Genomic DNA, 115,343 nt, shown 5'->3' on the forward strand with positions numbered 1-115,343 from the left:
GGTATTGATATTGCCATAGGCACTGTTGTTTTTTCCTTCATTGACCATCGCCAAAGGATTTCTAAATTGTGCATTGATGGAATTTACCCAAGTAGAAGCATATTCACCTGTGGACGTATAGGTGCCATAATAAGGCAGTGTGCGATACAGCTCTGTAAATAAATTTCCTGAACCATTAAAGGACTCTTTGCGGTTTTGATATCGAACCCCCGAACGCAAACCTATATCCAATCTTTCATTGACTTTAGTATCAATATTAGTTCTTAAATTATAGAGTTTGGCATTCCCATTTTGAACAATACCGTCTTGATTGATATAACCTAATGAAACATTGAACTGTGTGTTACCTTCGCCACCAGAAATACCAAGTTGATTGGTCTGTATCATCGCATTGCGCATAATAACATCGAGCCAATCTGTATTGGGATAGATAATTGGATCTTTACCGTTCTTATATTCGTTTATCGTAACCTCACTAAAAAACTTTGGAGCTCCTTGGTTGACGAGCGCTTGGTTGTAAAGGTTCATGTAATCCACGGAATTAGTAATCATTTCCGGTAGTTTTGTTGCTGTCTGTGTACCATAAGAGGTGGAGAAGTCTATTTTTACTTTTCCTTTTGCTCCTCTTTTGGTTTGCACCAAAATGACACCATTTGCTGCTCTAGAGCCATAAATTGCTGCTGAAGCATCTTTTAAAACAGATATGGACTCAATGTCATTTGCGTTTAATGCACCAAGGGAACCCACAATTCCATCAATGATAACCAATGCATCACTCGTTCCTATTGTACCAATTCCGCGCACGCGAATGCTGGCACCATCACGACCAGGCTGGCCAGATTGCTGATTGACCCATACTCCCGGTACTTGGCCAGAGAGGGCTTGACTTGCATTTGTAATGGGCCTGTTGGAGACAGCATCACCTTTCATTACACTGACGGAACCCGTAAGTGTCGCTTTCTTTTGTGTTCCAAATCCAACAACAACGGTTTCCTCGAGCATGTGTACATCCGAATCTAAGCTTATCATCAAGCTGGAAGAATTTTTTGTTAATTGAATTTCCTTTGATAGGTAACCAATGAAACTAGCGACTAGGATGCGATTTTCAGCGGCAACAATTGTAAACTTACCACCAGCATCGGTAGTAGCTACTGTGGAAGTTCCTTTTACACTGATGTTTACCCCAGTGATGGGTTTGCCATCCGAATCAACTACTGTCCCAGAAATGGTTTTTTCCTGCAAATCCAGCGTAGCATTTGTCAAGGCGTAATGGAGCATACTTGCTTTCGTAAAAGATACATTTCCTAACAAAAGTAAGAAGGCTGTCATGCCACCTAGAAAGTCAACGTTGAGCTTTCTTTTCATGTATTAAAATTTAGTTTATAAAAAGTTTTGTAAATTTTACAGCTGAGAAGAATTACCTATTTATTTGAATATTAATATGATGTGTTTTTCTATATATAGGTGATGCTTCTATTCATTGGTCTATAGCCTTCTGTCTTTTGGGACTAGTCATGCTAACTATTTGTATTGTAAAATTAATGTGGCAGCAAATGGATAACCAACACTATTCTGTCTGTTATTGGAATTATTCTACCCGTATTTCGATTGATAATGGTAGAAAAGTAATGTTTTGAAGATGGATTACCAATGCTGATGTAAAAAAGGAAATTAGGCTATGTAGGACTAACCAGAAAAAGAAAAAACCACTTTAATGTTGATTACATAGTGGTTTAAAGGACAAGAAATAATCGGATTTTCTGTAAGAAGTGGTCAATTGAGATACTATAAATCCATTTCTTTACGAAACTCCCGTGGTGTCTTGTTCATAATGGACTTGAAGAACTTATTAAAATTCGTTAGGTTTTGATAGCCACATTCATAACAGATCTCCGAGATGCTCAATGTACGGTCCATCAGTAATTTGCAAGCATGACCAATCCGCATCTCATTGACAAATCGCGAAAAAGGCTTTTGTGTATGACGTTTAAAAAAGCGGCAGAAAGCATTTGGAGTCATATTGAGCATATCGCTGGCAACCTGTAGATTAACATCTTCTTTAAAATTGCTCATGACATAGAGGTAGACCTTATTGATGCGCTGGGTCTCCTGTTCGCTAAATGTGGGTCGATAGCCCTCAGAAGCCAGGCTTTCAAATTCATCTGTTTCCTGTAGCAATTGGATAAGGTTGAGGAATTCTATGATTTTAGGAAATCCTTCTTTATCACTGAGTTTTGCCAATAAGACCTGTGCCTTATCAAGTGTTTCACCATAAAAACGAAGTCCACGTTGCGCCTTGCGGATAAATTGCTGCATGGCCTGGATGGTTTGATGTTCGTCGGTCAGGCGAAGTAAAAAATCTGCCGGAAAATAGACAACGATGGCGCGGGCACGCAACTGATTGCTCGGCTGCAGAAATAAGTCGTCGTTGCGCCAAATATGCGGGATATTGGGGCCCATCAAGACCAGGTCTCCTTGTGTAAAGGTCGCTACATTGTTGCCCACAATGCGCTTGCCGAAACTTTCCAATATCAGCACCAGTTCACAGAGCTCGTGAAAGTGCAGTGGATTGCTTAAAAATTCCTGATCGACCAATTTGACATGGATTGTCTTTTCGCTGGGTGGCGTAAGCTCTATAAATTGAGGTTTGGATAATTTGTTCATACATAGCTAAATTGGTTGCTACAAAAATACAGTATTTGTTATTATATCAAACAATATTCACTTAATAATATTTTAAATGTTACTATTTGGGTATAAATAGTTTTATTTTTTGTATAACCAGTTGTAGTATTGCGATACGAGAGCATCTATCTTTGACAAAGAATGTAACAACGTCGTATTGCGTTTGAATCGGGTGGAATTACAACCTATTATGATATGAAAAAACTAAAAAAAATGGTATTGTTGGCCTTGTGGGGGGTAATGGGGAGTTTGGCAATGGCGCAGCAGGCAGCTTATCAGTTGCCGGCCAAAGTGACTGGTCTGAAAGCTCCTGTACAATCCTTAAATGGCCAATGGAATTTCAAATTTGACCGTAGTTCGACCTGGGAAAATATTCAGGTTCCTGGGGAAGCTGTCATGCAGGGCTATGGTATTCAACACGACCAATCATTTTTTTATAGACGCAAATTTTTAGTACCCAGTCAGTATAAGGGCAAAAAGACGATTATCCGTTTTGATGGTGTATATAGCTTTGCCAAACTGAGCATCAATGGTAAAGCGGTGACAAGCCATCATGGTGGATTTACACGTTGGGAAGTAGATATTACACCTTATGTGATCTTCGGAAAGCAAAATGAAATCGAGCTGGAAGTACAGGATCAACTGGATGATATTTCGTACGCATCTGGTTATGCACATCATCCGGTAGGTGGAATCTTACGGGATGTCACCTTATTTGCAACTGCTACACATCCTGTGACCGACTTTAACCTTGAAACAGCCTTTGATACGTCATATACAGACGCTCAGCTAAAATTGGATTTTGGCGGTTTTGCGGCCAAAGGAGCTACGATTAAGTATACATTGACTGATCCAAACGGCAAAAGTACTGTCTTGGATAATCCTGAAAAACCAATTGTAGATGGTGCCAACAGCCATGTGTTGCGTGTAGCTGCACCACTAAAATGGGATGCCGAACATCCAAATCTTTATCGGTTGGATGTGGAAGTGAAAGAGCAGGGGAGCGCTACGTATGCCTTTCATAAATCGGTCGGTTTCCGCGAAGTACAAGTGGTCAAAGATCAGCTTATGGTAAACGGCAAACCTGTAAAGCTACGTGGAGCCAATCGGCACGATATGCACCCGACCTTAGGACGCAGTGCTTCCGCTTATTATGATAGCCTAGACGTTCAATTGTTTAAAGAAGCAAATATCAATTTCGTTCGTACTTCGCATTATCCACCTACGGAGCGTTTCGTCGAATATTGCAACCAATACGGTATTTATGTGGAAGTAGAGACTGCGATCTGTTTTGTGGATACGTATAGACAAAAAAACTATGCCCCGGGCAACTCGCAAAATGATCCGAAAAAGACGGACCAATACTTGAGCCAATCGCGCGAGATGGTCAACACCTTTAAAAGCCATCCCGCTGTGCTATTCTGGTCCATTGGAAATGAATCAATCTATGGCGATAATTTTAAAAAAAGCCATGATTTTGTGAAACAGGCGGATCCCACAAGGCCTATCATCTGGAGTTATCCGGGCTCGCAAACCACCGAACCTAAGATTTATGAAATCCTGAGCATGCACTATCAGGACGTGTATGGTAACTTGACACAGTATGGCAAGACCACGCGTAACTTTGAGGGACATGGCATCCCAGCTTTATTTGATGAATGGGCTCATCCGGCATGTTATACGTATAAAACCTTACAGGATGATCCGAATATCCGTGAATTTTGGGGTATCTCCATGGACATGATGTGGGGTGGGTTGTTTCCGAAGCAAGGCGGGCTTGGCGGTGCAATATGGGGCTATGTGGATGAGGCATTTATGATTCCACAGCAGCTGAAGAAGGGAACTGCTTTTTGGAAGGAATTTTCCCGTACCGCCAAACCTGAAGATTTTCAGGGACAGGCGGTAGGCTACGGTGAATGGGGGATCGTCGATGTCTGGCGGCGCAAGAAACCTGAATTTTGGTCAACAAAAAAAGCGCAGTCTCCTGTATTAGTCACGTTGAAAGGAAAGATAATACCTGATTTTGCTCGCTTTCAGCCACTGGCGATCCCCGTATACAATCGATTTGATCATACTTCGCTCCAGGAAGTTAAACTGCAATACACCTATGAGGGGAAGACCTATACATTGGCATTACCCGATATTGCTCCGCATGAGAAAGGATATATTCAGCTACCGGGTTTAGCCTGGCAACAAGGGGAGCAACTGACTTTGCGCTTTGTGGATAGCAAAGGGATGCTGCTGGATAGCTACCGTTATTTCTTGGGTGAGCATCAGGTCAGAATACCTGAATCGACTCAAAATGGAGGTCTACAACTTGTTGAAGAGCCTAATCGTTACCTGATCACGGGAAGGAATTTCACCTTTCCGGTTTCAAAAACAACAGGCTTGATCGAAAATGCGCTGATCGATGGTAAAGTGGTGATCCAAAAAGGTCCTTTCTTAAATATGGACATCAACCTCAACCACCTGACCGGTGCAGAAGTACGCAAAAGTGCAAGCAAATACCTGCTCGAAGATAAAAATTGGCAATTGAACAAATTGGATGTACGCATCAAAGACAATTTGGCCCTGGTATCGATTGTGGGAAAAAATGGCAGTTTATCCATTCAGTTTGATCTGACTATCGATGGTAAAGGAGAAATGAAGACTTTATACCATACCCAGGGTGAGCCCAATGGCTACCTGCGTGAAATTGGATTAAAGTATTATCTCACCAATGAACTCGATCGTATTACCTGGAGCAGAAATGGTTATTGGAACGATTATCCCCAAGAATCATTTGCGGGTAATGAAGGAACAGCAAGCTTGTCTTATGTAGATAAGACGCCATACGGTCAAGAACCCAAACAGTCGTGGTACATGGATACGCACAACTATTACTATTGGGCCGATAAAGGAGCGCGTAGTCAGCATCCACTAACACAGCAGGCGAAGGGAATGAAAGAGAATATATACTACTACTCTATGGGTAGTGGCGCAAAGAACCTGATGCATGTGGTTTCTCCGCAAGCAGACAATGCTTGCCGTATGGATCGCCTGGAAAATGAGCAACTGGTTTTGTATGTAAACAACAAATGGGATTATCCTGAAATTGCTTGGGGCAATTATTGCAAGACCTTGGAAGCTTCACCCTGTCAGGGATCTATCACATTAAAATTCTAATGATATCGCTATGTTTGCTTGGATTGATCAAATCATTTATCTGCTGTATTTTATTGTTGTCGGCGGCTATGGCTATTACATTTATCGACGCAAACACAGTTCGGGTTCACTAACGCACGACTATTTTCTGGCGGAAGGTTCCTTAAGCTGGTGGGCAATCGGGGCTTCTATTATTGCTTCGAATATCTCTGCAGAGCAATTTATAGGGATGTCGGGGTCGGGTTTTGCACTGGGACTGGCCATTGCATCCTATGAATGGATGGCTGCTATCGGACTAATTATTGTGGCGGTCGTGTTTTTACCCATTTATCTGAAGAATAAGATTTTTACCATGCCTGGGTTTCTGCGTAAGCGTTTCGATCCACGGGTGAGTATGGTGATGGCTGTATTCTGGGTCTTGGTCTATGTCTTTGTCAATTTGACCTCGATACTTTATCTGGGTGGTTTGGCCATTCAGTCCATTGCGGGGATTCCCATGTTTGTAGCTGTTTGGCTGTTGGCGGTATTGGCCTTGATTATCGCTTTAGGCGGGATGAAGGTGATTGGTTATACTGATGTGATTCAGGTTGTGTTATTGATTATTGGTGGACTTACGACAACTTATATTGCCTTGAATCTCGTGGCGCATACAAAGGGCATGGGACATTGGCTGGACGGACTCCTTATCTTGAAAACGGAGGTGCCACAGCATTTTCATCTTTTTATCGAAAAAGGACAGATGATAAAACCCGATGGTACCGATGCTTATATGGATCTGCCCGGATGGTCGGTTCTATTGGGCGGCATGTGGGTGATCAATCTATCGTATTGGGGATGTAATCAATATATTACCCAGCGTGCACTGGGAGCCAAAAATTTAAAAACAGCCCAAAATGGGATGTTGTTTGCAGCCGTTATGAAGCTGTTTATGCCCTTGATTGTAGTGCTGCCCGGCATTGCTGCATACTATTTATACAACGAAGGTTCTAACCTAAATTTTGCGCAAGGTATGCTTGAGGGGAGTACGGTGAAGCCGGACAAAGCTTATCCGCTGCTACTCTCGATTTTACCGACGGGCTTCAAAGGATTGGCTTTTGCAGCTTTAACGGCTGCTATCGTGGCCTCACTGGCTGGAAAGGTCAATAGTATAGCAACGATTGTGTCTTTGGATATTTATAAGAATATAAAAGGCGATGCCGTGAGCGATACAGCTTTGGTGAAGCTGGGCAAAGTAACTGTACTGATCGCCTTGGTCATTGGTGCTTCCTTGGCTCCGCTATTGCAGCATCTGGATCAGGGCTTTCAGTTTATTCAGGAATTTACAGGTTTTATCACACCAGGCGTATTGGCGATTTTTCTGATGGGTATCTTTACAACGTGGACAACACCTAACGCAGCCTTTGCTGGCGCCATTGCTACATTTGCCTATTCTTTGCTCTTTAAAAATTTCTGGTTAGATGAAAGCCCCTTTATGAATCGGATTCTTGTGGTGTTTATATGTACGGTGGCAACAATGGTATTGGTGAGCCTGCTGGGCAATCGAAACTATCGTAATGATACAGTAATCGTGAATAGAACTCTTTTTGTGACCTCCAGTGGTTTCAAATTAGTGAGTTTATTCATCCTGGGCGTATTGGTAGCCCTGTATGTCTTTTTGTGGTAACATGATTTAATTTATATAAAAAATGAAAGAAAACTATCTGGTGGAATGGGCAAATGATGCGGAGCTCTTTGAGCTGATCCGTAAGGAACTTTTTACAGCTGTCATTGGGGATGTGATGGACAAAATGGGATTGTTTCATCAATTTCTACCACCGAATATAAGACCGTTAAAATCCGATCTGTTTTTAATAGGCAGAGCAATGACGGTATTGGAGGCCGATGTCTGCGGGAATGCTGAGGAGCAATCGAAAAATCCGGTGCTGTCAAAAGCATTTGGTTTTATGCTTGAAGCCTTGGATGATTTAGGCCCGGGAGAAATTTATATTTGCAGTGGCTCCTCACCAGACTATGCACTTTGGGGTGAAATTATGAGTGCAAGAGCAAAAGCATTGGGTGCGCATGGGGCGATAGTCAATGGTTACTCAAGAGACACCGTCGGGATCTTGGCGTTGGATTTTCCTTGTTTTTCCATGGGCTGTTATGCGCAGGACCAGGCACCGCGCGGAAAGGTGATAGACTGGCGCGTGCCAATCCGTTTTGGGAATGTCCTGATCAAAGATGGCGATATGTTGATCGGCGACATTGATGGAGTCTGCGTAGTTCCACGTGCACATGAACAGGAGGTTTTCGCTCGGGCATTCGAGAAAGCGAGAGCAGAAAAAGTAGTATTAAACAAAGTGATGGAAGGCATGGCTGCCAAAGAAGCATTTGAAAAATATGGAATTATGTAAGTTCAAATTATCCAAAGGAAGCTGGTTGGCCCTACTGTTGACCTGTTCCAGCTTAGGAAATCTATCTGCGCAACAAGGTGGACAATTTTTGACGCCATTGCCTGATCAATTGTCCACGACTACAACCAGTCGCATTCTTTTGAATGGACAATGGAATTTTAGAGTGGCCGACGCTAAACCCGTGGCCATTCAGGTACCGGGAGAATGGGAAATGCAAGGCCAGCATGTCGCTGCGGGTGAGACGGCAGTGTATGAACGTTCATTTGATATGCCCGACGATTGGGAAGGTAATCCGGTATATATTCGCTTTGACGGGGTCAGTTCGCATGCGCTTGTGAAAGTTAACGATCAGTTGGTTGGTGAACATGAAGGGGGATTTGTTGCTTTTCAGGTCGACCTGACCGGAAAAGTGAAGAAGGGTAAAAATAAACTGACTGTAGAAATTCAGGCAAACACCATCAGTGATATTCTCTCCTGTGTTTCTCAATATGCGGCACATACCGTGGGTGGAATTCTGCGCAAAGCGACTTTGTTTACCCTGCCTAAGGTGCATATTTCGGATGCACAGGCCGTAACAGATTTCGATTCAAAATATGTCCATGCAATGCTTAAACTTGCTGGTCTGGTGCAAAATGGCTCGAACCAGAAGCAGCAGGTCCAATTGCGCTACGTACTCCGAGATGCCGACGGCAAAACGGTGCTTCAAAAATCCTCCGACAAGATTCAGCTTGGAGTAGGGAGCCATAAACAGATCGAAAGTCTATTAGTGGTAAAAAAACCGAAGCAATGGTCGGCCGAGACACCTTACCTCTATGTGTTGGAAACGGCATTGATTGTGGATGGTAAGGCGATACAGAGCAATAAACAAAAGGTCGGATTCCGTGAAATTGAAGTCGTCAAAAATCAGCTGATGGTGAATGGTAAACCGGTCAAGTTGAGAGGGGTGAATAGGCATGCTGTACATCCATTGAACGGGAGGGCTTCAAATCCAGAAATAGATCGACAGGATGTGCTTTTATTCAAACAGGCGAATGTCAATTATATTCGCACGTCGCACTACCCTCCATCAGAGGAATTTTTGAATGCAGCAGACGAATTGGGTATGTATGTGGAGAGCGAGGCCGCTTTGAGCTGGATCCAGCATCATGCCTCACCAATCTGGCGCAAATGGGATTATAAAGACAAGCGTTTCTTGCCTGTCCTACTTGGCGCAAATATCGATAATGTGCTGAGCAACCGCAATCATCCCTCGGTATTATTTTGGTCTCTGGGCAATGAATCGCATTGGAGCCCATTATGGGCCGAGGTTAATTCGCGTGTAAAGGCCTTGGATCCAACGCGCCCGACGAGTTTCCATGATCAGACCTGGGGTGGATTTAACAATGGCGGAAGCAAAGCGGATATCGCCAATTACCACTATCCCGGTATTAACGGACCTAAGGCAACAGATACCATGACAAGACCGACTTTATTTGGTGAATACGCCCATTTGTCTACCTATAATAGACGTGAATTATTGACCGATCCTGGTATTCGTGAGGCTTATAATGCACCTTTGGTAACTTTTGTAGATTCTATCTATAAGCATTCAGCCAACTTGGGAGGTGCGATATGGAGTGGTATTGATGATACTTTTTACCTCCCAGATGGACGTATTGTGGGTTATGGGCCTTGGGGGCCAATCGATGGATGGCGCAGACCGAAACCGGAGTACTTTGGCATGAAAAAGGCTTATTCGCCCATCAAAATCGGTAAACCGGTTACTAAAGGTAGTAAAGTCGTTATCGAGATTGAAAATAGGTATGATTTTCTTTCACTTGATCAAATTAAATTTGTAGCCATTGTCGATGGAAAACAATTTCCGTTCAAAGCTGCTATCGGACCTCGTAAAGGTGGACAGGTAACCTTGCCAATTCCAAGCGGGTACAACGCATTGCAGATTATTGCAACAGATAATCAAGGCAATGAGGTCGAAAATGAGCTGTTTCAGAAAGGCCGAAAAAATCAAGAACAGTTTTTGGAGACAGCGTTACAACTGAAACAAGATTCGGCGTATATTTATGTAAAACAAGGAAATCTGGATTATACATTTAGCAGAACCTATGGTAAATTGCTTGCTGTGCGCAAAAATGGTGAACTGATTCTGACGAAGGGACCGGCCGTAGCGCTCATCGAAGCAAATGCGGAAGATGGCGGTAAGCCAAATGTTGCGGGAGAGACGTATCAAAATAACATTGCGCCATTGAAGCAGTACGAGCAGTATACTTTATTTGCGGATGCTATAGAAGCCAGTCAGACAGGAGACAGTATAAGTGTTCGCATGGACCTGCGGTATCAGAATGGCACAGGAAAACAAAAATTTGTTTTCCTTAAAAATGGTCTTTTGCGGGTGGAGTATGAAATGGTCTATCAGCATGGACAGGAAATAGATCTTTATCAGGCCGGTCTGATGCTAGAATTACCTTTATCCTACGATAAATTGGCTTGGTCACGAAAGGGATCATTTTCCACTTATCCTGCCAATCATATCGGACGCAATGAAGGCGAGGCTGTATTGCATGCCGTACCGTTGTATGAAGTGGAAGAGCATGGTAAGCCACAGGCAAAAGATTGGAAAGATGATGCCAATATATTGGGATCGAACGACTTTAGGTCGACCAAAGGAAATATTTACTGGGCTAGCTTGCGTAGCCCTGCGGCAACGGTAAAGGTGTTGTCGAATGGCCAGCAGCATGCGCGGGCCTGGAAACAGGATCAGCAGATACAATGGTTGATAGCTGATTATTCGAATAATGGCTCGGAGCCTTTTTATGGATCACCGCACAGCTACGGGCGTAAAAAGCTAAAAAAAGGCGATAAGTTAAGTGGACGGATTATTCTTAAGATAAATTAAAATAGTAGAACAATGAAGATTATAGATGTTAAAGTCTGGCTGGTTGAAGGCGTAAAATATAATTGGACTTTAGTCAAGATTTATACCGATACGGGGCATACGGGGGTAGGGGAAGCGACCAACTGGCCCGGCAGTCCCATTGTGTTTGAGGCTGCAAAGCATGTGGGGCAGCGCATTATTGGTCTGGATCCGATGAAAACAGATTTTATCTGGACCAAACTCTACCGCGATCTCAATTGGATTGGACCTTATGGTGCTAGCATGTGTGCGATTTCGGGTATTGACATGGCACTATTGGATTTGAAAGGCAAGGTGCTTGGTGTACCTTGTTATGAACTGTTGGGCGGTGCTTTCCGTAAAGAGATCCTGTTGTATGCCAACTATTGGTTTACTGGTGGTGGACATAATCCCGAAGATTATACTCGACAAGCGCAAGCGGTCAAAGAAGCTGGTTTTACAGGCTTAAAGTTTGACCCATTTGCACATACAAACTATCTGTATGGGGAAGATCTGGCGGCTAACCTAACTTTGACTGCCGAGCAGCAGGACTTGGCGTTTGAGGTGAGTAAAGCGGTTCGTGATGGAGTTGGACCCAATTTTGATATCATGATCGAAACACATGCCATGCTCAATTATCGTGTCGCTGTACAGATGGCGCAACGTCTTTCTGAACTCAATATTACCTGGTACGAGGAGCCTGCGGGCCCCGAAAATGCGGACAACCTGCGTGCTATGCGTGAACGCATACCTTCCAACGTGTCGATCTGTGTCGGAGAAAGACATTACACAAGACATGGGATTCGACCGGTATTGGAAAAAAATATCTGTGACATTATGATGCCTGATATTACGCGATGTGGTGGGCCTTCCGAAATGAAGCGTATGGCCACAATGATGGAAGCATACAATGTGTTATTGGCACCACATAACCCCAACGGACCACTTTCCACCTTGGCAAGTGCGCATGTCTGTGCTTCTGTACCGAATTTCTTCAGACAGGAATTTATGTTCAATGATGTGCCTTGGAGGGATGAAGTCATTGACCATCCGATTAAGGATATGGTGAAAAATGGGCACCTAGTCTTGAGCGAAAGACCAGGACTGGGTGTGGATTTGATTGAAGAAGAAATGCTCAAACATCCTGGGGTATTGGAACCACGACCAGGTTTTTACGTGTAAATTTTAGTAGTAGATGGCATTTACAATTGATTTAACGGACAAGGTTGTCCTGATCACAGGCGGAATTTCGGGCATTGGGCTGGGAGCGAGTCTACAATTTGCAGCGGCAGGTGCGACCGTTATAGCCTGTGCCGAACTGGCTGTCGATGATCAAGCAGTTACTTCATTTTTTGCAGCAATGGAACCTTATCGGCAGCGAACATTTTATTATGCGGCTGATGTGTCCAATGAGGCTGCTATTCAGGAATTGGCTGTGCTCCTTCAACAGGAGCATGGCCGTTTGGATGTACTGTTATCGAATGCAGGTCAGAATATGTTCAAAGGCTTGGATGAGTGTACGCTAGTAGATTGGAATCGCAATAGTAGCTTAAACCTGGCATCACATTGGTTGCTGGCACGGGCATTAAAACCATTGTTGGCCCAAGCTTCGCCGGGGGTGATTATTGTCATGGCTTCTAACCATGCTTATGCCTCCATACCAGGTTGCTTTCCTTATAACGTAAGCAAAGGGGCGCTTCTTTCACTCGTTAGGGCCATGGCTGTTGAATGGGGACCGGCGATCCGTACGGTAGGGCTCGCTCCGGGATTTATTGATACTCCTGGAAATCAAAAATGGTTCGATTCATTTCGGGACGCTGAGCAGGAGCGACAAAAAACTATCGATAGACATCCTGTTAAACGACTTGGTACAGCCGATGAGATCGGTGGTTGGTGTGTATTTCTTTCCAGTACTTACGCTTCCTTTGCGAGTGGAACTACCTATCTCATTGATGGGGGTAGAAATGCTTTAATGCAAGAAGATTAAGAAATAGGTACATCGATAGGGAAGCTTGAAGCGTAATAGCTATGGAAAGAAATGTAAAAACAGCACAGGTATTGCTAGAAACGAAAAGTCTGCTCGGTGAAGGCATTTTGTGGAATAAGCATGATCAAAGTTTGTATTGGGTGGATATCTTGCAAAAGCATATTCATCAGTATAATTTGGAGAACAACGTTTCGACTTTCTGGGAACTCCCTGGGTATGTCAGTAAGATTGTTCCTTTGGAAGAAGATGGTGGCAAATTTCTCATTGCTATGCAGGAAGGGCTGGCAATTTGGACCAAGGAAGATCAGGACTTGTCAATCGTCGCACCCTTAGACACCTGTAATGGTCAAATTCGAACCAATGACGGTGGGATTGATCCCGCTGGTAATTTTTGGATCGGAACAATGCATATGAAAGCTTTGCCAAATCAAGGAAAGCTGCTGTGCTTTCGAGATGGTATTTTGGAGACCATTATTCCTGCGGTGACTATCCCGAATGGGATCGTATGGTCTGCCAATGGCCGTTTTTTTTATTTTATCGATACCCATACACGGGAAATCCGACGGTTTACCTGGGATAAAACAGCGGGCCTCTCAAAAGCATACCATACATTGGTACGTGTGCCTGATAAACTTGGCATGCCAGATGGTATGTGCATGGGACCTGATGGCCATTTATGGGTGGCACATTGGGATGGCTATGGTGTTTATAAGTGGCACATCGAAACAGGAGAACTATTGGATAAAGTGCAAGTAAATGCACCACATGTGACTTCCTGTTGTTTTGGAGGGCCTACAGGAATGGATCTCTTTATTGCGACCGCAAGGGAAGGCTTAGATGATGCCCAACTGGAGGCATATCCCGACAGTGGAAAAGTATTTCATTTTAAGAACCTGATCTCTGAATAAAAATTGAACCTACGACTCCACTTTACCTAATCGTATGCGTACAATTAAGTTCGAAAGCACTTATCCTGAAGAATACATTTATTACCTTACTTTAAATACAATAGACTAGTAGTTTTTTGTTACTTCTAAAATTATTGCACCTCCAATGACAACAATTATTATATTTGCGATACTGTCAATTCATGAAAGCGAAACAATTTATATGGATCTTATTGCCATTGATGCTCCTCCAGAGCTTCTCGACGGTATGGGTATGGACTGTTTTTGAACTCAATAGAGACTATATTGCCAAAAATGAATGTATCAACCGCTTTAACGAAAAGGCTCTTTCCTGTAGAGGGCAATGTATCTTGATGAAAAAGATGCGTGAACATGAAGAAAAAGAGCAGAAGAAACTTGAAACACGCATCATCGATGTTGTTTTTATCAACAACAGCCTGAATTTTACCTTTGACAGTTCTTCATCTGAGGGAGCTTATATTAAACTGGCTTTTGCAGAACTGAAAGAAGATTATGCTTACCGCCCCATCTTTTCTATTTTCCACCCTCCACTCGTCTAATACCTTTTAAAGAATTTATTGGATGCAATGATTGGCGTTTTATGTAAAGGGTCCGATTTGCACATATTTTCCCCCTTTGGCGCTATTGATCCAGTTGGATTAGGCTGATGGGGCTGGCTATCGAATCTCCTATCGGCTGAAGGAATAGCACATGGGAATATTATATACTGTTTTAAACAATTAGAAAAAGAGAGTAATGAAAAATAGAATCACAATAATCCTTGCCTGTTTTGGCTTTATTGTTCTGCTTGCCTGTGCGGACAATGGGGATAAGAAAAAGGTATCAACCAGCAAAGCCACTGAGCCGGCAGCGGCATCTCCAGTAACCGAAATGTTGGACTATAAAACCGAAGGACCCAAAGGAGTAGGTCCTGTTGCATCTTTGGAGCATAAACCCTTTGATGCGCAGCTCGCAAATAGGGGGGTAGAGTTATTTGTCTCCAAATGTGCCATGTGTCATGGCTTTGATCGCACCTTGGTAGGTCCGTCATTGGACGGTGTCGTCAAACGCCGTACACCGGAATGGATCATGAATATGGTGCTCGATCCGGCAACAATGCTTGAAAAAGATCCTGATGCAAAAGCACTGAGCAAGGAGTTTGGGGCACCCATGATCAGTCTGGGGTTGCAACAGGAAGATGCACGCGCAATTTTGGAGTACCTCCGCGAACGGAATAGCGCAACGAAATAAAGAAATAATCTATATCGATGAAATCCTACAAGCTGAAAGGACTGTTCTGTCTGTTGATGGCCTGGGCACTTTGCCTACAGGCAACCAATCTATTGTGGGTATTTATTGGCTTTGAATGCAATCGGGATTATATTGAGCAGCAGCTATGTGTCTATCGCTATGAACCTGCGGCTACCTGTAAGGGCTTCTGCTACCTGAGTGAGAAAATAGTGGAACAACAAGATGCCAGCGATGTGCTGATCAAAGTGAAAAGTGCTGAGATACCGCTGTTTGTGCAGCTTGTTCAAGAGCTGACCTGGCAGCAACCCTTTACCCGAATATTAAGAATAACCCATCCGCTAACGGAAGGTAACCCCTTGTGTCAGGGGATCTTTGACCGGATTTTTAAACCTCCAATCGTATAATCATTCCCTTTAAATTTTTTATTGAAGAAAAAGAATAAGATAATGGTAATACGAAAAGAAAAACTAGATTTTTTAAGACTAGAAAACATTGATTCGGCTTCCAATGGGATTGTTATTATGCCTATTGCCGAATATTTACAAGCCAAAGCTCAACAAAAGACATTGCACGCGCATTTATACTATAGTGTATTGCTGATTAAAAGTGGTGGCCTGACGATGGTGGAAGATAAAAGAATGTATGCCATGGGCAGGCATGATATGCTGAGCATCAGCGCCGATTGTGTCTGTAGCTTCCTGCATAATATACCTGTCGAAGGAAGTATCATCCTTTTTACAGAAGCCTTTTTTATGCAGGGCTACGATAAGGAGGGGACACACTACTTTAACTATTTAAAATGTAACCGGATGAACGGCTTTGTATTAACCAGTGATGACATCGAAAGATGTAGCCACCTGATGGAGCTGATGCAAACGGAATATCGTACAGCAAAATTAGACTCAAGAGAGTTGCTACACAACTACCTGCATAGTTTGCTACAGCTGTTGGGGCGTCGGATCACAAGAAATATTAACGCTGTGCGGATGGACGAAAAGGAAGAACGGATAATGACTTTCGAGACTTTGGTGGACGAAAATTATCGAGAGAAGCGATTCCCGTCTTTCTATGCCGAAAGACTGAATATGTCAGTCAATCATCTCAACCGCATTTGCCGTGAAAAAAGAGCTGCAAGTTGTGGCACATTGATCCGGAATCGGATCGTATTAGAGGCAGAACGCCTGCTCTATCATACGTTTAAAACGGTAAGGGAAATAGCCATTGAATTGGGCTTTGACAATGTACCTTATTTTATTACATTTTTTAAAGCCAAGACAGGGCTGAGCCCCGAGGAATTTAGGAAAAACCAATAGGATAGTAAGAGGGGGCAATCTCAGATTCGGCAGTAGGCTCGCATTTTGCGCATTTGCCTACTGTCCGAATCATTTTTCTTCACTTGTAATTTTATTCGACCAGTTTGATATTGGATACAAGGTAAGCTTTTCCAAAATTTTTGGGGTCATGGGTGACAGTAGCTTGAATGGATGTCCATTTAAGGGGTAAGGCAACCAAACTATAATCAGTCAATCTTTTATGATTGTATTGCCAGATTTCCTCCAGTTGATCTCCAACCTTTTTATCGGTGTAGGTGAGTTGGATCTTTGTTCCAATGTTGATGAGATACTTATCCTCTTCTTTCCAAAGTATGATTTGGGGAGGTCCAGGTATAAATGAGTGTATAAGTGAAATTTCAAAAGGATCGTTGCCTGTGTATTTCTCCTTACTGATAATTTTAATAAATTGAAGAGCGTCTGAGGGACCGCCATCCATCAGTTCAGGACCATTGTAAGCGACCATCTTGGCCTTTATCTTATAATTATATCCGGGTTCTCTATCTTTAAAATCTGAAAGAGGCAGCTCCGCTGATTCTTTTTGTGGTAATAACAGGGGGGCATCGTTAATAGCACCATAATGGTGACTGACTAAAAGCTCGACCTCTTGTCCATCTCTTAGGTTAAAGCGACCATATCCCTTTTCTTTCGAACAGGCAGAAAAGATAAATAGGGTAACTAGTAGGCAAATGTACTTCATGGTTTAATATAATGGTTTGTAAAATGATGTTGTTAAATCTTTCAGATAGAACGATTTGACCGTACTTAATGCTACAGCAAATTAATTTTTATCGATGTAATGGCGAATTTCGCCTTTGAATAATTTGTGCTGGATACTATAGACCCTGTGATCACTTGTTCGCCGCAAAATATAGCGGTCAATATTTTCCACTTTATCCGCATTGATCGGATAAAGTGTAGGGCCCATAATTTCCCTTTTTATAAAGCTTTCCTCATTTCTTAGCAAGTGATTTTTTATGTACTGTATTCGAGCGGCTGAACGGATAGAAAAGAAAGGGGATATTGTAAACAAAAAGCCATGTCAAAAAACATGGCTTCGGGATTTATTATAAGTCTATACTTAAGTAGCAAGTTCTTTTACAACGTATTTTTTTCGGAACCAAAATGCAAGGTTGACCAGTGCTATCAATGCGGGGACCTCGACCAGTGGACCAATCACTCCGACAAAAGCCTGCCCACTATTGATGCCGAATACGCCAATTGCGACCGCAATGGCCAATTCAAAATTATTGCCTGCAGCCGTAAAAGCAATGGCTGTACTTTGTGAGTAATCGGCACCGACCCTTTTGCCAGCAAAAAAACTGATTATGAACATCAGCGCAAAATAAATTAGCAATGGGACCGCTATTCGCAATACATCCATAGGCAACTGTAAGATCATTTCACCTTTGAGGCTGAACATCACAACAATGGTAAAAAGCAACGCTATCAAAGTAATTGGAGAGATCAAGGGGATAAAACGGTTATGAAACCAATTTTCACCTTTTAAGGCGATCAGCCCATATCTGCTCAGAACTCCAGCGAGGAAGGGTATTCCTAGGTAAATAGCGACGCTTTTTGCGATTTCAGCAATGGAAATGTTCACGGAAAGTCCTGTCACACCAAAAAGTGGAGGTAACACAGTGATAAAAACGTAGGCATATAAACTATAGAGTAAGACCTGGAAGATACTGTTCAACGCAATTAATCCTGCGGCATATTCTCTATTACCATTTGCGAGTTCATTCCATACGACAACCATTGCAATACAGCGAGCAAGTCCGATTAGGATCAATCCGGCCATATATTCAGGATATCCGTTCAGAAATAAAAGTGCCAATACAAACATTAATACTGGTCCTATGATCCAGTTCAGAACCAGGGAGGTGCCGAGAACTTTTAGGTTTCGGAAGACCTTCCCAACCTGTTCATAACGCACCTTGGCCAATGGCGGGTACATCATGAGAATCAGTCCGACAGCAAGTGGTATATTTGTTGTGCCACTGCTATAGCTATTGATCCATAGTGCAGAAGTGGGAAAAAAATTGCCCAAAGAAATACCGAAAACCATTGCCAGGAATATCCATAAGGTGAGGTAACGGTCAAGAAATTTTAACTTCGATTGCATGGGTTAGATCTTGATATTTGAAAAGACATAGCACATTTCGGCCGCAATTTCTAAACTACGTTCTGCATACACTGCTGTTTGCTCAGCTGTGCCATCTGAAATCTTGGGATCTTCAAAAGTAATCGGTATCCTTTTTTCAGCACCGGGAATAAAAGGGCATCCGCCATCCGCCTGCGAGCAGGTCATGATTGCAGCAAAGCCAGAGATTGGGTTGAATGGACTATCATATTTTTTTGAAAAGCCGATAACCGGCGGGTCGTTGTCGCCATATTTTATTGCATAGATTGGGTTATCCGTATCAGCGATCTTAAAAACCTCAAATCCCTGCGAAATCAATGTTTCTGCGATTTTAGGAAATAAAGCAGTTTCTTCCGTCCCCCCTGAGTAGCAGTTGACCGCTGGGATATGATGGAAGGATGCGGCCACCTGCGCCCAAAGCTGAGATAAATGGCTTCTACGGGAATTGTGGGTACAGATAAAATTGAGGTTGACCGGCTGTCCACGATCAACCTTGTCCTGAATAAATTGAATCAAGGGATTCAATGCCGCTTTACGTTCCTCAGACAAGTGTTGTCTGCAGGTAATCGTGCTTATTATTTCTTTTATTTTCTGATACATTGCTGCAGTGAATTTTAAGTGATTAACAACAGCCTGAGCCTGGCGTGCAGCAAGAAGTTCCGCTGACTGGCAATGCTGAAATATTTATTTTCGGCTTTTCGGATGGTATGCCGCAAGCATCTTGGGCGAGGCAGGCCGTAGTCTTGTTTTTCAAGACAAAGGTCTTACCGTTAAAGTCAAGATCGTATTTGCCGATCGTACCGCTTTGGTATTCCACTTCAATTTCCCCATCTTCGATACCCAATTTCTCTTCGGACAAATTGATAATATGTAATAGTTTGCCTGGTTTTAGACGGTGCTCATAATCATCCGCATTCCATAGCTGGAAGTTTACCACTTTCTCCTGACGGATAACACCACCACAGTCAATGAATTTTTTTGTGATCTGACCTACTTCGGTGACATGGAAGTGTTCAGGAACAAATGTGCCATTTTCCAACTGAAAATCAACATGATCCAATGTTGCTAAAATTTCTTTGATTTCTGATAATTTCATAAAAGACTAATTTTATTATTTATTAAAAACTATATATTGCAATATTACGATGTATTTGCTCAAAAAAAGTTACTTACAGCAGCTTGAGATGTTTACGTCCTGATTGAAAAATGCGTTGAACTCCTGTTGCATTTGTTTCCAGACCGCTTCATTAATACAGTAACAAACAGATTTTCCCTCGATTGTCCCCTGTATTATTCCTGTATTTTTTAATTCCTTAAGGTGTTGGGAAATGGTTGCCTGTGCTAGCCCTAGTTCATCAACCAGATCGTTGCAGATGCATGCTTTCTTGTCAATAATATATTGAAGGATAGCTATTCGTGCGGGGTGTCCTAAAACCTTAAATGCTGTAGCCAGTTTATTCTGTTCATCAGCGAAAATTTCTGTCTTTGTAAGTCCCATCTTCTTTTGTTATATCGCAATATTACGATAATAATTTTAAATATCCAAATATGGGCAGTTCCATTTGGTTATCGAGCGTCGAAATGTGCTATTCCGCTATTGTCCAAGCGTGAGATTGAAACCGTGGCTTTGGTAGCCAAAGGAAACTCTAGTCCACAGACCTCGTAAAAACTTTTTATTTCGCCCGACACGGTACGTACTCACCGGAAAAATCTGTTCAGAAAAAAGGAGACCAAAAGTGTTGGTGAATTTGTATGTAAATGCATCGAATGGGGGTTGGTATGATTGATATTCGATAATTTGCATTGTACATTTTTTGGCAAAAAAATTGTTAAGGTTACTCTGATTAGAGCGCCAAAATGGTATCATACGATAAGATTATACATAAACCGAAATCGGCTTAAGGATTGATCTTATGGTGAAAATGCCTGCATAAACAAATTTAAATTAGCCATTAACAATAGATGAGACCTATTTTATTGATTATATTCATTCTTTTTATAGGACGTTCGGGCGCGCAGACCACGGAAATTCCCGATCGTATGAAATCTGCTTTTACAGGTAAGTGGGAGTATAAGACCAGGTTTCAGACCAATACCGTGGTGATCTGGTTTGAACCGGGCAAGGAATATGCAAGTTTTAAAGACATCGGCAGCGGTGAGGCTCCGCCAAGAACTTTTCGGCCCCAATTAAAAGGAAATGTCTTGTTTATCCCGGCTAAGCAGGGACTTAATGACGAGCTGGAAATGGAGATCATAAAAGGGAAATTGAATTTAAGGGCAAAACCGATTATATGGGATGAAAAGGGAAATATAGTGAAAACTGGAACTGTTGAAACAAGAATTTTTAAACGTACTACCAAAGAGAAATAAAGATACACAGGGAAATAGAGGCCCTGTCCAAAACTAAAAAATGATATGTCAAGAATCGTTGTCTTTTTCGCACTAGTCCTTTTCTCATGTCAGGGACAGTCTACCAACAAGGCACAGCAGAAAACTGATACTGTTGATGCGAAAAATATAGTTCCAAAAAAAAATACTGTTTCTTGCGAACAAGTTGTAACGCAATTGGTGAAGTCAAGCAATGCAGTCGCATTGAGTCAATTTGGTGATACGCTTGTTCAGGCTGCAGTAGCTTACCTAGACCCTGAAAAGCTGACGATCAAGTTGTATGTCATTAATGATATTTCGGAAACTCCTTCAGAAAAAAGACTGGTAGAACGTGCCGTGGGCTGGTTGGAATTTTATCAGAAAACCGGACAACTTTTGGATATAACAAACGACCCCGATAATCCGCTATCCTTGCGGTATGATAAGCGGATTGTGCAAGAACATGATCTTTCCTCGTTATGCCGTTCTGCAGCAGTGATTGCCAAGGCGGGCAGTGGGTATGCATTAAGAGATGTGATGTTGGACAAGGATATCAAGTTTAACGGTAAGCTGGATAGGTTTTTTACCCGAGGTGAATTTGAAAAAGTTTTCGGTCGTCCTGATAGTATTCAACTGCTAAAAGATGAAGCTCCCTGTGTCACTATTTTTGATACCGAAGCTCCAGATGATAAATACCTATACAAAAATGGTTCACGCTTTGAAACCAGTGGCGATAGTGTCGCAGTAGAAGAGTTCTGGTTTTTGAATGGAAATTTTATCAGCTACAATGGGATCCGGATAGATGCGAATACGACGATAGAAGATATGCAACAGCTTTTCCCTACAGCTGTCAGTGAACGACAGGGGATGGATAAAGTGGGAAAATTGTGGGTAATCAGATTGCGGGAGGACAATGAAGGGATCGTGGATGGTCATATCAGAATGTACTTTAAAGATGGTAAAGCGCAATCTATACATTGGTGGTCTCCTTGCTAATGTGTAAGAGGAGATAACAGTTCATCCTCTAAAATGGATGGTTGTCAATTCTAAATCTGGATGGATAGTACCAATAGACCATTGATCACAAATTATTAATTTGATAAAGAAGAAAATAGAATTATTTACAATCCGTGAAAAACCTTTTTATGATCCGAAAAAGGTTTTTTGTGTTTTTTGAGATCGCTATAGCTTTGCATTTGGTCAATGGAAAGAAGCGATACGTCAAAATGTTTACTGCTTCTTGTAGCCAAGGGCTTCCTTTGCAGAAAAAACATGAAGAAACAAGTTTTATGTGCCATCTTGTTCAGCAGCTTAGCGACGCTGACAGCACATGCCCAAAATGCAGTATCCGGACAGGTTATTGTCGATTATGTTCCGCTGTCAAACTATATCCGACCAGAAGATAGTGTAAAGACCGGCTCTAAAAGTGATTTCAAAAGGATACAATTCAATCTTGAAATACCTTTGTCGACCAAAGTGGATTCTTTGGGTAATATCAAACGCTGGTCATGGAAAATGGGAGCTGCCTACGCAAAGATGCAAAACCGCGATTATGAACAACAGCTTTTTCCGACTGAAATGTTGAATGCAGAAGTCGGACTGCAATACTTGACTTCTTTAAAGAAAAACTGGTCCCTCCTATCTTTTGCCTCGGTCGGTATTTATTCGGATCTGGTCAAAGTCAATGGCAAGGATGTCCTGGGACAGGGGGGAGTTCTTTTTATCAAACGGTTTAAGCCGAATCTTGCCTTCGGCTTCGGGCCAGTATTGAGCAATAGCTTTGGTGTACCGATGATTCTGCCGGGACTGTATTTTGACTGGAAGACCAATGGCAAGGTCAAGTTCAATGTGAATTTCCCACAGGGGCTTGCAGCGGCTTATCAGGTCAACAAGTTCATGGATCTTCGTGCGGTAGTCAACCTGGATGGTATGACGGCTGAACGGGAAAAGAACGGGAAGTCCACACTTGGTGGATTTATGTTGTTAACCGCAGGTCTTCAACCGCAATTCAACCTCGGTAAGAATCTTAAATTGCAGCTAACGGGGGGAAGCACATTAGCCCGGATGTATGTTGAAAACGATCGGTCGTTAAAGAGTTTCTTCAAGGATAAGAAGCAGGCTGATCCCCGTTTTTCACCGACCTTCTATACTTCGGTAGGATTTAAATGGAATATGCCCTATTAACGACTCAGGAGCTTCTTAAAAACCACGTTTTGGAGAAGCTCTTCTCTTTTTGTACGGGAGATGGGTAATTCCTGTTCCCTAATGTATACTCTTCCACCCGAGATGATATCGATATGATTGACATTGACCAAATAGGATTTATGGATACGGAAAAAATGGCTACCCGGTAAAGCTTCTTCCAGTGCAAGCATGGTCTGATGGATAGTGAGCATCCGTTCTTTAAAATGGAGTTTGGTGTAATTCTGCATACTTTCGGCATAGAGAATGTCTGTCCAGGATATTTTGACGAAGGCATCACCCTGCCGGACAAAAAGCATGGTATCATTGGCAACAGGTTCCTGTGTCGATTTATTGCGTTGTACAAATTGCTGAAATGCTTTTGTTGCTGCCTGAAAAAAACGCTGGAACACAATAGGCTTCAGGAGATAATCCACCGCCTGAAGACGGAATCCTTCCAGGGCATACTCTGAATAGGCTGTAATGAATATACATAGGGGAGGATTTTCGAGTGATTCCAAAAAATCAATACCATTGAGATAAGGCATATTGATATCCAAAAAAATAAGGTCAATATCGCCTTGTTGTAATCTGGAGGCTGCCGCTAGGGCCGAAGGAAAAGTTGCGACGAGTTCGAGAAAATCAACCTGTTCGGTCATCTCAGCAATATGCTGCCGTAGCAGGGGTTCATCGTCCACGATGATACATTTCATCTTTGTTTGTTCCATAGTCGTTTAGCAGTTAAGATTGATTGTCAGGTCGACGCAAAAACTGTCGTCTCGCTTGTCAATGGTTAAGCTGTACTGATTTTCATACTGCAGCTCCAGCCTCTTTTTGACATTTTCCAGCCCAATACCTGAGTGTCTTGTTGATGTCTGCAGGGGATAGGGCTGATAGCTATTTCTGATATGAAATTGGAAATAACCGTCTTTTTCAGAGCAGTTGACGCTGATTTTTCCTTTTTGATTCGGAAGTCGATCCACATGTTTGAAGGCATTTTCCACAAAACAGATGAGCATCAGCGGTGCAATATGCAGATCTTCTGTTGTCTGTGACCAGCTGCAGTCAACCTCCAGCTCGTCTCCCCAGCGCATCTGTTCAATCGTGATAAAATTTTGTAAATATTGTAGCTCACGGCTCAGCAGTACAAATGATTGGTTGCATTCATAGAGCTGGTAGCGTAGGATATCTGAGAATTTTAATAGTAAAAAATCGGCCATATCCACATTCTTTTTCATTAGGATATGAATATGGTTCAATACATTGAACATAAAGTGTGGATTGACCTGATCCTGTAAAATTTTGAGCTGGCTTTCCAGAAAGTTCTGCTGCAACTGACTATGGTCCCGCTGAATATTGGCATGTTCCTGATAAAATCGGATACCACAGGCCGTACCATTGATCAGTACGGATGAGGGGATAGCCTTATAGCTCTGTACAAACAAAAGTGTGGCCCGATCTTCCTCCGATAGTACTTGGCTATGGATAATAAAGTACGCATCTACTGCACCGATCAGAAGAGCCAAAATAAGGACGAAAAAGATAGCTTTGAAAACAAAGGGTTTCATTTTCTGTGTCTTAATGGCTTTTGGTAAGATGCTGTCACTTAGGAGTTGCGAGATGCTGATGGAACAGATCATGACCGATGAGCTATGGATCAGCGCACTGATGGCGTCCATATCCTGCTTCACTTGTATCCATACGGCAAACCAGAGGACAAGCCAGAAGAGCGTGAGAAACAGGTGCCGATGGAGATAGTTTTTTTTGAGAAACATGGGACAAAAATAGTCAAATATATAACAAAAACCTTTGAAGGCGGATATAGGATTGCCTTCAAAGGTTTTAGCGTTAAGGGTTGTATTAGAATATGAAGTAACCTACGCCAATGGAAAATGCCTGTGGCTTGGATTTAAAAGATTTAGATAAGTCCGAAAAACCACGCTCGTAGCGGACATCGATACTGAATTTTTGGATATCGACACCAAGACCGCCTGTAAACTGTACATTGGACTTATCGAAATGTTTGACGCCCTCTTTGATGGCCTTCAAGGGAGATAGATTGTCATTCAGGGTATAATTATATACTGCACCGGCAAATAGACGAAAGTTCATATCTTGCTGCTGGTAGATTTTATAACCGACCATCACGGGAATATCGATCGCATTCCATTTGAGTTTGGATTCAGTCTGTCCCTGTGGTTTGAGCGCTGCTTTACGTTTGCTGAAAAGTGCCTCGCCCTGAATGTATGCTCTTCCGAGGTTGACACGTGCCATACCACCGACATGGAGACCTATTGCATATTTGTCGTCCAGGTCTGCAAGCTCTGTGTTGAGCTTGTTGATACTGCTACCACCTTTGATACCAATCTGAATAAGAGGTTGCTCTTGGGCAAATACCATTTTACTTAACATCATCGCGAAGAGTACAACGCATGATAAAATTGCTTTTCTGTTCATTTTTATTGTTTTGATATGTACAAAAAAACAAAGGTCAGCGGTGATACAGAAAAGTCTTTGACGAACGGTATACTCGCGGTGACGAAAGTAAAAAAGGTGATGTCAACCCTACTATTCGTCCTTCAGGCTCTTCACTGGATTGACCATGGCAGCTTTGATCGATTGATAGCTGACAGTTAAGAGGGTGAGCACGAAGGCACCTGATCCTGCGATCAGAAAAATATCCCAGGTAATCTGAATGCGATAGGTATAAGAACTGAGCATGTCATCGGAAATGTAATAGGCGATCGGGAATGCAATAAGGCATGATAGCAGCACCATGATAAGAAATTCTCTCGAAAGCATCTTTGTGATCGAAATGATAGATGCTCCAAGGACTTTCCGGACGCCGATCTCTTTGGTTCTGGTCTCCGCCATATAGGCTGTCAAACCGTATAATCCCAGGCATGAGATAAAAATTGTCAGTAGTGCAAAAAGACTGGAAAGTTTACCTAATTGATTGAAATCTTTAAATTTTTCTGCATAATTCGCATCAACAAAAGCGTACTCAAAGGGGTATTCCGGGTTATATTCCTTAAATATTTTCTCAATTCCAGCCAATGCATCTTGTGTTTCAATATGATCACTTAATCGAATATTGGTTATTGTAGTACCTGCAATAGCTCCTTGGATAACCAACGGTGTTATGGGATTAAATGGTGATTCTTGAACAAAATCTTTGATGACGCCAATGATATGCCAATCCCTTCCATCAACTATTGTCTTTCCGATCGGATCATCAAAATTAAATACCTTAGCAGCCGATTCGTTAATTATCATGGCGGAAGAATCCGTAGGGAATGTCGTCAGATCAAAGTCTCGCCCGGCGACCAATTTCAATCCAGCAGTATTGACTAAATTATCGTCTACTCCAAACCGTGTAAACATGGTGTTGTTATCTTTTGGTTTACCATCCCAGTTCATGGAGTTGCTGCTCCAGTTTTCTGTTAAGGGGGCTGAAGTTCGTGAAACATTTGAAGCAATACCAGAGGAGATTAGCGCATTTTTTATCAGTAATTTGTTTTTACCAATCTTTCCCTGATCTATAATATTGATCAATCTATCTTTATTATAGCCAATTTCTCTATTTTGGGCATGTTTTATTTGTTTCTGAATAGCTATTGTTGTAACAATGAGGATAATAGCAATACAAAATTGAACAATGACCAGTACTTTCCTGGGATTGAAATTCCGTTGGGCGTGTAACAATTTACCTTTTAATACTTTTACCGGTATAAAAGAGGATAGATAGAAGGCTGGATAACTCCCTGAAAGAATGCCTGTAAAGAGGACAAAAACTATAAAAACAGACCAAAAAGGGATATCCGTATAGGGCATAGCCAATGTTCTTGAAATTAAATGACCAAAGTAGGGCAGAACCAGTATCGTTATTAGCAGTGCCAATATACCTGCGATAAAGGCAATGAGAATGGATTCGATTAAGAACTGATAAATCAATAGGCCTTTATTTGCACCCACTACTTTTCTTACGCCAACTTCTTTCGCCCTTTTTTCACTTTGTGCTGTACTTAAATTCATGAAATTTATACAGGCGATTATCAATATAAAGCAGGCAATAGCGATAAAGGATCGTACCATTACGATTCTACCAGATGTCGGCTTACCCATGTCGGTGTAGCTGCTGTAAAGCCATTTATCCGAAATAGGCTCAATAAAATTCTCGGCTTTATTTTCTGTATGTTTTTGTAAGAAACCTTTTATATTTTTCTGAAATTGATCAATGTTAACATTTTGAGCCAATTCAATATAGGTTTGAATGGAATTATTTCCCCAGTAATCATCTGAATACCCTATTTTCTCCATCAATGTCCATGGAACAAGATAAGTCGTTCCCTTCATAAAGGAATTGTCGGGAATGTCTTCAATGATTGCGGATACGGTGGAAATCTGTGTACTGTCCAATTTGATTGTTTGGTTCAGCGGGTTGTTCTGACCAAATAATCGATCTGCGAATGATTTGGTCAGAACAATCTGATTAGGTTTTTTTAGTGCTTCAACCGGATTTCCAGCTAGGACTTTATAGTCAAATATTTTCAGGAAAGTACTGTCAACAAAAACACCCTGTTCTTTTGATAGTTTAATTTCTCCTCGTGTTAATAAAAAACCGGTCCCCTTATTGACCCTGGCTACATTGTTTATTTCCGGAAAATCAGTTTTTAAGGCAGCGGCCATGGGTTTTGGGGTATAAAAATGTTTTACGGTCTCACCGCCCCAAACATCTTTTATTCCTACAGCATATATCTGATCAGTTTTTGAATAAAACCTATCATAGCTAAATTCACTTTTTACCCAAAGCATGATCAAGATTGCTGCCGCCATTCCGATAGCTAAGCCCACAATATTGATTACTGTAAACCCTTTATTCTTCTGAAGATTACGAAAGGCTATTTTGAGATAACTTTTAAGCATATTGATCAGTTTAAATCAGTTTAAGTTATTTCCACCAATTCGTTTGCCAATTGTTTAATTTATTGATATGTAGTGTTTTGTTTTTTTATTTAAGATTCGGAACTGTTCGATGTCGGACGTTTTTTGTACGGAAGCGGACAATTTTATACTGGGAAAAGAACAACATATGTTAAATTTTAATGTTTAAAGTTGACATGTAAAACGTATTTTTAAGTTAGATTGTTGGTAATAAATTTTTTAGCTATAAAAATAGTCTATTTATGAAAAAAAGGTGTTTTTTTATGGTCATCTTGCTTGGTTTGACATTTTCGGTCATGGCGCAAGAAAGCAAAAAGGTTAATGGCTGTGGTATGGCGTCCACCTATGCTGAAATGGCTTTTATAAGTTTTAAAAAGGCCTATAAAGCAGACTCTCTGGATGATGCGAAGTCTTTACTGAAGGAAGCGTTGGGAAAGGCAAAAGAAGCTTCTGCCTATACGATAATCCCCGGCTGTAACTGTCTTAATGCCAAAAACTATGCGTTGAATGCTGTGACATTTGGTAATAAAGCCCTAAAATCAGCGGACTTAGACAGTTTGAAAAAATGGACCAAAAAGGCCATGGATATGTCTTTAGATGTATTGACAGCTATACCGAACTGTAAGTAGACCGAGTATGGATTGACCAGAGTGTACATATACATCGCCTATTGAAATTAATCAATCTGATCATTTGGCTGTTGCCTGTTTACGATCAGCTCTTGGGCTGGTAAAGCCAGTACAATATTTTCTTGTCGAAATATATTGTTGATGGTTACCATGACATCACTTTTGATCTGACCAGTATCTTTGTTCGCCTTGACCCAGAAAAAGAGGTCTAGTGCGACAGACTGGGCGGAGACAGAGGCGAATTGTACAATAGGTGTTGGGACGCTAAGAATCTGCTCATTCTTTTCCGTAATGGCTAAGAGCAAACTTTTTACTTTTTCTAGATCGGTCCCATATTTGACTTCGATATGGCTACTCAGGCGTTTACGGGCTGTTCCCTGGCTCCAGTTGATGACACGTGAACCAAGTAGGTCACCATTGGGTATAATTAGGTTTGCCCCCTCTGTGGTCGTGATAACACTACTCCGAAATCCGATCGATTTGACACGACCGGATTGCCCACCGACCTCTATTATATCATCTACATTGACGGGTTTTTCAAAGGCGATAATTAAACCACTGACTAGATTATTGACAAGTGTCTGTAGACCAAAACCTATACCTACACCCAATGCCCCAATGATCAAGGTGATCTGCTGAATAGGAATACCTGCGGCAGCAAAAGCAAGAAAAAAGCCGATGAAAATAATTGTAATCCGAATCAGCAGCAACCAGCTTCCAAGATGAAATTGTGATCCGTCACTTTCGTTGTGGTGGGGCTGTGGACCGGAAGCAAAAAAAGAGACAATCTTGGAAAGTATAGTTGCACAGGCCATGATCAGGACAAAGACCACAATATTGATGACTGTGAAACTGTAGCTGCCCAACTTGTGCGAGTTGTAGAAGAAATCGTGTATAGGTTCTGACAGCAACCTGAATTCGTAAAAATTGCGCCCAAATAGTACAAACCAGCCTAAAATAAGGATCAGATAGAAAAATGAAGGTGCCCGTTTGCCAACACGGTCGTAGTTGATATAAAAGAGCTTTCTTTCTTGTTTTTTATAGATCGAGGAGGCATAAGTAAGTCCCTCATTAACCAGGCGTAAGACCCATAGAAAGATAATTGTCACAACTACATTCAATAGGCCCGCAATCAGTAGTACTTTGGCAATATTAAAACTGCCTGCAAGGTTAAGCCCAAGTGATAATAGTTCCATTACTGTCATCAATCCGATCGGAAACAGGATCCAGCGTTCCCGTAGTTCCGCATGACGGGATCTGTTTATTAACGAAAACAAACCGAGCAAAAAGGTCGATGATGCAATAAGTATCATACACCACCGTTCTGATCGTGAGGCTTGCAGAACCATATTATCCAGAACGGCTAAAATGTATAAACCCAATAAGCTGAGCCAGATTGTCATCCAGTAATTGGAAATATGTTTGCGAAGTATTACACTAATGAGTATGGCCTGGGTAATGATTAAGATTGTTGAAAATACAAAAGGTGGATTGACAAATAGAAACTGTACGATACTCAACGCAATGACCGTTCCCGAAATGAGAGGCTGGGCTAAGAGCATGGCTGATTCCGCTTGCATCTGTCCCTGATTTTTTAAACTATTTTTCAATGAAAATAGGTAATAAACAACCAATATTACTGCAGCAATTAAAAATAGAAGCCTTGCCCAGTTGCCCTTTAAATAGTAGGTGAGTGCCAGCTTCGCCTTGATGACAGACAAATGGAGTATCTCTTGTATCGGCCTGTTGTAGACGCTTTCTTCCCAGAGTGGAGCAAACTCTTTGTCGAAGGTTTTTTCGGCAATCTGTTGTTGATAATAGCGTATTTCCTCCGTATCATTTTCCAAAGCCATCAGTTCGAGGTTCAGTTCATTCTGGAGTGTCTGGATAATACCGATGTTTTTTGTAAGCTGCTTGCTCACTGGTGATATCTCTTTTGATAAAACATGTAACCTGCCTAGGTATTGACTCAGTTGTACGGAATCTTCCGAAACGACAAAGAGGGATTTATCCATCGTGAGAGAGTCTATTTGTAAACGGTAGTTGATCAATTGGTCCTGATAATTGTCTACTCGTTTTTTATAGGTTGATACTTCGGTTGTGAGGGTATTTAGAATATTAAAAGTGGTTGTTAAATTTCTGGAAGAATGGGCGGATCCCTGGTTATTGAATACGCCATCTTTTGACAGCTGATGCCAACGAATAATTTCCTTTAATTCCGTGCGGACTGCTGCGGTATCAAATCCTTTTTTTAGAAAAGATCCGGCATGTCTTGATATTGTTTTTATCTGTTCGAAAACCTGATTTCGCCTTACTGATGCACGATCCTGTTCGAAGTCGATGACACTTTGTTTGGCTGACTTGCTGAAAAAGTCCTGCATTCGGGATACATAATTGTCTTTTACTGAATCGGTGGGTACAGCTACGCTTTGTGCTGTAGCGGCAATGGATTTTGGCAATGGCCTAAGGCAGCACAAAATAATCAACGAAATGTATAAGAATGCATACCTTCTTTTCATACTAGTAAATTGGGTTTCGATAGGGGTAAAAATAATAAAAAAGCAGGAGATTTAATAACAATCATTGAGTGGGAAACAGACTAGATCATTAATAATTCTGGTCACGATGGTTTTGGGCTTTAAGATATGGTAAAACCATCCAACGGATTTGCTTTTCTGTTCATTTGACGAACAGCATACTCGCGGTGGCGAAAGTGACCGTGGGAATGATATCAAAAATGATATATTACTATATTTGACTCGTGTAGAACACGCATTCGAGAAGTGATAGTTAGCCTATTTATATGCAGATTGGAAATACTAAAACTGTCCTAAATTACCGAATCCATGAGAATGAGATCTTGATATTGTTATTTTATACGATGGATATTAATTGTGTTTTGGAAATTTAAGCTAAAAAAAGAGCCGTATCAAACCTCAACTATCCGATACGACTCTTTTTCTTAAAATTTAAAAACACTCTTCAGTTTAGCGTCTAGGTCGTCATCACTACCACCACCGCCACCGTAACGGCCAACGATAACGCCATTCGGATCAATGAGGATCTTGGTCGGCAAGGTATGTATGCCATAGGCTTCTGAACGGTCTTCTGATTTATCAAAATCACCTTGAGGGGTTGCCTTTAAGCCACGTAAGACGTGCTTCCATACACCAATTCTGTCTTGATCGACCGCTTTTTTCCACGCTTTAGGATTGGAATCATCATCTGAAATACCGATAATTTCAAAACCCTTCTTTTTGTATTTACTGTAGAGTTGTAAGAGGTGCGGGTTACCCTTACGACAGGGTACACACCAGCTCGCCCAAAAATCCAGTATTACGTATTTGCCACGGTATTCGGATAGTTTAAGTGGCTTACCGTTGATGTCCATTCCTGAGAAATCTGTGGCTGTACTTCCCGGTGAACCTGATTTCAACTTCGTAATTTCTTCCGCCAGTTCCTGACCATTGACTGAGTTTCTGATCTCGGGTCCCATCTGGTCGTAAATGCTTTGAAGTTCTGCTAGGTCTACACTGCTAACGAAAAAGCGAAGTTGTGCAGCGGAAACAGCTGAATTAGGATGCTTCTTGATATAGGAGAACTGTTTGTCGCGTATTGCTTGCTGCATAGGGGACATGTCTTCTTTGATTTTTTCAAGTTCATCAAGTTTAGCATTGAGAGCTTCCTCGGAAGCTCCTTGTTTTTTCAAGGCGATGTATTCATTGTTTTTGTTATTGTACGACTCGTTGAGTGGTTTTAAGGTAGCAATTTCGGACTTAATCAAGTTGTTATAGGTGTTGAATTCATCCTGAGTTTTTAAACCAGATAGGACTATCTCCTGGGGAGAACTAGCATCACCACTGATCTGTAGAATACCTGGTTCAATATAAAACTGTAGGTATTGTTCGTAGGACTGAGGTGCGCCGCTTTTTCCATCGCTGAAATAGCCTGTGGCTTGTGTAGGGGCTTGCACTTTGCCGAGGTAACTGAATACACCATTGAAAATCTGGGTACTGTCAGCGACTTTCTTCCCTGCAGCATCGGTATAACGTATATTGAACCAGGATGCTTTTGCCGGATTTTCGATTTCTCCCTTAATGACGAGGGTATTTTTATCCATGACGGGCGTGCCAAGGAGCTCTGCTAGTTTCTTGTCCAAATGCTCTCCGCGAAGATTTTTGGCGATGATTACACCATTGGGATCAATCAGAAGGTTGGAGGGGATGGATTTGATATCATAAAGCACGCCGACTTCATTTTTCCAGCCTTTGAGGTCAGAAAGTTGGGGCCAGTTTAGATGATCACTATGAATTGCATCCAACCAACGTTTTTGCTGTCCAGGGTAGTCGAATGAAATACCCAATACGGTGAAGTTTTTGTTTTTGTATTGCTGGAAGGCACTGACTACATTTGGATTTTCCATGCGGCAGGGGACACACCAGCTGGCCCAGAAATCAACTAGGACATATTTACCCTGGAAATCAGCTAGAGAAACTTTGTTTCCTAAGGTATCTGCTTGTGTGAAAGGCAGTGCTGTGCGGCCGATACCAGTCAGTTTATCGGTTTTGATGCTATGTTCGATAGCTTTGATTGGGACATTATTTTTTGCTTGTGGACTAGCCTGTTGTAACAGCTCATCCAGTGAAGCAAGATCGTCACCATTGCGCAAAGTAAAGAACATCGGATATACGATTGCGGGACTGTTTTTATGTTTTAGTACAAAGCTCTTGTCCAGCGTGGCTTGTTCAGCATTTTTGTTGTCTATCTCTTTCCGCAATGTAGCGATTTGATCTTGGTCCTTGTTCTTGCGGGCTTCACCAAACTGATCATATAAAGCATCTAACCCAGTAACTTTGGAGCGTTGCTGGAACAGGTTGTAATAATCTGCGAGTTTGCCACCACTATATTTCGCATCTTTGAGCATTGGGGTTTTGCTGCTGATATTAAGCTTGCCTTTTTCTAAGTATATAAAGGCGCCGTTCATCTCTCCCGAAGCTTTCATTTTGCCTACCTGAAAAATGTAAAAATCGCCTTCACCTTCAGGGATATCCAGATCAAACCGAAAGCCTTTTTCAGTCTGTTGGACTGAGTCCTTCTGCCCGTTTACGAATCCAGAAAGATAAATCCATTGGTCTTTAGGCAGATTGTCTAACTTGCCTGTCAGTACGGTGTTTGTTTTTTGCGCAAAAGCCTGACTGGCCAGGGCTAAAAACAGGAATGATAATGTGCTCTTTTTCATGTTGCTGTGGTCTATATGCTTGTATGAGCTATAAGGTATTGAATGCTGCTTTTAATTGGGCATCCATTTCTTCTTTAGATGTGGTATGTATAATAATTTTCCCTTCTTTGTCCAATAAAACATACGTCGGTAAGCTCGGAATGTCGTATAGGGTTGCGATCCTCGCCGGACTATTTTTGATAGGGAAATCATCGGCTACTTGGATCCAGGGCATTTTTTCCTGATCGAGTGCTTTGAACCAGTCTGGCCAGCGACTGTCATTGGTGACGCCAACGATTTCTAAGCCCTTGTCATTGTATGTTTTGTAGGCTTCCTTCCAATGAGGGATGGCTTGGCGACAAGGTACGCACCAGCTGGCCCAGAAATCGAGAAGGACATACTTACCACGTAGTGAGGAAAGCTGGAAGTCGCTACTGTCACGTTTTAGCGCTTTGAAATCTGGAGCTTGATTACCAGGCAACAGCGCTTTTTTAACGGCCACTTTGCCTTGAAGATTTTTGATGTAATTGGATTCTTTTGCGGGAGACTGAAACACTTGAAGACGTTTGTCGAGTTCCGCAACCGGCATGGATTCATTAAAGAGCTGATAGCGCTCCAAGAGGTAGGCTCCGGCTACGAGTGATGGGTGCTGTTGAGTGATGCTATCAATCCAGTGAAGTTCCCAGATTTTGTGTTTATCTCCAAAAGCTTCCATTTCTGCACGGATGGCTTCTTTTTCTTCAGATTTGCCTGCGGCCTCGTATTTCTTGTTGAGCTGTTCAAACATCTTTTTGGCAGCAAGGCTTTTGGGATGCTTTTCAAACGCATCAAATATGTCCTGGTTTTCGGAACCGATTAAACTGACATTGCGTAAGATGGCGCCTTTGCTATCACCATAAGCGGTATAATCATAATGGGTGGATCCACTCGTATCTGCCTGGAATTGAAGTTCACCCGATTCGATAAACAGGGTGGTCGACCAGTTGCCGGGTTCGATCTTGATAGACATCATCTCTGGCTGATCAATGGGACCTGTCAGCTGGAATTTGCCGTTTTGTAGCACTGTACTATCTATCGTAATTGACTGTCTGGTGGCATCATCGAGACGTTGTAATTTGACTGTCCCTGAGGTAATACCTTTGATTTGTCCATGTAATGTATATTTTCCGTCCGTTTGTGAATTTTTGCAACCCTGCATAAGTAGCAGGGTTACAATGGATAGTAAGGTATATTTCATCTTATTGTGTTTTAAAAATATCGTTCAGCTTTTGTTGTAGGGATGCGCCACGTAGGTTGCGAGCAATTATTTTTCCATTGGGATCTACCAGTAGCGAACTTGGTATGCCCTGAATACCATAATAGGTGGATACTTCATTTTCGAAGCCTTTTAATGAAGATACTTGCGACCAGGGCATGCCATCATCTTTGATGGCTTTTTTCCATTTTTCGGCGTTGTCATCCAAAGAAATCCCAATAACAGTAAAATTATTGTCCTTGTATTTGTTATAAGCTTTAAGGACATTGGGGTTTTCGGCACGGCAGGGGCCACACCAACTTGCCCAAAAGTCGATCAATACATATTTTCCTTTGAAGCTGCTGAAACTGATCGGTCTGCCTTCGGGATCATTTTGTGTGAAATCCAAAATTGTCGCTCCTAAAGCACTGCGTCTGAGCACTTCCATACGTTCGGTAAGCTGTTTACCTGTCGCCATAGCAAGTACGGTTTTGTCGAGTACATCGTAAAGAGGTTTCACCTCTTCATAGCTTCCCATAGCCGATCGGTCAGAGACCAGGCTCAGGCTAAAGGCACTCTTGGGATGGACGGTGATATAGGCTACTGCTCGGGCACGACGTTCGGTACTGATTGCATTCAGTTGTTGTTCGAGTTTTAATTGCTCTTCTTCTGTACCTTTTCCCCATTGCTGATAAAGTGGATTGGATTGTTGTTCCAAGTCTTTTAAGGTCGCTTGGTAACGTTCGGCCTCCGCCTGTATTTTACTACCCTTGGCTTTTAATAAATGTAATGAATCGGCCTGGCCGGTTATGCTGATATTGCCTGCTTCGAGGAAAAGTTCGGCGTAACGCGATGGGAACATCAGATAGACCTTTTGGGGTTCGGGCATATCTGCTTCCCAAACAAATTTATCTTTCTGAATCTTAACAGTATCTGTTTTCATCTTGCCATCTTTTAGGTAACCAATAGCCACTTGAGCGTCGCCAATACCTTTGATCAGACCAGAAACTTTTGTCTTTTGTGCCAGGGCACCTAGTGTTGTTGTGAGCAGTAAAGCACTAAGTATATAGTTTTTGCAGTTCATATTGTTATCTTTTAAATTTTTATCAAAGTCTTTTATCTTACAGATCAATATTATAACCCGGGTTTTGTTCGCCAAATTTGGAATTATCTGCAAATTCACTTTTTGGTACTGGCAATATATATTGCTGGATATTGGTTAATTTAGGACGGATGGACGTCACGGTAGCTAATGGCAAACGTAACAGACATAACCATTCCTGTCCATCTTCTGCTACAAGGCTTTTGGACGTTTCCTGGTAGTTGTACTTGAGTATATCTTCACGACTCGTCAGTGCATCAAGTTTGGAAAAGTCGGATAAGCCATTGTGTGTACCTATTTCTTTGAGGATCGCTTTGGCCTCAGTGATAGATCCATTATTGCGCAGCAAAGCCTCAGCTTTCAATAAATGTACTTCTGTCAGGCGGATCGCATAATACGTTTCCGAAACGACTGTTGGGACTGTACCCTCAGCAATATACTTTGTGAAAAAATAGTTGGCGTAGTTTTTACGGAAACTACCGACCATCCAATCCTGTCTTGGATCAGCTGTCAGGAGATCACGTAGACCTTGCGTCGCACAGTATAGGGCTGATGCACCAGGATAAAACTGTCGGCTACGACTGTAGGCATAGGCAGGTTGGTTGGGCTGCGGAGCTATACTGAGGATGACTTCTGGGCTACTGGCTCCTTTGGTGCGGAAGATATCTTTTGCCAGTGGCTCAAGTCGGTAAGGACTATTGTTGATGATCGCTTCGGTTAGTTTGATGACTTCAGCATAATCACCTGCCTGGCCACGACACATCAGTACGCGGGCCTTCAAAGCTCTTGCCGCCCACAAGGTGGCATAATATTTTTCATGCTGAGCGGGACAGTGCAAAATGGCGTAATCCAAATCTTGTAGGATGGAGGTATAACTTTCTGCGACTGAGGAGCGAGCCTTTGGGATATTGCCGATTGTGACAGCCTCATAGCGTAATAATACACCATAAGGACTGGAGTGATCAAACCATTGTCCATAGAAGGTTAGTAATTTGAAATGCCCATAGGCCCTTAGAAATCGCGCTTCAGCTTCGATAGGCTCGCGTTCAGCTGTTGGAATACGACCTTGAGGTAAATTATCCATACCACCGATCAACGAATTTGCGGCATTGATAACACCATAGCTATAGGACCAATAGATATCGGACGAACTGAGCATTTGGTTATCTTCTGGTGCTCCAGCGCCGGTACCATATCCATACATCATGTATCCTGTCAACTGGGCGGGAAGGCGCTCATTGTTGGTCCATTGGGTGATGCCATTGTCTTGAGATACGTTCGCAAAGCGAAAGTATATACCATTCAATGCTATGCGAGCTGTTGGCGCATCCAATACAGTATTGCCATCGACTTTTGCATTTTCAGGTAGGGCACCGAGTTGGCTTTCGCAGGAAGTTAGACTCATACTGCTCGTTATAAAGGTTAATCCAAATAGTATATGGAAGAGTTTTCTTTTCATATTCTCGTCATTAAAGTGAAAAACGTAGTCCCAGAATAAATTGTTTAACAGCGGGGAATGTGCCTGGGTCACTTGCGCCGTTGACTAGGCTATAGGGGTCGTTGCTAACCTCAGGATCCACACCAGGATAGCTTGTCCATGTTAGAATATTTGTCGCTGAACCGAATACTGAGGCCTGAGGAATACCGATCCGTTTGCGTAATCCCGCAGGTAGGACGTAGGTTAAGGTCAATGATTTAAGGCGTAAAAATGATCCGTCATATACTGCTGAGCTATTTGTGTAAGCAGTTCCATTTTGTCCGTAAAGAAGTCTTGGCCGTGTAGATGTAGGATTCTCCGGTGTCCATCGACCTAAAATTTCTGTTGTCTTATTTGATCTGTTACTCACATTGTTATTCTGGATATCACCTTGGTACAAAATGTCGTTTCCATAGCTGAACGTAAATAAGGTTGTCAGACTGAGTCCTTTATAGGATATACTATTGGTGTAACCACCGTAAAACTTAGGTTCTGCATGTCCAATGATTTCATTTTCAGGGAAAAATTCACCTTCTGGAATTTTATAACTTGGATCACCAATTCCCAAATAAGGGTCAAAATACATCCAATACTGATTTTTCCCCTTATAGGTATCCACTTGTTCTTGTGTTTGTAATAGACCCGTGAATACCTTTCCATAAATCAGTCCGAGCGGTTCACCTTCCCGGACGATTGCATTCCCGAGGTTATAGTCTGTGATGTCATTTGGATTGGTAAAGTCGCGGTTCACATTGGTTACTAGGGAGCGGTTAAACGAGATATTAAAAGCACCATTCCAAGAGAAGTTCTTCTTTTCTAGAAAGGTGCCACGTAGGGCGATTTCCAGACCTCGGTTACGAATATTGGCCAGATTGGCAATGACATTACGGTAGGAAGAACTACCCGCAACTGCTCTGGTGAACAAAATACCAGAAGTCGCTTTTTCGTAAATTTCTATACTGGCACCAAATTTCGAGTTAAATAAGCTGATATCCAAACCTGCGTCTTTCTGCAGAGTAGATTCCCAACGGATCGCTTCATTGCCGAGTTGTGTAGGTACCATTGCACTTTTACCGCCGTATGCATATGGGCTGTATAAGGTGTAGAACATATTATCGCCAATATTTTGGGTACCTGTGTAACCCGTGCTTGCCCGTAATTTGAGGTCATCTACCCATTTTAGACCCTTCATAAAGGGTTCGTCGGAGATGCGCCAAGCCACACCCCCAGAAGGGAAAAATCCAGTACGGTTGACTTTTGGGAATTTGGAGGAAGCATCCGAACGACCTGTAAAGGTGACAATATAACGGTCCTTCCAGGCATAACGCGCACGTGTATAAAAACTTAGTAGGGAGTTCTGTCCACTGGTCCCAACGGCCGCTGTCACCAAGCTAGCTGATGAAAGGTTGTTCAAATACTTGTCATCAGGATAACCCTGTGCGGTAACACCAAAAAGTTGAGAACGAGTTTTCTGCCAAGAAGTACCACCCACAATATTGAATCGGTGCTGCGCATTGAAAACTTTATCCCAGGTCAATGTATTTTCAAAAAATAGGTCTGTCAACTGATTCTGCGACTGCGATCCCGTTCCTAGACTGGAGGTCCCCACACCGTTTGATGCGGCGATTAAGGCATCACCGGTTACGTAATTGCGTTGGTTCGTACTGTTATAGTTGACTGAAGCAGTGCTTCGAAAAATAAGTTCTGGTAAAATTTTATAATCGGCTGCCACTGATCCTAGGAGAGAGTGACTGGCTGCTCTGTTTATTCCGTCGAGGAGTACAAGTGGATTTTGATAGCCCTGATAATCATATCCTCCTATAGATTCGCCGGTATATTTAGCAATGGAACCATCCGCATTATAAGCTGCAAAAGTTGGCGGGGCAAAGAGTGCCTGTGTATAAAGACCATTGGTGATATTATTAATGGTATAGCCATAACCAAATGTGGCTTGCGTGCGGAGCTTACTAGTGATCTCGTTGTCTAGGTTAATCCGTCCCGACAAACGTTGGAAGTCGGTGCCTAATACAACGCCTTGATTACCGGTATATCCTAAAGAAATAAAATACTGCGAAGCATTACCACCACCCCTAACGGAGAGATCAGCGTTGTCGGATTTTCCTGTCCGGGTGACCAGATTTAGCCAATCCGTATTCGCAGGACCATAAAAATTAGGATTGTTGATCCTGTTGTCAAAATCGACAAGTTCCTCAGGCGTGAGTGTTTCCCCTGCTGCTTTGCGGGCATCAAGGAGGTTGCGATTAGCCTCTTGCATAATCATGATATATTGGTCACGATTGAGCAGGTTGATTGGTCGTTGCTTGCTAATACCATGATAATAATTGGCCTCCAAAGTTGGTTTTTGTTCACGTTTTCCACGTTTGGTGGTAATAATGACAACACCATTGGCAGCCCGAGATCCATAAATTGCTGTGGCAGACGCATCTTTTAATACATCTATTGTCTCGATGTCGCTGATGTTTAGTCCGGCTAGACTATTGAGTCCACGGGCGAATGAGCCAGATACTGCGCTGTTTGGATCGTCAGATCCAAAGCGATCTACCGGGTTGACCACTTCAGCTGAATTGCTCACATAACGATTTTGTACGGTCATTTGCACCCCATCAATAATATAAAGGGGATCGTTACCGCCCATAAGCGAGGTACCGCCTCGAATACGTATTTTGGCAACCCCGCCTGGCGAGCCATCAGCTTGTATGACTTGCACACCGGCAGCCTTACCTGTCAGGGCCTGATCAATACTGGTAAAAGGCACATCCCTGATCTCCTTCACGTCAACAGAGACAACCGATCCGGTCAGATCTTTACGTTTGACACTACCATATCCCACCACGACGGTTTCTTCCAAGGTATTTACCCCAGTTTCCAGCTGTACTTTGATTCCTTCTATGCTATGTTTTGTCGTAAGTTTGATATTTTGTGAAACATGACCGACATACGAAATCCGGAGTACTTGTCCAACGGACGCTCGGATCCGAAAAATTCCGTTTTGATCGGTCAATACCGTGTTGTTGTTTTCCCCTAACACATTCACCGTAACACCAGGCAATGGTCGGCCTTGGCTATCCTCAACAAGCCCTCGAATATTAGACTGGGTCGCTAGTGCCTGTTTTTCTTCCTTTGAAAGAATGATAAGGTATTCCCGATGCATCCGAAAACTGAGGTCAGTATTCGTCAATAGTTCATCGAGGATATCTTTGACAGGTTGATTTTGGGCGTGCACAGCAAATGCTGCACCCAGACCTTCGACGAGATCGTCACCGTAAACAAAGCGATACTTGGTCTGGCTTTCAATTTCTTTTAAAACCGTGCTCAACTTCACCGATGTGAGATGTAAAGTAGCACGTTCATTTTGAGCCAAAGAATTACCTATCGCAGTCAGGTGGAACAGCAGGGTTAGGATGATGGTCAGTTTCACGAGAATGATCGTATTAAAAAGTTTAGGGTAATATCTTCCCTTAACGCGAATTGCGTTATTTTTCATAAGTTTGCAAGGTTAATGTAAACAATTGACAACAGCGCCTAGGATTCGCAGTCACAGCCTGTTGTGTTAATTAACGATTTTGGGAGTATGCCTGGCATGCTCCTTTTTTTTCTCTGTTGGTTAGGTAACTGTATCTTTCATAAGTTTTATTTTATGGATTAGTTAGGTAAATTCTGATGCTGCGTGGCCCGATCTTCCGATAGTTGAAAGGGATGCTGCTCCGTAGGCTTTGGAGCACATTCTGTAGTTCTTCGCGGTCATCGAATGCTGCTGTATATTTTCGGGAACTGATGTCCGAATTTTGGAATTCAATAGTAATATTATACCAGCGTTCTAACGTTTTAGCAATTGAAGACAGCGGTTCGTTAACAAACACAAGTTTCTGGTCGGCCCAAGAGGTTTCGGCCAATCGTTGCTCAGCATCATACTGGGTAACGGTCTCCAATTTGTAATTGGATTTTTTTTCTATGCCTGTTGTATTGTTTTTGGAACTAGGCTGCGCTTCTGCTAGTGGAGCAACGACTTTGTCTTTTGGTTTTAGACGGATAGGTGCTTGGGATCTGCTCTTCAAAATAACCTCCGCACTGCCCTCAATCAGTGAGGCAGCAGTAAGTTCTTCGTTGGCATAGGCTCTGACATTGATCGTTGTCCCCAATACCCGGACTTGCAGTGCCTGAGTCGTTACGGTAAAGGGTAATGCTTTGTTTTTAGCAACTTCCATATACGCTTCACCAACAAGTTTGACCGCACGGTTTGTTTTACCAAATCCATCAGCGATCTCCAATTTACTTGCGGCGTTTAACTTGACCAGTGTGCCATCGACGAGTTTAATTGTTTTCTTTTCAGCAGGTTGCGTTAGGTAAGCATTCGTCTGCGACTGGTTGAAATGATATTGGAAGACATATAGGGAAGTGATCAAACACAGAAAGACAATAGCCGCCGCCGCATAATAGGTCCATTTTTTCTTTAACAGTATGTTTTTGACGGGGGGATCCAAATGGGGCACTAGCCGGACATAGTTTTGCTCGGCATCAATCAAATACAGCGCATCTTGCATAGCCAGCAATTCTTGCTTAGCATGCTGTATAAGTTCCTGCTGCTCGGGATGTTGTTTAATATAACTTTCCCATTTCAAGATTTCCGATGGATCTTGTCTTACCGCATAGCGAAAGAAAGATTCATCCAATATAAAATCCTGAACAGACTGGTATGCACTCATGGTCTAAAAATTAGTCGTTTATATAGATAGAGCCTACCGAGTTTGGTTTTTACCAGTTATTTTTTAGTTAAATATGTAAAAAGCTGTGTGTCTGCTTGTTATTTTTTCTAAAAAACTAAAATAAGATTAATAGGGGGAGAATCTGTTTGAGATTTTGCAGACTAGTGTCTTTTTTTAATGTATTGATGGCGCTATGGATCTGATTGTAGACCGCACGTTTGCTCAGGTTTGTTCTTAGAGTAATTTCATCGTAACTGAGTCCCTCATAATAACGAAGCAGAACGAGCTCACGTTGCCGTTTGGGTAATTGGAGAATCGCATTTTTAAGGACATTAACCCGTGTATTTTCTTCCTGTCGGATAATGAACTGAAACTCTTCAACATCAACCGTATCGGTGTCTTCGTTGTTTTCGAGAAGCTTTTCAAATTTATTTGTATTATTGAGGTCCTTGACTAATTGTCGCTGGTAACTTTTGAAAATATAGTTGCCAACATGATTGGCGTTGCCTATACTTTCGCGTTTTTCCCAGAAATAAAGAAAGGTATTGTTGATGCTGTCCTTTAGGGTATCCCGATCGTCTGTATACCGCAGTCCATATTTCAATAGGCCTTTGTAATAGGACATGTATAACTGCTGTAAAGCAGCTTGTTCTCCACTTCTTAGCGCCTCCCACAATTGTATTTCTAGTATATCGCGATCCTTACTCATGAATGTCTTGTCCTCTACAAAGGTAACATTATGGATATATAAAACGATAATGTTTTAAAAAATGGGCCGGTGGCGAGTGGCGGAAGCAAAATTTACCAAACCATTTCGTTCTGCAACACTTACTAGCTTAAAAAGCCTGAAAACCTATATCCTGTTGTCATTAGATCCGAGAATAGTTGTTTTAAGGCTTCGCGAAGGAGGAGGGACGCCAACGCATTCTACGACGCCCTAAAATTCAGTGTCGGGTTGAAGGGATAACCTGATCAATAAGTATTAATGGATTGGTTATACCATCGCTAATGCATAGCGATTGCTGAACGTGATTGGAAACGTTAGCTATAAATTTAATGAGCTCCGTTTGGAAAATAAATAAGAACCCTCAATTGTTTAAAACTGAGGGTTCTTTATTCTTGAATACCTCTCGATTATTAGATAGTTTTTTTTTTTGTTGCTTCGAGCATAAAAAGCCCTTCAGTAGTCAAGGGAAGTCCTAGAATACGGTTTTGGGCGTGGATGTCGACTTCAACGGAACCGAATCCGATTGTTTGCAATATGTCGATATCTTTGGCTGGACGTTCGTGCTGGCTGATTTCCAGCGCCGATTTGATGGCATTCACCTCTTCAATCGCACCCGATGGGCATTCGTCATGTCTGTCTGTGCTAAAGACGGTTTTTCCGAAATCTGCATCCAGGTTGATCAGCTTACCTCCGGGCTTGAGCACACGATGCATCTCGCGGTAGCATTTTTCCAGATCAGGGATAGTCCAGGTCATTAGACGTGTGAACAGTAGATCAAAGGTATTGTCCTCGAATTGCAGGGACTGCGCATCCATGACGCTATAATTTACATTTAGCTTTAGTTCCTCGCTCACAAGCGTTGCGGCTTCAATCATCTGCGGTGAAAGATCAATGGCTGTCACCTCAAAACCGGCCAGTGTTAGGATATTCGCAAAATATCCCGTTGCAGTACCGACTTCGAGTACGCTGTTTCCAGCTGTTTGATGTCCGACAGACTTAAAAAAATCAAGCCATCGCTCGGTTTCGGGGCGCGACCAGGCCTCATCTCGTTCCTTGCGCCATGAAGCACTTCTTCCATCCCAATAAGTTGCTATTCTTTCAATCATCTCGATACTTTTAGTACATACAAATTTATCCATATTATCCTGAACAAAGGGTTGAATTTATGTCAAGACGAATATATTTTTTCATAAATTAGATTACAGCGATTAGTCTGGTTCTGGAAAAGTAAGCGAGGCTAATTTTACACCAAGATAACTTAAATATATGGGCAAGGTACTTCATCGGGGGCGTTTTATCGTTCCGACTGTAGGCAATAAACAGGTCTGTTGGATGTTGATGATCGGAGTGTTTTTGATGATCTCTTGTCGGACCATCAAAGATCCCGGTATACGGGATGCACTTTATAACAGCAATTGTAATCAACGGAACCTATATAGCTATTCCGCTGATCAACTTCCGGTGGCACTGTACCAACAGCAGTTGTCAAAACGTCTGACGGAGAAATTTGATCACAACACGCTTAACATGGCGAATGCCATAGGGATATTGAATCTGATAGATAAGTATATGCAGCTGCGGACCCGGAGAGATAGTACCAGTGTGGAGGCCCGACTCCGTATCCTGGAGATCAAGCAGGATATTGACCATCGGATAAATGCCGCTTCGATCGAGATTTCTGCCGTTTCTTCGGAAATGGACTGTGAGGAAGAAAGGGTAAGTCAGGTAGCCAATTACCTCAAAGGCAGGCAGGGGGACAGGGAGTCCAAATTGACCAAAGGAGCGATAGTGGTGGGGGCACTTGGTGCTATCCTCGCCGGTGGAGTGGTTAAAAACGAGGGTGTAAGTAATACTATTGGGATAACGGCAGGTATCGGAGAGGCAGGCCTAGGGTTGATGATGATTTTTAATAAAGAGTCTGTTGAGTTTCATCACAAGAGAAATGCCTTAAAGGACGTGTGGGATAACGTAGAAACTTCGGCGATTTTTCCTCCCCTGGTCTGGTATTATCTGAAATATAAAAATCCGTCTGTTGGCCAAGATAAATCTTTAAGAGAGCAGATCGTAGAAAAATGGACCAATCTGGGGCAGATTAACCTGGATCCGAAGAAGTCGTCCGTACCGCTCTTCTTTGGTGAAGGAGGGAAGTACTCTACGGATGAACTGGAGAACCGCGCAGATATGTATGATCAATTGGAATCTAGTATTACGCTTATGAAACAGGATCTTAAGGCTCTTATGTTGGAGCTTGATAAGATTTAATACTGTCATGTCTTCCAAAGGAAGGGTAAGACACAACAACGTTAAACCTGTTCAATGGTAAGGTCTGTATTCGCACAGGTAAATAGCTGCCATGCAAAAAATATAGTAAAGCTCAAGGGCTCATAAGTTAAGATATAAGAAGTCGTGTCTATTTCGTATAATACCACTAAAGTGATACTTGATCTATATTTAATCTATTCTTAATCAATACTTAAACCATACTAATAACGTGCTGGAGAGCCGACTTTATACTCCTTAATTATTCTGCATTCGCTTTCGGTAGGGTAAGTTTATTGATAAAATAGGTGAATATTTTTTTAGATTGTATATTTGCTCCAGACTATATTGACCAAAAAATTAAAACTATGAAAGAAAAGGAACTAACTGAATTGACCGATCAGGAATTGTTGGATAGAAAAAAGCAACAAAAAAGTAGTAAACTGATCAATGCCATACTTGTCGGATTTTGTGTCGGTGTTATTGTTTATGGTGTCGTAAATAAGGGTATTACTATTTTTACGTTTATGCTTATCGTTATGGGCGCTTGGGCTTTTATTCGCTGGAGGAAATCAGACGAAGCACTTGACAATGAATTGAAATCCAGAAACCTGAACGAAAAATAACCCGTAGCGGACCTGTAAAACGAAAATACCGAAGCCATGAAAACTTCGGTATTCTTTTATGAGAGAATTAACGTGCTACTAGGGGGAAGTCTAGGTTTGTTTGTAATGAAGCCATAGCAGGCAATAAACACGATATCGTCGGTTTTTTACTTAAACCGATTACATTTGAACGTTTTAAATCAGCTGTAGGAAAATTTGAAATCATTACAAAAGCCGAGCAGTTGACTGCCAGAGCAGACCGACAGATGATGGTGATCAAGGGATAATCTGAAAGAGATCATTGGCCAACTGCCTGCAGATAGATTCTCTCAGGTACACCTTTCTTATATTGTTTCTCATACTCATATTGACTCCCTGATACGAAATCATATCACGATTGGAACAGCGATAATACCAATCAGTACATCACGCAAAACAACGTTTTTTACGATGTGGGAAGAATGGCACCGCTAAAATACCAGTATTGATGACCTGATTATAGTTACCACCAGAGGCTGTAAATTTTAGGCTTTTGAATCGGAAATGGAACAGAACCGTCGGATTTGCTAAAGGTGAGGTGTTTTTTTGTACCTTCTTCATCAAAATTTAAGCGTCCATCTTGAAGTGTCTTAAATGTTCCCCGATAGGTCGTAGATCCATTAAATAATTCGCCTCGACCGTTTATTTGACCAGATTCGAAGCTACCAGTGTATTTTGAACCACTTGCCCATGTATATATACCATGTCCATTAGGAACCTGTTTGTTAAATTCGCCATTGTAGTTATCGCCATTAGTAAAATAATAAATTCCTGTACTACCTTTACTTGTTGAATATTTTAAATCTTGAAGCTTACCAATATACTTGTTCCCATCTTGAAAATAAATGGTTCCTTCTAAAAAAAGATGGTCAAATATTCCTTCGTACTTATATTCAGGTGTTGTATAAGTTCCTTTTTTTAGGTAATTGTTGACAAATTCCCCTTCTTGAATACTTGAGATATCCCCAGAAAGGTAAAATTTACCCATACCATTATAATATCCATTTTTAAAACCACCCTCATAGCGTATTTTATCTGATTGATATTGGTATTCTTTTCCATAGCTACGATCTCCTTTCTCATCATAAGTACCTTCGAAAACTTTATAGCCCAAGAAGTATTCAGTACCATTACTATACTTTCCGTCGATAAAATTGCCTATATATCGAACCGTGTTATAGTTATCGTAAGATTTCCCTTTTCCGTTGGGTAATCCATTCCTTATATCGCCCGTATAATACGCATGATAAAATGAATCATAAGAATTGTCTTCCCATGGATAATTTTCTACATATCCATTTGTTATTTTTTTCTTTTTTGATTTGTTACTGTACCCTGATTCTACTTTTTTTAGTGATGATGGAGTTGTTGTTTCCGTCTTTTGTTTTGACTGCTCCGCTTTCTTAAAGTTGGGAAGAACCTGTGCGCTGCTCATATGCGTCATTGTTATGGCGAATATGAAAGAGATTAAAAATTTTGTCATCATATTACTATTCTTTTAGAAGATCGATAAATGGTGTTTGAAGTGGCCTTTGTGAATTGCCTTCGATTTGGTTTGCGTTAAATGTACCGGAATAGCTGCTACCATCCTTCCAGGTATAGGTGCCTTTGCCCTGCATCTTGGTACGCCAGAACTCGCCCTCATACCGGTCTCCGTTTGCAAAGTAATATACTCCAGTATGCCCTGTATTGGCTGACTTCATGTACACGATATATCGCCCTACATATTTGGAGCCATCTTTAAATAGTATCTCTCCAGATTGCCAACCTCCATCGTAGAATTCACCAGTCCATATACTTCCATGAGAAAAGGACTTTAACACGCCCTTACCATGGGATCGACTGTTTTTAAATTCGCCTTCGTACATTCCATCTTCCCAGTACTGTTTTCCGGTACCATTAAGTCCGCCATCCTGAAAAGTTCCTTCCAAATTTAGCTTACCTTCATCATCATACATTTTTCCATAACCTTGAAGTTGTTCGTTCTCATTAAATGTTCCCTCTTTCCATTTTCTTCCAGCGGGCGGTGAAGCCTGATAGTAAATACCTGCTATCAGTCTATTATTGCTAAATGTCCCCGTTTTCAATTTACTTCCATCGTAATAAAAATAATAGGTACCCATATTATAGTTTCCGTTGAGGAAAGTACCTTCAAATATGGGGATGCCATTTTGGAAATAGGATTTTCCCTTTCCTTGTGGAAGACCATTTTCTATATGACCAGTATAATAAGCTTTATTGCCCACATCATCTTTAATTGGATAATGCTTTACGTAACCATTGGTAACAAATACCTTTTTGTATGGTATGTGGACAGATCGATTTTCTGTGTTTTTCTGTTTCGAAGTCAACACAGTAACCTTTTTTGGCTGTTCCGTTTTCTTAAAGTTCGGAAGAACCTGTGCGTTGCTCATCGTCATTACGCCAATAACAAGGATGCAACCTGTTAGATATTTGATCATCGCTACCACCATAGTTCGTATATTTTGGGGCTTTGGATCGGAAACTGCGCTGAACCGCCCGCATTGCCAAAAGTATGTTGCCTTTTTGTTCCTTCCTCCTCAAAACTTAGGTGGCCATCGGAAAGTGTCTTGAAGGTGCCACGGTACGTTGTTGCGCCATCGAACAGCTCGCCGGTACCGTTTATGACACCGGAATCGATAATTCCCGTGTATCTTGCACCGTTCCGCCAAGTGTACGTCCCTTGACCATGCAGTTGCTGCTGATAGAATTCACCTTCGTATTTGTCACCATTGGCAAAATAATAGGTGCCTTTATTACCTTTGTTAGTTGAATATTTAAGATCTTGAAGTTTACCACGGTAGCGACATCCGTTATTAAAATGGATGTAACCTTCAATAAATAAAGAGTCAAATAAACCTTCATACCGGTACTCACTGTCATAGTAAATGCCCTGACCTTTCCGCGCACCGTTGATAAAATCGCCTTCGTATGATTCCCACTTATTTTTATAATATTCTTTTCCAAAACCCTCAAGTTTGTAGTCGTTATTGACAGGCCCGTCTGTCCATAGACTACCTTTATAATATATCTTACCCAAAGTGAATCGACCATTGACAAAATAACCGGAAAACTCATATTCTTTGTCTGGGGTATAGGAGTCACCCGCGCCATTTGGGATACCATTGGTAATATGCCCACTGTAGATCTCGTCTCTGACACCGCCATGTTTCCATGAATAACTCTCGACGAGTCCATCCCGAATTATTTTGTCCTTTGGCGCTTGATTCTTCGGCTGCTGCAGCTTCTGTTTTTGAAGCGGTTTTGCGACGGCAGTTTTTATCGGTATCTGTTCTGCCCTCTGGAAGTTGGGAATAACCTGAGCGCTGCTCATCCTTATCAAAACTGTGATAAGGATGAAAAAGATGATATATTTTGCCATGATAGACTCATTTCTTACTATATGATTAATTGATGGGAAAAGGAATCAGAATAGGTTGAGAAGATGTTTCTGTGATCCTATTTGCGTCGAAACTACCCGTATATTTGGTACCATCTTTCCAGGTATAGGTTCCATTGCCATGCATCATCTTATTCCAGAATTCCCCTTCATATTGATCTCCATTTGGAAAATAATAGCTGCCAGTCTTAGCGGTACCTGTAGATTGTAATATGCTGATATACTCCCCAATATATTTGGATCCATCAGTCAATGTTATTTCGCCTTTGTACATTTGACCGTTAAAGATGCCTTTAATTTCACATTCGAAAGCGAGACTCTTATAGGTACCTTGCCCCTGAAAATTGCCGTCCACAAACTCACCTTCAAATTGATCTCCATTTTCATAAGTAATGGAGCCAGGACCAGCTATTTTACCATCTTGATAACTAATGGATGCTACACAATTATCAAAAAACAGATCACCGGTTGAAGGCTTTCCATCAGCTGAAAACATCGCATATGCATACTTGACCCCATTGATATACAATGTGCCCTCAAAGAAACTCCCATCATTAAAATATCCATCAAACTCAAGCTCATAATTCCGATAGGATATGCCTTTTCCATGCGGATAACCATCTTTTGTCTGTCCGAGATAGGAGCCCTCATCATCCGTCCAGAGGTAATGCTCCGATACGGGAGCGATATTGGTATCTGCCTTTTTTACTGTTGCACTCTTTTTTGTCCGAATGTCATTGCGTGATACAGTGGCTTCAATGGTTTTGGGCTTTTTCCGTACTACTTTTGTGAATTGGGGAATGAGCTGCGCATGGCTGAACGGAATGCTAGTCAAGCTGATTAGAAAACAAATAAAATAGTTGATCATGGCGCATAATTTTATTCTATGAAAGATTAGTTATCACTACGAAAGGGAATTTGCAATGGATAGGGACTGGCTTCCTGGGACTGATTAGCATGGAATATCCCAAAATGCTTGGCTCCATTTTTCCAGGTATAGGTTCCTTGTCCATTCATTTGTCTGTTCCTAAATTCTCCCTTGTAAGTATCTCCGTTGGCAAAATAGTAGTTACCCATGTTACCTGTATCGGTAGATTCGAGCAGTGTTTTTAAATCGCCGGCATATCTGGAACCGTCATTTAGATAGATCTGACCGGACCGAAAAATATGATAAAACCATCCAACAGATTTGCTTTTTGTTGTCGCATTGTAGTAACTGCCCTGCCCATTGGGGATTCCCTCTCTAAATTCACCTTCATAAGTATCACCATTGGGATAGTATTTCTTGCCCGCCCCCTGAAATTCACCTTTTGCAAAATTACCTTCGAGGAAAACTCGGCCATTTTCGTCATATACTTTCCCATAGCCTGTAAAATAGCCATCCGGACTATAACTTCCTTCCCGCCACAGTTTTCCATTGCGGTATGCAACACCCTTACTGTAATTGCCGTTGACAAAATCGCCTTCAAATACAAGATTTTCATTGATGTCATAGGCTTTGCCTTTGCCTTCTGGCTTCCCCTTACTCATTGCTCCTGTATAATAGATTTTATAGCGCCCATCTGTTATCAGGTAGTGCTCCACTTGACCTGTATTGATTTTCGCTTGAGACTTGTCTTGGGCGTTGCTCCCATGCGCTATTATCACAGCGAATAGGAAGACGGTTAGCTGCTTTATCATGACGAAATATTATTGATGTAATAACTATTGATCAGTTTGTACTGCTCATCAAAATTGTATTCATGCAACTGCCTTTTTTTTGTAAATTCAAATTTGATATTTTGTTGGGTCTGGCTATCCTTTACCTTTAGCCCGAGTGTACCGTTAATCTTATTTTCGACCATAATCTCGAGCTGATAACCTGTAGTCTTTACGGGCATCTGGGTGATACTGATCAGGCCTAATTCCTGAACTTCCTCGCTCTGATCAAAAAACTGAACTAGCATAAATTGATATTGCTCGGCCTGTTGTTGCGGAGCGATATAAATCCGCTTGATGCCGGTAACGGGAAGCGGGAGATTCTTGCTGACGATTACTTCGGTATCACCGGTATTCATATCCTGCAGTGCAATGTGATAAGTGCTGACATTATTCAGTTCGATCGAAGATTGAAAACCGGTAGCACTTTTGGAAATGCTATTGGCATAGAGCGCCGCTCCTTTGGCGACGCTGGTCAGTGGCTGATGATAAATAATGGTCTGCCTGTCTGTGTCGATCTTTTGTTTCCAGTAATCATATACCAGTGGACTGCTGCTGGCACCACCGATGAGGACAATTTTGTGGATATCAGCCAACTGCAAACCGAGTGAACGCAGTGATTTATTGACTGCCTGCTCGGTCTTCTCAATCAATGCTTTCGCAAGTGCAGCATATGCTGCTTTATCGAAAAATAACTTAAAAAAACGGTTGTCAAGGTAGATCCAGGTACTAAAACCTGCTTGATCCATGACGTTTAATTTAATTTTGATTTCCTCTGAGATGGATTTTAGTTTGTTTTTATTGAGATTGTTGTCTCTCATATTTTCGCCATATAACAGGTGATAGGTATCTATGATCTTTCTTTCAATAATCTCGTCAAATTCTTTTCCACCCAGATTACTGATGCCACCTTTGGCAATTACATGGATGCTATTATTGGCATTAGTCAGGATGGTGAGGTCAAAAGTGCCACCCCCCAGGTCGTAGACCATAATGAGTTCATCAGCAGTGCTGTGCAGTTGTTGCCGATAGAGTATAGCCGCCGCAATTGGCTCATCCAAAATTGTTGTTAGTTCTAGGTCTGCTAATTTTGCAGCCTCTAGTACAGAACGACGTTGGGCGTCGTTAAAGTGAGAGGGAATAGTAATAACGCATTTCTCAATAGGTTCGTTGACAAAAAGCTTGGCATCGAAGATAATTTTCTTCAATATCATAGCGGCAGCGGTTTCACTAAAAAAAGGGCTATGCTGTAGGGCCGTACAGATGGGTAACTGTGTCCCAAACCTTCGCTTGAAAAATCTGAGTAATTCCCGGTCGGGATAGAGCTCAAATAGATTTTGCGCTATCGTACCCACGAATGCCTTGTTATTTTCGAGCATCACCATGCTGGGGGTGGACTGCTCACTTTTACTGTTAAAATCAGGGACAATAACTGGTGTTCCATCTTTTGCTATGGTTGCAACAACTGTGTTGCTCGAACCAAGATCTATGCCTAATACCATGATTTAACTGGTTAATTTATTGTTTGTTTCCATGATTCTGCGATAAAGTAGGTCGTATTCTTTTTCCGCAAATTGAATATTCTGATTTTTGAGATCTATGCTCTGTTGATTGATCTGAAATTCATTTCTTTTGTCCGATAAGGCCTGTTGTTTGGCCGCCACTGAGCCTTTGAGAATTTGCTCTACTTCATTGCTAATATTCTGGGCAAATTCGCGAATATAGTTTGCTAACGCTGCTACCCAATCACGGGAGCTGTCGGTATATATTCTTTTGCCTTCCTGGATCAGATTTTCTCTGGCTTTTTTCAGCTCCCGTTCTTTTTCCTCCTGTCGTTTTCTAGGGATTCTTTTTCGCAGGTCAAAGATTCCATAAATGATCATAAAGAAAATGGTGATAATGGTAAACACCTGAATAAAGGTTTTGGCTTGTTTTAGATAGAGACTGGCAGCACTCAGAAAAGCCCATACACCTTCTTTCTCATCAGTCGGAACAGATGAAAGCATGGTCAAGGGACCAAATAGCCCCACGACAACCATGATAATACCAGTGTAATCCCGTAAAGCAACAAAGTATTCCATCACACCTTTTTTTGTTACTTCGCCAATGTAACCGCGTTGGATGTAGTTATTGGCACTAATTGTTTTTTCTATTTCTATACTTGGATTGATCAGATTGTTAGGGTCGATTGCTTTTAACCCTTTGTCCTGTAGCATGCGATTAACCTTTGCGATGGTTTCTGTGGCCGAGGTGTCTAAAAAGGCGAGATCCTGTTGCATTGCCGAACTCAGGTTGGCAGCTATCGATTTTTTATAATCGGTGAGTTTACTTTCCTTGATCTGTGTTTCGATTTTTTCACTTTTTTCGGCGATATCCTGTTGTTGGAGGTCCTCAAAAGACAACATACTTGCGAAAATGTCAGATTGCAGGTAGAACTCGCCGATGTTGGCTTTGTTTTTCTCTTCATACTTAGCTTTAAAGCCTTTTTCGGTATCGAGGATATTTTTCTGAAGAATCTGACGGGTGCTCGTACTAATTTCATTACCGAGCGAACCGGGTTCCTCTTTACGTAAAATGATATTGTCCTGGACTGTCAGTTGTTTTTGGGTGGCTGCAATTTTTGATTCTGTTGCAATGATTTCTCGTAATGCCTCGACTAAGGGTAAAACGCTCTGGCCAATCGAAATATCAAGCAGCTTGGCGAATGTATAATTGCCAGTATTCAGCCCCTGCTCTATCTGTTGCATCAGATCGTCGTTTTGATCGTCAAACACTCCGAGATTAACGAGCTGGATAGGAGCGGGGAAATATCGGGCTAACAAAGTTTCATTACCAGGGTCATTACTATAATTGCGAAACAAAATAAGGCGATAGTCGGCTTTTTTATAAAGCTGGATAGCCTCCAGAAAATTAGCTTCCAGAAAATCTTCGTCGATAAAGAGTAATGCCACAGCAGCTTGTAGTGTGGGAAATGAACCAATACCAATCTGGGCGGGATCATCAATGTTATTGAAGATATAATGTGCACCATTGGAAAGCGATTTGGCCGCTTTTCGGATCTCAGGCAAAGCTGTGTGAGCATGATACACATCAATGGAAAGTTTGGTCTGCTCGGTAATGCCAGGAAGGCCATTGATAGCCATCTCAAAAAATCCCGTAAAATTGGTCATGCCGATTTCGCGTTGGATCTGGCTAAATTTGTCCGTTATAAAGGTATAATTTCCCATAGCGCTATAAGATATCAATGACTATTGTTTTCATATACTCCGAACGGTCGACTTCATCGACCAAATGATCGATTGTTTTGTGGATTTCTGTCTTAAAAACAAACTTGGTATTTCCTAGTTGAATGGTATCAGAATCTTTGAGGGGACTACTGCTGATACGTTGATCCCGTCCATTGATATATGTTCCATTTTTACTGCCCTGATCTACAATCATGCAACTATCGTTTTTCACCTCAATAAAAGCATGGCTACGGCTGATATAGATATCATCGTCAATGAGGATCTCATGCTGCTGATGGCTACTGATCCGGCCGATAAAGTTCTTTCCGCTGAACAAGGGGAACGATTTTGGAGGCCTGTTTTCCGTATGTCGAATAAGCCATGCTGCGGTTTTCGTTGTCTGTCCTGTACGAATGTCATCATTGGCCTGAATACTTGAACACTTTGGAGGTGCATAGCTCTTATTGGCAGACTGTTCTCCTTGTCGGGCTATATAACCTTGATTAATCAGGGTTTTGATTTCCTCCAATTTATTGATGTTGCGTGTATGTATATTTTTGAGGTAATCATTCGGTGCATTTGACAAAAGCTGTGCAAACAAATGCTCTTTCTCCTGGACCCGTTGTAGGATCATTTCATGAGTCGCATTGGAAGGCAGTTCCAAAAAATCCAGATATGCGGTGAGGTTGTTCATGATATATTAGCTATTATCCATTATTAGAATAGTTATTCTTGGGGTATAATCGACAGATCTCAGCATCAGAGGCATCGGAGCAGGCATTATCCCGCGCTATCGCTGCGTAGCTTTCATATTGATCTGCCTGTACCATATAATTTCGGCATCGCTCGTTTTCCATATTGGCCTGTGTATGCTTCGGCCGTGTATCCTGTTCGATTCGCTCAAGATCGGTGAGGGCAGTTCTCGCTTTTTCTACAGCAATGTTAGCCTGATGGGCGGCGTTGCTGGCTTGGTCGGCATGCATACTTGCTTTCGTTTCAGCCTCCTTGGCATTGCTCTCCTCGGTATCGGCCTCAGTAGCATATCGTTTTGCTTCAGCAAGGGACTGTCTCGCGGCGTCTTCGGCTTTTTGAGCTTCAGGCACGCAAGCCTTGGCCTTTTCGGCCGCATTTTGGGCTTCAGTAGCATCAGCTTGAGCATCTGAACTCGCTTTACCCGCTTCACTCGTCGCCTGAACAGCAGCTTGTCTTTTTGCTGCGGCTTCCTGTGCATTTTGCAGGGCATCCTGTTTGGCCTTTTCGGTTGCCTCAGTCTGCTGTATAGCCTCTTGTACAGCTTTTTCAATCAGCCGAGCATCCTGTAAGAGTTCCTGTTTTGCTTTTTCGGCAGCAGCGACATCCTGTAAGACCTCCTGTTTGATCTTCTCGGTAGCCTCTGCATCTTGTAGGATTTCCTGCTTCGCTTTTTCGGTAGCAAGGACATCTTGTAAAGCGTCTTGCTTGCTTGTCTCGGTTGCTTGTGCATCCTGTAGAGTATCCTGCTTAGCCTTTTCACTCGCTAGGGCGTCTTGTAATGCATCCTGCTTAGCCTTTTCACTCGCTAGGGCGTCTTGTAAGGCATCCTGTTTGGCCTTTTCGGTCGCCTGCGCATCCTGCTGGGCATCCTGCTTTGCTTTTTCGGTTGCCTGTGCATCTTCAAGGGCATCCTGTTTGGCTTTTTCGGTTGCCTGTGCATCTTCAAGGGCATCCTGTTTGGCTTTTACAGTAGCCTGCGCGTCTTCGAGAGCGTCCTGCTTTACTTTCTCTGTAGCCTGTGCATCTTCGAGAGCGTCCTGCTTTGCTTTCTCAGTAGCCTGTGCATCTTCAAGGGCATCCTGTTTGGCTTTTTCAGTAGCCTGCGCATCTTCAAGGGCATCTTGCTTGGCTTTTTCCGTTGCTTGTACATCCTGTAAAGCATCCTGTTTAGCCTTTTCGGTCGCCTGTGTATCCTGTAAAGCCTCCTGTTTAGCCTTTTCGGTTGCCAGTGCATCCTGTAAAGCATCCTGCTTGGCTTTCTCGGTTGCCTGTGCATCCTGTAAAGCATCCTGCTTGGCTTTCTCGCTTGCCTGTGCGTCTTGTAGCGAATCTTGCTTAGCCTTTTCGGTCACCTGTGCATCCTGTAAGGTATCCTGTTTCGCTTTTTCGGTAGCTTGCGCGTCTTGCAGCGCATCCTGCTTTGCTTTTTCAGTTAGCTGTGCATCCTGCAGTGCATCTTGTTTGGCTTTTTCAGTAGTTTCAGCATCTTGTAAGGCATCCTGCTTCGTTTTTTCAGTCGCTTCGGCTTCTTGTATAGCATCTTGCTTGGCTTTTTCAATCGTTTCAGCGTCCTGAAGTACGTCCTGTTTGGTCTGTTCAATCTGCTGTACGTCTTGGAGTGCGTCCTGCCGGAACTGTTCTGTTTGTTGTGCAGACTGTCGGGCAATTATCATCTCCTGCTTTGACTGAATATAGTAATCAACCAGATGATTTAGGGGATTATCCTCTATTGTGACCGCTAGCTCGCTTTCGATGATTTTTAATCGTTCGAGTATATCCTTGGCGGTATTTAATTGTTGTATCAGCGTAGGCATAATCTATCCGTTTTAATAACCACATGCTCTATTCATACAGGTTCTGGCGTCATGAGCAAAATCTTGAGCCTCCTTGGCCGCTGTTTCAGCTACTTTGGCATTATCGGCGGCTTCCTGGGTATAGTCCTTAATATCCTGGATCATATCGGAGACACTACTGTATTTTGTCTGCGCATCATTTTTTAACGTTTCGGCTTGATTGGCATCAGCAGTGGCTTCCTGCGCCTTATCCCGTGCTAAATTTGCTTCTTGCTCTGCTCTGGAGGCGCTTGTTGCTGCATTTTCGGCACTGGCTTTTGCGTCGGCAGCATGCTTTTGCGCATCAGTAGCTGCCTGTTCAGCTTCTTTGGCGCTTTGCTGCGCTTTATTGCTGGCGTCCTCAGCTTCTTTTAATTCGTTATTTGCTTTGTTCTTTGCTTCCTCGGCCGCGACAGCATCTTGCTTGGCGTCGACTTTGGCCTGTTCAGCTGCAGCTGCATCCTGTTGAGCATCCTGTTTTGCTTTCTCGGCGGCTTGAGCATCCTGTAGGGCATCTTGTTTCGCTTTTTCAGCCGCTTCGGCATCTTTGAGCGCCTCTTGCTTGGCTTTCTCTGTGGCTTCCACATCTTGCAAGATCTCCTGTTTTGCTTTTTCGGTCGCTTCAGCATCCTGTAGGGTATCTTGTTTCGCTTTTTCGGCAGCCTCTACATGAAGTAAGGCATCTTGCTTCGCCTTTTCGGTTGCTTGAGCATCTTCAATGGCATCCTGCTTAGCTTTCTCAGCTGCCTGAGCATCATCCATGGCATTCTGCTTAGCTTTCTCGGTCGCTTGTGCGTCTTCGAGAGCATCCTGCTTTGCCTTTTCGGTCGCTTGTGCGTCTTCGAGAGCGTCCTGCTTTGCTTTCTGGGTAGCTTGTGCGTCTTCAAGGGCGTCCTGCTTAGCTTTCTCGGTTGCCTGTGCGTCTTCGAGGGCGTCCTGCTTTGCTTTCTCGGTTGCCTGTGCGTCTTCAAGGGCGTCCTGCTTTGCTTTCTCGGTTGCCTGTGCGTCTTCAAGAGCATCCTGCTTTGCTTTCTCGGTTGCCTGTGCGTCTTCGAGAGCATCCTGCTTTGCCTTTTCGGTCGCCTGAGCATCTTCAAGAGCATCCTGCTTTGCCTTTTCGGTTGCCTGAGCATCTTCAAGAGCATCCTGCTTTGCTTTCTCGGTCGCTTGTGCGTCTTCGAGGGCATCCTGTTTAGCCTTTTCGGTCGCTTGAGCATCTTCGAGGGCGTCCTGCTTTGCCTTTTCGGTTGCCTGTGCATCTTCAAGAGCATCTTGCTTGGCTTTTTCGGTCGCTTCGGCGTCTTGTATAGCATCTTGCTTGGCTTTTTCAGTAGCTTCAGCGTCTTGTATAGCGTCCAGCTTAGCCTTTTCTGTTGCCTCGGCATCCAGTATGGCATCCTGTTTGGCCTTTTCAGTAGCTTCGGCATCCAATACGGCATCTTGCCTGGCTTTGTCCGTTGCCTGAGCATCTTCTAGCGCATCGGTTTTCGCTTTTTCGGTTGCCTCAGCGTCTTGTATAGCATCCTGCTTGGCCTTTTCAGTCGCTTCGGCATCCTGTAAGGCATCCTGTTTAGCTTTCTCTATAGCTTGTGCATCCTGCAAGCTGTCCTGTCGGCTCTGTTCGATGGTTTGGGCGTCATTTTTGGCATCCAAAGCAGCTTGTTTGGCAATATCGGCATTGCTCTTCGCCTCCGAGGCGTAGCCATTAAGCAGCATTTCGAATGTGGAAATGTTATTTTGTGCATCCAGGGTCTGTGGTAAAATAGCGAGGATGCGTTCTTTTATTTCTGTTGCTTCTGTCAGTATTAGCTGTAATTCAGCTAATACTTCTTCATCGGTTTGAGACATGGCTATCTGTATTGAGGTGAATAATTTTGTTTCAACTAAGGAGCCGCTACAGCCTGGGGGTCGTAATCCAATAATGTTCTTTCTGCGGCCTGGACGAGATCATAATTATCGTTTTTCAGGATTACATCCTTTAATAGTTTCTTGGCCGCTTCAAAATCTTTGGGTACACCTTCGCCGGTAGCATAAGCATAACCCAATGAGTACATCGCAACGGTGTTTTCCTGTTGGGCCGCACTTTTGTAATATTCAATCGCTGTGGGATAGTCTTTGTCTACCCCCAGTCCCATAAAATACATATGGCCCAACATGGTCTGCGACTGTGGGTCGCTTTCATTGAGCCTAAAGAGAGTTTTCGCCTTTTGGTAATCCTGTTTCACATATTTTCCGACATAATAAAGCTCACCCATCAGGTAGGAAAATTCCTTTAGCCCCATTTCCTGGGTCTTGAGTAGGTAGGGAACCAAGGTCGTTGTATCCGCTTTTTCAATGAGTGCAAGGGCATAATAACGCACAGCTTTACCCGATACATAGGGCAATTGAAGATTGACTGAATCTTTCAGCTCATGAAGCATGCTATCAGGTTTATGTTCACTATATAGTCGCTGGATATTTGCATAAAATTTAGCCTCGGGGCTATTCTTTGGATCGGAGCTCGTATTAAATTTAGAAACGAAGGCAATCGTGGCGATCACAAGACAAATAATAACGCCGATAATAATGGGTTTACGATTTATTTTGTTGCTCTTAGCAGTAGATGCTGAGACAGACTGTTTTGGATCAGCAGTTTTAGCTGCTGTCGGTTTTTCCGGTATCGGTTTTCCTTCCAGTACCTGTGTTTCTGCGATGGAAGGCAATTTTTCCAATACGCGGGTTTCTTCTACCGTTGGTGCTATGGTCTTATTGTTGTCCTTTTGGTCTGTAGTAGCCTCCGTCGGATGTCTTTTTAATGGTAGGTCAAGAACTTGAGTCTCGGGACCTTGATCGTTTGCTACTTCGAAATATTTGATCAGTTCATTGGCGGTTTTGATCCGTTGCCGGGCATCCGCAACTAGGCATTTCTTAATAACAGATTGATAAGGTTCAGGGATATCATCAACTTCCTTGGGCAGATCTGCCGATAGGATGGAGGTCATAATCTGCTCGGCGGTGGTATCTCCACTGCGATGTCCAAAAGGAGGTTTGTTGGTAACTAGTTCATGCACCATAATACCAAAGCTCCAAAGATCGACATTCGATGAGATCTTGCCCTCAATACCATATTTATTCGGACTGAACTGCTCTGGAGCCATATACTCTATGGTTCCAATGGTCAGGGAAGCACTATTGGTCTGTGAATCAATCAGCCTGCTAATACCGAAATCAGAGATCTTTGCCGTCAATATGCCATTTTCCTCTTTTAATAGGATGTTTTGGGGTTTAAGGTCACGGTGAATAATACCTTTGTTGTGTAAAAAATATAAGCCATTGAGGACCTGTTGCAGCAGTTGATAAAGAATAGGAGAGTCGGGGTTTTTCTGGGCAAAGGTCTTTAGATCACCCGCATTTGCATATTCCATAATCCCTACTTGTAATACCTCTTTTTCGCCAAATGCGTTGGTATTTTCGAGGATGGCGACATCATAGTAACGGAGCAGATTAGGGTGATCATACTTGATAACCTTTTTAATTTCCTCCAATACGGTGTAATGTCCACTGTCGGCTGTGTTGAATACTTTGACAGCGACAACACGATCCAATAAGGTATCTGTGGCCCGGTATACTCGGGCGAAACCGCCTTTACCGAGTAGGTCAGTCTGCGGATTGTATTTATAGCGATCTTGAAATTGCATGGCCTTATGTGATTAGTGATTTATTGATCAATCTGCAGGAGATACATGGAATAATTATCATTTGTCTTTCCTTCACAATACTGGTAGAATAAGCCGGATTTATCGCTTTGATGGTTATTAAGAATAGTAATAATCGTGTCGTCACTGAGCTGCTCAAAAATACCGTCTGTAGCGAGCAGGATATAGTCTCCTTTTTCAAGGTCGGTAAGATGATGTAAACTGATATCTTCTGTGTCGACTCGGATAGAGATACTCCGCAGAATAACATTTCTGTTTGGATGTGTATGCATCTCTTCTGGACTGATCTCGCCGGTATCGACCAGATGCTGCACGAGGCTATGGTCTTTACTTTTCCAGTGGATTTGATCCTTGCGGATATGGTAGATCTTGCTATCACCGCACCAGGCCAGTTGGACAGTATTACCGTCGAAAATAGCTAAGGTAAGTGTTGTACTCATTTTTTCGGCATCGGGATGCAAATTGACAAAGTTTTGTAGATTGGTCCTTGCGCGTAGAACAGCATGATGAATTGCTTGAACTGTGGACGGAAAATGAGATTGTTTCAACTCATTTCCCAAGGTTTCGGCTACAATCTGGCTCGCGACCTCTCCCTTACTATTGCCACCAACACCATCGCAAACAATAAAAATACGGTCAGTCAATAAAGCTGTACCTGGCCGAGGGAAGATATAGTCCTCGACCTTCTGTCTTTTGCCCTTTTCCATGAGCGCATATATGGCTGAAATTGCGTTCATCTTGGTTATTTTTAAATCATAGGTAGCTGCTCAAATCTAAATGCTTAGATTTTCAAAGGCAATTTAGGTGCAATATTTTTCGGTTGTCTGAATTGCCAATTTCCTGTACAACGTGTGAAATAAGTTTTTGTTTTTTTGTTCTGTATTTTTATTTAAATATTAGTTCCAATAGTGTAATTATATCTTAGATGTTGTTGATTTTTTACTATTAAGGCGCCTGAAGGAATGTTTTTCCCGTTGGACGCGTAGCTAAAATTAGCTTGTTCCAAAACAAAAAAAAATAGCTAGTACTAGCTATTTTTCTGTTTTATTATATAATCATTTTTGTCTGATACCTGGAATCAGATTACCTATCTATTTTTATTTTTTAGCATCGAGATAAGGTTTATGATACTGTTCATCGAATCGTTTTTTGTCATCACGATAACTGCTGACTGCTCCTAATTTGTGCATCATTTTGATATAACACCAAGCTAGGTCAATCTGGTAGGGTTTGAAACCACTTCGCGCACTTTTCGGATAGAGGTGATGGTTGTTGTGCCATTCTCCGGCGACAATACCCGGCCATAATTGATTGATGGATTTATCCTTTTCATTAAAATCAATCCCTTCCCGTTGTTTATCTTCTCCTTTGGCATGTCCTTCATAGTTAAATGTACGTACACCGATGGCCCAAAAACCAGCCGCGCCAAATAGACAACAGGCCAAGGCATGTCCACCAATTAGAAAGAATACAACGTACCAAAATGACCAATTTAATACCCAAGATAGGATTGCATGGGTGGGATTGACATAGGAACCCCATTTTTGATATTGTGCATAAGTATTGGCAGTAACTCCTGTATGCTTCATAAGTAACTTGACGCGGTTATAAGAGTTTTCATTCAGATCTTTAGCGATCGGCTGATGATTGACATCGGCTAAAAAGCAATATAGAAATCCTGCCTGTGCGTTGTATGGATCCCCTGGCTGATCTGATTTTGCATGGTGTACATGATGTGAGATCACATAGATCTCCTCAGGGATCACATTGATTGTGAGGTTCTGTGTGAAAAAGCGCCAGAAGGGATTGCTGAACTTAAATGCTCCATGTGTGGAAAAACGATGGTGCCAGATCGTACCATGCGTCCCCATAATGATCATACTGTAGATAAAAGCAGCCAGTACTGTCCACCAGCTAAGGTGAGCAAAGAGAAAGACAAAGAAAAAAGGGATAAGACAAGCTACTTTCAGCCAACTAAAAAAAGGTAGCCAGTTGCGTTGGTCCTTAAAAACATTTAATCTTTTGAAAAACTCGCTGAATATTTGTTTTGGGCTGGGTTTAATAAGGTCTCCATTGTCGTCTTTCCATCCGTAGCTGGGGGTTTGGAGCACATGATCTAAAAAGGGCATTCTGTTTGGTTGATCTAATTGTTGATAAAGCGCTAAGCTACGGTATATATCGGTTAAAAAGTGTTAATTTCAAAAGTTTAACATATGACCGCACTTCTTTTAATGCTATAAATAGGTTTCTTGAGCCAATTAATAAGGAAAAAATAACTGTCTCATTTTTTAATTGAGCATTCCGAATTAATATTCGCTGGGCTTATTTACGTAGAACTCGATATCTTTATGGCGCGTATAGGTACTTTGTGAATGCTTTGGAGAGACAATAAAAAATGAAGATAAAAAAAATAATAATAGGAGCAGTCATTCTAGGCTGTATCATTATATTACCCGATGCGGGAAAGTATTATAAGCAGTTAGCCGTAAAATTTCAAAGAGTTCCGGAAGTGTACAGAACATGTAGCACATTGGATAGACTGAAAGATGATGACTATGATGTATTGGAGATCCGAGCGCAATATTTTGCACCTATTCTCCGTGTAAATGATAGCACCTTGTTGATTGCTGGCAGTAGATTTATGGATCAAGATAGTAGAATAGCCATCGAATAATTTTGGTATAAGCTCGATCAAAATGGGGATATTGTAGACAAATTAACATATATATATCCGAATACAACCAAGCATAATTATACAACAATGGATCAATATATCATTGAAACAGGAAGTGGTACCTATAGCAATTGGATATCCAATGGTGATACAACCAGGTATTTGATTAAGAATTTAGATCAGGCCCGAACGTTTTCAAAAAAGGAAATTGAAAAATTGCTCTCAACTAAAGAATATGTTGCAAAAACAACAGAAGCATTACCTTCTGATCCCGAAAAGAGAATAGACAAATTGTTTCTTTATGACCATGGTCAGTGGAACTACCTGCTTACGGATAGCTACGATGACCCCCAACCTAGAGACAGCAAGCTGGAAATAACATATGCAGGAGAGCTTACAGAAGATGAAGGTGTGGATTTTATCCGACGGGAGTACATCCATAAAGACCAATGGATTCAATATTCATTTTGGGATCTCAGCAAATACCTACGATGGGGTACAGGTAATCAATCCCATATCGACCATTGGGAAGGAACAAGTTATTTCAAAATTGTGATGCCCCAAAAAACACTTTATTTCAAACAACCTAATAAGATCTATGAGCAGTTTGAAACGAGAGAATTAAATAATTATAAAGTGTATCGGTCAAATGATAAAAAATACTTGTTATTAAAAGGGATAGATCTGGGGATATGTTATGTAATTAGACCGAAAAAATAATAGGGTACTGGTAACAGTATTCGTAAGCCTTAAGCTACATTATTTTTAGTATTATTAATAATATCTATAGAATTAGTAGTCTTTTAAAAATTATTGCTATATTTGGCCATCGCAGGTATTTAAATAGATGGATATGGCATTAAAATTTCTCACACAACAATCTCCCCAACAACCTAGAAACGGAATTTCTTCGCAAATGAACCATGCTGGTTTCATGCGTGAGTTATGCAAGTTGAAGGTTTTTGGAAGGATTTTGTATGTAGGTGCCCATCCAGATGACGAGAACAATAAGCTATTGACATTTTTTGCCCAGGACCAGCTTGTAGATGCTGCTTATTTGTCGCTTACACGCGGCGAGGGGGGGCAGAATTTTATAGGCTCCGAAAAAGGAACTGACCTTGGTATACTTCGGGTACAGGAATCCTTATCTGCCCGGAAGACCGAAGGAACAACACAATTTTTTACACGGGCCAAAGACTTTGGATTTGTAGAGTCTGCAACTGAAACAATGCTCCGGTGGGATGAGCAAGCTGTGCTTGCGGATATGGTATGGACTATCAGGTACTTTCGGCCAGCTACTATTATCACTAGATTTTCACCGAATATTCCTGATCTTCATGGACATCACCAGAGTTCGGCGATCCTGGCACAAACGGCCTATGACCTCGCTGCGGATCCACAGGCCTATCCTGAACAATTGGAAGAATTGTCTGTATGGCAGACACAGCGTTTACTTTGGAATGTTTATCAGGAGAGTGGCGTCAAAGATATTGGAGGAAAAGTTACGCCTTTACCACAGCATTTTTCAGTCGCTATTCCTGTGTATAATCGCTATACAGGTGCGCATCATGGTGAGATTGCTGCTGAAAGCCGTAATAAACACCGTTCCCAAGCGATGGCTAGTTTAACCCAACATACACCTACACTTGAATATTTTGAATTATTAAAAGGAAAGCCTGTTGATACAACAGCTGCAGATGCTTTATTTACTTCAATTGAAACGAAAGATCGGTACTTTCCTGTTTTTAAGAAACTTGTTGATGGTTTGCTTGCGAAACAGGCCCGGGGAGATAGCCGTGAACTTTCAGTGGCGATCGCAACAATTTTGATCTGGATGAGGACAGTACCCAAAAATTGCCTAATCCATGAGAAACGCACTGATCTGGAGCTGCTTTTGCTTCGCACACTTGGGGTATCCTTTGAAATAAATTCATTGGTCGACAACTGGGTGCCTGGTACGGATGTTAGCTTATTTTTGCAGGCGAATATACCCCAAGATTCTGATCTGGTGTTGACCTATGTGACAGTTCCCTTTTTTGAAACGTTGTATCATCAGCCCCATCAATTATCACATACAGAACGAATAGAAATTACAGGTCGGCTCAGCCAGGCTGTTGAGCCTTCATTTCCGTCCTGGTTAAAGGGAGAAGGAGATACAGGTAATTATTCTCCTCAATCTTTCGGCGATATTGTATTCGCTGAACATAACAATCCGATCGTAGCACAATTACAGTTGCAGTTTGGAGGTTTATCTATGGCGATTAGTATACCTGTTTTGAATAACCAAAAACCAATCAGTATTTCCCCTGCTATTACTGGCACTTTTAATACAGATATTATCGTTCTGGCGGATTCTACCAGTCGTTCTGTCTCACTCGAACTACAATCCAATGTCTCTACAGCGGAGTCAGTCACTGTGAGGTTAAAGGGAGGGGATGGGCTGACACTATCTCCTCAAGAGCATACATTGACCTTAAAGGGTAATGCTTCCGAAAAAATTCACTTTCAATTGACTTCTTTGGGATCAGCTGAACAGATACAACGAATTGGTTTTGAGATAGAAAGTATTTATGGTGTCCACCAACGTAGTTTAAAATCGCTCAGCTATCCCCATATTGAGGATATCGTATATTATCCCAAAGCTGTTTTACAGGTTCTAGATAGTCCGGTTGCGAACACCGCTAAGAAGATCGCTTATATCGCTGGAAAAAAGGATGAACTTTTAGGAAGCCTGAAGCAATTGGTAAATGAGATAGAACTTCTATCGGTTGCAGCTTTGAAAGATGCAGATCTGTCGACTTTTGATGCCATAGTCTTAGGCATCCGAATTTATAATACGGATCCACAATTGGTGAATTTCCATACGCAGTTGCGTGAATACGTTGAAGCCGGTGGTGTTTTGATAACCCAATATAATACCCCTTATGATCTACCGTTAGAAGAGGTGGGGGCTTATCCTTTAGCTGTTACTGGCGAGCGGATTACCGATATGGAATCGACCATTAGCTTCTTGGATCCCACGCATCGAATCTTGAATTATCCAAATAAAATAGAACAGCAAGATTTTGTCAATTGGGTACAGGACCGCGCGCTGTTTCTACCCAAAGACTGGAATAGTGAATTTAAACCAGTCTTGCGTACCCAAAATTCCGATAGCGGAAATGAAGATGGGTTGTTGCTTGTCAATAGAAGGGGGAAAGGGTACTATATCTACAGCAGCCTGTCTTTATTTAGACAACTTCCTGCTGCTGTATCCGGAGCTTATCGTCTTTTTGCGAATATGCTTTCGATCGGTGGATCGCAGTCTTATTCGTGAAACACCGATTTTATTTTTCCTCAGATAGCGTATAGTTCAATTTCGAATTGATTATTTTTTGATCCTTATCCAGCATGATCAGCTTACCAGGTTGCGCTGTCAGACGCACAAAATAACGCTTTTCAGTATCACTATCTGGGTTTAGGATGTATAAGGTTGCATCATTGTCTTTTTCATAGCCGCGCTCGATCAACATTGGACCTTTAGACCGTATGGCTTGATCTGATTTTCCCAAATAGGTTTCCTCAAGGCTATAGGTTTCATTCACCAAAGTCAACGTCATTTTGATCCCCTCACAATCTGCACAGGGAACCGTCCCAACATAACGAGTTTGTATTGCAGGTTTAGCGGTTGCCTGTGTGGTCCCGTTAGAAGCAGATAATGTATCTGTCATTGCCGCTGTATCAATAGCTGTGCTAGCAGATGTTTTGCCACTGTTTTGGCAAGAAGAAATCGTAATGGTTGTCATTCCGATGAAAAAAAAATGAAAGATTTTGTTCATATATGTATGTTTATAAAGTGGAATACACAACTACTATACCAGTAAATTTGATGCATAAAAAGGAGCATATCTATGTAGTATCTCCGAAAAAGCAGCAGACTTTTTTGACAATTACAAAGATAAGCTCCTTTTTTAACCAGAGGTAGTTATTGTACGGAGATACTACCTAAATCTTTAACGCTGCCTTTTATGACTTGAACGTCTTCGATGGTTTTGTCCAAGTAGCCCGTAACTGAAGGTTGAATAACTATTTTATATGTACCTTCTGACATACCCGGGAAATAGAATTTTCCTACGGAATTCGCCAAAGTCCCAACAGTATCTACTCCATTAATAGCGAACACATGAGCCAATGAGGCAGCCGGATTAATCGTACCCGTAATCGCTCCTGATGTTGCGACCGGAATCGCCCGAATAACTGGTTTAAGCAAATATTGGTTATTGCCAGTCTTTACGATTGATTTTGACGCATCAAAATCAAGTAATAAGGTGTATGCAACATTCGGAATCAATTCATCCCGCACCTTTATCTTAACACCCGAAGATTGTCCACTAGGTGTTTTAAGAGGATGACGAACTCCATCAACCCAAATATCATTCCCCTCATCTTCTAGTTTAAGTCTAATTTCCTGAATCATGCCCGAGGGAACGTCATCGCCCGCAATCACAGTATCTCTGCCCATAGTATAAGCAAGAATATTAAATGGGTCTCCGTCAACGTCCAGGCTTTCAATACCTGTACTTGTGCGAATTTCTATTTCGTCGATGTTTAGATGAATTGCGTCATAATAACCAGGAGCATCGGTCATTTTAATGGTTACAGGGGTTGTTTGTGTAGATTGTTTGTCGTCTTTACTACAGCTGCCTAGTAGCACTACGGCTGCCAAAGCAACAAAAATTGAATTTATTTTCATAGTTAGTAACTTTATAGGGATTGCATTTGCAAATGCTATGCCAGATCAAATGTTACATTTGTTTTCGTGAATTATTGTGTCGTAAAAATATATCCACGTGGTTTAATCCGTGTTTTTGTGCCTTTCGTGTTATCTTGGTAATCATGCAAATTTTCCGATGGGAGGAGGACTAGACTAATGTCTGATTGATGATTTGTATTAATCCTTGCGAATATTAAATGGATGTTATCGGATTTTAAATAGACCTAATTTTATATGGTCGAAATAATGTAGTTTTAGATAGACTGAAAAATCAGTTATACATTGGACAAAATGGACTAACCATATACATATAAAATGGCATATTTTGAAATAAGGACAATGGTTGAAAGAGCAGAAGTAGAATCTACGCCAAGGATTTCACCTGAGGTAGCACAATATGTCTGGGATTATATCTATCGTAATCTACTGGTGGGTAAAAAGATATTGATCGATGATCAGTTTAAATATAGGATTACTTTGGATCTAAAGAAATTTGATCCTGAAAAGCATAAATTCTTTACAGACTGTCCTTTCAATACCACTGAGAATAAATTTCGTCCTGAACCAAGATTTAACAAACAGCGAAGTTTAAAGTTTGCACTACTCTCTGTGATCTCAACAAAAATTGAGCCCCTCATGTCTCCACGGATTTATGCGGATATCATCTATGATGCCTTTGGTTCATTTTTAATTTTGATCTCGAAGAAAGTGAAAAAAGAGGATTTTGATGAGTTAAAAAAGAGAATGGATTATGATAAGATTGAAAGTTTTCTTTTTCCAGCCATTATTGAGGATATGAAACTATTTATTTTTTAATGGCTACAACCTTGGATCCAGTATGATTAAACCTGAACTAGTAATGTTGTTTTTAACGAAAAATCATGGAGTTTAATAGTCTATAGTACGAAGACCAACTGGGATGAACTTGTGTCATGAAAATTCCCTTTCGTTTAATGCTTTGGCGTATCAGGACGAGATTGAAATTGAATGGAACGACCAGTTAAATTATGTGAGTCTTCTTTTGGGAGAAGGACTGAACTGATGCCTAAGTGATGATTTGTCTCAATCCTTGCGAATATTAAATGGATGTTATCGGATTTTAAATGGACAGGAATACCCGTCTATTACTGTCTATATTTGATCGTAAATAATTTTTTAAACCTGGTGAAACCCTAAATAAAAACACAATGAAAATGGAAGAGCATAATTATAAATATTTTACACAGGACAGCAGTAGATATACCTCTAAAAGGATTGGATACTTTGCGCTTTGCCTAGCTTTATTCTGGCTATTTATGGCCATCGGTATTTTAATCGTTGGAATTAAAGATGGAAATATTTTTGGTGAAAAGAATTGGTATTGGATCTTTGGGCTTATTGTCTTTTGTGTGCAGATTAGGATCTTTGCCCAGCAGATGACTATTGATTGTGGGGCGGGTACCATGAGCAAATCCTATTTTGGACTATTCAAAAAGGAGATTCGCATCGAAGAGATCCAAAAATTCGAAACCCTCAGACATCTTGCTATTGCCCTACACAATGGTACCGACATCATTGTGGTAACAAAGGATAATAAAAGCATAAAAATGCTGGAGCGTATCGGTAGAACCAAAAATGTGGAACCTATATTGAAGGAAATTCAACAGCTGATCCAATTAAGTCAGCTTAGTGCACAAAGGGTATAAGTGGGAATTTGTTATACGCGGTTTTCGAATTAAATAAATAAAAAAATATACTTATTAGTTGTATGGAGATTTTTAGAAAGATAGTCGCGGTCTTGGGACTAATTCTTTTACTCAGTGGAATGGCTTACTATTTCTTGTTTAGAAGTGATGGGGAGAAGTATCTGGATCAGGGGAAAGAATATTTTAAGGAAAGTAAATACAAGGAAGCCTTGTTTTATTTTGAAAAAGCTGAAGAGTTTGATATGGGAGAAGCATTAAAATATTCGGGAACCATTTACCTGGAATCTGGTGACCCTCAAAAAGCGATTGTCAAATTTGATAAATATCTTCAGATAGGAAAGCCCAGTGACAATGATCGTAAAATGTTGTTAAACGATCTGGGCGTGGCTTATTTTAAACTAAATGAAATTGAAAAAGCAAAGGTTTATTGGAAACAGGCCGCCGATCTGGGAAATATTACAAGCGCCAATAACCTGAAGGAGCTAGAAACGAAACTAGTTAAATAGCGATACGTATCATTCGGCGTCAGTTAACAAAAATCCCATTTTTATGGTTCTCAACATATAAAAATGGGATTTTATGATTGTGCTGCTGGCATCATCTATGATCTAGCGTGCGGTTGTATATTTCAAAACGGAAATACAGTTTTAACTGATAACGTTTTATTGCTCCAACAAGGCTAGTAATTCTTTAGCGGTCTCTTCCGATGAGCCAGGATTTTGGCCAGTAATCAGTTTACCATCTTTGACCACATGACTGCTCCAATCTTGACCTTTACTGTAGTGTCCGCCAAGTTTGACGAGCTCATCTTCAACCAAGAAAGGGACGACATCTGTCAATTGTACAGCTTCTTCTTCAGAATTGGAAAAGCCTGTTACTTTTTTGCCCTGTACCAATGGAATACCATCTACATTCTTAACAAACCTGAAAACACCAGGAGCGTGGCATACAGCGGCTACAGGCTTATTGTGTTTCCAAAATGATTCAATTAAAGCAATGGAAGTCTTGTCATTTGCAAGATCCCAGAGTGGTCCATGACCGCCCGGATAGAAGATCGCGTCATAGTCCTGCTCATTAACTTCTGCTAGGACAATGCTGTTTGCCAGTTTGTTCTGAAGTTCAAGATCTGCATCAAAACGTTTTGTTGCTGCTGTCTGGAAATCGGGAAGCGCGCTTTTGGGATCTATAGGTGGTTGCCCGCCTTTAGGTGAAGCAATTGTTATAGCAACTCCTGCGTCGGCCATAACATAGTAGGGAGCTGCAAACTCTTCAACCCAAAACCCTGTTTTAGCTCCTGTATCTCCCAGTTGGTCATGTGAAGTCAAAACGACCAATACCTTTAAGTTCTCTTTTTTCATCTTCAAAAAAATTAATTGTTAAATGATAACACAAAGTAGGGTATAAATCGTTAGACCCTTATGTGATATACATCACATTTTGAAGAAAGGTTTGTTTTTGGTGACATAGATCACATTATTTGCTGTGATATAGCCGGCTGAGCGTCTCACGGGAAACCCCAAGATAGGCTGCAATCAAATGTTTTGGAACAAGATTGTACAATTCAGGATATTGCAGCATCAATTCCTCATAACGACTGCGGGCGTCATTATTGAGCAGGGATAGGATTCTCTTTTGTAGACCGATATACCCCTTATTCGAACGCCATCGCAAAAATGTTTCAACCTCATGAATTTCCTTGCATACACGTTCACGATCCTCAGCAAATAGACAAAGCGTATCCGCATCGCTTACACAATCCAGGTTGACCGTTGCGTTCGTATTGTTGTGTAAGGCATTATAATCAGATGCCCACCAGGTTTTTGTGGCAAACTGTAGGATATGCATTTTTTGTTCATCATTGACCACAAAAGTTTTTAGGCAGCCATTGAGGACAAAATATTCGCATTCCACCGTATCGCCAATGGTGATAATCGATTGTTTCTTTTTAAAGGATACCGGTTTGAAAAAAGAAAAGAAATAATCAAATTGTTCATCATTCAATTGGACAGTTTTATTGATATGTTGCCTGAGAATTTCGCGACCGGTCATAGCTTGGAGTTATTTAATGGACTAAAATTAAGCAAAATCTTGTAATCTCAGCGTGGTGTGTCTTCTTTTGGGAGTGTCTACATATACTTGGTCATTCACTAGATAGGGCGGATAGTACAGCGTCGTAGTATATATCTTATTACCGTCGTAGTATATATCTTATTACCAAGTTAATATCATGTTATGAATTAAAAGTGAAGTAAGACTATTTTTATACGGTATTATCTTCCTATAATTATGATGTTACTATCGGAGTTGGGGGTAATTAGTGATAAGCTTGTGTACGAGATAAAGAAGACTACGTTGTTTGTCTAAATCAATGTTCAACCGGTTTAGCAGTGATAGGAAAAACCGATTTTTTTCATTTTTTATTTTGTTTATACAAAGTTATTTTCTACTTTAGTGTTGCCCATCACGGGCACTTTTCATAAAATAGGTTAATAATATGGCTAAAACACCCGGAGTACCCCATGCTATCGGGTGTTTTTTTATTAAGACTTTTGTTTTCTATATTCATTTGGCGTAAGCCCTCTATGTTTTTTAAATAGTTTCGAAAGATGACTTTCGTCAGTAAACTGCATTTCATGTGCAATTTCTCCGAGGCGGATGCTGCTATAGCGCAGATAGGTTTCGACCAATTTCAATCGATAATCGAGTAGGTAATCTTGGTAGGATATACCGGTCTGTTGTTTGAAATACTCTCCGAAGTAATTTTTAGCTATACCAAAGTGGGAGGCTATCTCCTGAATGCGGGTTTTCTCTTTGTCTTTGGCATACTGCTGTATGTACGTGATAATCTTTAAAATTGAAAAGGCTTTTTGATTTTCCCGGATATCTGATATCTCCTTTCCGATGAGGTTTCGGGCGATCAGGTTCAGGAGAATGGAAATACTGTTTCGGATGACGAGGTAATCGTCGGTTTTATTTCTGAACTCTCTTGCGATCTGTAGAACGAGCATTTCGGCAAACTTTTCATCCGATTTGTCCTTGAATACACAGCCCGCACGTGCATGGTAACTGTTGCTGATGTATTGTAGTTTGTATAGATTTTCACAGCTTTCGATCCGGTCTGCTTCGAGACGTATTTTATCAACAAAGGTCAATGGGCATTGAATCAATATTAGTTTGGCTTGGGTACTCTCAAAATGATAAGTCTGATGCTGTGGAACAACAATAAATTTCCCGATGTCAAAGGCAAGTGTATGCCCTTCATAGGTAAAAGCTCCCTCCCCCTGAATTACATACACAAAAGATAAGGATGTCTTTGTACGGATGGTCTCCGATGTATTGATCAGTGATATCTCACGGACTCCGATCCGTTCTGTATGTATGCTCTTCATCTATTCATACGTTATATTCCTTTAAAAGTACAATTTATATGGTATAAATGAAGGTTATTTTTGCATAAAAAATAACTATGGATATTTATACAAAGCGATGGCAAGCCCTAGGCTTCCTCGTGGCAGGAGCTTTTCTATCTCCTTTGGATTATTTTATTGTCAATATGGCATTACCTGCGATACAGAATGCCTTTGGAGCCAGTGACCAGCAGTTACAGCTTGTAGTCGCCATTTATGGCCTTACCTATGCCGCACTTATTGTCTGTGGTGGACGACTGGGGGATATTTATGGACGCAAAAGAATATTTATATGGGGGCTGTACCTCTTTCTGTTTTCGTCATTGGCCTGTGCTTTTTCACCGAATATTACCACCCTTATTGTGTCGAGATTCATTCAGGGAATCGGAGCTTCGCTGCTCGCTCCACAGGTATTGGCTTCTATCCGTGTACTATTTGGTAGTAATGAACAGGCCAAAGCTGTCGGTATTTTCAGCGCGGTATTTGGCCTGGCTGCAGTGGCTGGTCAGTTGCTCGGTGGTGTATTATTAATGACACATTGGGGCAATTTATCCTGGGAAATGGTTTTCCTGGTCAATGTGCCCGTCACAATTTGCTGCATTATCGGTATTCATTTTACGATGGACAACAACGGTACTGAAAAGGGGGCTGCTATTGACTACAAAGGTGCTTTACTACTGATTATTGCTTTATTGCTGTTGATCTGCCCGCTTATTTTTGGTCGTGAATACCAATGGCCTTGGTGGATATTTGCTGTCATGATGGCCGGAGCGCTCTTGCTGAACATGTTTTTTAAACATGAGGTAGCTGCTCATCGACTGCAGCGACCTGTTCTGATCGATCCCATGTTATTATATAATAAGCAGTTTGCCGCTTGTCTACCGATGATCTTTCTGTACAATTTTACAGCCGGCCTGTTTATCTGTTATCCCTACTATTTACAGGAATTCTTACACTGGGATGCCATAGATACGGGCTTTGCAATTATTCCCTATGGCATAGCATTCTTCTTGGGACCGCTGCTTGTGGCTAGATTGAGATTTACAACAAGTACATTTATTTATATCGGATTGATGCTGCTCATGGGAGGTTTTTTGGGGACAGCCTTGCTGTTTTATTACGGGAAACAACCTTTTTGGCCAACACATATTACGCTGTTTATGGCAGGATTGGGACATGGAACGATGATGCCCGTGATGATGCGTACCACTATTGCCCTTGTCCCCAAAGAGAAGGCGGGGCTGGCCTCTGCTCTGGTCAGTATCAGTATGCAGATAGGTGGGGTTACTGGTGGTGCTATCATTGGGACACTATTCTTTAGTTTGATTGAAACTGTAGGTTTTCCCAAAGCCTTTGCGCTGGCAATAGCAACAATTGCATTGTTCCAGATCATCAGCCTGCTTATCAGTCGCAGATTGTTCGAACTGAGAAATAATGCATTTAATACAATTGATAAATAAATTTTAACACAATGGAGAATAAAGAAAAAGCAAGATTGGCATTGGAAAGCTTCTGTACAGACATCGAACTTTGGTTTAGAGGGGGAGAAGCAAATAGGGAAGAACTATCTAAAAGGATCCTCTCAGGGTTTTCAGTTGATTTTGAAATGGTGAGCGGTGATGGTAACCGGATCTCATTGGACTCGTTTATAACTTGGTTACCCACGGTATACGGTATATTTCCGGATCGTCGTGTATTCCTGGAAAATATTGAAATAGCCTGTTCACATGATCATGCACTGGTTACGTATGTCGAAATACAGTCCACTAGAAATACAACTACACGACGCAGTTCGTCTGCTGTTTTTCTGATTAAAGAGGAAAAGGCTTTGTGGTTTCATCTTATCGAGCATTGGTTGTAGCAATCTCCGCCTAGATCCTGAAGCAGAAAAACACTTACATAGGATAATCATAGGCTGGATACTTGTAACAAAACGATTCATAGCTATGATCTAACGCCCTCCACAGCAAGTTGTGAAGGGCGTTTTTGCTGAGGATCGGTCCATTTGTAAGCTGAATTGATAAGTGAAAAAAACATAGATGTTTGCTAAGATTAGCGTGGTTTGGGCGAAATATTCCGCTTTTATTTGTTGTTGACGGACGTATTATTAAAATATGCCTCTGAAAAACCAAAAAACTAGAAATTATGAAAGAAATTTTAAAAATGCACCTACGGTTGCTCGGAATTGTCTTCATGCTATTGCAATCCCACCATGTTTTTTCGCAAATTAAGATATCAGGGACAATTATTGACTCCGAGAAAAGAACTCCTTTGGCAGGAGCTACAGTTGTTATCGTAGGGGCGCAAGGAAATTCAGCGCTTTCATCTGTACAGACAGATGCTGTAGGTAAATTTGCGATTACCACAAACGAAGGATCAAGTCTAAAGGCATCAATGATCGGTTACAGGACCATAACTGTGATGGGGAAGCAGGGTATTGTTATAGAGATGGTTCCCACCGCTGTTACGTTGGATGAAACTGTAGTTGTCGGTTATACCACACAAAAGAAAGGCCTTTTGGCCGGCTCTGTTGCCTCGGTAAAATTTAAGGAAGCAGATATCGAGATTCCAACGACCTCTGTTGGAAATCTATTGGCCGGTCGGATGCCGGGTTTATATGTGTCCACACCGAGTGGCATACCCGGAGCGCAACCCGATATCCGTATACGGACAGCGAGTTCATGGAATGCTTCACCTACACTTTATGTCATTGATGGAAAGGTGACTATCGATGCTGCAGAATTCAACAATTTAAGCCCTAATGAAATTGAAGAAGTGTCTATTTTAAAAGATGCTGCGACTACAGCTGCATATGGTGCCCGGGCTGGTGCAGGTGTTGTGCTGGTTACGACCAAACGCGGGAAAGCGGGAAAAGTTTCTATCAACTACTCGGTGAATACTGGGCGGGATGTTCGTGGAAAGAATATGGAGTTAACGAGTATCATGGAATGGGGGCAGATTCAAAACAGAATCTGGGGTGAAGCTGGTGGTCCAGCAAACACACCTTGGACAGAGACTGCAAAAGCTTATTTTAAAGACCGAGATTTTGGTGGCGGTAAAGGATATGGTTTTGACAAATTAAGAGATGTATATGTAAATCCTTCCATTACTACGCATAATTTAAGTGCATCTGGAGGTACGGATAAACTTCAGTATTTTATCGGCGCTTCCTATGTAAATCAGGAAACTTTTATCAAGAATACCAACGAAAAAAAGTATAATGTACGGACCAATATAACGGCCAATTTAACCAAAAACGTTTCGGTTTTTGCTGGTCTCAGTTTGAACAATAATAAATTTAATTCACCTGAAGGCGACTGGTCCGGAGATATGTTTCCCAAACTGCTACTATGGCAACCCTATATGCCATCTTTCACGGCTTCGGGCCTACCAGTAGATTATTTTTGGATTTCCAATAAATCTGGAGAGGCCCAAGGACTCTCTGGTTATAATAAGTCGGAAGGTCTTAAGTCTGTTGTAAATTTGAGTCTGACCTACAAAATGCCGTTTTTGGAGGGCTTAAGTGCAAAAGTTGGTTACATCAAAACCTTCAACAATAGTAATCAAAAAATTTACTCACATCCTTTTACCTACTATCAGCTGGCTCAGATAGAACCTGTGGTTTGGGATCTAAATAATATTGTTGGCCAGCGCCTCACTTACCATACACCAGGTATACAGAAAATGGCTGCATGGAACCAAGAAGACCAGACAAACTTACAACTAAACTTTGAAAGAGATTTTGGCCAACATCATGTCAATGCAGCATTGGTGTATGAAAGACAGGAAAGAAGCTATGATGGTATAGATGCGACCATCAATGGCTTTCCGATCTATATGACAGATCAATGGTGGGCGTCCACAGGTGGTTCGGGCGTTGTAAACGGTACAGCCACAAAGAGAATTAACAATGCTTATGGATTTTTACCAACAGTAGGACGTAAATCCTATATTGGACAATTTGCCTACGACTACGCGGATAAATATGTCGCCACCTTTGCTTACCGTTACGATGGCTCTGCAAATTTTCCGAAAGATAAACGATGGGGATTTTTCCCTTCTGTTTCAGCTGCTTGGGTAATCTCTAAAGAAAATTTCTTTAAAAATGTAAATGGAATAGAGTCATTGAAAATCAGAGCTTCGGTCGGATTAACGGGTAATGACTTCGTTGCAATAAATCCTAGCGGGGGAAAAGATGATGCAAATGCCAAACGCTGGCAATATGAAGATAAATATGTGACTGGTAATAGTGCGATTTTTGGTGAAACTCCAACACTCAATCCAGGTATACAATATGATGTTCTTCCAAATGCAAACATTACCTGGGAAAAATACCTGAATAAAAATTTTGGTGTCGATATCAGTTTCTTGAAACACTTTAATGCAACAGCTGAATACTGGGAAACACGTACGTATGATATTTTAAGTACGAGAATTCAATCCACTCCACCTACTTTCAGCCGACCTTTGCCCTCTGTTAATTATGGAGAAATGAAGGCGAATGGTGTCGATCTTAGTGTGAATTACGCAAACAGAACAGGTGATCTGAACTATAATATTGGCCTTAATTTCACTTATGGGAACTCTTGGTATACCATAAGAGATTTAAATATCACGTATGATTATCAGAATTTAATTGGTAACGGCCGTTCTTCCAATATGATCACTGGATATACGGTTGATCAACTGCTTAGAACACAGTCTGATGTCGATGCCTTGCTAGCAGCTCACCCGGGCTATAACTTTAAAGGCAACGCACCTAAACCCGGACAATTTGCATATAGAGATTTCAACGGAGATAACACGATTAATGAGAATGACATCACAGTATTAAATAAAAGCAATAATCCGAAAGTCGTTGGATTAAACTTAAGTGCCGATTGGAAAGGTTTAAGTATCAGCGCTAATTTCAATGGTTCGTTGGGTTATAAAAAGTCTTTCAATAATTTGAGCGACGGTGTAGAGTGGAACCGGATGTGGCGACCTTGGGCTGCCGAATCCTGGAGCCCGGAAAATACCGGCGCGTGGTTACCTTATCGCTACAGTGCAAATGATGAGGTTAGAGTGGTTAATACGAGCGGAAGTAATTTTTGGTTGGCCGATGTAAGTTTCGTACGCTTAAAGTTTTTGAATATTGCCTACAATCTTCCGCAAAGCTGGTATAAGAAATATGCGAACAATATTCGTTTCTATGTATCAGGATCTAACCTTTTTGTGATCAGCAAATTCAATAAAAAATTCTATGATCCTGAGATGGATAGAGGGACATCTTTCCCTATTGTTAAGTCATTTAATGCCGGAATCAGTTTAACGTTCTAAATTTTAACATTAAAAGGAAATCAAAATGAAATATCTAAATCAATTTAAATCGATCCTTTGTGTCGTACTACTAGTTGCCTTAGGCGCCTCATCTTGTACGAAGGGATTAGATTACGAAAATACTGGAGCGATAAATCCCAAAAATGTCTGGACGGATTCTGTTCTGATCAAGGCCTATTTAAATGATATATATGGTGGTCTTATGCCGCGCTGGGAGCTTGGAAGTGGAGCGAATGCTGACGAAGGTATCAACGCGGCAGGAGGAAATTTAGGAAGTTTCCAGCAGGGGATTGTTGATGTAGCAGTCAACTTCACTAATTTGGATTATACCTATATCGACAAAGCCAATTATTTTATGGATCAATTGGCGGATGTACAGGAGTCGGTACTCAGTGCAACAACAAAAAATAGATTAATCGGTGAAGCTAAATTTTGGCGGGCTTGGAAATATTGGGAGATGGTCCGTTCAATCGGTGGTGTACCTTTGATCTTGCACACACAAGATGGTAGTGACCTCAATTCATTGAAAGTGCCAAGAAGTAAAACCTCCGAATGTGTTGCACAGATCGTAAAGGACCTCGATGAAGCCGCTTCGTCTTTGCCTCCCAATTATAGTGGGGCTGACTATGGCCGTATAAATCGTGCAGCAGCTTTAGGCCTTAAAGCGCGGATTCTTTTGTGGTATGCTAGTCCGTTATTTAATGCAACAAACGATCAAGCGAGATGGACAAATGCGTATAATGCATCAAAAGCTGCTGTACAAGCCGCGGATGCTGCGGGTTTTGGACTGTTTGAAAACTACAGGTTGATCTGGTATTCTCGAAATAAAGAGCAGATTATGGTTAGGCAGTATTACTATCCCGATAGTTATATGAATTTTGCACCTATTAGACCTATTGCATTCACGAATGGAAGTACAAACAGTGACCAACCGATACTTCCTTTATTGATTGCATATCCTAAACGTGATGGCAGTCCAATGCAGCTTGATCAGAACCAATTGTCCAATCCAGCTTATAATCAACAGTTCTTAACAGATTTTTATACCAATCGCGATGATCGTTTCTATGCAACTATTTGGTGTGGGGGTACAGTATATCCAACACCTGATGTCAATGTTATCGGAATGACAACTCCGCGGTCGCGCTCTTATTGGCAGGCCTGGACTTGGAAGGCAACAGCAACGCCAAGTACCGTGCTTCCAGCTAGAGACAATAGTTTGTTTTCAGGAATTTCTCCACTGATCCAAAATGGGGATGAAAATGGTGTAACTGGTTTTTTTCAACGTAAAGGTTTAGATACGCTTTTGGATAGAAATGCTTTAGTGGGAGTTGCGGCCAATGCGAAAAGCTGGTTTTCACCAATGCGTTATGCCGAGCTTCTTTTGAATCTTGCTGAATCTGCAAATGAGACTGGCCGGAGTGGTGAAGCATTAAATGCATTATACGCCATTCGGAAGCGCGCAGGGATTGCAGCAGGGACAGCGATAAATTATGGTATTACAGCGACTGGACAGGCAGATCTCCGTCAAGTAATTATAAATGAGCGTCAGGTGGAGCTTGCTTTTGAAGGATTCAGATACTCTGATTTAAGAAGATGGAAACGCTATGATATCTTAAATACGCAAGGTACTAGAAAAGGTTTATTATTGATGTTAAATAAAGGTCAGTCCCTGCCGGGAAATACAGATAATATCATGAATGCTGCGGTAAGATCAAAATTCTCTGCTGTCGTTATAGAAAACTTGGATAAAACGGCTTCCGCTAATCAATTTTATAAACTCAGTCTCAAACACTGGTTTAATTCTTTAAATCCTGCACAAATTTCTATCGAACCAGATCAACTCCCTCAGAACAAAGAATGGGGCGGAACCTTTGACCCCTTACAATAATAGCGAGTGGTAATAATTCGGTTAATGCGTGGTAGCTCATGGTGCATTTAAACATTGCTTACCATTAAGTTTAAAAAGGCGTTAAAATAATAATAGAAAAGAGGCTTGTACATTTTTGTACAAGCCCTTTTTTATGTATAGTGTTCATCTATCTTCTTTTTTTTGCCAATGTTAAGGATTACTAAACTTAAATAGTGTGTAACAGTGGATATTTTGTCTGAAACGTATTTAGTCAGCATGTACTTTTCTATAGCGAGATAATTTTCTGTTAATCTCAATTTTTGCCTAGGGATTACTCCTTTTCGATCGTCTTATTATAAAATAAACGATATTTGATATAAGATAAACCTAATATTACCCATGAAACGCAGAAAATTTTATTGTTCCTGTTTTTTTGTGCTGACCTCTTTTTTTGCTTTTGGACAGCAGCAAAATGATGCAGTTCAAAAGGTACACCTGATATTCAAAACACATCTCGACATCGGATTTACCGAACTTAGTTCGGTTGTGGAACAGCGCTATATCAATGAATTTATTCCCAAAGCCATCGCTGTCGCTGAGGAGCTTCGGAATTCTGGGGCAAAGGAGCGTTATGTATGGACAACAGGCTCCTGGTTGATTGCTACTTATTTGGAACAGGCAAGCCCAGAGAACAAAGCAAGGTTGGAAGCAGCTATTCGTCGGGGCGATATTGTGTGGAACGCAATCCCCTATACGGTGGAATCGGAATCGCTGAATAAAGCACTTTTTGGAACGATGTTGCAGTTATCCAAAAAATTAGATCGCCAGTTTGGTAAACAAACGCGGGCAGCAAAGATGACTGATGTCCCTGGTCATACAAGGGGAATCGTTCCTTTGCTGAGGAATAATGGCATTGACTTTCTGCAGGTAGGTGTAAATCCAGCGAGCAAGGTACCAAATGTTCCGGCACTATGTCGCTGGAAAAGTCCCGATGGTAGTGAAGTGACGTTGATGTACCAAAAGGATTACGGTAGTGACATGATATTGCCTGACGGAAAGACGGCCATGGTCATCGCATTTACCGGCGATAATCATGGACCACATACAGTACAGCAGGTTAAAGAAATTTATGCATCCCTCCAGAAGCGTTACCCAAACGCTATATTGCAAGCTTCAACACTTAGTGACGTAGCCGATGTATTACGACCAATGAGAAATAAGCTCCCTGTGATGACACAAGAGATCGGCGACACCTGGATACATGGCTTCGGAAGTTCGCCTTTAATGATGGCTCGGTTTAGAGCCTTATCCAGATGTTATGAGACTTGGGTTCAAGATGGTCGTATAAATCCAAATAGTGATGCTGCTATCCGCTTTGCCATTCATCTGGGCCTTGTGGCCGAACATACCTGGGGTTTGGATGTCAAGACACATTTGCAACACTGGGATAAGTACCGTTTTTCAGATTTTACGCAAGCGTTAGCATTACCTGCGTTCAAAAAAATAGAAGCTTCCTGGGCCGAAAAAGAAGCTCATGTTGAACGGTCGCTGCAATATTTACCCGAAGATCTGCGCGCTGAAGCCGATAGTGTTCTACAGCAATTGGCACTGGTTCCTAAACCCAAATTTGAAGGACCGGATAGTTCGCTACAATTCGCCAAAGATGGATCATTCCAATTGGATAAAAAAGGTTTTCAGATGAAGATGGGGGAACTTAGCTATCAGACCTTTTCAACTAGGGATTTCGAACGTTTTATGGATTCCTATATTACACAAAAAGTAGATTGGGCAATTCGGGATTTTGGCAAACCGGGACTAACCTCGGATATGTCCGAAAGCCGCACCCTGATAGCCTCTCTTCAGAAATCTGTTTATAATAAAACTAAAAATGAAATATACAATCTCTTGAGCCTAACTGGGGTAGATAGGGTCGAACAACAGGTACTCCCAAAACAGATCTATAGCAGTTATCATTTCAATGAAACAACAAATCATATCCAGTTGAGCTACACCTTGGTGGATAAACCGGCTAACCGTTTACCGGAAGCATACTGGCTGAGCTTCTATCCGAAGGATGTCCTGGATATACTCGTTGAAAAAGTAGGCCAACCAGTACGTGTATTGGATGTTGTTGAGGGAGGGAATAGGCAACTGCATGGATTGGATCACTACGTGGATATTGTGACGAATGTAGGTAAAATACGTATCCGTAGTAAAGATGCCTTGTTGGTAGGCGTTGGCGAGCGGGATTTGCTAAATTATTCAGTGCGTCAACCGAATATAAATGGAGGCTTGCATTTTTGCTTATTTAATAATGTTTGGGGAACTAATTTTAGAATGTGGTTTGGTGGTACAATGACATACCGATTTGATATTGAATGGATACCGCAGAAAGCAAAATAAACGTCCTGAGGTTGAATACAAATGAATAGTTATTTACATATAAATAAATTATATACGATTAAACAGATTATATACGATGAAAAATATTACGTTTCTGGTTGGCCTATTGATCTCAGGATTGGGATTTCCTGCATTGGCTCAGGAAGTAAAAACGAACTTAACGCATATACATTTTGATCAACAGGGCTACTATACTTCAATTAAAGTAGACGGTAAGGAGCTTCTTGAGACTGGTAAATATCCAATCCTGTCGGTTTATAAAGGTCAAAAAATCATACAGCCAAAAGGGCTTAAGGTTAATGGAGATCGTCTTTCACTAACGATGGAGGACGGTCAGGCTGTCGAACTGAAAGTTGGTCAGCATAAGGAAGCGATTACCTATGAAGTTCTAAAGCTATCACCGGCTTATAAGTTACTGGTGTTTGGCCCTGTAAAAATTAAGCTTCACGAGGTTGTTGGTGAGGTCGTAGGAGTAGCTCAAGGGGAGGATCTGGCTTTTGGTATGCAGTCTTTACATGTTAAAACCGTTGCCGGTATTCCCGAGGATTATATTGGGAATTATAGTACAACTTTTGGCTATAAGGGAGCAAATAGTGATCTATCCGTAGCCAGTATTTCATTTGGTCATTTTGCAGCAGTGGATGCTGGAAATGGAACTGTATTTCAGTTGTCTGCCAAAAATCGGAGTGAGAGGGAATTGCAACAGGTGAAAGGATTGAACAATATGATGACCTTGCCTGTTGAAGGTCCCGATGGATTAATCGTTGGAGCTAAAGTAGCGCTCTTTGGTGATAAACGAAGCCAGATATTAAAACGGATCGGAAGAGTGGAGGTGGAACAGGGCTTGCCTCATCCCATGATTGAAGGAGAATGGGCTAAGCTATCGCGTGACGCGATGCGTTCATACTTGATTACAAACTTTTCCGCTACCAATTTGGATTTTGCGTTAGAAAAGACAAAACTCGCAGGATTTAAAAATCTATACCATCCCGATCCTTTTCTTAATTGGGGACATTTCGAGTGGCGCAAAGAATTGAGTACAGAAGCCGATGCTGGCATGAAAAAATTGGTTGATAGGGCTGCGCAGCGAGGAATCGATATTGGTATCCATACCTTGTCTAACTTTACGACAACGAATGATCCTTATGTTACACCAGTCCCCAGCAAGCACCTCCTCAAACAGGGTGAATTGAAACTCATTGCTGCATTGGATGCTAATCAGCAAGAGATCACCGTTCAGAATAGTGAGCTTTTTTCTCTACCGCTGACACTCAATACGCTACAGATAGAGGACGAACTGATCACTTATGGCAAAGCCGAAAAGAAGGGGGATCAATGGATATTGACCAATTGTGTGCGGGGAGCGTTTGGTACCAAAAAAACAAGCCATGGGGTAGAGAAAAGTGTCTATAAATTATGGGATTATCCCTATAAGACTTTGTTTCCGGATTTAACACTTCAGGATGAATACGCCAAAAGACTGACCACAATTTTTAATAAAACAGGTGTGAAACAGATTTCATTTGATGGTCTGGAGGGCTGCATGTATACCGGACAGGATTATTATGCAACGGGCAAATTTGTGGCTGATTTCTATCAAGGTCTTGAAAATAAAACTGGTCTCATCAATGATGCCAGTCGTCTCGACCATTATTTATGGCATATCCATACCCGGATGAACTGGGGTGAGCCTTGGGGCGAAGAAATGCGTACGGGGCAGGTCGAAAATCGGATCAAGAACCAAGCTTATTTTTATCGCAACTTGTTCCCACGAATGTTGGGTTGGTTTTTGGTACGACTAGCGGATAGAAAGTTTGAAGCCACCTCTTTGGAAGATCTGGAATGGGCACTCTCCGAATCCGCAGGTTTTGATTCAGGATATGCTATGAGTATCGATATGAAAACTTTACAACAACATGGACAGATAGACTTGTTATTGGAAAGCATGAAGAATTGGGATCAACTGCGATTGGCCGATGTTTTTACTGCCGAACAAAAACTCAGGCTGAAGGATCCAAAGACCGAATGGCATTTGGAAAAGATTGATGACACTAAATTTATGCTTTATCCATTATTTGTCTCCAAAAGATTCCATTGTGACCTCTCTTCGATGCAGCCAGGACAACCAGGGGGAGCTGACTGGTCATGGGAGTCGCCAGAAGAAAGCACATTCGCCTTACGAATTAAGGTGGAGGGCGATGGTTCGATCGAAAACCCTTCTATTAAAACAGATAAAGGGATTGTCAAAATCTTGGGGAAACTAGAAAAAGATCAGTATATCCTATTGGATCATAAAGGAAAAGCAATATTAACAGACAAGAATTATCGTCTTATTGCGGATTTATCTGTGGAGGGGACCGCCATGCTGCCAAAAGGTGGTTCTGCTATCGCATTTTCTTGTGACAATAATGGGGATGAAAAGCCAGAGGTTATCATCAGATACAATACACGGATGAAAGGTGAATCGGTAAGTTTGACGAAAAGATAGCAGATTGAGTAAAGACATAGTGAGTATCGAAAGTGATTTTATTCGGGTCAATATGCTGGAGGTTTCTGAGGGTAGAGCGGGCTTGGCCAAAGTAACCTTGTTTCGATAATTAATAATTAAATTAAGATAAATACTACTATTATGATGAAGCGCTACTGTAAGTCATCCACGAAACTGGGATTTGCGCTGGCTTTGACACTATCAATTTTTGGCCAGGTGTCGGCACAACAGGTATGGAGTCCTGACAATGGAAATGGAACGTTTACCAACCCTTTGTTTTGGGGTGATTGGCCCGATCCGGATGTTATCCGTGTTGGTGATGACTTTTATATGATTTCAACGAGTATGCACTATGTCCCGGGTGCACCGATTGTGAAGTCTAAAGATTTGGTGAATTGGGAAATGGTAGGTTATGCCGTAGATCGTTATGAAGAAGATCCCCGTTATAATATGGAAGGAGGAACTTTGTACTTGAATGGTTCATGGGCAGCAACTTTGAAGCATCATAATGGGAAATTCTACGCTGGATTCTGTACACCATATGGTTGGGGGCGAGAAAAAGGTAATTTTTCCATCTGTGAGGCAGATAAAGCTGAAGGTCCCTGGAAACGGACTATCTTTCCTGAATACCTTTATGATCCGGGATTGTTCTTTGATGATAATGGTAAAGTTTATGTCGTGCATGGTCAAGGTACATTATACCTAACAGAACTAAATGCAGATGTTAAATCTGTGAAGAGCGATAAAGTCAAAATCTGGCAAGGGAGTTTCAAGAATGCCAACGAACTTGGGGGACATTTTGGAATGGAAGGAGCACATATGTACAAGATCAAGGGCAAGTACTATATCACCTGTCCGGCAGGTGGAACACAGGGCTGGCAGATCTGTTTGCGTTCCGATAATATTTATGGTCCTTATGAACACAAATTGATTCTCAATGATAATAGTTCTTATCCCGACAACGGTTTACATCAGGGTGGTATGGTACAGTTGAAAAACGGAGATTGGTGGTTTGTGATCATGCAGGATCGTGGCGCCATAGGTCGGGTCCCTCATCTTCTGCCTGTCAAATGGGAAGATGGATGGCCGATGCTCGGAACAGGTAACAAGGATGTCATTACCTATAAGAAACCCAATGTCGGAAAGACCTATGCTGTAAAAACTCCAGCGACGACAGATGAATTCAATGGAAGTAAACTGGGCTTACAATGGCAATGGAATCATAACCCTGACAATAACAAATGGTCACTGCAAGAACGTAAAGGTTATATGCGTTTACATGCTTCACGCGCAGATTCTTTAAAAACGGCCCGTAATACCTTGACACAACGTGTGCAGGGGCCGAGTTCGGAAGGTACTGTTGAAATTGATCTGAAGGGATTGAAAAATGGCAATGTAGCTGGCTTTGGTATCTTTGAATTTCCTTATGCTTTCGTCGCTGTGGAACAGGTCAATGGCAAACGAAAAATTATCATGAGCAATGATGATAAGATTATTGAGCGCAAAGAGAATTTTGAAGGTGACAAACTATGGGTGCGGGCGCGTGTGACCGATAAGGGATTTGTTGCGAAATTTTATTACAGTACAGATGGAGAAAACTTTTATGTCATTGGAAATGATTTAACCATGCAACTCGGCTTACCTTGGACAGCAAATCGTTTTGCACTGTTCAACTATAGTAAAAGTGTTGAAGGGGTGGACGGTTATGCCGACTTTAACTGGTTTAGGTTTACCAATAAGTAAAATATGGTTTAAAAATAATAGCTTATATTTACACGAAAGCCTAGTATCATTTGACGATGCTGGGCTTTTTTGTTGCTTTTTGCAAAACACATAACTATTCTGATACAGTATTGGCAATGACAGTGATTTTAAGTAAGTTTAGAAAACAGTACCAAGAACCACGTATGAAGCAGTCCCGTGAGAAAATATGAATATTGTTGACAAACAGACCTTAGCAGATTTAAATGTTACGAACAGTCAGTATAGAGACATGGTTGATTTTTTCGACCGTACAATTACATGGGGTGGTCGAGATACCCTGTACACGTATTTTCTTGAACCGCTTTCCGCCAAATCGGAAATAGAAGATAGACAATGGATTATTCGTTTTATGCAGGATGTGGATATTGCGGATATTCTGGATAAATATATGATGCAAGATCTGGAAAAATATTTATCGTTACCATTGGAACCCTATTCAGCAACCAAAACATCCTATTACTTGGAACTGGTATCGACAAATTTTCTTTCGTTAGATTTCAAGAAACGCGATCTATTAATCAGACGCTCTATTTATGAAATAGCTAAAATCATAGATTATCTCAACGTATTTCTCGGGTCCATTAAGTCTCAGCATCCCACCAGAAGTATTATAGCCGATTACTGCGATAAAATTGATTGTGTACTTGAAGATATCGATCAGGCTGAGTTTGATAACCTCTTGAAAAATAAACTGTCCCTGGAACTGATGATTAAATATGATTATCAGTTTAGGAATATAAAGCGAAATGCAATACGGGAAGTATTTGAGGTTTTATATCAACTGGACGCCTTGTATGGTGTGGCTCAAGCTACCAAAGGTAAGCCCCTTAATTTCCCTAGTATTGACGATCGAAATTTAGGTTCCGATATGATAAAAATAGGGGCAGCGTATAATCTTTTTCTAGAAGATCCGGTCAAGAATGATATTGAAATAAAAAGAGGTGGTAACTTATGGTACCTTACGGGCGCGAATATGACGGGCAAGTCTACCTTATTGAAAACCATTGGAACCTGTGTGTATTTGGCGCATCTTGGCTTTCCTGTCCCTGCGGATGTTATGGAAACGGTGTTGTTTGATGGGATATCAGCGACAATAAATCTAGGCGATAATATCAATGCGGGTGCGAGCCATTTTTTTAATGAGGTACTTCGTGTAAAACACTTAGCTGAATTACTTGCTGCGGGTAAAAAGATGTTTGTGCTGATGGATGAGCTATTTAAGGGCACAAATCACAATGATGCCAGTGAGGCAACATTGGAACTCATTAACTGTCTTCACAAATTTGACAATAGTGTATTCTTATTATCTTCCCATATCACTGAAATCTCATCTTTGCTAGCTGGAGGAACCACCGTAATGAAGCACTTGGCTGTCAGGCTAGATGAGGAGAAAGGACTCCTGTTTACCTACCATCTTGCAGATGGTGTTGCAGAAGAAAAACTCGGTATGTGGCTCCTGCGGCGAGAACATGTATTTGATATTTTGCGGAAAACTCAGTCACAGCAATGATCGCAATAGCTTAGATTTTATTTTCTTTAGAAGCATACTAGGGTTGCGGTGATTCTACACGTCTTATACAAAGAGTTATTCTTTAGATAAAAAATCAAATTTATGATAAAGGTTATTTTACTTGCTCTTTTTATTCCGCTGATTTCTATTGTACATGCACAAAAGATAAATTTGAAGAGCCCTACAGCTGTATTGCAGGCTGAGGTAAAGCTTACTTCACAGAAAAATTCCATACAATTATTGTCCAGTACTAAGAAGGTGCTTACGACTATTGATCTGTTAAACTTTGACTGGACTGAGAATATTGTAAAAGGAGACTGGCGATTATCCAAAAGTAATAAGAATACAGTGCGTCAGAAATGGAAACCTGTTTTTGGAGAATGTGATAATATCAAAGATTATTATAATCAATTGGACCTGCAATTGGAGTCTAGTGGAAATAAAAAGAAAATCTATGTGTATATACGACTTTATGATGAGGGAATAGCCTTAAAGTATGGTTTTGATGCCAATGATTTTTCTGGCGCTGCTATTAAATCTGAATATACAGCCTTTCGTTTCGGGACAGATGCAACGACTTGGGTTTCTGGCGCTGCACAAAGTGCTTATACAAAAACGAATCTGAGTCAGTTAAAAGGTGAGTTCGAGAGACCGCTTGTTGTCATTCCTGCGCCACAATTATTTATGGCCATTGGAGAGGCAGCTTTGGTGGATTATGCCCGTATGAAATTTACTTATCAGGAAGAAAAACAAAGCTATGTTGTTCAGTCTGCAATATCCGGAGCAGTTGATTTAGATCAGGCTGGATATGAAAGTCCTTGGCGTTATGTTATGGTGGGAAATTCGGCTGGAAAATTGGTTGAAAATAATTATTTTGTTCTTAACCTCAACAAGTCTAACACGATTAAAGATACCTCTTGGATAAAGCCCGGCAAAGTGCTGCGTGAGGTGACTTTGACCACTGATGGTGGGATTGCAGCAGTTGATTTTGCAGCACGTAATCAGATTGCTTATGTAGAATTTGATGCAGGCTGGTATGGGCCTGAGGAGTCGACTACCTCGGATGCCTCTCAGGTAAACGTTGATCTCGCACGTTCCAAAGGCCCTTTGGATCTGCAATATATTATTGACTATGCGAATAAAAAAAATGTAGGTATCTTACTTTACGTCAATAAAAAAGCCTTGGAAAAGCAGTTGGATGAAATCCTACCAATTTATCAAAAATGGGGCGTCAAAGGCCTTAAATTTGGCTTTGTTAATGTGGGTAGTCAAGAGGCTACGGTATGGCTTCATGAGGCTGTTCGTAAAGCCGCTAAATATAAATTGATGGTTGATGTACATGATGAATATCGGCCTACGGGGTATTCCCGCACTTTTCCAAATCTTATGACACAGGAGGGTATTCGTGGTGATGAGGAATCGCCGAGCTCTGAACAGAGTCTGACGACAATGTTTACACGTGCCATTGCAGGTGCTGGTGATTATACTAACTGTTATCATGCCGTTCGTGTAAATACCAAAATGGGAGGGAAGGCAGCCCAAATGGCCAAGGCAATTATGATCTATAGCCCATGGCAGTTTATCTATTGGTACGACCGTCCGGCTGATGCACCGCATAAAGCTGGTGGCGCAGGAGGAGAACACGAAAGCTTGATTGATGAATCTGAAAATAGCCTAGAATTTTATCGTGGTCTCCCTGTAACTTGGGATGAAACCAAAATTTTGAAATCGGATATTGGAGAATGTGGTGTTATCGCCAGGCGTTCGGGAAATCGCTGGTATATTGCCATGCTTGGCGCAAATATAAAACAAGATATCAAAATAGACCTTTCTTTTGCCGGGAATCCGGAACGTCTCAAAGCACATTTATGGAGTCAAGATACACAGGATCTAATCAATAACATCGTAAATAAAAAGGAGCTCAAGCTAAATTCGGCAACATTTGCTACAGTGCTACCACCTAATGCAGGGGCCGTATTGATTGTAGATACCTTGAAATAACTGTCGCTCAATCTTTAATACTTTTAAAATCAGCCATTGACATTAATGGCTGATTTTATTTTAGCCTCAATCTATGTTTTTACCCTTTTGGCAAATGATGATGAATTTAAAGGGCTGCAAAGAAAACACCAATAATAGTCAAATTTGACGTGGTTGTAGTGTGGACATATTTGAAACTTTACAGATAAGAAAGAAACAATTTGTTAGGTAGGGAGAGATAAAACTCCATTGCAATGAAGACAAAAGCTTTCCATATTTCTAAACTATGTAATGAAACAGATAGCAGACAACTTTGATCAATTATTTAAAGCGTATCATTACCGATCGTTTTTATTCGCAAAATCTTTTGTTCATATCGATGTGGTTGCCGAAGATATCACTGCTGATGCACTTATGATAACATGGATACGAATGCAGGAGGAGAATTTGTTATCACCAAAAAGCTTTCTGCTAAGGGTAATTAGAAATAAAGCGCTGGATTATCTGAAGCATCAGCGAATACATCGGCAATTGATAGAATCTTTGGATAATTGGGACGAGTGGGAACAGCAGCTGCGGATTGACAACTCAAACGAAGTCAATGATGGACAAATTTTCCTAAAAGAAATTAAGCAAATAACGCAGCAAACCTTGGATACAATGCCTATGAAGACGAGAGAAGTTTTTGAATTGAGCCGGTTAAGTTATGTTAGTGGTAAAGAAATCGCTCAACAATTAGGGATTTCACTAAAGGGGGTGGAGTATCATATCACCAAAGCGCTTAAAGTATTGACGGTTAACCTGAAAGAATATATGCTGGCTTCTTAGTATTTTAGATACTGGATTTTTGATTAAATAACATGTACAATCAAGGAATAGATAGGGTAATATTGGGGACAGCTGGATTGGGTGGTGCCTGGGGAGCTGTGGACGAGGAAGAGTCTGTTCAAACCATATTTGACGCTTTGTCCCATGGAATTATGGCATTGGATACAGCCCCGGCCTATGGGCGCGCAGAACATTTTGTTGGCATAGCCTTAAAACAATGGGCAGGAGTGAAGCCTGCAATTAGTACCAAAGTAGGCCGATTAAAAGGGGATACTGCTACTGAGGCTCGTTATGACTATTCGAAAAGGGGGATGGAAAGGAGTCTAGAGGATAGTCTAGCTAGACTCGGAGTACCACAGGTTGATGTACTTTTTTTACATGAACCTGCTGTTGTAGCACCAGAAATGGCCGAAGGGGTCGTACGTCAGATGTTACGGTTTAAAGAACAGGGCCTAGCGAAGCAGATCGGCCTAGGTGGTAACCTGCCGGAATGTTTCAGGCCATTTTTCGTAGAGGGGCAATTTGATGTTTTAATGGAGTATAATAGGTTGAATGCCTGTAATCTAGATGCAACTCATAGCACTATTCCGATATGTGTGCAAGCTCAAAAAGAGTACTATGCTGCGAGCCCGCTGAATATGGGATTGTTGGGATGTAATTTTAGGCAATTCTCTCAGTCAATACCCGACTGGCTTGGTTCCAAAGCGGTGGAACAGGCAAGACGGGTGCACGCCATTGCGGAACGGTATGGTATGCTGTTGGATGTAATGGCATTACGATTTTTATACACAATACCCGCATCTTTTAAAATTGTAATAGGAGCTGCAAATCAATATCAACTAAATAGTTCCCTTAATGCGATTAGCTACGGTGCTCTGCCGGTCGCGATTTATAATGAAATACTTCAAACGTTTAACGAGAATAAATGAATAGAATAGAACAGGAGATTTTTAATATCCAAAAAATCAGTATTCGAGTCTTAGAACCAGTCGCGACGATAACTCCTTTTCAAGATGCAACAATGGGACCTTTCCCGAGTTTCGGCCTGTCGATCATCCGTATTGAGGATGCTGATGGTTATGTTGGTGAAGCTCCTGTATATAACAGTTATAACAATATATTAGAAACCTGCCTATTTCCGATATTATTTCATTGTGAAGGCATGTCCTACCAGGAGTTTTTCCCAAAGTTGTATTGGTCTATCCGAAATGAAGGATTTAAAGGTGCAGCCTCTGCTTTATTGGGACAGGTCGACATGGCCCTTCATGATTTGGCGGCCAGCAGGCAAGGTGTACCCCTGTATCGTTATATCGGTGGGGAAAGAAATCGGGTAAAGATCTACGGCAGTGGAGGGGGAACCAATTATACATTGCAGGAGTTAGAAAATGAGGTTGCCTTATTTTTGGATGCTGGAGTAGATTGCTATAAAATGAAGATCGGTAAGGATTTTGGAACGAATATGGCCGCCGATATTGATCGGGTAAAACATGTGCGTAAATTGGCGGGGGATCAGATGCAAGTGGCTGTGGATGTTAATCAGATCTGGTCTTCAGCAGATGTATTTAGATTTATAGATGCCATTGGTGAAGATGAATTATGTTGGCTTGAGGAACCTTTACATTCTGCGGCATACGATCAGATTGAAGAGCTCTGCAAGCGCACATCGGTAGCTGTGGCCTATGGTGAATCTGAGCGTACTTCCAAGATTTTTCCCATGTTGGCTAATTGTGGTGTCAAGCATTTACAACCGGTACCAACCCAGTTTGGTGGCATAAGAGAATGGATGGAAGTTCGGGACTTATGTGCGAAGCGTAATTTGCAGCTCTCTTCTGGCGGGTATTCCTTATATTCGAGCTTTTTAATGACAACAGCAAGCGAAGACAGTACGATCGAATATTTGTATTCCCTGATGTATGGTTTGGAAAAGTATTTTATGATTCGACCGACATTGGAAAAGGGGCATTTTCATTTACCAGAATCAGCAGGATTGCCTGTAAGGATTGATTGGGATTATTGTTTTAAGGAAAATAAAATCGTACGGGAGCAGGTCTGGTTAAAGCAGGACGTACCAGGATATAATCCACTAGTTAGCATGTAGCACCATAAAAATAGAATCTAATGAGCCTAACATTTAATAGTATTGATTATCTGGTTTTAGTATTATATGCAATAGCTCTGTTTTATATCGGTTTTCGCTTCAGTAAAAAGGAGAAAAGTCAACAAGATATATTTTTGGGTGGACGGTCGCTGAAGTGGTGGCAGATCGGTTTCTCTATCTTTGGCGCCAATGCAGGGCCAATGATGTTGATCGGATTTGCGAGTATCGGATTTTCCCATGGTATCGTAGCCAGTAATTTCGAGCTGCTCGCCTGGTTTTTTCTGATGTTGCTGGCGATGATTTTCTTACCTTACTACCTGAAAGCCAAAATAAGTACGATCCCACAGTTTCTATTAATTCGTTTTGGCAAAAGATCTTATAATTTCCTGATTGTATACAGTTTGATGTCCATATTGGTGGTATGGTTGGGTAGTGCTTTGTATGCTGGGGGACTGCTCATCTCTGGTGTTTTCGGTTGCCAGCTATTTACAGCCATCGTAATCATCGCTGTAGTAGCTACAAGTTTTACCGCAATAGGCGGATTGAAGGCTGTCGTTCGTACCGGAGTTTTTCAGTCTGTGATCATTATCATATCCTCTGTTATTTTAACCTTCCTTGGCTTTCAAAAGATTGGTTCTCTTGAAGCATTGGTCAGTCAAACTCCAGAATCTTATTGGAAATTATTTCTTCCGGCATCTAATCCCGAGTATTCATGGATAGGTATTGTATTGGGATATCCTGTGGTGGCCATCTATTATTGGTGTGCAGATCAGACGATCGTGCAAAAAGTGCTTGCAGCAAAAGACCTCAAGGAGGGACAATATGGTGCCTTATTTATCGGCGCACTTAAGATTATTATGCCAATTATATTTATTATGCCGGGTATTATGTGCTTCGTGCTATTTAGGGATACTGCTCCAGACAATGCCTATATTACCATGATCAAGCAATTGATGCCCCACGGTCTATTGGGTTTGAGTATTGCAGCACTCATCGCTTCATTGGTGGATACGGTATCCTCCAGCTTAAATTCGTTCTGTACGGTATTTACATTAGATGTGGTTCAGCAATTTAAAGTGTTGAACAGTAATCAGCAAAGACGTATGGGGAAGTGGGTAACAGTACTGGTCGCATTGGCAGGGATTGGAATAGCGATGTTATTTTCCTATTCCGGAAAGGGATTTTTTGATCTGACACAAGGTTTGGTGTCCATTCTAGCTCCGCCACTGGCTGTAGTTTTTCTTTGGGGAGTTATCTGGCGTGGTGTCAATGGTGTTGCTGCCGAAGTTGTACTCTATGGTGGCGGCCTTGCCTGCTTAGTACTGGGTGTCTGTCATGTCCTAAATTATCCCTATCAGGGCTACTGGCCGCATTTTTTAATGCTTTCTTTTTATATTTTTGTCGCATTGAGCCTTGTTATTGTTGCGGTGTCACTCTTGACCAAATCCAAAGATAATCTGGAAATACCAACTTTGTTTGAACAACACGCAGGAGAGACAAGAGGGCAGTCTAAATCTGTCTGGCTGAGTTGGGCTGGTCTAGCAATTGTTATGATCATGATTTATATTTATTTTAATTGACATTATTCGTGAATTGGTATCCGATCTAATCTGGTTTCAACATATCGACCATTTAACTGATGGAATAAACAAATTGGAAATGAAAATTCTTATTCGACTATTAGGACTATGCACCGCTGTGTTATTTGTAATGTGTAAAGGGGAGGTCTCAAAATCTCCATTGACTGACTATGATGAGCATGTCTTTGTTGTCAATATTGTAGACGATGCCAAGAAATTAAAGGAATACTTGACTTATCACAAGCAGGTTTGGCCTGAAGTGGAAGCTGGGTTTAAAAAAGCAGGTTACCAGCGGATTGCACTTTATCGTTTCGATAAACTGATTGTTATGACAATTCGTGTACCTTCGGGTGCCGATCTGGCAAAGATGGGTAAGATAGCCGAATCCTACAGCCCAAAATGTGCTGAATGGAACCTCCTCATGAATACTTATCAGCATGGGGTCCGTGGAACCAGCGAAAAACAGACATGGGTAGAAACAGATCTTTTTTACGAATTTAAAAACAAATAGCTTCCGGCGTACGGTATTGCTTTAAGAACTCACGGGGTGAACTACCTTTGACATCCTTAAAGTGTTTGTTGAAGTTTGAAATATTATTGTAACCGCTTTTATAGCAGGTCTCTGTAATATTATATCTTCCCTCCATCAATAATTTAGCGGCATGACCAATGCGTATTTCTTTTATAAAATCTACTAAAGTTCGATTGGTCTGCATTTTAAAAAAACGACAAAAGGCCGAAGAAGACATAGGGACAACAGAAGCCACATCCTGTAAAGTGATATCTTCCCTAAAATGCTGGAATATATAGTCAAAAACTCGATTGATCCGATTCGCATCACTGGAATTTTCAATGATATTAAAAGAAGGAGAAGATAAAGTTTTATACGATCTAGATAAGGCTAATTTGTCTAGAAGTTGTAACATCAATACAACACGGGATAGTCCTGTTGCGTGCAACATCTCTTTGAGGATTTCTTTGGCCTGTCTGACGATAGGGCCGGAAAATATAACTCCTTTTGCAGCATTGATAAACAACTGGTTGAGGAGGATAGCCTCTGGCTTAGTCAATAAATCTTTTCCCAGAAAATCAGGATAGAAATGTATGATGGTCGCACTTGCTGGTTTGTCTGTCTCAACAGTATTATGATATTGCCAACAATGTGGTAGATAGCTGCCTAATAGTACCAGTTCATCTCCTTCGAAGTCTTCGATATGGTCGCCGATAAATCGTTTTCCGATACAATTTTCCAAGAGTGCAATTTCAAAATTCAAGTGCGACTTTAACGAAGTGTATTTTTTGATTTCGAGTTCTTCACTACGGACGGTAAATGATTGATCAGGTGGAAATGTAAAGTTTTCATAAATATGCTGCATCATAATAAAAGCTTTAAATCGTTTAAAAATCCTTGCATTATAGCAACCGGTTGCATAATTTAGTTAAAGGTAGAGAAAATTTTTGTTAATTTATAGCATTTAAGATGCACATGTATCAAATCTCCTATGCAAAATAACATAATAAAAGAGCAATTTATTGGTGGTTCGGTTTTTATATAATCGCGAAATTTACAGATAACCTGAGCTATATAAATGATACAAATAACCAGTTCAATAGAATACGCTTGTTTATGGCCCCGGAAAGTATAAATTCAGCGTACAGGGAGTAAAATTGAAATAGAATGATGATCTCGATGTGAATTTCATGAGTTTAGCAATTTTGTGAATCAAGTGATAGAGCAGATCTATGGAAAGATCCGGAAGTAATTTTGCATACACTGTATGATATAAAAATGAAAAAGTCGCGGTATAATTTAGAGTACCTTTTGACCTGTGTGGAAGTTGGGCTATTATTACGACCCAACTACTTATGTTATCCAACGACTATTGAGCAGAATAATAAATCTAATAGATGAGAAGCAAATACAATATACTACTAAAAAAAATAGTGGGAAGCCTGTTGCTCTGTGTAAATACATTCAATAGTTTCTCTCAGGACTGGTTACCCAAACAGCAGGATAAAAAAGTGGTATTCCGTTTATTGGACTGCCATTATGAGGGTGCAAAATTAAAGCAAAGTTCTGTTATAGGCATACATTCCGACAACTGGGATGTTAAGCAGGAGATTTTGAAAAAGATAGGGGGCAATGCGGTAAGTTACCGATTTATTTTTAAGGCGAAAAAGGCCATGAAAGATGTGGGGGTAGCCGTAGCTTTTGATGCATATGATTGGTCTAGCGATAATTTTGTTATGATCCCTGCTGTCGTCTATAATGGTAATAGACAACGTATTGTTAACCGCGAATATGCGACAGGGCTAGACATAACGGATTATTATCGAAAGGATTTGGCACTAACATCCAATCCGATTCCCCAGCTTTCCCCTGAATTTGGCGCACGCTCCCAATTGGAGGTCAATATAAGTAATACTACCACGCCACTGATGGCCTACCTGGACCGCAAGCAAAAAAGAGGAGTTTTTCTTTTTACAGATCAAGGTATCACATGGAAAAGTGAGGTGAAAGACCATGCATTAATTGTTGAAGAAAGCTCAGATCGGAGCGTGGCTAGTTTTGTTGTCAGTGCTCCTGGAGTAAGATCACGTAAACCCGAGTTTATCGGTTTTAGCGATAGCCCCGATCGTGGGATAACTGTAGCCCCAGGTGATGAACTTGAGATTCGGGTCACTAGGATAGAATTTCAGGCCGAGAATGTCGCTAGCCTCTACGATCGTTTTATGAAGGAGCGGAAACTACACCTCAGGGAAGCATCTCCCCGTAATTTAATGCCGATGAGTGAAGTCCTGTCCCGCATGGCAAAAAATATTGATGAACGTTATTATTCAAAAGATAAGGTGGGATTTTACTGTCCTGAAAATGCAGATTGGATGTCCTATGGCTGGGTTGGTGGATTGATCAATACCTATCCTATGCTTGCACTGGGCGATAGTGTACATTTTGGACGAGTGAACAGCACATTCAATTTTGCACTTCCTCAGGGGCGTGGCGCCAGCGGTTATTACTATGATGTGCTTGGTGCAGATGGCCAGGTTATTTATCGGGATGGCGCCAAACTAAATCCAGGTATCGGATTGACGCGTAAAAATGCCGATGTCCTGTACTGGATGGTGAAGCAGTTTATGTTATTGAAAAAACAGGGTAAATCTTCTTTGATTGTCAAAGAGTGGGAACACTCAACCCGGCAACTTGCGGATGCATTTGTGAAAACTTGGCATGAGGAAGGAACTTGGGGTAATTATTTGGCCGTTGAATCTGGTAAAGTTGCAGCTTATAATACAACAGGGGGAGCGATGGCTGTCGCGGGACTCACATTGGCGGCCTCTTATTTTAAAAACGACAATTATCTGCTGATAGCAAAAGAGGCTGCAAAAAAATATTACGATGATTTTGCACTGGTTGGTTTTACTTCGGGGGCCTGTGGCGATATACTTCAAAATGCGGACTCCGAAACTGCAATCGCTTTGACTACTTCGTTGATGACACTTTTTGAACAGACCGGAAATCGGATGTATCTGGAACAGGCAAAAGATCTAGCAAATTACACCGCTTCATGGACGGTATCTTTTCCCTATCAGCTACCCGAAAATACAGCTCTCGCTAAATTGGGAGCTAACCTAACAGGAGCTGTATGGGCCAGCACGCAAAATAAGCATGGTGCTCCAGGCTTTTGTACACAGTCCGGTGATGTGCTATTTAAACTTTTTCGGGAAACGGGAATAAGCTTATATGCTGACCTGATCCGCGATGTTATTCATGCTCACGCTGAAGGTATCCAACCAAATGGAAAGATTACCGAACGCCTGACGTATTGTGATGCAGATAGTCGAGGATCGCGTGGCGATGGCGGAAAAACAGGATGGAATGAAACCAATGGCGCGTTAATGGCCTTGGAGATACCGGGACTTTACGTTCGCAAGGACAAAGGGACTGCTTATGCCTTTGATCATATTATCGTGAAAGCGATCAAGAAAACAAGTCAGGGTTTAGCTATGACATTGTATAATCCAACAAGCTATGACGCGAATGTCTCGCTGCTGGCAGAAGATGCCGTCCAAGCAACTAAACCTTTGGGAGAAAACGCTTTTTTGGACTGGGGTAAAAAAATTAAAATTAAAGCTGGGGACACGGTTCAGATAACGATATAAGGAGGGGCAGTACAGATACAAGATGTTTAAAAATAAAGCTAATGAAATTTTTGAAAACTAAATTACTATGTCTCGGGTTGATGGCACTATCGGCTGCAGGCTATAGTCAGACAACATTAAAAACAGATTATTTTAAGATTGTGATAGACCAGAAGGGCTATATCACGAGCATGCAGAACATGACAAAGAAACCGAACCGTGAGTTTAGTCCAGCAGACAAACCTTCGCCCTTAATGGTGATTTATAATGCCAAGAAAAGACTATACAACTATCCGGAACAAGCCAGTTATTCTGCTAGTGATAAGATTATGACTTTACGCTATCCGAACGGTTCTACAGCACGGATCAGCATATTACCCCAGGCGAAATATTTCAAGATGAAATTACTCTCGTTGACAAATTCGGAGGAAATTGAGGCGATTCAATGGGGTTCTTACCATACAAACATTACCAATTTATTGGGGGAGATTATCGGTGTAAGTAGGGATACAAGTGAATCTGTTAATTATGCCATCGGTATGCTGGCCTTAAATGATAATACTTTGGGCGGGACGGCAGATATTCAGGGTGATGCGGCTCCGTTTCAGTATATTATCCATTCACCGGATGCTTCACGCTTTCCCTTGCCAAATAATTTACACGAAGGACAAGTGTTTACTTTAGGGGGGAACGGTATCAGTGATGTTGCCTTTTATGCACATAAGGAACCCTATTATCGAATTATGTATGGAAATGCGGCCGAGGTCGATAAGAATGGACGAATTTCAATTTCTTACCAATCCCGTGATCGTAGGAGTCCACGCGAAGTCTACTATTCGCTGATTCCTAATATGCCTTCCAACAAGCCGAATCATTTGCAGGTACAGCCTATTCCCGGAGTCGACTTTATCGGGTCCACGGTCGCTTTTTGGGGTAGTCCGGATAGTACTGCTTTGATGGATGTGGTACAAGATATTGTGCGTAAAGAAGGTCTACCGTACCCTACAGTAAATGGCAAGTGGGTGAAAGATCCAGCGGCCTATGTGCCAGATATATTGACCGAAGGCGGCTATTACGATAATATGATCAATTATACAGATCGGTTGGGATTTAAGGCAATCAGTTTGTACGACCAAGGATTTCTACGTCCAGACCGTGGTAATGAGGGGTACATTGATGGTAAAAACTTTGAACATAAACCGTTGAAATTCTCGAAGGGGAATGCGCTTTCTCATAAGGAATATGCTGTATTAGCCGCTAAACATAATATTGTGATCGGTCGTACACCGATTACAAATGCCCTGGCTCCAGGAACAAAAGATGCGAGCCCCGTTCCAAGTGACAGTATCTGGTATCAGCAAAAAAGACTTCTAGCAAAAGGTATCAGTGCTACCGATACCTTAATCTATGTAGACGACCCTACGCATTTGGAGGAGATCGGAAGTTGGGAAGGGCATGTCAAAAGTTTGAATATGATTAAAATCGGAAAAGAACTTATCCATTATTTGGGTGTAAGCGACACCAAACCATATAGACTATTGAATGTAAAACGTGGTTATTGGGATTCCAAAGCAACGGCACATCAAGCGAACGATACCTTGTATAAATTGCAGGTAACAATTAACTATGGTTATGATGGCCTGATCCCGAATATACAGTTACAGGATAAAATAGCGGAATATTACGCCGATGTATGTGCGATCAACGGTCTGGGCTATTATGATTTTGACGGTCAGGAATTTCTATTTAACAATGGTCATGGCTATTATTCCGCAAAACGTTTTTTCCGCAAAATGTTTGAAAGGGCGAAACAACATGGCCTGGCGGATATTCGCTTTACTGGTGCTACTTTATCAGAGGGATCTTGGCATTACCAGAGTATATGGAATGTTGGTGGAGGAAAGAACCTGTACGATGCGCAGACGCGGGAATGGGGGAGCGCGACAAGTCAGGGAAAAGATTTACGTGACGTTTGCTATGCCAATTTCTTTCCGGCAGGTATGGGTGGAAATTTCCCAATTACAGAAAAATCCACTGTCGAAGAGTATGAACATATCCAGGCGATGTCTGTGGGGACTGGCTCGACTTATAGTCTGAAATTGAATCAGCAACAGGTGGAAAGTTGTCTGCAGAAGGATGCTATCTTCAAGACAATCCGTACTTGGGAAAATGCACGTGCTGCAAATGCCTTTCCGAGATGGGTGAAAAAAAATCTGGTGGATCCAAGCCAAAGCTTTAGGCTGGAGGAATTGGATAAAGATCATTGGAATCTTTATCGCCTGAATAAAGATGGATCAGGTAAAAAACTCCTGTCAAAATTGACTCGTGCTGAAGGTTATTAAAAAGAAAGCCTGTGTTCTGTTTAAGCGGAATCCAGGCTTTTACTAAAATTTAAATGATGCGAATGAAAGTAAAGTTTTTGATTGTATGTAGTTTCCTCTTCAGTATCGGTTCTTTGGTCGCTCAAACGGACTCGAAATCTAAGGAATATCATGTTGCTATCGGGGGTAAAGATGGACAGGCTGGTACACGGGAAAAGCCACTCCGAACCATTATGGCGGCGGCGAAGCTCGCTATGCCCGGTGATATCATCACGGTCCATGAAGGAGTTTACCGAGAGCATATTGTTCCGCCAAGAGGTGGGCTTTCGGAGACAAAACGGATTATCTACCGTGCGGCGAAGGGCGAAAAGGTCGTCATCAAGGGCTCAGAAGAAGTGAAAGGCTGGAAATTTTTACAAGACGATATCTGGCAATTGGAATTACCTAATTCATTCTTTGGTGCTTTCAATCCCTATCAGGAGGAGATTCGGGGGGACTGGTTTTGGCCCACACCCAAAGAACGTAAATATCATCGAGGAGCAGTCTATCTCAATGGACATTGGTTGATGGAAGCCACTTCCAAAGAACAGCTCTTGAAAGATCATTCTCCCAAGGGGGGATGGTGGGCTTCGGTAGATCGGGAGAAGACATCAATATGGGCTCGATTTCCACATGCCGACCCTAATCAGCGAAAAGTAGAGATTAATGTACGCCGTCGGGTTTTCTACCCCGACCAACCTTTTGTCAATTTCATTACCGTGGACGGTTTTGTACTGGAACAAGCTGCTACCAACTGGGCTCCGCCAACAGCCGAGCAGGAGGGGCTTTTGGGTACACATTGGAGCAAAGGCTGGCGCATCGTAAACAATACTATACAGTACTCTAAATGTGTTGGAATTGCATTGGGAAAATATGGCGATGACTACGATAATAAAGATACGGAGTCTGCCGAAGGCTATGTCGGCACAATAAAAAGAGCGCTAGCTTTCGGGTGGAACAAGGATAGTATCGGTAGCCATTATGTAGGCAATAATAAGATTGCCTATTGTGAGCAGGCTGGTATTGTCGGGAGTATGGGCTGTGCATTTAGTACAGTCGAAGACAATACCATCCATGATATCCATATCGAACGCCTGTTTACCGGGGCGGAAATGGCCGGAATAAAATTTCACGGAGCCGTAGATGTGAGTATCAGAAATAATCGCATTTTCCGGACAAATATGGGGATTTGGTTAGATTGGATGGCTCAGGGAGCACAGATCACGAACAACTTATTTGACCACAATGATCTTGATGTATTTTTGGAGGTGACGCATGGACCTGCTATATTGGCCAATAACGTCATGCTCTCTACAAAAAATCTATCAATGAATGCGCAAGGAGCAGCATTTGTACATAATCTTTTTGCTGGAAAAATCGAAGTAATAGCCTACGATAGCCGATTGACACCCTATCTTAAACCGCATTCAACAGGACTTGTCGCGTTAAAAGATAATCCCGGTGGCGACGTACAGTTCATCAATAATATTTTTGCAAAAGGAGCAGATATTAGCGATTATAACAAAGCCTACCTTCCTGTATTGTTAGATGGAAATATTTATTTAAAGGGCAGTATCGGGGTTGCGACCAATAAGGTCAATGAACGAATGGGCGAAATTCATGCCGATGCCCAACAGCAAATGAAATCCTATGTAATGCACGCCGTAGTGGAAAAGGACGCATTAATTGATATGAAAGAGGTAGCTGACGTCGAGCTAATGGAAAAAGATGGTGAAGTTTATCTGGCATTCCCATTCTCCGAAAAATGGTCAAAACAAAAAAGGAACCTGGTGACTTCTAAATCATTGTTGCCAACGGTAATTTCGCAATTGCCTTTCGAGAATCATGATGGATCAGCACTTCAGATTGATCGCGACTATTTTGGTGAAAAAAGAAAGTCGTCTAACCCATTTCCGGGGCCTTTTGAATCTATCAGTAAAAGGGATAAACCCCAATTGATATGGTCTGAATCCAAAAAGTTACTACATTAATCGATAATTTCCCAATCAAGTGTTATGATAAAATCGTCAAATCTTAAGATTGTTTTCTTTGGCTGTATCCTGAGTTTTTGTTCTAGCAACATGAGTATAGCACAAGAAGCTCTGTCAAAACAGGGATTATTGAAAAAAAGTAAAGCCATCGTGTCGCAATATATCACCAATTTTGACCAGCCACCGGCACGGATACCCTCTCAAGTAGCGGTCGACGCACCGTTATTGGGAAATGGAAGTACAGGAGTTGCCATTGCTGGCCCTCCTGAAAAGCAAAGCTATTATCTGGCACGAAACGATTTCTGGCGGTTGAAATCTGGATTTAATGAATCTTATCCTGCAGTCTTAGGTAAGGTAGAGCTTAGTATGCCCATGCTGAAAAAAGCAAGTTATCAAGTCAATGTTGATCTCTATACAGCGATTGCGACTTCTACGTTCAAGTCTGGAGATGCCTTACTGGTGATTAAATCTTTTGTTTCAGCTCAAAATGACTGTCTGATTTTACATCTTCAAAATAAAGGGACACTACCAATTAATGGACAAATAGATCTCCTTCTCCCCGATAAAGATCAGTTTAAAAATAATCCACCAGCGGAAATGCTTTTCCCAGCGGTCACGAAAACGGAACATGGAACGAACGGAACGACATTGATCAGTAGGGGCTTCGATACGCTGGTTGATATTCCGACAAAAGCTGCAGCAGCGGGCAAGATACTCGGACGGCAGCAACCTACTTTCAACTTGAAGGTGGGAGACTCGTTAACCTATGTTTGTGCACTGTCGTCCAATTTCAAAAATAAAGATTGTGCGCAAGCTGTACTAAAAACAGTGAATGGATTGAAAGCGAAGAAGCTGAGGTTTTTAGAAAATGCCCATAAAAAATGGTGGGCGGACTTCTGGGCTGAGTCCTATGTTGAAATCCCCGACAAGCTAATTGAAAAACAATATTACCGCTCACACTATTTGATGGGCTCCTGTAGTCGGGATACCCAATTTGCTCCCCCAATTTTCGGGACATGGATCACCAAGGAAATTCCAAATTGGAATGGTGATTATCATTTGAACTACAATTACATCGCTCCCTATTATGGACTTTATTCATCCAATCATCTTGGCACAGCTAGTTCATATGAACAACCATTACTTGATTTTATGGAACGTGGTAAGTTTTATTCTAAGGAAATTGCTGGGATTACGGACGGTTTACTCTATCCTGTGGGGATAGGTCCCAAAGGGATGGAGACAACCCGTCAAAATGCAATTATGGAAAATACATTTGGGGGATACATCAAAGGTGGACAGGTTGAGTATCAAGGCTTGTTCTTTGGACAGAAGAGTAATGTATCCTATGGTGTGACCAATATGGCTACAGCATTTTATACAACTTATGATCGTCGCTATGCGCGGAAAATATACTCTTATGTGCGGGGAGCAGCACAGTTTTGGAGTAGTTATGTGAAGAAAGATGCCAACGGTCGTTATGTGATTTTCAACGATGCCATCCATGAGGGAACGGTGGGAGACAGTAATCCGATCTTAAGTCTTGGGCTTGCTAGGCAAACATTACAGCTTGCGATGGATTTAAGCGCCTATTTAAATATGGACGACCAGTTAGCACTAAAATGGGCGGAGGTGAAAGAGAATTTAGCCGTATTTCCTGTTCAGGAACGAAATGGGAAACAGGTTTTTCGCTATACTGAAAAAGGACCCGCTTGGTGGAACGATAATTCATTGGGCATACAACATATTTTTCCTGCCATGCAAATTGATCTGGAAAGCGAACAGAACCTAATCGATATCGCACGGAATACCATTGAAGAAATGGGACGATGGTCTGATAACAATGGAACCAATAGTTTTTTTCCTGCGGCGGTACGGGTGGGATATTCTGCCGATCGTATTTTGCAACATCTCAACCAATATAGTAGACATACTTATCCTAATGGATTTCAGTTGGATAATCCACATGGAATAGAGAATTGCAGCACGGTACCGACTACAATAAATCAGATGTTATGTGGAACGCATGGTGCGGTTTTAAAATTGTTTCCTGTATGGCCAAAACAGCAGAATGCTCTATTTGCCAATTTGCGTGTCAACGGTGCTTTTTTAGTATCATCGAACCTCAGAGATGGGGCGGTCGATTATGTCGAAATTTCAAGTGAACAGGGACAGCCACTAATCTTGGATAATCCCTGGCCGGGTAAACAGGTTTCCTGCCATAAAAATGGAAAAAAGACATGGCTAATGAAAGGAAACCGGCTACAAATAGATACAAAAAAAGGAGACCACTTTTATCTAGTGGCTGTTCGCTAGAATACATTGTCGCGTAGTTGGTACCTGGAACGAAACAATTTGATTTGATCAACAGGGGTGGTTAGCCGGTTCGGCTTTGCAATGGTGGACATGCAGATAATCCGTTTTGGAACAATTTAAAAGAGAAAATCATTATTGACTAATAGATAAAACGATGAAATTTAACTGTTGTTTTTCGCAATTGACTATACTTTTTCTATTGCTTGTAGGTGGAGGAAAGCAGGCTATGGCACAAAGCAAAAATTATGCTTTTCTAGATGTGAAAAAGAGCCGCGAAGAACGTATACAAGATCTGATTGCACGACTGACTTTATCAGAGAAAGTGCAGCTGATGAAACATGAGTTTAAAGGAATTCCACGATTGGACATTCCAGCATACGATTGGTGGAATGAGGCACTGCACGGTGTCGCACGTACAGCAGAAAAGGTAACTGTATATCCACAGGCAATAGGGATGGCAGCAACCTTCAATACGGTTGCGGTCAAACAGATGGGCGATTATACGTCGACTGAGGGACGCGCGCTTTTCAATGAAGATTTAAAGGCCGGAAAAACAGGTAAACGTTATCGTGGCTTGACCTATTGGACACCCAATATCAATATCTTTCGCGATCCACGGTGGGGAAGGGGACAGGAAACTTATGGTGAGGATCCTTATTTAACGGGACAGATCGGAACAGCAATTGTTCAGGGACTGGAGGGAGATGATCCACATTATCTAAAGGCAGTTGCTGCAGCCAAGCATTATGCTGTGCATAGCGGACCTGAGCATAACAGACATTCTTTTAATGCCGAAGTAACACCTTATGATCTTTGGGATACCTACCTCCCGGCGTTTCGCCAATTGGTCGTAAAAGCTAAGGTACATGGTATCATGTGCGCCTATAATCGTTTGGATGGAATGCCTTGTTGTGGAAATAATGTATTGCTCAATAATATTTTACGTCAGCAATGGGGCTTTAAAGGTTATGTGACATCGGATTGCGGCGGTATTAATGATTTTACCAGTGGGCATAATACACATCCGGATAATACAGCAGCCGTTAGTGCTGCCGTATTAGCGGGAACAGATCTTGAATGTGGCAATTTATATCAATTGCTGGAACAGGGGGTAAAGCAAGGTGTTTTATCTGAAAAAGATATCGATGTATCCTTGACCCGACTTTTACAGATCTGGTTTCAATTGGGCATGTTTGATCCACAAGCGCTCGTGCCTTATGCGAAGATCGGCCGTGAGGTTATCGAAAGTAAATCACATAAAGCACATGCTTATAAAATGGCACAGGAGTCTATGGTGCTATTGAAAAATGAGCACAGTATCCTACCCCTTGACCCCAATAAAATAAAAAGAGTTGCTTTGATCGGACCCAATGCCAATAATGGACATGCGCAGTTAGCCAATTATTTTGGTACCCCTTCAGAAATCATCACTCCATTGAGTAGTTTACAAAAACGTTATGGTAAGCAAATCGCTATTGACTATTTCGCAGGAACTGAAATCATGAAAAAAATAGATGGTGGTCCTTCTTTTGAAGAAATTGTTAAAAAAGCTAGTGCAGCAGACGTTATTGTCTTTGTTGGTGGTATAACTGCAGATTATGAAGGAGAAGCAGGTGATGCAGGGGCTGCGGGCTATGGTGCTTTTGTGAACGGCGACCGTTCTACTATGGCTTCTCCTGAGGTACAAACTACGCTTTTGAAAGAACTGAGGAAGGCAGGAAAACCTCTTATTTTGGTTAATATGTCGGGGTCCGTCATGAGTTTTGACTGGGAGTCGCAACATGTCGATGCGATATTGCAGGCATGGTATGGTGGACAGGCTGCTGGGGATGCCATTACCGATGTGCTTTTTGGTCGGTATAATCCCGCGGGCCGTATGCCATTAACAACCTATAAGAGCGATGCCGATTTGCCTGATTTTGAGGATTATTCGATGGCAAACCGAACTTACCGTTACTTTAAAGGTGAAGTACGTTATCCGTTCGGTTACGGCCTGAGCTATACTAATTTTGAATACGATCAGCTAAATGCTCCGGCGATGGTGGAAACGGGAACAGATATTCAAGTCACGGTACAAGTTACAAATACGGGTGAGCGTGATGGAGATGAGGTTGTACAATTATATGTTGTTCATCCGAAAGAAGGGAACTATAAGGTTCCAAACAGTGCTTTAAAGGGCTTTCAGCGCGTGTTCATCAAAAAAGGACGTTCTCAAAAGATAACCTTCACACTGACAGCCGAAGACCTGGCCCTGGTCAACGAAAAAGGTGAATTGATACAACAAACGGGATCTGTGAAAATATATATCGGTGGCGGTCAACCGGGGAAATCTGTTGGAGGGAAGCGTGAAATTACAATGCAAGGAACAGCGTATCGACCTTATTAAGGCAAAATAGAAGCAGGCTTGTATAGGTCCATATTTTTAAATAATCAACGAATAAATAATAATAAATGAAAGCAATTCTCGGAATGATACTAATACTGTTATCCTTCTCCTTATTTGGACAACAGCAGGAAATTATACGCATGGGAAACGCTCGTGTTGAGCTTTTTGATCGGGACTGGAAGTTTTCCCGCTTTGGTTTGCAGGCTGATGGTAATCAATTGGCGGAACCGAATGATTTGTATAAGACCGAGTTTAGTGATAATACCTGGCGTAGCCTGGATCTACCGCATGATTGGGCTATAGAGGGACCATTCCGTATAGAATTGGCCAGTGAATCTGGAAAGCTGCCCTATAAAGGAATAGGATGGTATAGAAAACATTTTAAAGTCGAGAACCTTCAAGCTGGAGAGCGTGTTTATCTGGATTTTGATGGTGCTATGGCAAATGCCAAAATTTGGTTAAATGGTCGTTATGTGGGAACTTGGCCTTATGGTTATAGTTCCTTTCGTATGGACTTGACACCCTATCTGAAAAAAGAGGGTGAGAATGTTTTGGCTGTACGTTTGGATACGGAAAATTGGGAATCAAGATGGTATAGCGGAGCAGGAATCTATCGTCATGTATGGATGGTGCGTACTTCTGCTGTGCATGTTGCACATTGGGGGACTTCGATTATAACACCGGTTATCAACGATCAATACGCCACGATAAAGAACGAAGTAACATTGGAGAACTTCCGTTTTTTTCCAGTACATGCTGAGGTAAAAGCCACCTATTTCGAGTTGGATGCGCAAGATAAACCTGGAAAACAAGTGGCGACTGCCAGTGGATTTGTAGACCTTCATGCCAATGCGAGTGGCAAAATGAATCTTGAAACACGTATCAATCAACCGAAACGCTGGGATATCCTGTCTCCAAATCGTTATGTGGAAAAGATTGAAATAATCGTTGACGGTCAAGTAAGCGATACATATTACAGTCCTTTTGGGGTACGGACAATCGAGTTTACAGCACATGAGGGCTTCAAATTAAACGGTCGCCGTGTAGACATAAAAGGCGTATGTAATCATCATGATTTGGGTTCATTGGGTGCCGCATTCAATAAAAGCGCATTGGAGCGCCAGCTTAAAATGTTACAGACAATGGGTATGAATTCCTTGCGTACCTCGCACAATCCACCAGCGCCTGAATTATTGGAATTGGCGGATAAAATGGGGATCCTGATCTGGGATGAAGCTTTTGATGCATGGCGAACAGGTAAACGTGCTAAAGATTACAACAAATTATATGATGAATGGCACGAGCGTGATCTATTGGCGATGGTTCATCGCGACCGCAACCATCCTTCGGTTTTCATCTGGTCTATCGGTAATGAAGTGCTTGAACAGCAAGATATTGAGATGACTGGGCATTTGGCTGATATTATCCGTCATGCGGATCCTACACGACCAGTTTCCAATGGTTATAATGATCCCGATGGAGGTCGGGAATCGGGTGCTGCGACAGCGTTGGATATTATGGGAGTTAATTATTTCTTTAGCCAGCAGGGGCGCTGGGATAAAGATGAACGCTATAAAAATATGCCTACTTTGGGAAGTGAGACTTCTTCTTGTGTATCTTCTCGGGGAGAATATTTTTTTGGAACAGATTACGATGGGTGGCAGGTAACCTCCTACGATAGGGCGGCTCCAGGCTGGGGCTGTTCGCCAGATACCCAGTTTCGAATATTGACGCAATATCCAAACTTGCTGGGGGAATACGTGTGGACGGGTTTTGATTATTTAGGCGAGCCAACACCATATAATTCGGCTGAAACCAATTTGTTGAACTTTAGGACGGATCCCACAAAACGTGCTGAACTAGAAGCTGCACTGGAAGAATTGAAAAAGAAAAATCCACCTTCGCGAAGCAGCTATTTCGGTATTATTGATCTTGCAGGATTTCCAAAGGATCGCTTTTTTCTCTATCAATCACATTGGCGTCCAGAATTGCCGATAGTACATATCCTGCCACATTGGACTTGGGAGAATAGAAAGGGAGAGATTACACCTGTTCACGTGTATACTTCCGGAACCGAAGCTGAACTTTTCGTGAATGGAAGAAGCCAAGGGAGGAAAAAGAAAGTGGCAGGTCAAGATTTTAGATTGCAATGGGATAGTATTCGTTACGAACCCGGAACGGTCAAAGTGGTTGCTTATAAGGATGGTAAAGAATGGGCTAAATCCGAAATTAAAACCGCGGGCAAAGTGGAAAAACTTCAAATGGAGGCAGATCGTGTAACGATTGATGGGGAAAAATCGGAATTGGTGTTTGTTTCTGTTAAAGTAACGGATAAAAAGGGAACGTTGGTACCCCAATCCGACGCTCTGATTGATTTCTCGGTCGAGGGTGCAGGAGAAATAGTATCTACGGATAATGGAAATGCAATTGATTTTACTTCTTTCCAAAGTCATTCGCGTAAAGCATACAACGGTATGGCATTGGTCATCGTGAAGGCGAAAAAAGGAGAAAAGGGTGAAATCCGTATTAAAGCAAAATGTAAAAAGTTAAACTTGGCTTCCGTAAAAATAATGGTCAAATAACCTAATCTAAGTTTGAGGTAAACCAACAAAACCATTCTTTAAGAATGGTTTTGTTGGTTTTGGATTTTAGCAATTTTTCCATTTATTCTGTTTCTCGTTTCTCCGGCCAGCCAACGAACACGCCGGTCTCTAATGTTAACTCGCCAGTGGAAGGATTATAACTGTCTTTTGATAAGATGGGCATTTCTCCGGCTACCTTACTTTGTTCAGGATTATGTGTACGGTTGTGGGATGTGGGCACCTTCTCAAGATGGACCGTTTTACCATTGATCTGTAAATTTTTCTGTATAATGGTTACTTTAGGCAATTTGTCATAATGTATCACAGTCATCCCTTCCAGATTTCTCGGTCTTTGCGCAAAATCTATAAAGTATTTGTATTGTTCTAAGAACGAGATGATTTGTTTCTCCATTTTAATCTTTTTACCTGGGAATGCCAAAGACCCCACATTGCTGATCTTTTTGCTGCTTAAATCTTCGACATACATGGTGATCCAGGAATGCTCATAATCTCCCCAGCTGAAATAGGTCTCTTTGTGATTGATTGAATCAGGTACTGCCTTGCCCGGGATATAACCATCTTTTTTTAGCGTTATCCGATAAGCCCCCTTATGCCAGCCTACCGTATTGCGGACGCTGATAAAGTCTCCCTCGGCGTCTGAACTGGCATAATATCCTGTTGTTTTTAATGCCTTTTTTGTCCGTTCAAACCAGCGTGAAAAGATACCATTAAATTTGATTTCTTGCTCCTTGCCTGTCTTCACACTGATACCACCACCAGCGGATTGAATACCACAATACAAAGGAATATCGTTCAGCGCAATATTAAAAGGGGAAATATAAAATGAATAGTGATCAGGTATATCGTCCTGCACTATAATATCGATGGAAATAGATTGGAAATCATTGATTGCCGAATCCAATACATAATAGGAATTGGTATAGTGTAAAGGAGGTAATATTAAGCTGTCAGGAAAGACGAATTCCGTAGCCATCTTTTTCTTGAGCTCTTGATCTATACTGCTGTTCTCGTACTTTTTTTTGAGTTCTTCTTTGGTTTGAGAAAATGCTGTCATACCAAATGATAGCATCAGCAACAATAGAGGATATTGATGTTTGAATGACTTCATCTTTTTGTTTTTAATTTGGTTTGAAAATAGGTATTATATTTTATATTATTTACTCATAAAGTTAAAATTCTGTGCAAAAATCACTGTGAGAACTACGAATCATAAATCATCTGGGGCGAATTGTAAGAGGAGGAAAAACAGCCGTGAATGGCGCTTTATATTTGTATAGGAAAATTATTTTAGCTGTATCCTATTATTCGTTTATGGAAATTATTAAAGCATTTATCACTTATCTGGCTACTTACATCATCACTTATTATGGTATTAAGTATTCACTTTCCGATCACTTTTTGGTCAGTACGCTAAATATTGGAATCTCTGCATTGGCTGCGGCATCCATTACTGCTTTATTGTCAACTGATCTTTTCAAAAGAAATAAAAACGAAGCATAAAGTCCTATTGTTTGAAATTCGGAAAATAGAAAAAAAGAGGGCCCTTTTTACGTAAAAGGGCCCTCTTTTAGATCGAAAAAATAATCGCTATCTTTTTTCGAATTTATACGAAAGTGTTGCCATAAAACTACGCGGTGGGATAGGGTTTACACTATAGTTTTCGTGGATGTAATAATTAAATGCCTTGTTGATATTGGACAATTTTCCAAGAATGCTCCAATTTTTATAGGTGTATCCGGCAGAAAAGTCAATTGTGGTAAATGGACTGACTGAAATTAAACGGTTCAAGCCATTTCTCACATCCACTTTCGTATTGTTCCATCCTGCATTGCGTCTACCCGTATAGAATGCAGAGAAGCCCAGTTTTAATCCTTTGACAGTTCCTTGTTGAAAAGTGTAAAATACGGTTCCATTTGCGGTATGAGCAGTGGTGCCCACTAAGCGTACGTTTTCTTCACTTCCAGAAATTTCTACAGTTTTTGTGTCATTTCCAACTGTTGTTGTATAGCTTGAAATAGGATTCGTATGGGTATAACGCATATAGTTATAGGAATATCCAGCTGTTACATTCAGACCAGGTAATAATGTTCCCGTTACTTCAGCTTCTAGACCCTCAGAGGCTGTTTTTCCGGAGAATTCCTTCATGTTGGCATCGCCGTTTTCGGAACCATCCGGTTTCAGTAGTAGCTGCTGAGCGAATTTGTTGTTATTGATTCTATACCAGGCAAGATTCGCAGATAAACGACCATTGAAAAAATCATTCTTGACACCGGCTTCATATTGATCAATTATTGATGGTGCTAGAGGCTGGTAATTGATATCGTAGCCGGAGTTAGACGTGAAATTATTCGCATAAGTGATATATATACTCGATGAAGGTATTGGCTGATAAATCAAGCCAAATTTAGGTGACCATGCTTTATCAACTTTGGCTCCCATTGGATTCCCTTGCCCATCTTTTGTAACAATTTCTTCTGTTTTATTTTCCTTGTAAGTAAATCGCTCAGAATTAGGCGTACGCTGATACGAATAGCGTATTCCGGCCAAAACTTTAAACTTCTCATTCAGTTCAATTAGATCCTGTAGAAATACACCGTATCGATAGATATCTGTTGTGGTTTTTGTCAACAAATCAGCTCCTGGGATATCAGTTCTCAATCCGTTGCCTGTAGTCGTATGCTGTGCTGTTTGACCCGGATTGAAAACATAAATCGCATCGTAAGGATTTGCTTTTAATACTTTTTTGTCATCATAATAATTAATCCCCTCCATAAAAAATGCGTATGCATTTGCATGTGATTGATCTGCATCGGCACCGACTAGAATTTTATGTTTAATAGAGCCTGTTTTTACAGTACCTGTTAAATTTAACTGCTGGTTGGCTGTAAATTCGTTTGATTTGGATCTTGTCAAATTTCTGGGAGCAATACCATTTTTGTCAGCCTGGATCCGATCAGACCCATAATAGTCACGATCGTAGGTTTGATAACTTGCGATCGCATTTAAATTCCAGGATTCGTTAAATTTATGGTTGAAATTGATCTGACCGTTTGAAGTATTTGTATTGTTATAAGCCCAAGGTACATTTAAGAATGTATTTCTTCCAACAGATTGATTTAATTTGCCGTCGACAGTCCCTATTCCGAAGTCTGGTGTGAAATCACTTTTCAAGTAATCAAATGTAAAGTTTAGATCCGTTTGATCGGAAATCTTATACAATACAGACGGGTTAACATAGGTTCGTTTTGACTTGACCTGATCTCTGAAGCTGCCAGCTTTTTCATAAGTGCCTATCATGCGAAAAGCGACTTTATTTGAAATTGGGCCGTAAACATCGACTGTAGGTTTATAAAAGTCATAACTACCTACACGCATTGAAGCTTCTCCGCCGTAGGAGAACTTAGGCTTTTTGGTAACCAGATTAACGACCGCACCGCCGGATACACCACCATATAGTAATGCAGCACTTCCTTTAAGGATTTCAACGGATTCTAATGTACTGGCTTCTATCGAACCACCATTATTTGTGCGTGCGCCATTTTTAAAGATATTGTTTGCTCCCAAGCTGTAACCTCTCGCATAGAAGTTTTCATTTACACCACCACGATTTGCCCCCATGGCTACACCATTCGCATTTTTGAGCGCATCGCTCAATCTGTTGACTTGTTGATCGGTAATGATCTGCTTATTAATAATCTGCACACTTTGCGGCAGGTCTTTATCGATAATACCTGCTTTCCCAACATTGACCGTTTTATTATTATGGGAATTATACCCAAACACCTCAACCTGCTCCAATTGCGACTCAGAAATATTCATCGCTACAATAACTGTTTGCGCTTTACCATCTTTAACAGTTATTGTTTGTTCTTCAACAGCGTTGCCTATGCTCTTGATTCGAATGGTATAGGTCCCATCGGGAAGATCGGAGAAATGAAAACTGCCATCACGGGAGGTTGAAGTTGATCTACCAAGTGTTGTAATGGTTACTGTAGCTGACTCGATTGCTGCGCCATCTTTGGTTTTGACGCGTCCATGTACCCCTTTACTTTGAGCCGAAACATCCAAATGTGTCGCTCCTACCAATCCCAGACTTAAGATAAGCCCCAGAAAAGATCTTTTCATTATTAATATTGAATTAGTCTAAATTATTTGTCGGCGCAAACATACAATTAATTTAGTTATTTAGACTGATTTAAAATAAAAAAATAACATACCTTTTATGCAATACTATTGTAGGTAATAATACTGGGATATTTGCTTGTTTTTGGTGTTTAATGTATTGATATTCAATGATATGTCGCATTGTTATTAACAACTACGAATCGTAAATCATAAG

General features: G+C 41.5%; 88 protein-coding genes (1 of these 88 cut by a window edge). 46 read left to right on the plus strand and 42 right to left on the minus strand.

Annotation, left to right across the window (positions count from 1 at the left end):
• Both M2408_RS12755 and M2408_RS12760 read right to left on the minus strand, forming a co-directional pair.
• On the minus strand, nt 1-1,365 hold the beginning of the coding sequence (locus M2408_RS12755; RefSeq protein ID WP_259182343.1) for a TonB-dependent receptor. The gene continues 1,752 nt to the left of window position 1, outside the view; 1,365 of the gene's 3,117 nt are visible here — the first part of the coding sequence; its start codon is at nt 1,363-1,365; the stop codon falls past the left edge of the window.
• A gap of 420 nt (nt 1,366-1,785) precedes the next feature.
• Nucleotides 1,786-2,664: an AraC family transcriptional regulator gene (locus M2408_RS12760; protein WP_259182344.1), complete on the minus strand. Its 879-nt coding sequence runs from the start codon at nt 2,662-2,664 to the stop codon at nt 1,786-1,788.
• A 216-nt stretch (nt 2,665-2,880) separates the two neighbouring features.
• On the opposite strand from M2408_RS12760, the gene M2408_RS12765 reads away from it, so the two are divergent.
• The 11 genes from M2408_RS12765 (at nt 2,881) to M2408_RS12815 (ending at nt 16,571) form a co-directional block, all read left to right on the plus strand.
• Nucleotides 2,881-5,850 (plus strand): glycoside hydrolase family 2 TIM barrel-domain containing protein, encoded by a 2,970-nt coding sequence (locus M2408_RS12765; protein WP_259182345.1) that lies wholly within the window; start codon nt 2,881-2,883, stop codon nt 5,848-5,850.
• 10 nt (nt 5,851-5,860) lie between these two features.
• Nucleotides 5,861-7,492: a sodium:solute symporter family transporter gene (locus M2408_RS12770; RefSeq protein WP_120258653.1), complete on the plus strand. Its 1,632-nt coding sequence runs from the start codon at nt 5,861-5,863 to the stop codon at nt 7,490-7,492.
• Nucleotides 7,493-7,514: 22 nt separating this feature from the next.
• Nucleotides 7,515-8,222 (plus strand): RraA family protein, encoded by a 708-nt coding sequence (locus tag M2408_RS12775; RefSeq protein WP_120258652.1) that lies wholly within the window; start codon nt 7,515-7,517, stop codon nt 8,220-8,222.
• On the plus strand, nt 8,209-11,115 hold the full coding sequence (locus tag M2408_RS12780; protein WP_259182348.1) for a glycoside hydrolase family 2 protein: 2,907 nt from the start codon (nt 8,209-8,211) through the stop codon (nt 11,113-11,115). Before M2408_RS12775 ends, M2408_RS12780 begins: the two co-directional genes overlap by 14 nt.
• A gap of 12 nt (nt 11,116-11,127) precedes the next feature.
• On the plus strand, nt 11,128-12,294 hold the full coding sequence (locus M2408_RS12785) for a mandelate racemase/muconate lactonizing enzyme family protein (RefSeq protein ID WP_259182350.1): 1,167 nt from the start codon (nt 11,128-11,130) through the stop codon (nt 12,292-12,294).
• Nucleotides 12,295-12,307: 13 nt separating this feature from the next.
• Nucleotides 12,308-13,099: an SDR family NAD(P)-dependent oxidoreductase gene (locus M2408_RS12790; protein WP_259182352.1), complete on the plus strand. Its 792-nt coding sequence runs from the start codon at nt 12,308-12,310 to the stop codon at nt 13,097-13,099.
• A 41-nt stretch (nt 13,100-13,140) separates the two neighbouring features.
• Nucleotides 13,141-14,007 (plus strand): SMP-30/gluconolactonase/LRE family protein, encoded by an 867-nt coding sequence (locus tag M2408_RS12795; RefSeq protein WP_259182354.1) that lies wholly within the window; start codon nt 13,141-13,143, stop codon nt 14,005-14,007.
• A gap of 182 nt (nt 14,008-14,189) precedes the next feature.
• Nucleotides 14,190-14,567, plus strand: coding sequence for a hypothetical protein (locus tag M2408_RS12800; protein ID WP_259182355.1), 378 nt, complete (start codon nt 14,190-14,192; stop codon nt 14,565-14,567).
• A 196-nt stretch (nt 14,568-14,763) separates the two neighbouring features.
• Complete coding sequence (locus M2408_RS12805) at nt 14,764-15,258, plus strand: cytochrome c (protein WP_259182356.1); 495 nt, start codon at nt 14,764-14,766, stop codon at nt 15,256-15,258.
• A gap of 17 nt (nt 15,259-15,275) precedes the next feature.
• A complete protein-coding gene (locus M2408_RS12810; protein ID WP_259182358.1) occupies nt 15,276-15,662 on the plus strand; it encodes a hypothetical protein in 387 nt (128 codons plus the stop codon).
• 42 nt (nt 15,663-15,704) lie between these two features.
• Nucleotides 15,705-16,571, plus strand: a complete 867-nt coding sequence (locus tag M2408_RS12815; protein WP_259182360.1) for a helix-turn-helix transcriptional regulator — start codon at nt 15,705-15,707, stop codon at nt 16,569-16,571.
• 91 nt (nt 16,572-16,662) lie between these two features.
• Here M2408_RS12815 and M2408_RS12820 read toward each other — a convergent pair whose 3' ends face one another.
• The 6 genes from M2408_RS12820 to M2408_RS12845 all read right to left on the minus strand — a co-directional run bounded on the left by M2408_RS12820 (nt 16,663) and on the right by M2408_RS12845 (nt 20,233).
• On the minus strand, nt 16,663-17,289 hold the full coding sequence (locus tag M2408_RS12820) for a hypothetical protein (protein WP_259182361.1): 627 nt from the start codon (nt 17,287-17,289) through the stop codon (nt 16,663-16,665).
• 81 nt (nt 17,290-17,370) lie between these two features.
• Complete coding sequence (locus M2408_RS12825; protein ID WP_259182363.1) at nt 17,371-17,517, minus strand: hypothetical protein; 147 nt, start codon at nt 17,515-17,517, stop codon at nt 17,371-17,373.
• 153 nt (nt 17,518-17,670) lie between these two features.
• Nucleotides 17,671-18,717, minus strand: a complete 1,047-nt coding sequence (gene arsB, locus M2408_RS12830; RefSeq protein WP_259182364.1) for an ACR3 family arsenite efflux transporter — start codon at nt 18,715-18,717, stop codon at nt 17,671-17,673.
• A 3-nt stretch (nt 18,718-18,720) separates the two neighbouring features.
• Nucleotides 18,721-19,335 (minus strand): protein-tyrosine-phosphatase, encoded by a 615-nt coding sequence (locus M2408_RS12835; protein ID WP_259182366.1) that lies wholly within the window; start codon nt 19,333-19,335, stop codon nt 18,721-18,723.
• A gap of 22 nt (nt 19,336-19,357) precedes the next feature.
• Nucleotides 19,358-19,831 (minus strand): DUF6428 family protein, encoded by a 474-nt coding sequence (locus tag M2408_RS12840; RefSeq protein WP_259182371.1) that lies wholly within the window; start codon nt 19,829-19,831, stop codon nt 19,358-19,360.
• 69 nt (nt 19,832-19,900) lie between these two features.
• A complete protein-coding gene (locus M2408_RS12845) occupies nt 19,901-20,233 on the minus strand; it encodes a helix-turn-helix transcriptional regulator (RefSeq protein ID WP_223578176.1) in 333 nt (110 codons plus the stop codon).
• 177 nt (nt 20,234-20,410) lie between these two features.
• On the opposite strand from M2408_RS12845, the gene M2408_RS26365 reads away from it, so the two are divergent.
• From M2408_RS26365 to M2408_RS12860, 4 genes are all read left to right on the plus strand, one after another.
• On the plus strand, nt 20,411-20,518 hold the full coding sequence (locus tag M2408_RS26365; protein WP_223580168.1) for a hypothetical protein: 108 nt from the start codon (nt 20,411-20,413) through the stop codon (nt 20,516-20,518).
• 179 nt (nt 20,519-20,697) lie between these two features.
• Nucleotides 20,698-21,105, plus strand: a complete 408-nt coding sequence (locus M2408_RS12850; protein WP_259182376.1) for a hypothetical protein — start codon at nt 20,698-20,700, stop codon at nt 21,103-21,105.
• A 45-nt stretch (nt 21,106-21,150) separates the two neighbouring features.
• A complete protein-coding gene (locus M2408_RS12855) occupies nt 21,151-22,098 on the plus strand; it encodes a hypothetical protein (protein WP_259182377.1) in 948 nt (315 codons plus the stop codon).
• Nucleotides 22,099-22,374: 276 nt separating this feature from the next.
• Entirely contained in the window at nt 22,375-23,286 is a 912-nt protein-coding gene (locus tag M2408_RS12860) for a DUF6268 family outer membrane beta-barrel protein (RefSeq protein ID WP_259182380.1), read from the plus strand.
• Here M2408_RS12860 and M2408_RS12865 read toward each other — a convergent pair.
• The 4 genes from M2408_RS12865 to M2408_RS12880 form a co-directional block, all read right to left on the minus strand.
• The gene (locus M2408_RS12865) at nt 23,283-24,011 is read right to left on the minus strand and encodes a LytTR family DNA-binding domain-containing protein (protein WP_259182381.1); all 729 of its coding nucleotides are present in this window, start codon (nt 24,009-24,011) and stop codon (nt 23,283-23,285) included. The two genes, M2408_RS12860 and M2408_RS12865, sit on opposite strands and share 4 nt — an antisense overlap.
• A 6-nt stretch (nt 24,012-24,017) precedes the next feature.
• Nucleotides 24,018-25,058, minus strand: coding sequence for a sensor histidine kinase (locus tag M2408_RS12870; protein ID WP_259182383.1), 1,041 nt, complete (start codon nt 25,056-25,058; stop codon nt 24,018-24,020).
• Between the two features lie 85 nt (nt 25,059-25,143).
• Nucleotides 25,144-25,740, minus strand: coding sequence for a porin family protein (locus M2408_RS12875; protein ID WP_259182385.1), 597 nt, complete (start codon nt 25,738-25,740; stop codon nt 25,144-25,146).
• Between the two features lie 111 nt (nt 25,741-25,851).
• Nucleotides 25,852-28,209 carry an ABC transporter permease gene (locus M2408_RS12880; RefSeq protein ID WP_259182387.1) on the minus strand — a complete coding sequence of 786 codons (2,358 nt, stop codon included), beginning with the start codon at nt 28,207-28,209 and terminating at the stop codon, nt 25,852-25,854.
• Between the two features lie 260 nt (nt 28,210-28,469).
• On the opposite strand from M2408_RS12880, the gene M2408_RS12885 reads away from it, so the two are divergent.
• Entirely contained in the window at nt 28,470-28,856 is a 387-nt protein-coding gene (locus M2408_RS12885) for a hypothetical protein (RefSeq protein WP_259182389.1), read from the plus strand.
• A gap of 47 nt (nt 28,857-28,903) precedes the next feature.
• Here M2408_RS12885 and M2408_RS12890 read toward each other — a convergent pair whose 3' ends face one another.
• The 9 genes from M2408_RS12890 to M2408_RS12930 all read right to left on the minus strand — a co-directional run bounded on the left by M2408_RS12890 (nt 28,904) and on the right by M2408_RS12930 (nt 44,444).
• A complete protein-coding gene (locus M2408_RS12890; RefSeq protein WP_259182390.1) occupies nt 28,904-31,375 on the minus strand; it encodes a mechanosensitive ion channel family protein in 2,472 nt (823 codons plus the stop codon).
• Between the two features lie 443 nt (nt 31,376-31,818).
• Nucleotides 31,819-34,095 (minus strand): redoxin domain-containing protein, encoded by a 2,277-nt coding sequence (locus tag M2408_RS12895; RefSeq protein ID WP_259182393.1) that lies wholly within the window; start codon nt 34,093-34,095, stop codon nt 31,819-31,821.
• Between the two features lie 28 nt (nt 34,096-34,123).
• The gene (locus M2408_RS12900; protein WP_259182394.1) at nt 34,124-35,311 is read right to left on the minus strand and encodes a TlpA disulfide reductase family protein; all 1,188 of its coding nucleotides are present in this window, start codon (nt 35,309-35,311) and stop codon (nt 34,124-34,126) included.
• A gap of 1 nt (nt 35,312) precedes the next feature.
• Nucleotides 35,313-36,392, minus strand: a complete 1,080-nt coding sequence (locus M2408_RS12905) for a TlpA disulfide reductase family protein (RefSeq protein WP_259182397.1) — start codon at nt 36,390-36,392, stop codon at nt 35,313-35,315.
• Between the two features lie 37 nt (nt 36,393-36,429).
• The gene (locus tag M2408_RS12910) at nt 36,430-37,869 is read right to left on the minus strand and encodes a RagB/SusD family nutrient uptake outer membrane protein (RefSeq protein WP_259182400.1); all 1,440 of its coding nucleotides are present in this window, start codon (nt 37,867-37,869) and stop codon (nt 36,430-36,432) included.
• Nucleotides 37,870-37,879: 10 nt separating this feature from the next.
• Nucleotides 37,880-41,392: a TonB-dependent receptor gene (locus M2408_RS12915; RefSeq protein ID WP_259182402.1), complete on the minus strand. Its 3,513-nt coding sequence runs from the start codon at nt 41,390-41,392 to the stop codon at nt 37,880-37,882.
• A gap of 151 nt (nt 41,393-41,543) precedes the next feature.
• Nucleotides 41,544-42,611, minus strand: coding sequence for a FecR family protein (locus tag M2408_RS12920; protein ID WP_259182404.1), 1,068 nt, complete (start codon nt 42,609-42,611; stop codon nt 41,544-41,546).
• A 115-nt stretch (nt 42,612-42,726) separates the two neighbouring features.
• Nucleotides 42,727-43,320: an RNA polymerase sigma factor gene (locus M2408_RS12925; RefSeq protein WP_120258617.1), complete on the minus strand. Its 594-nt coding sequence runs from the start codon at nt 43,318-43,320 to the stop codon at nt 42,727-42,729.
• 428 nt (nt 43,321-43,748) lie between these two features.
• Complete coding sequence (locus tag M2408_RS12930; RefSeq protein WP_259182406.1) at nt 43,749-44,444, minus strand: class I SAM-dependent methyltransferase; 696 nt, start codon at nt 44,442-44,444, stop codon at nt 43,749-43,751.
• A gap of 160 nt (nt 44,445-44,604) precedes the next feature.
• Between M2408_RS12930 and M2408_RS12935 the strand changes: the two genes are divergently transcribed.
• The 3 genes from M2408_RS12935 (at nt 44,605) to M2408_RS26370 (ending at nt 46,676) form a co-directional block, all read left to right on the plus strand.
• Nucleotides 44,605-45,600 carry a hypothetical protein gene (locus M2408_RS12935; protein WP_259182408.1) on the plus strand — a complete coding sequence of 332 codons (996 nt, stop codon included), beginning with the start codon at nt 44,605-44,607 and terminating at the stop codon, nt 45,598-45,600.
• A 365-nt stretch (nt 45,601-45,965) separates the two neighbouring features.
• A complete protein-coding gene (locus M2408_RS12940) occupies nt 45,966-46,223 on the plus strand; it encodes a hypothetical protein (protein ID WP_259182410.1) in 258 nt (85 codons plus the stop codon).
• Between the two features lie 267 nt (nt 46,224-46,490).
• Nucleotides 46,491-46,676 carry a LytTR family transcriptional regulator DNA-binding domain-containing protein gene (locus M2408_RS26370; RefSeq protein ID WP_409049490.1) on the plus strand — a complete coding sequence of 62 codons (186 nt, stop codon included), beginning with the start codon at nt 46,491-46,493 and terminating at the stop codon, nt 46,674-46,676.
• Nucleotides 46,677-46,704: 28 nt separating this feature from the next.
• Here the strand turns inward: M2408_RS26370 and M2408_RS12945 are convergent, their stop codons facing one another.
• From M2408_RS12945 to M2408_RS13005, 13 genes are all read right to left on the minus strand, one after another.
• Nucleotides 46,705-47,727, minus strand: a complete 1,023-nt coding sequence (locus M2408_RS12945; protein WP_259182412.1) for a hypothetical protein — start codon at nt 47,725-47,727, stop codon at nt 46,705-46,707.
• 4 nt (nt 47,728-47,731) lie between these two features.
• The gene (locus M2408_RS12950; RefSeq protein ID WP_259182413.1) at nt 47,732-48,715 is read right to left on the minus strand and encodes a hypothetical protein; all 984 of its coding nucleotides are present in this window, start codon (nt 48,713-48,715) and stop codon (nt 47,732-47,734) included.
• Nucleotides 48,706-49,644, minus strand: coding sequence for a hypothetical protein (locus M2408_RS12955; RefSeq protein ID WP_259182414.1), 939 nt, complete (start codon nt 49,642-49,644; stop codon nt 48,706-48,708). The genes M2408_RS12950 and M2408_RS12955 overlap by 10 nt, the downstream gene beginning before the upstream one ends.
• Before the next feature lie 25 nt (nt 49,645-49,669).
• Nucleotides 49,670-50,530 carry a hypothetical protein gene (locus tag M2408_RS12960; RefSeq protein ID WP_259182416.1) on the minus strand — a complete coding sequence of 287 codons (861 nt, stop codon included), beginning with the start codon at nt 50,528-50,530 and terminating at the stop codon, nt 49,670-49,672.
• Between the two features lie 26 nt (nt 50,531-50,556).
• Nucleotides 50,557-51,342 (minus strand): hypothetical protein, encoded by a 786-nt coding sequence (locus M2408_RS12965; RefSeq protein ID WP_259182417.1) that lies wholly within the window; start codon nt 51,340-51,342, stop codon nt 50,557-50,559.
• A complete protein-coding gene (locus M2408_RS12970; protein WP_259182420.1) occupies nt 51,339-52,862 on the minus strand; it encodes an Hsp70 family protein in 1,524 nt (507 codons plus the stop codon). The genes M2408_RS12965 and M2408_RS12970 overlap by 4 nt, the downstream gene beginning before the upstream one ends.
• 3 nt (nt 52,863-52,865) lie before the next feature.
• Complete coding sequence (locus M2408_RS12975; protein WP_259182422.1) at nt 52,866-54,587, minus strand: hypothetical protein; 1,722 nt, start codon at nt 54,585-54,587, stop codon at nt 52,866-52,868.
• Nucleotides 54,588-54,591: 4 nt separating this feature from the next.
• Nucleotides 54,592-55,281 carry an FHA domain-containing protein gene (locus M2408_RS12980; protein WP_259182423.1) on the minus strand — a complete coding sequence of 230 codons (690 nt, stop codon included), beginning with the start codon at nt 55,279-55,281 and terminating at the stop codon, nt 54,592-54,594.
• Between the two features lie 13 nt (nt 55,282-55,294).
• Nucleotides 55,295-57,154 carry a hypothetical protein gene (locus tag M2408_RS12985; RefSeq protein ID WP_259182425.1) on the minus strand — a complete coding sequence of 620 codons (1,860 nt, stop codon included), beginning with the start codon at nt 57,152-57,154 and terminating at the stop codon, nt 55,295-55,297.
• Between the two features lie 12 nt (nt 57,155-57,166).
• Nucleotides 57,167-59,020 carry a hypothetical protein gene (locus M2408_RS12990; RefSeq protein ID WP_259182426.1) on the minus strand — a complete coding sequence of 618 codons (1,854 nt, stop codon included), beginning with the start codon at nt 59,018-59,020 and terminating at the stop codon, nt 57,167-57,169.
• Nucleotides 59,021-59,055: 35 nt separating this feature from the next.
• On the minus strand, nt 59,056-60,849 hold the full coding sequence (locus tag M2408_RS12995; protein ID WP_259182427.1) for a serine/threonine-protein kinase: 1,794 nt from the start codon (nt 60,847-60,849) through the stop codon (nt 59,056-59,058).
• A gap of 20 nt (nt 60,850-60,869) precedes the next feature.
• Nucleotides 60,870-61,604 carry a PP2C family serine/threonine-protein phosphatase gene (locus tag M2408_RS13000; protein ID WP_259182428.1) on the minus strand — a complete coding sequence of 245 codons (735 nt, stop codon included), beginning with the start codon at nt 61,602-61,604 and terminating at the stop codon, nt 60,870-60,872.
• Nucleotides 61,605-61,964: 360 nt separating this feature from the next.
• Nucleotides 61,965-62,996: a fatty acid desaturase gene (locus M2408_RS13005; RefSeq protein ID WP_259182430.1), complete on the minus strand. Its 1,032-nt coding sequence runs from the start codon at nt 62,994-62,996 to the stop codon at nt 61,965-61,967.
• 266 nt (nt 62,997-63,262) lie between these two features.
• Between M2408_RS13005 and M2408_RS13010 the strand changes: the two genes are divergently transcribed.
• The 3 genes from M2408_RS13010 to M2408_RS13020 all read left to right on the plus strand — a co-directional run bounded on the left by M2408_RS13010 (nt 63,263) and on the right by M2408_RS13020 (nt 66,857).
• Complete coding sequence (locus M2408_RS13010; RefSeq protein ID WP_259182433.1) at nt 63,263-63,541, plus strand: hypothetical protein; 279 nt, start codon at nt 63,263-63,265, stop codon at nt 63,539-63,541.
• Between the two features lie 87 nt (nt 63,542-63,628).
• Nucleotides 63,629-64,261 (plus strand): hypothetical protein, encoded by a 633-nt coding sequence (locus tag M2408_RS13015; protein WP_259182436.1) that lies wholly within the window; start codon nt 63,629-63,631, stop codon nt 64,259-64,261.
• Between the two features lie 133 nt (nt 64,262-64,394).
• Nucleotides 64,395-66,857, plus strand: coding sequence for a PIG-L deacetylase family protein (locus M2408_RS13020; RefSeq protein WP_259182438.1), 2,463 nt, complete (start codon nt 64,395-64,397; stop codon nt 66,855-66,857).
• Nucleotides 66,858-66,867: 10 nt separating this feature from the next.
• Here the strand turns inward: M2408_RS13020 and M2408_RS13025 are convergent, their stop codons facing one another.
• Both M2408_RS13025 and M2408_RS13030 read right to left on the minus strand, forming a co-directional pair.
• Entirely contained in the window at nt 66,868-67,359 is a 492-nt protein-coding gene (locus M2408_RS13025; RefSeq protein ID WP_259182439.1) for a copper resistance protein NlpE, read from the minus strand.
• A gap of 146 nt (nt 67,360-67,505) precedes the next feature.
• Nucleotides 67,506-68,273, minus strand: a complete 768-nt coding sequence (locus tag M2408_RS13030; RefSeq protein ID WP_259182442.1) for a DUF4382 domain-containing protein — start codon at nt 68,271-68,273, stop codon at nt 67,506-67,508.
• A 360-nt stretch (nt 68,274-68,633) separates the two neighbouring features.
• On the opposite strand from M2408_RS13030, the gene M2408_RS13035 reads away from it, so the two are divergent.
• The 3 genes from M2408_RS13035 to M2408_RS13045 all read left to right on the plus strand — a co-directional run bounded on the left by M2408_RS13035 (nt 68,634) and on the right by M2408_RS13045 (nt 70,485).
• The gene (locus tag M2408_RS13035) at nt 68,634-69,110 is read left to right on the plus strand and encodes a hypothetical protein (RefSeq protein WP_259182444.1); all 477 of its coding nucleotides are present in this window, start codon (nt 68,634-68,636) and stop codon (nt 69,108-69,110) included.
• Nucleotides 69,111-69,487: 377 nt separating this feature from the next.
• Nucleotides 69,488-69,979, plus strand: a complete 492-nt coding sequence (locus M2408_RS13040; RefSeq protein WP_259182446.1) for a hypothetical protein — start codon at nt 69,488-69,490, stop codon at nt 69,977-69,979.
• Nucleotides 69,980-70,041: 62 nt separating this feature from the next.
• Nucleotides 70,042-70,485, plus strand: coding sequence for a hypothetical protein (locus tag M2408_RS13045; protein ID WP_259182448.1), 444 nt, complete (start codon nt 70,042-70,044; stop codon nt 70,483-70,485).
• Nucleotides 70,486-70,641: 156 nt separating this feature from the next.
• On the opposite strand, the gene M2408_RS13050 is transcribed toward M2408_RS13045, so the two are convergent.
• The 3 genes from M2408_RS13050 to M2408_RS13060 form a co-directional block, all read right to left on the minus strand.
• Complete coding sequence (locus M2408_RS13050; protein WP_259182450.1) at nt 70,642-71,337, minus strand: type 1 glutamine amidotransferase domain-containing protein; 696 nt, start codon at nt 71,335-71,337, stop codon at nt 70,642-70,644.
• A 115-nt stretch (nt 71,338-71,452) separates the two neighbouring features.
• A complete protein-coding gene (locus M2408_RS13055) occupies nt 71,453-72,028 on the minus strand; it encodes a Crp/Fnr family transcriptional regulator (RefSeq protein WP_259182452.1) in 576 nt (191 codons plus the stop codon).
• Nucleotides 72,029-72,519: 491 nt separating this feature from the next.
• A complete protein-coding gene (locus M2408_RS13060) occupies nt 72,520-73,368 on the minus strand; it encodes an AraC family transcriptional regulator (RefSeq protein ID WP_259182453.1) in 849 nt (282 codons plus the stop codon).
• Nucleotides 73,369-73,445: 77 nt separating this feature from the next.
• Between M2408_RS13060 and M2408_RS13065 the strand changes: the two genes are divergently transcribed.
• The 14 genes from M2408_RS13065 to M2408_RS13130 all read left to right on the plus strand — a co-directional run bounded on the left by M2408_RS13065 (nt 73,446) and on the right by M2408_RS13130 (nt 95,719).
• Nucleotides 73,446-74,846 carry an MFS transporter gene (locus M2408_RS13065; protein WP_259182456.1) on the plus strand — a complete coding sequence of 467 codons (1,401 nt, stop codon included), beginning with the start codon at nt 73,446-73,448 and terminating at the stop codon, nt 74,844-74,846.
• Between the two features lie 11 nt (nt 74,847-74,857).
• A complete protein-coding gene (locus M2408_RS13070; protein ID WP_259182458.1) occupies nt 74,858-75,247 on the plus strand; it encodes a hypothetical protein in 390 nt (129 codons plus the stop codon).
• A 284-nt stretch (nt 75,248-75,531) separates the two neighbouring features.
• Nucleotides 75,532-78,705 carry a SusC/RagA family TonB-linked outer membrane protein gene (locus M2408_RS13075; protein WP_259182460.1) on the plus strand — a complete coding sequence of 1,058 codons (3,174 nt, stop codon included), beginning with the start codon at nt 75,532-75,534 and terminating at the stop codon, nt 78,703-78,705.
• 25 nt (nt 78,706-78,730) lie between these two features.
• Nucleotides 78,731-80,596, plus strand: a complete 1,866-nt coding sequence (locus M2408_RS13080) for a RagB/SusD family nutrient uptake outer membrane protein (protein ID WP_259182462.1) — start codon at nt 78,731-78,733, stop codon at nt 80,594-80,596.
• A gap of 360 nt (nt 80,597-80,956) precedes the next feature.
• Complete coding sequence (locus M2408_RS13085) at nt 80,957-82,960, plus strand: DUF5054 domain-containing protein (RefSeq protein WP_259182465.1); 2,004 nt, start codon at nt 80,957-80,959, stop codon at nt 82,958-82,960.
• Nucleotides 82,961-83,036: 76 nt separating this feature from the next.
• Nucleotides 83,037-85,448 (plus strand): hypothetical protein, encoded by a 2,412-nt coding sequence (locus M2408_RS13090; protein WP_259182466.1) that lies wholly within the window; start codon nt 83,037-83,039, stop codon nt 85,446-85,448.
• A 141-nt stretch (nt 85,449-85,589) separates the two neighbouring features.
• Nucleotides 85,590-87,191: a glycoside hydrolase 43 family protein gene (locus tag M2408_RS13095; protein WP_259182468.1), complete on the plus strand. Its 1,602-nt coding sequence runs from the start codon at nt 85,590-85,592 to the stop codon at nt 87,189-87,191.
• 187 nt (nt 87,192-87,378) lie between these two features.
• Nucleotides 87,379-88,722 (plus strand): MutS-related protein, encoded by a 1,344-nt coding sequence (locus M2408_RS13100; RefSeq protein WP_259182469.1) that lies wholly within the window; start codon nt 87,379-87,381, stop codon nt 88,720-88,722.
• 102 nt (nt 88,723-88,824) lie between these two features.
• Entirely contained in the window at nt 88,825-90,723 is a 1,899-nt protein-coding gene (locus tag M2408_RS13105) for a glycoside hydrolase family 97 protein (RefSeq protein ID WP_259182473.1), read from the plus strand.
• Nucleotides 90,724-90,993: 270 nt separating this feature from the next.
• Nucleotides 90,994-91,530, plus strand: a complete 537-nt coding sequence (locus tag M2408_RS13110; protein WP_259182475.1) for an RNA polymerase sigma-70 factor — start codon at nt 90,994-90,996, stop codon at nt 91,528-91,530.
• Nucleotides 91,531-91,562: 32 nt separating this feature from the next.
• The gene (locus M2408_RS13115) at nt 91,563-92,459 is read left to right on the plus strand and encodes an aldo/keto reductase (protein ID WP_259182476.1); all 897 of its coding nucleotides are present in this window, start codon (nt 91,563-91,565) and stop codon (nt 92,457-92,459) included.
• Nucleotides 92,456-93,628: an enolase C-terminal domain-like protein gene (locus tag M2408_RS13120; RefSeq protein ID WP_259182478.1), complete on the plus strand. Its 1,173-nt coding sequence runs from the start codon at nt 92,456-92,458 to the stop codon at nt 93,626-93,628. Before M2408_RS13115 ends, M2408_RS13120 begins: the two co-directional genes overlap by 4 nt.
• A gap of 20 nt (nt 93,629-93,648) precedes the next feature.
• Nucleotides 93,649-95,208: a sodium:solute symporter family transporter gene (locus M2408_RS13125; protein ID WP_259182480.1), complete on the plus strand. Its 1,560-nt coding sequence runs from the start codon at nt 93,649-93,651 to the stop codon at nt 95,206-95,208.
• Between the two features lie 79 nt (nt 95,209-95,287).
• Nucleotides 95,288-95,719 carry an L-rhamnose mutarotase gene (locus M2408_RS13130; RefSeq protein ID WP_147420365.1) on the plus strand — a complete coding sequence of 144 codons (432 nt, stop codon included), beginning with the start codon at nt 95,288-95,290 and terminating at the stop codon, nt 95,717-95,719.
• Here the strand turns inward: M2408_RS13130 and M2408_RS13135 are convergent.
• A complete protein-coding gene (locus M2408_RS13135; RefSeq protein ID WP_120258574.1) occupies nt 95,706-96,587 on the minus strand; it encodes an AraC family transcriptional regulator in 882 nt (293 codons plus the stop codon). The genes M2408_RS13130 and M2408_RS13135 overlap by 14 nt on opposite strands.
• Before the next feature lie 529 nt (nt 96,588-97,116).
• On the opposite strand from M2408_RS13135, the gene M2408_RS13140 reads away from it, so the two are divergent.
• The 6 genes from M2408_RS13140 (at nt 97,117) to galB (ending at nt 110,983) form a co-directional block, all read left to right on the plus strand.
• Nucleotides 97,117-99,369, plus strand: coding sequence for a hypothetical protein (locus M2408_RS13140; protein ID WP_259182484.1), 2,253 nt, complete (start codon nt 97,117-97,119; stop codon nt 99,367-99,369).
• Nucleotides 99,370-99,410: 41 nt separating this feature from the next.
• The gene (locus M2408_RS13145; RefSeq protein ID WP_259182485.1) at nt 99,411-101,690 is read left to right on the plus strand and encodes a hypothetical protein; all 2,280 of its coding nucleotides are present in this window, start codon (nt 99,411-99,413) and stop codon (nt 101,688-101,690) included.
• A 62-nt stretch (nt 101,691-101,752) separates the two neighbouring features.
• Nucleotides 101,753-103,699 carry a right-handed parallel beta-helix repeat-containing protein gene (locus tag M2408_RS13150; protein ID WP_259182488.1) on the plus strand — a complete coding sequence of 649 codons (1,947 nt, stop codon included), beginning with the start codon at nt 101,753-101,755 and terminating at the stop codon, nt 103,697-103,699.
• Nucleotides 103,700-103,789: 90 nt separating this feature from the next.
• Nucleotides 103,790-106,015, plus strand: coding sequence for a glycosyl hydrolase family 95 catalytic domain-containing protein (locus M2408_RS13155; RefSeq protein ID WP_259182490.1), 2,226 nt, complete (start codon nt 103,790-103,792; stop codon nt 106,013-106,015).
• Between the two features lie 154 nt (nt 106,016-106,169).
• Nucleotides 106,170-108,401: a glycoside hydrolase family 3 C-terminal domain-containing protein gene (locus M2408_RS13160; protein ID WP_259182492.1), complete on the plus strand. Its 2,232-nt coding sequence runs from the start codon at nt 106,170-106,172 to the stop codon at nt 108,399-108,401.
• A 65-nt stretch (nt 108,402-108,466) separates the two neighbouring features.
• Nucleotides 108,467-110,983 carry a beta-galactosidase GalB gene (gene galB / locus M2408_RS13165; protein ID WP_259182493.1) on the plus strand — a complete coding sequence of 839 codons (2,517 nt, stop codon included), beginning with the start codon at nt 108,467-108,469 and terminating at the stop codon, nt 110,981-110,983.
• 82 nt (nt 110,984-111,065) lie between these two features.
• Here galB and M2408_RS13170 read toward each other — a convergent pair whose 3' ends face one another.
• Nucleotides 111,066-112,112 (minus strand): hypothetical protein, encoded by a 1,047-nt coding sequence (locus M2408_RS13170; RefSeq protein ID WP_259182496.1) that lies wholly within the window; start codon nt 112,110-112,112, stop codon nt 111,066-111,068.
• A gap of 203 nt (nt 112,113-112,315) precedes the next feature.
• Here M2408_RS13170 and M2408_RS13175 point away from each other — a divergent pair, with 203 nt between their 5' ends.
• Nucleotides 112,316-112,504 carry a hypothetical protein gene (locus tag M2408_RS13175; protein ID WP_259182497.1) on the plus strand — a complete coding sequence of 63 codons (189 nt, stop codon included), beginning with the start codon at nt 112,316-112,318 and terminating at the stop codon, nt 112,502-112,504.
• Between the two features lie 87 nt (nt 112,505-112,591).
• Here the strand turns inward: M2408_RS13175 and M2408_RS13180 are convergent, their stop codons facing one another.
• Complete coding sequence (locus tag M2408_RS13180) at nt 112,592-115,129, minus strand: TonB-dependent receptor (protein WP_259182498.1); 2,538 nt, start codon at nt 115,127-115,129, stop codon at nt 112,592-112,594.
• Between the last annotated feature and the right edge of the window lie 214 nt (nt 115,130-115,343).

This window comes from Sphingobacterium sp. BIGb0165 (genome assembly GCF_024810095.1).
GTDB lineage: Bacteria > Bacteroidota > Bacteroidia > Sphingobacteriales > Sphingobacteriaceae > Sphingobacterium > Sphingobacterium detergens.

Bases quoted from the DNA above. Each gene is read 5' to 3' on its own strand.
- M2408_RS12980 (WP_259182423.1), bottom strand. From the start codon at position 55,281: ATGAACAACCTCACCGCATATCTGGATTTTTTGGAACTGCCTTCCAAT.
- M2408_RS12965 (WP_259182417.1), bottom strand. From the start codon at position 51,342: ATGATAAAGCAGCTAACCGTCTTCCTATTCGCTGTGATAATAGCGCAT.
- M2408_RS12845 (WP_223578176.1), bottom strand. From the start codon at position 20,233: ATGGGACTTACAAAGACAGAAATTTTCGCTGATGAACAGAATAAACTG.
- M2408_RS12985 (WP_259182425.1), bottom strand. From the start codon at position 57,154: ATGCCTACGCTGATACAACAATTAAATACCGCCAAGGATATACTCGAA.
- M2408_RS12905 (WP_259182397.1), bottom strand. From the start codon at position 36,392: ATGAACTGCAAAAACTATATACTTAGTGCTTTACTGCTCACAACAACA.
- M2408_RS12850 (WP_259182376.1), top strand. From the start codon at position 20,698: ATGAGACCTATTTTATTGATTATATTCATTCTTTTTATAGGACGTTCG.
- M2408_RS12800 (WP_259182355.1), top strand. From the start codon at position 14,190: ATGAAAGCGAAACAATTTATATGGATCTTATTGCCATTGATGCTCCTC.
- M2408_RS12815 (WP_259182360.1), top strand. From the start codon at position 15,705: ATGGTAATACGAAAAGAAAAACTAGATTTTTTAAGACTAGAAAACATT.
- M2408_RS13005 (WP_259182430.1), bottom strand. From the start codon at position 62,996: ATGCCCTTTTTAGATCATGTGCTCCAAACCCCCAGCTACGGATGGAAA.
- M2408_RS12910 (WP_259182400.1), bottom strand. From the start codon at position 37,869: ATGAAAAGAAAACTCTTCCATATACTATTTGGATTAACCTTTATAACG.
- M2408_RS12835 (WP_259182366.1), bottom strand. From the start codon at position 19,335: ATGTATCAGAAAATAAAAGAAATAATAAGCACGATTACCTGCAGACAA.
- M2408_RS12875 (WP_259182385.1), bottom strand. From the start codon at position 25,740: ATGAACAGAAAAGCAATTTTATCATGCGTTGTACTCTTCGCGATGATG.
- M2408_RS12780 (WP_259182348.1), top strand. From the start codon at position 8,209: ATGGAATTATGTAAGTTCAAATTATCCAAAGGAAGCTGGTTGGCCCTA.
- M2408_RS12945 (WP_259182412.1), bottom strand. From the start codon at position 47,727: ATGATGACAAAATTTTTAATCTCTTTCATATTCGCCATAACAATGACG.
- M2408_RS13060 (WP_259182453.1), bottom strand. From the start codon at position 73,368: ATGAAGAGCATACATACAGAACGGATCGGAGTCCGTGAGATATCACTG.
- M2408_RS12775 (WP_120258652.1), top strand. From the start codon at position 7,515: ATGAAAGAAAACTATCTGGTGGAATGGGCAAATGATGCGGAGCTCTTT.
- M2408_RS13065 (WP_259182456.1), top strand. From the start codon at position 73,446: ATGGATATTTATACAAAGCGATGGCAAGCCCTAGGCTTCCTCGTGGCA.
- M2408_RS12805 (WP_259182356.1), top strand. From the start codon at position 14,764: ATGAAAAATAGAATCACAATAATCCTTGCCTGTTTTGGCTTTATTGTT.
- M2408_RS12810 (WP_259182358.1), top strand. From the start codon at position 15,276: ATGAAATCCTACAAGCTGAAAGGACTGTTCTGTCTGTTGATGGCCTGG.
- M2408_RS13160 (WP_259182492.1), top strand. From the start codon at position 106,170: ATGAAATTTAACTGTTGTTTTTCGCAATTGACTATACTTTTTCTATTG.
- arsB (WP_259182364.1), bottom strand. From the start codon at position 18,717: ATGCAATCGAAGTTAAAATTTCTTGACCGTTACCTCACCTTATGGATA.
- M2408_RS12940 (WP_259182410.1), top strand. From the start codon at position 45,966: ATGAAAGAAAAGGAACTAACTGAATTGACCGATCAGGAATTGTTGGAT.
- M2408_RS12975 (WP_259182422.1), bottom strand. From the start codon at position 54,587: ATGGGAAATTATACCTTTATAACGGACAAATTTAGCCAGATCCAACGC.
- M2408_RS13080 (WP_259182462.1), top strand. From the start codon at position 78,731: ATGAAATATCTAAATCAATTTAAATCGATCCTTTGTGTCGTACTACTA.
- M2408_RS13105 (WP_259182473.1), top strand. From the start codon at position 88,825: ATGATAAAGGTTATTTTACTTGCTCTTTTTATTCCGCTGATTTCTATT.
- M2408_RS12795 (WP_259182354.1), top strand. From the start codon at position 13,141: ATGGAAAGAAATGTAAAAACAGCACAGGTATTGCTAGAAACGAAAAGT.
- M2408_RS12995 (WP_259182427.1), bottom strand. From the start codon at position 60,849: ATGCAATTTCAAGATCGCTATAAATACAATCCGCAGACTGACCTACTC.
- M2408_RS13120 (WP_259182478.1), top strand. From the start codon at position 92,456: ATGAATAGAATAGAACAGGAGATTTTTAATATCCAAAAAATCAGTATT.
- M2408_RS13020 (WP_259182438.1), top strand. From the start codon at position 64,395: ATGGCATTAAAATTTCTCACACAACAATCTCCCCAACAACCTAGAAAC.
- M2408_RS13140 (WP_259182484.1), top strand. From the start codon at position 97,117: ATGAGAAGCAAATACAATATACTACTAAAAAAAATAGTGGGAAGCCTG.
- M2408_RS13130 (WP_147420365.1), top strand. From the start codon at position 95,288: ATGAAAATTCTTATTCGACTATTAGGACTATGCACCGCTGTGTTATTT.
- M2408_RS12790 (WP_259182352.1), top strand. From the start codon at position 12,308: ATGGCATTTACAATTGATTTAACGGACAAGGTTGTCCTGATCACAGGC.
- M2408_RS13110 (WP_259182475.1), top strand. From the start codon at position 90,994: ATGAAACAGATAGCAGACAACTTTGATCAATTATTTAAAGCGTATCAT.
- M2408_RS12890 (WP_259182390.1), bottom strand. From the start codon at position 31,375: ATGAAAAGAAGGTATGCATTCTTATACATTTCGTTGATTATTTTGTGC.
- M2408_RS12765 (WP_259182345.1), top strand. From the start codon at position 2,881: ATGAAAAAACTAAAAAAAATGGTATTGTTGGCCTTGTGGGGGGTAATG.
- M2408_RS13025 (WP_259182439.1), bottom strand. From the start codon at position 67,359: ATGAACAAAATCTTTCATTTTTTTTTCATCGGAATGACAACCATTACG.
- M2408_RS12825 (WP_259182363.1), bottom strand. From the start codon at position 17,517: ATGGGCCCTACACTTTATCCGATCAATGCGGATAAAGTGGAAAATATT.
- M2408_RS12915 (WP_259182402.1), bottom strand. From the start codon at position 41,392: ATGAAAAATAACGCAATTCGCGTTAAGGGAAGATATTACCCTAAACTT.
- M2408_RS12960 (WP_259182416.1), bottom strand. From the start codon at position 50,530: ATGATCAACTATTTTATTTGTTTTCTAATCAGCTTGACTAGCATTCCG.
- M2408_RS13175 (WP_259182497.1), top strand. From the start codon at position 112,316: ATGGAAATTATTAAAGCATTTATCACTTATCTGGCTACTTACATCATC.
- M2408_RS12935 (WP_259182408.1), top strand. From the start codon at position 44,605: ATGGGCAAGGTACTTCATCGGGGGCGTTTTATCGTTCCGACTGTAGGC.
- M2408_RS12925 (WP_120258617.1), bottom strand. From the start codon at position 43,320: ATGAGTAAGGATCGCGATATACTAGAAATACAATTGTGGGAGGCGCTA.
- M2408_RS13075 (WP_259182460.1), top strand. From the start codon at position 75,532: ATGAAAGAAATTTTAAAAATGCACCTACGGTTGCTCGGAATTGTCTTC.
- galB (WP_259182493.1), top strand. From the start codon at position 108,467: ATGAAAGCAATTCTCGGAATGATACTAATACTGTTATCCTTCTCCTTA.
- M2408_RS13000 (WP_259182428.1), bottom strand. From the start codon at position 61,604: ATGAACGCAATTTCAGCCATATATGCGCTCATGGAAAAGGGCAAAAGA.
- M2408_RS13010 (WP_259182433.1), top strand. From the start codon at position 63,263: ATGAAGATAAAAAAAATAATAATAGGAGCAGTCATTCTAGGCTGTATC.
- M2408_RS13150 (WP_259182488.1), top strand. From the start codon at position 101,753: ATGAAAGTAAAGTTTTTGATTGTATGTAGTTTCCTCTTCAGTATCGGT.
- M2408_RS13035 (WP_259182444.1), top strand. From the start codon at position 68,634: ATGGTTGAAAGAGCAGAAGTAGAATCTACGCCAAGGATTTCACCTGAG.
- M2408_RS12770 (WP_120258653.1), top strand. From the start codon at position 5,861: ATGTTTGCTTGGATTGATCAAATCATTTATCTGCTGTATTTTATTGTT.
- M2408_RS13145 (WP_259182485.1), top strand. From the start codon at position 99,411: ATGAAATTTTTGAAAACTAAATTACTATGTCTCGGGTTGATGGCACTA.
- M2408_RS12920 (WP_259182404.1), bottom strand. From the start codon at position 42,611: ATGAGTGCATACCAGTCTGTTCAGGATTTTATATTGGATGAATCTTTC.
- M2408_RS13135 (WP_120258574.1), bottom strand. From the start codon at position 96,587: ATGATGCAGCATATTTATGAAAACTTTACATTTCCACCTGATCAATCA.
- M2408_RS13050 (WP_259182450.1), bottom strand. From the start codon at position 71,337: ATGAAAAAAGAGAACTTAAAGGTATTGGTCGTTTTGACTTCACATGAC.
- M2408_RS12885 (WP_259182389.1), top strand. From the start codon at position 28,470: ATGAAAAAAAGGTGTTTTTTTATGGTCATCTTGCTTGGTTTGACATTT.
- M2408_RS12860 (WP_259182380.1), top strand. From the start codon at position 22,375: ATGAAGAAACAAGTTTTATGTGCCATCTTGTTCAGCAGCTTAGCGACG.
- M2408_RS13170 (WP_259182496.1), bottom strand. From the start codon at position 112,112: ATGAAGTCATTCAAACATCAATATCCTCTATTGTTGCTGATGCTATCA.
- M2408_RS12865 (WP_259182381.1), bottom strand. From the start codon at position 24,011: ATGGAACAAACAAAGATGAAATGTATCATCGTGGACGATGAACCCCTG.
- M2408_RS13030 (WP_259182442.1), bottom strand. From the start codon at position 68,273: ATGAAAATAAATTCAATTTTTGTTGCTTTGGCAGCCGTAGTGCTACTA.
- M2408_RS13040 (WP_259182446.1), top strand. From the start codon at position 69,488: ATGGAAGAGCATAATTATAAATATTTTACACAGGACAGCAGTAGATAT.
- M2408_RS12820 (WP_259182361.1), bottom strand. From the start codon at position 17,289: ATGAAGTACATTTGCCTACTAGTTACCCTATTTATCTTTTCTGCCTGT.
- M2408_RS13070 (WP_259182458.1), top strand. From the start codon at position 74,858: ATGGAGAATAAAGAAAAAGCAAGATTGGCATTGGAAAGCTTCTGTACA.
- M2408_RS13055 (WP_259182452.1), bottom strand. From the start codon at position 72,028: ATGACCGGTCGCGAAATTCTCAGGCAACATATCAATAAAACTGTCCAA.
- M2408_RS12970 (WP_259182420.1), bottom strand. From the start codon at position 52,862: ATGGTATTAGGCATAGATCTTGGTTCGAGCAACACAGTTGTTGCAACC.
- M2408_RS13125 (WP_259182480.1), top strand. From the start codon at position 93,649: ATGAGCCTAACATTTAATAGTATTGATTATCTGGTTTTAGTATTATAT.
- M2408_RS12930 (WP_259182406.1), bottom strand. From the start codon at position 44,444: ATGATTGAAAGAATAGCAACTTATTGGGATGGAAGAAGTGCTTCATGG.
- M2408_RS12840 (WP_259182371.1), bottom strand. From the start codon at position 19,831: ATGAAATTATCAGAAATCAAAGAAATTTTAGCAACATTGGATCATGTT.
- M2408_RS12900 (WP_259182394.1), bottom strand. From the start codon at position 35,311: ATGAAATATACCTTACTATCCATTGTAACCCTGCTACTTATGCAGGGT.
- M2408_RS12880 (WP_259182387.1), bottom strand. From the start codon at position 28,209: ATGCTTAAAAGTTATCTCAAAATAGCCTTTCGTAATCTTCAGAAGAAT.
- M2408_RS12785 (WP_259182350.1), top strand. From the start codon at position 11,128: ATGAAGATTATAGATGTTAAAGTCTGGCTGGTTGAAGGCGTAAAATAT.
- M2408_RS12955 (WP_259182414.1), bottom strand. From the start codon at position 49,644: ATGGCAAAATATATCATCTTTTTCATCCTTATCACAGTTTTGATAAGG.
- M2408_RS12895 (WP_259182393.1), bottom strand. From the start codon at position 34,095: ATGAAAAAGAGCACATTATCATTCCTGTTTTTAGCCCTGGCCAGTCAG.
- M2408_RS13100 (WP_259182469.1), top strand. From the start codon at position 87,379: ATGAATATTGTTGACAAACAGACCTTAGCAGATTTAAATGTTACGAAC.
- M2408_RS12855 (WP_259182377.1), top strand. From the start codon at position 21,151: ATGTCAAGAATCGTTGTCTTTTTCGCACTAGTCCTTTTCTCATGTCAG.
- M2408_RS12760 (WP_259182344.1), bottom strand. From the start codon at position 2,664: ATGAACAAATTATCCAAACCTCAATTTATAGAGCTTACGCCACCCAGC.
- M2408_RS13095 (WP_259182468.1), top strand. From the start codon at position 85,590: ATGATGAAGCGCTACTGTAAGTCATCCACGAAACTGGGATTTGCGCTG.
- M2408_RS13155 (WP_259182490.1), top strand. From the start codon at position 103,790: ATGAGTATAGCACAAGAAGCTCTGTCAAAACAGGGATTATTGAAAAAA.
- M2408_RS12870 (WP_259182383.1), bottom strand. From the start codon at position 25,058: ATGTTTCTCAAAAAAAACTATCTCCATCGGCACCTGTTTCTCACGCTC.
- M2408_RS13085 (WP_259182465.1), top strand. From the start codon at position 80,957: ATGAAACGCAGAAAATTTTATTGTTCCTGTTTTTTTGTGCTGACCTCT.
- M2408_RS13045 (WP_259182448.1), top strand. From the start codon at position 70,042: ATGGAGATTTTTAGAAAGATAGTCGCGGTCTTGGGACTAATTCTTTTA.
- M2408_RS13180 (WP_259182498.1), bottom strand. From the start codon at position 115,129: ATGAAAAGATCTTTTCTGGGGCTTATCTTAAGTCTGGGATTGGTAGGA.
- M2408_RS13090 (WP_259182466.1), top strand. From the start codon at position 83,037: ATGAAAAATATTACGTTTCTGGTTGGCCTATTGATCTCAGGATTGGGA.
- M2408_RS13015 (WP_259182436.1), top strand. From the start codon at position 63,629: ATGGATCAATATATCATTGAAACAGGAAGTGGTACCTATAGCAATTGG.
- M2408_RS13115 (WP_259182476.1), top strand. From the start codon at position 91,563: ATGTACAATCAAGGAATAGATAGGGTAATATTGGGGACAGCTGGATTG.
- M2408_RS12950 (WP_259182413.1), bottom strand. From the start codon at position 48,715: ATGGTGGTAGCGATGATCAAATATCTAACAGGTTGCATCCTTGTTATT.
- M2408_RS12990 (WP_259182426.1), bottom strand. From the start codon at position 59,020: ATGTCTCAAACCGATGAAGAAGTATTAGCTGAATTACAGCTAATACTG.